The organism is Nonomuraea rosea, from assembly GCF_039539705.1.
GTDB classification, from domain to species: Bacteria; Actinomycetota; Actinomycetes; order Streptosporangiales; family Streptosporangiaceae; genus Nonomuraea; species Nonomuraea rosea.
Genome location: NZ_BAABDQ010000039.1, coordinates 54,516 through 136,435 on the forward strand (window position 1 = coordinate 54,516; position 81,920 = coordinate 136,435).

Genomic DNA, 81,920 nt, shown 5'->3' on the forward strand with positions numbered 1-81,920 from the left:
GTGCTCCAGTCGATGTGGGCGAGCATCGCCTCCCGGGCCGCGGTGACCGCCCATTCCATGGGGTTGTAGTCGGCGACGTGGCCGACCCAGGCGGGTGCGAGGGCAAGGTCCATCACGGCCGAGCTGAGGAACATCAGCGGCAGCGTGGTGAATTGGGAGATCGCGATGAGCGTTGCTTGCTGGCGGGTCAGCAGGGCGACGGCGTCGGACAGCGCCGAGAAGATCAGGGACAGCAGTACTGCGGCGAGGAGTGTGACGGCGACGCCGGCCACGCCCCCGGGGAAGCGGGCACCGGCGAGCAACGCGATGGCCACGATGATCAGGCTCTGGATGAGCGTCTGGATCGCCTGGTAGGCCATGGTCGCGATCACCAGGGCAGCCCGGCTGGCGGGGGAGGTGAGCATCCGGTCCATCACACCGCGGTCGATGTCCTGGAGGTAGGTCGTTCCCGCCCATGCGCTGGTGAACAGCGCGGTCATCATCACCACGCCCGGGGTGAGAAACTGCAGGAAGCCGCCGTCTGCGTGGGTGAACCCGGGCAGGTTCACGACCGAGCGGAAGAGCTGGCCGAACAGCAGCAGCCAGATCACCGGCTGGACGAGGCCGATGATGAGAAAGGTTGGCATCCGCCTCAGGCTGCGCAGCAGCCTGCCGGTCAGTAGCGCGGAGTGCGTGATCACGGTCAGCGGAGCCGAACTGGCGAAGCGCGCGGGTGCGGTGATCACTTCGTCACCTCCAGCCTCTTGGGGGCCGTGGCGGCGTCGAGGCTGTGGCCGGTGTGCCGGAGATAGACGTCATCGAGCGAGGGCCTGGCGAGCGTCGCGGAGCTCACCGCGACGCCCGCTTCCTCCAGCGCAGCAAGGACCGGTGGCAACGCCCGGGCACCGTCGCTGGTACGGCCGCGGACGGTACTGCCCTCCAGGGTGATCTCCCGTAGCTCGGGCACCGTCCGCAACACCGCAAGCGCCCTGTCGTCGGCCTGGGCGAGTTCCACGTGCACCGCATCGCCGCGCAGCTCGCTCTTGAGCTCGTCCGGGGTGCCCGCGGCGACCACCGTGCCGTGATCGACGATCGCGAGCCGGTCGGCGAGGTGGTCGGCCTCCTCCAGGTAGTGCGTCGTCAGGAGCACCGTCATCTCCTCCTGCCCGGCCATCCGCGCGATCTCGGCCCACATCTCGCTGCGGGCCTGCGGGTCGAGCCCCGTCGTCGGCTCGTCGAGGAAGAGCACCTGGGGGCGATGCATCAAGCCGAGCGCGACATCGAGCTTGCGCGCCATGCCGCCGGAGTACGTCTGCACCAGCCGGTCCGCGGCATCGGCCAGGCCGAACCGGTCGACGAGCTCGCGGGCCCGCGCCACGGCATCCCGGCGGGACATCCCATGCAGGCGCCCGGCAAGCAGCAGGTTCTCGGTTGCGGTGGCCATCGGGTCCGTGCCGGGCTTCTGGGACACGAACCCGATCGCCCGGCGCACCCGCTCCGGCCGCGTCCGCACATCGATCCCCGCCACGCGCGCGGATCCGGAGTCGGCGGCCGAGAGCGTCGAGAGGATCTTCACCGTGGTCGATTTGCCGGCCCCGTTCGGGCCGAGCAGCCCGAAGACGCTCCCCTTCGCCGCGGAAAAGCTCAGCCTCCGCAGTGCCGTGACCGGCGCCTTGCTCCGGCCCGCAGGATAGGTCTTGACCAGATCGACGGCCTCCACAGCCGGATCTGTTTCCTGGGCAGCACCCATCGTCACACCCCTTGTCAGGATCTGGTGTGACTTCCACCTTCCTGGTGTCACCGGACACGAGGAGGCTGAATGGCGAGGGTGGGACCCTACGGTGAGAAGTCGCCACAGACGCTAGCACACGAGGGCATGTGGCCGGTTCCGATGCGGACCAGGGCTCCCGCCGCCCTGAACACCTACGACCGCTGCCCCCCTTGGAAGCAATCATCTAGGCAGAAACGGCCGCGCGATTCCTGTGACGCGCGCTCATCTCACAAAGCCACACGGAGTCGTTCGTGGGCGGCAAGCGGTGGATCAAGGTGGACGGGTTGAGCGGCTAGACCTGTGTTACGGAGGACAGATCGAGTGTCGTGGGGTGTCGGACGGCTGTCCGTCGGTGGTCGCGGAGCCTGAAGGCAGGCGGCCTGACATGCGGAGTTCGTCACGTAGGAGGTGGTGGATGCGGGGCCATGCGCCAGCGTCGGTCCAGGAGAGGATGCGTTGTCGGCAAGTGGTCCAGGAGCATCCGATGGCGGAGGTGGGAACCTCGTGCCAAGGCCTGTCGCTGGTCATCAGGTAGAGGATGCCGGCCAATACAACACGGTCGTCGATGCGTCCGCCTCGGGAACCTCGGGACCGGGGTTCGGGCAGCACGGCAGCCACTTGCTTCCACAACGCCGTGGAGATGGGCGGGGTACGCGGTCGTCGATGGTCTGGTTTCGGGGCGGGAGCGGCCGGCCGGAGCATGGAAGGGCGTAGTTGCTTGACTCGTATGCGAGAAAGGCCGCCAGCCCGCCCCATGTCGATGAGGGCGGCCTTGGTCCATTCGTAGGTAATGAGTCGGCCGTCGTTCTGCCGAATCAGTGGGTCAGTTGGCTTGCGGATTGCCAGGAGATACTGCAGGACGGCGCGTGCAGAACTGGAGAGAGGGAGCGTCTCATCGTGCCCGTCGCTGTGCGAGATGACAATGACAGCGCGCAGTTCGTTCTCCGGTGTAACGACGTCGAGGATCTGGTTGGTGTCCAGTCTGGCGAGGGCGTTGACCGTGAGGCCGGTGTCATTGAGCAGCACGATGGCCGAAGCGTGCCTCGGCCATCTGCTCGCAAGACGGGCGCATCCCGCCTGTATCTGTTGGCGTTCGGCTGGGCTGAGGGGCGAAGGCTTGGCCTTGAGGGGAGGGGGTGGCACGGTAAGCCCGGCGGCCGGATTGGACGGTACCAGGCCGTGGCGAAGACTGAATTGGTAGAACGATCTGATGACAGCTAAGCGGTGCGTGGCGTGGATGTCGACGAGGTGGTCCCGATACGCTGCCAGGTCGTGCGTCGTGAGGCCGAACAGATCCGATCCGATAGTGGTGTCGTTCAGCCAGATGAAGAAGGCGGCCACGCTTCTGAAGTAAGTTTGTCTGGTGGTAGTGGACTTGCAGCTTAGGAACCAAGCCTGCAGGCTCTGCTCGATGCGCCGGTCGCTGGATGACAGGAGCGCGTTGACACGGTTGACCTTGTCTCTAACGGAGGCGCCGGCGGCACCGTCCAGCGGCTGCAGCCCAGGAACGTCGCCGATGGAGTAGAACGGGCCGCCATGGGCTCGGATGATCTCGGTGATGCTGGTCTCACCATGACGGTCGCGTGGATTGTGTAGTGGCTGGGTGAGGATGCTCGGCGCCGCGCGTGAGAGGTTGACGGCGGCCGAGGCTCGCGGGTTGTTGGGGCCGTTCATCGCCGATACTGCTTCTTGCGGTGTGTACTCCCCGCCTCCAGATGGGCGTTGCAGTGCTGCAGGGCCGCGTTGCGGATCACGGCACGGTCGGTGCCGGCCCCAGCTGCGCACTCAAGTTGGGTACACAGCGCGGCAGGGGGCTCGCCAGGGTGTACCAGTGCTGCGGCGACCCTGTGCCGCGAGACCGCTGGCGAGGCGGAGCTCTTCGGAGGGATGGCGGCCCGGCGTGCGCTGCGCCTGAGCGGCTCGCTGGAAAAGGAGGGCCGCAGCAGCGCCCTATGGAAGGCGACGAAGGCAAGTCCGGGAGTCCGACCCCGTTCGTGTAGGTAGGCGCGGATGTAGCTCGCCGGGGTGGTGCATGAGCCGTGCTGGTCTGCGTTCAGCCACGTGAGGCTGGCAGCGCGGAGGACGTCAGGAGCAGCGCTACGGTGCAGGAAGGCGTTCAGGCCGCCAATGGTGCGGGCGGGAGCCGGGCTTGCCTTGTGAGGAGGATGGAGCGGTAGGTCGGGCGACGCGGCCAGCCACCAGTAGCCGGCGCGGCCGGTCGCGTCATGGCCTTTGGCGCGGCGCTGATCGGGGCACGATGCTGGCGACGGCTGGGCGGTCAAAGGCGAGGATGTCTGAGGGTCGCCCAACTTCAGTGAGCCACGGTTCATCATCCTGACACCCGATATACGAGGTGCAGGACTGCTGGGTAAGGCATTCGTCCGGTGGGCGCGGCACCACGAGATGAAGGGGGCGCCGCTTCGGCGGCAGGTGGTCGGTGGAGATCCGGCATCGGTCGCGGGGTGAGCGAAGCGGGGGCCGGGAGATAGGTGATGTCCGGCGCCCTTTGCTCTCCCGTGTACTTCCCGCTCCGCCGCGCAAAGACGATTATCTTTCGCATTCTTTTCAGAAGCTCGCGACGTTTCACGCTGACCCTCCGCCTACGCGATGGAAATGAACGTAATTCAGTTTCATGTGCCGGGGCGTTTTCCCGTGCGGCCACTCCTATATTCGGTCGTGCGTGAGTGGAAATCGAGGAGGTTCGCCGGAAAATCTTGTCTATGGTCTTTCCTCCGCTCAGAAAATGCGGTAGAACGATGGCGTAAAGCTCCGCCCATCGACTCATGTGTGCGTCCTTCGCCATGAAGTTCGGGAAGGAGAACGAATGAATCGCACGATGCCTGCGGACTCGCCAGCAAAGGACGCCTCCGCGGTGAAAGCAGATGAGCTGCGGGAGTCGGCGGTGCGGCACTTGCTTGCGGTCCAGGAACAGGGCCGCCTGACCAGTGAGCAGGTCCGCACGGTCGCCTTTTGTTTCGGCCGGTGTGAGCGAACCGTCTACTACTGGCTGGAGAAGGCCGCAACGGCTAAGCGGGAGCGACGCCCCCGCTTTGAGGCCACCGAAGCGATCCGGGTGAAGTACGCCTTCTGGGAGGGCAATGTCTCGGCAGTACACCGGGAACTGGTCGAGGAGGCCGAGGCCGGCGGGCCACCCGCCCGCAGCCTGAGCACGGTGCGGCGGGCGGTGCGCCGTGACCTGAGCCCGGGCGAGCGGGCAGGGCTTCGGGATGGTGAACGGGCACAGCGAGCCCACTTCGTCTACCTGCGGCGTCCGATAGAACACCGCAACGCGGCGTGGGAGGGCGACCATGTCGAGGCTTCGGTGGAGGTCGAGCTCGAGGGACGGTTGCTCAAGCCCTGGGTGACCTGGTTCATCGACACCAAAACCAAGGTCATAACGGGGCTGGCTGTGAGCGCGGACGCTCCCAACCGCTCCAGTGTGCTACTCGCCCTGCGCAGCGCCCTGTCAGTCGATGAGCCCCACCTGCCGTTCGGTGGACTGCCGGAACGTATCCGCGTCGACCAGGGAAAGGATTTCGGGTCCAAGGCCGTGGCCAACGCGTTGGGCCAACTCGCGGTGATCCTCGATCCTCTGCCCGGTTACATGCCACATCTCAAGGGCACGGTGGAGGCGCTGAACGGCGCCGCAGAGAAGATGTTCTTCGCCGGTCTGCCGCGCCATACGCACCGCCAGCGTCTGATCAACGGTCAGCACGTCGATCCCGATCAGCCCCCGCTGCCCTTCACCGCATTCGTCGACCTCCTGCTGCGGTGGGTCGAGTGGTGGAACAACACGCACGTCATCGACACCCTTGGCAGTACGCCGGCCCAAGCCTGGCACGACGATCCTGCCCCGATCACCGAGGTCAGCCGTGAGGAGCTACGCCTGCTGACCCTGGAAGACGACCGAACCGTGCGCACCATCACCTCCAAGGGCATCGAACGGGGCGATCTTTACTACATCGCACCGTGGATGACCGACGAGGTGAGCCGGAGCGTCAAGCTGCGGCTGCTTCCCCACTACGAGGATGAGGTGGAGGTGTTCGACGCGCGCGACGGCAGCTATCTCGGGTCGGCGTTCCTGTCCCACCAGGCCAACGACGACGACCGAGCGAACATGCACCGCGCCCGGGCGAGGACAACGCGCCGGACCAACGGCACACGGCAGAGGGCCGCGAGCGTGATGAAGGCGCGTTACCGCCCGGTCACCTCGGCCGAACCGCCACGCCGCATGACGGTGCTTGCCGCCGAGGAAACCAACAAGAAGGGCGAAGAGCCCAACCAGGACGCGATGGCCGCGATGGCCATCGTCGAGCCGCCATCTCGCGATGAGCACCTTCCCGCAGGCTGGGTGTCCCCGCTGGGTGGCAAACGGAGGACGGCGCCCGCTTAAGGCAGCGAGGGCTGCCGATGTCGGTGTCGGCTTGCCCCATTGTCTGCTTCGTTTCGATCCGCTGTGAGTCGAAGGGCTGATCTATGATGCCTCGCCCCCTGATGCTGTCCAGCAACGCGCACATCCTGACGCGGTCGTTCGGTGAGGTGCTGATCCTGCCGCACGGTCCAGTGACCTCCGTTTCCATTCGGCGGCTCACCGACGGCATGCTCGGCCTGGCCGTGCAGGACTGGAAGATGCTCTTCATTCACGGAGACGCCCAGCAGCGCGCAGACATTGTCAGCCGGTTGCGTGAGCACGCCGCGCAGGGCCTGCGGTACTGCACAATGCCGTCATACGCCTCTTCCGGCCAGGTCCGGACGGTGTTGTGTGCGGCCCTGGGACTGCACCGGCCGACGCGTGGACACCCGCACGCGGTCGATCGCCTGATCCACCACGCCCTTGCGGGCACATCGCGGATGGTCGTTCTCGACCAGGCGCAACACCTACACGCCACGGGGTCCGAATACGTGCACTACTTGAGTGAACGTACCGACGCCATGGTCATCGCCGTCGTCCATTCCACCTCGGGAGATCCCCATGCCGATGCAGGTGCCTGATGTGCTGCCCGCCGAAGCCAGCGATCACTACCTGAACCTTCCCGACGCGCAAGTGGTGGCGACCGACGCGCTCCTCACGACGCGAAGCAACTTGAGCGAGGTGATCGACGCCAAGGCGATGATGTGCGTGCACGGTGACGCCGGGCTGGGCAAGACCTTCTCGGTCAACGCATCGCTGCGCCACCTTGCGCCCGACCAATCCCATCGCATCCAATTCCGCGAACGGCCCACCCCGCGTTACATCCGGCACAAATTGTTCGAGACGCTGAAAATCAGCGGCCGCATGCCCTCCCGGCCGGCCGAATTCGACAAGCTGCTCAGAAATGTGCTTGCCGAAGAGTTCCGCGTCTTCGTCTGTGATGAAGCGCAGTGGCTGTCCACCGAATGCTTCGAATACTGGCGTCACCTGTGGGATGACGGGGGCACCGACCTCGCGCTCGTGTTCGTTGGCGGAGACAAATGCTATGAGGTGCTGGACTCTCAGCCCATGCTCGCCTCGCGGATGTACGTCTGGCAGGAATACCGGCAGCTGACCGAACAGCAGGTACGCGAGGTCATTCCCGCGTGGCATCCGCTCTGGGCGGCGGCCGACCCGGCCGACATCGACTTCGTCTACCGTCACGCGGCACGCGGCAACTTCCGCATCTGGGCCAAGATCACACATCAGCTCCTTCGCATGTTGCCCCGCCTGGGTCAGGAGCATGTCGACCGGACGGTGATCCGCCGGGTGTTCGCCCGCCTGGGCGGTCACCTGATATGAGCCAGGCCTCACCGCAGCCGACGGCCGTCCCCTCCCCGCTCACGATCGTTCTCGATCCCTGCGACGACGCCGACTGCCTTCACCACGCGCTGGCGGCCCATGACCCCGCCGGCGGGGTCATCACCGTGCACCCCACGCCCGGCACCACCACCGATGGTCAACTGTGCCTGGATGTGCTCATCGCGCTCGGCAAACCGGCCCATCAGGCTGCCAGCCTGTCGGGACGCGCTGGAGGCGAGCAAGCCGCGGCCGCGGCCACCGCGTGGCTGATCGGCGCCCGGATCTGGCTGATCATCGCCTTACGTGTGCACCTGCTCGCGCCCGCCCAGCGGGCCCGCCTGGTGCGACTGGCCAGCGCCAGCGGTGCGAAACTGCTCGCCCTCTGGCATGCCCCGCCCGAGCAGGACTGGACGGCCTATTTTCCCGACACGGCCTTCCGCCTTGCCGACGGGCTGCGACCCGCGATCGCCGCCGCTCGCCTGGAACGCAAACCCTGGCACAGCGCCGTGGCCGCCCGGCAGGTACTGCGGTGTACCGAGCAAGGCCAGCGGCCCACACGGAGCGACCCCGACCGCGACGACGCCGCCTTGCCGGCTCTGCCCAACAGCGACTTTCTGCGCTTTCGCGCCGACGCCTACCGGCGGTTGAGCGCGGGACAGTTCCACCATGTCGACGGGGTCTACACCTACGGCCTGGACCTCGCCTGCACCTGGCTCGTCCAGCAAGGCGATCCAGCCGGCGACGCTCCGTCACTCACCGGGCGCGCCCCTTCGCCGGAGCCGACGCCCGAGACGGACGTGGCCGACATCGCCCGTAGCCGGGCCAGCGTGCTGCACCGCCTACCGGAGCAGATCGCGCCCGACCGCGCCTACCCCTACCGCGTCGCCGCTCTACGCCCCCTTCGGCTCTTCCTCACCGACCTCGTCGCCGACTGCCCCACCAAGGACCATGCCATCGCTCGCATTCGCGGCGCGCAGGCAGGCTTCTTCTTGCACGGCTTCCTGCTGACGGTGCCGATCCTGGCGGGCCGCCCAGCGAGCTCCGGCCTCATCGCCCAGCTGACTCCCGACGACGCCGAGCGCATCGCCACCCACCTGGTCCACCCCGTGCACGCCGCAGCGCTGGCCACCGCCCTGTTCACCGAGGCCCGCATCAGCGACCTCCAAGCGCTTCCCCTGTCTGCACTGAGCCCGGACGCCACAACGATCGACATCGGCGAAAGCATCCATGCGACCGATGGACGGCTTCTGTCGGAGGAGACCATCACCTATCGAGTGCCGGTTCAAGCGCGGGACGTCCTCACCGCCGCGCGCAGCTTCCTGCTCCTCACCGGTCATCAAGGCGCTGATCCGCTGTTCGAGCAAGGCATCGGCAGCCGAGGCCAGCACCTGCTGGCCTCGGCGCAAAGCTGCGCCCTCACCGTGCCATCACTGCTGGAACATCACGAGCACCACCGCTCCTGGCTGCGTCGCAGTGCCTGCTGGAAAGTGGGTCAAGCTCTTCACCTCCTCCCGCCGGCACCCGCCGGCAGGCGTGCACCTGCAGAGGAGGCATCCCGTGTTTGACGTCGACCTCGTCCAACGCCGAGTGCGTGACCTGCGCATGGGCGGAGCGGAATTCACTCGACGAGTCGGGATGTCACTGGACACGCTGCGCACCGCGCGAACCGCCACCATCAGTATCGACCTGGCATTGCGCATCTGCGACGCCGTCGACCTCGACATCAGCGAACTTCTCGGGCGCCGCCCGGCCGGCCGGGCACGGCCACCCGAGGACGACGACCTCGTGCTCGAAGCGGCGCTGGCTCAGCACGGCCAGGTAGCCGAGAACGACCTGGCCGAAGCTTTAGGCTGGTCACGCACCCGCGTCCACGAGGCCGCTGAAGACCTCTCCCTGCGGATCACGGAAACCGCTCTCCACCTCATCTATCGCGAAGGCTTCCTTGAGCTGCAGCCGCGGCCGGGAGCGTTGCCCTCTGCGGTATCCAGGCGGCTACAGGACCTCCAACAGGCTCGCCTGCCCCCATCGCCCGATGACGCCGCGGTCCTGCTCCATCTCATCCAGGCTGGCCGCCCCCTCACCCTCAACCGGAACATCCTCATCGACTGGGAGGCCGAAGAGCACCTCATCCGGCAGGGCATCGCCGCTGAGCGTCAACATCGGGGACAGCACGAGATCGCCACCATGTGGTTCACCCCCACCCCCCATGAGGACATCCTCTTCGGGCTCGGATTGGGCGTTCATCCGCGCAAGGAGAGGATATGAAAAGAGCAACCGGCGCAGCAGTCGTCCCGGGCAGCCGAACCGGACTGGCCACCGCCCAGCGCGCCTCATCCCCGGTCATGAGACCGACCAGGAAGTCCGCCCTTCCGGCTCCTGCCGTTCGACCATGCGGCCCGGTTCCGCGTATCTCCTGCGCGGGGCGCAGCCCAATGAACCATCCGATGACACGCATCGCGGAAGGAGTAGTCATGCCAGCACACCACAGCGGAGAGTCTGGGCCGAAGACGGCAACGGTTCCGGCAACGCCGTCCAATCGGAGGGGGCACGATATCTCCGAACTCATCAACAGCCCGGCAGTGCCATGGGTCCAGGGTAAGGTCGGCCACGGCAAAACCTTCTCGTCAATGCCAGCGCGGTGACCGCGTAGGCGCCAGCCTGATGACAACCATCCGGCAGCGCACGGCGGCGCGGTTCCGCCGCCACCTCCGCAGGCCGCCGGGCAGGTCGCTGGCTCGCCCGGCACCACGATCTGTCGTGGCCTGCGGATAGGCGGCCGTGCTGTCTGGCTGCACCTCCTGGCCGACAGCGCCCACGCCGCGCCTGTCGGCCGTGGAGGGTATACCGGTCAGCCCGCCGGCCACACTCGCCACATTGAAGTCGGCGATAGCGGCTCACCCGCCACCGGCGCCCTTTGGCTCAGGTATCCCAGATCGAAACGCTTACTGATGCCGCCGCTCGGCAAAGGAGATCTCCATGGCAGGATCTTACGACCACGACGGGACCGCGCCTGTGGTGCCGGTCCACTTTGTTCCGCTGCAGGACGCGAGGATTGTCGCCACGGATCATCTGATCCGCACCACGGCCCACGTGCGGCAAGTCCTCGACGCCAAGGCGATGATGTGCGTCTATGGTGAAAGCGGCTTGGGCAAGACCTTCTCGGTCGACGCCGCGCTGTGCGAACTCGCACCTGACAACGTCCACCATATAGTGATCTCCGAACGGGCGGCTCCTCCCTACGTGCGCACCAAGCTGTTCGAAGCGGTGGCAGGGCAAGAGCCCATGCCGCGTTCGGCCGCCGCAGTCGACAAGCTGCTCAAGAAGGCGCTGAGCGAACAGTTCCATGTCTTCGTCTGCGACAACGCGCAATGGCTGTCGGCAGAAGGCTATAGCTACTGGCAACACCTATGGAGCGACAGGGCGACCGATATCGCTGTCATCTTCATCGGGTGCGACGGAGGCCTTCCGCTGCTCGACCGGACATCGGCGCTCGCGTCAAGCGTCTACCTCTGGCAGCGATATCAGGCGCTGTCGCAAGCGCAGATCCGTGAGGTACTTCCTGCTTTTCACCCTGTCTGGGCCGAGGCGGATCCCGACGACATCGACCTCCTTTACCAGGCGGCCGACGGCGTCTTCCGCTCCTGGGCGAAGCTCACTTACCAGATCCTCACCGTGATGCACCAGCAGGAACGCAAGCGCATCGATCGAGAGATCGTCCACGGTGTGCTGTCTCACTACTGGGGCTGAGCGGGCGTGATGGGCAGCAGAGAGGAGGCGCTACCCGCTCTCCCGAATCCACGACGATGACCGCGGCCGAAAGATCGACGACCGCCTCGCTCGGTCGCCCGACGCCCACACCAGTATGGTGGCCGGCCGAGTTGCCCACGTCATCTGGCACGTCTTGGACCGGCCTCACCGTACCCGCGCAGCACCGGCCCGGCCTGCACAGCATGCCCTTTCTGGCCAGCAGGAAGATTGCGACAAGCAGGAGGACAGTTCATGATCACCGGCATCGTGCCCCCACCTCACGACGGAAACGATCACTCTGCATGGCCCGGCGACGGCAACGTCGTGGCCACCCAGGCTCTCCACCTCACGTATGCCACCCTGAAAGCGGCTCTCGAAGAGCGCGCCATGACCTGCATCTACGGCGATTCCGGCCTCGGCAAGACCGCGATGGTCAATGCCGCCCTGCGCCGTCTCGCCCCCGAGGAGACCGTCCACATATCGTTCTGCAGCCCTCGCCGTATGCGTGATGGGCTCTTCGATGCGCTCGGGCTGCAAAGGCCCCGCTCGAGGAGTCCCGGGGGGTGCGACAACTTGCTCAAGACAACGCTGACGGAAAAATTCCGGGTCCTGGTGTGCGACAACGCGGACTGGCTGCTGTTCGACTGCGTCGAGTGGTGGTGCCATCTGTGGGACGACGGCCGTACCGACACGGCCATCGTCTTCGTGGGCGGGAAGGATTGTCGTGAGGCTCTGAGGCGTGAACCTGTGCGCAGGTTGCTCTGGCAGGAATTCACGAGGATGACCATGGCCGAAGTGTTGGATGTGATCCCGGCCTACCACCCGATCTGGGCTAATGCCGACGCCAAGGTCATCAAGCTGGCCGACCGGCACGTTGCTCACGGCAACTGGCGCGTGTGGGCTCACCTCACCGCACAAGCAGCGCGCGCGCTCGAACACCTCCAGCGCCCTGCCGTCGATGAGGACGTTCTGAGATGGGTGCTGGACAGGCTTTGCCCACGATGGCCGCTGTGACCGTCGCCGGGAGCCTGCGGCGTCGACGGCCCGGGATACGGCGAGACCAACGTTCTCACCGCCCTCTTCCTGGCCAGTGGGCAACGGCTTCGGCTCTGCTCGTGTTTCTGTCGCCGACCGCGGGTCGGTTCCATCCGCAGAACCGGACCTACCCGGCCTGGTCGGCGGTCACCGGTGCCCGCCCGCAGGACCGGGCGTGGTTGCTGAAGCTCCGCCGCTACGCTGCAGATCTACCAGCGGCCATCGTCGGCTGTCCGGCGCCACGGAGGTCGTCTCCCGGCATCACCCCAGCACCCGTCCGCGGTCGCCGAACGCGATGATTTGCCCAGGCCCGAACCGAAGAGCCGGATACCCGACGCGACGATCGTAGCGGGCGCGCCGTCTGGGGGCTTACATCCTGGCGGCGCCGGTCTGGGCGGGGCCGCACGCTTTTCCAGCCAACAGGAGGACCGGTCATGACCACAGGCAACCCTCCCTCGCCCGACGACGGAAACGATCACTTTCTGCGACCCGATGGCGCCACCGTCGTGGATACGGAAGCCCTTTACCGGACGTATGTCAACCTGGACTTCGTCCTCGAACATCGGGGCATGGCGTGCCTGTACGGCGATACCGGCCTGGGCAAGACAACGACGGTGAACACCGCCGTGCGCCGCCTCGTTCCCGAGGGAACCATCCACATGTCGTGCTGCACGTACGCCGGCAGCATACGCGGTCAACTCATCCACGCTCTGCGACTCCAAGGACACCGGCCGAGGCACCCCCAGGAATGCGACAACCTGCTCAAGACAACGCTGGCGGAAAAATTCCGGATTCTGGTATGCGACGAGGCCCATCTCCTGCCGGTCGACGGCTTCGAGTACTTGCGCCATCTCTGGGATGATCCCCGCACCGCCATGACAATCGTCTTCGTGGGGGAGGCCGATTGCCCCGAGGCGCTGGAGCTGATGCGCAGCCCCCTGGCGGCCTCGCGCATCGAGCTCTACCAAAAAATTACCAGCATGACCATGGCCGAAGTGCTGGAGGTGATCCCGACCTATCACCCCATCTGGGCCGACGCCGACGTCACGCTCATTGACTTGGCCGACCGACAGGCCGCTCACGGCAACTGGCGGGCCTGGGCTCACCTCACCGCGCTTGTAGCCCGCGCCCTCGAAAGGCTCCAGCGCTCTGCTGTCGATGAGGACGTTCTGAGAGGGGTGCTGGACCGGCTGCGCCCGCCGTAGGCACCGAGGCGGCCACTGGAATCCGCGCTCGTGACGAGCCTTCCGCGCACCCCCGTCCAGCTTCCTTACCTGGGATTTCTGGCTTGCAGAACCGGCTCCGATACGGACCCGGCGGGCTGCCGGCCGAACCTGACGGCCAACCCGCATGAGTCCATCCCCCATGAGCCTGTCCCCAGAAGTGTCGCGGATATCATTCTCGCCGAGCCACGGCCGCGCCACACACGGGCCACCCACGCTCACACCCTTAAGCGCGCGTGGCGGTGATGCAGCCCGCGCAGTGTCTCGTCTGCGGCCCATAGATACACCGAAAGGTGAATCAATAAAAGATTCCTCTTGAAAGATTTTCGAGCCATATGCATCGCGTCCGGGCATGGCCGGACGAAACGATGAAAAAGGTAGCGGGGAATTGCAGTAGAGGTGTATCGTTTGTAAATTGAGATGGCTGAGATCTCTTCCTTGGTATAACCGCGAATATCTTTCGGGGCAGCTCCTGGAAAGGGGAGAGCGAATGGACCGACAGCAGCAGGCGGTCGAGCGACACGACGACGGTAGCGCGGCTGGACGGGTATATCGGGACGGGGTGTCCAATCTGTTTTCGAGGTCACTCCCGAGATCCGCGCCGGGTGCGTCGCCTGGCCAGGCAATGCCGCGGCATCGTAGCGGGAGCCACTCCAGCGGAGCAGCGCCGACAGCCCTCCGGGTCCGCGCCTGGTCACGCTGCGGCGAGCGGTGCGGTGGCTCAGCAGCGGCGCTAGCCCAAGGGATACGTCGGTGAGCCGCCGACCAGGCGCCGCGAAGCCGAGCGGCGCGCACCGTACTACGGTATGGGAGGGCGACCATTTCCCAGCACCGGTCGTGGTTGACCTCCAAGGGAAGGCGTGCAGCCCCTGGATCACCTGGTTCGTCGATCGCACACACGCGGGCATCTGCGGATGGGCGGTCACTCCCGGTTTTCCCGGCCAGAGCGGTGTGCTGACCGCTCTGCGCCACGCGATGCTGAGCGACGAGCAGCACACCTCCGTCGGCGGAACACCCCAACGCATCTGTGTCGACCGCGGGAAGGATTTCCTGTACGAGACCATGCGAACGGTGCTCGACCCGTACGAGGTCTCCGTGGAGTTCCTACCCCTCTACCACCCGCACGACAAGATGATCATCGAGGCGGTGAACGGTGCTGCCCAGCAGATGTTCTTCCCCACTCTGCCCTGTTACGGATATGCCCGTTGCGGATCTGCAGGGCAAAGGGTGAGTGTCGCGCTTGCCGAAGTCGGCGCACCGCCGTTGACCTTCACCGACTTCGTCGCCCTCCTCCATGAGTGGGTCACGTGGTGGAACACCGAGCACACCAGTGGCGCGTAGGCCGCCTCTCCCGCCCAGGCATGGAGTGGAATGGCCGACCCGGCGGTGACGACGTCGAGCGGTGGATGAGCAGCGCGACCGGCGGGTCGGTATCCGTGACGTTCGACGGTTCTCGAAACGGCTCTGGCGACGGCTTTGGAACGGGTGACCAAGCCCACCGGCCTCAGAGAGTTGAGGCTGGTGGGGCTGGTCACGGACAAGCGTTCACCATGCCTTGCCCCACAGCGGTCACCTGCCAATCCTCGGGGTGGAGCAATCGCGTATGCGTCGCCCAGGCGTCCGGGTGATCCCCTCTCTGTCAGACTCTGATGAGACCTGGGGACGAAGTAGTCTTCTGTGACTCAAGCAGGGCGAGAACAGGATCTTTCAGACAGTGACTTTGACGGTGGCCGACCTCCGCGTGGATCTCCCCGATGATGGTGGAGTGGGCAAGGGTGACGGACCTCGATCGGATCGGCCCGAAGCGGCGCTCGTTCACGCCGGAGTACAAGCTGGCGATGGTCGAGGCCTACGACGCGGCGACCGAACCGGGTGCCAAGGGCGCGCTGCTGCGCCGCGAGGGGCTGTATCACTCCCACATCATCGAGTGGCGCAAGGCCCGCGATGCGGGGGCGTTGAACGCGCTGGCGGCCAAGCCGTCCGGCCCGAAGACGCGTAAGAGCGGGGCCGAGAAGGAGAACGAGCGGCTGCGGGCCCGGGCAGAGCGGGCCGAGCGGGAGCTGGCCAAGACCAAAGCCGCGCTGGAGATCATGGGAAAAGCGCACGCGCTCTTGGAACTGCTCTCCGAGAGCGCGGACAACGACGCGCCGCCCAGGAAGTGATCGATGAGGCGTTCGCCGCGCTGGAGCCCGTGCTCGGCGTGACCGCCGCGTGCGCCCTGTCGGGCAAGTCGCGGGCCACCATGCACCGCCACCGTCACCCCGCGCCGGTGGCGCTCGGTCCTCGCCCGGCGCCGGCGCCGCATCCGGCGACGTTGAGCTCGGATGAGCGGGCGCGGGTGCTGGCCGTCTTACACTCGGCCCGGTTCGTCGACAAGGCGCCGGCGCAGGTATGGGCCACGCTGCTGGACGAGGGCGTCTACCTGTGCTCGATCTCCACCATGTACCGGCTATTGCGTGAGTGCGGCGAGGTGCGGGAGCGCAGGCGCCAGGCCACGCACGCGGCAAGAGTGCGGCCCGAGCTGGTCGCCCGCGGCCCCTCGCAGGTTTTCACCTGGGACATCACCAAACTGAAGACAGCGGTCAAGGGCGTCTACTACGACCTGTACGTCATGATCGACATCTACTCGCGCTACGTCGTGCACTGGGAAGTCCACGCTCGCGAGAACGCCGAACTGGCCGAGCAGTTCATCGCGGCGGCCATCCGCGCCAACGGCGGTCAGGCACCCATGCACGTGCACGCCGACCGAGGCACCTCGATGACCTCCAAGCCGGTCGCGGCGCTGCTGGCCGAGCTGAACATCGCCCAAAGCCACAGCCGGCCCCGGGTGTCCAACGACAACCCCTACTCCGAGGCGCAGTTCCGGACGTTGAAGTACTGCCCGGCCTTCCCCGAACGCTTCGGCTCGATCGCCCACGCCCGCGCCTTCTGCCAGGAGTTCTTTACCTGCTACAACCACGAGCACCGGCACTCGGGCATAGGGCTGCACACTCCTGCCTCGGTCCATCTGGGCACCGCCCGCCAGATCCGGGCCGAGCGAGCACGAACGCTCCAGGCCGCCTACGCCGCCAACCCTGGCCGCTTCCGCCGCAAGCCCACCCCACCCAGCCTGCCCAAGGCCGTCTGGATCAACGAACCCGTCAAGGAGGAAAGCAACTCCGATACAGAACAAGTCGCCTGAAACGTCTCAAACGGTTTGACAGCTACCGACTCGTCTCGAAGGTGGGGATGGGGGGCAGGCACCGAACTCACGCGAAGAGCCGCCCGGCAGGGCCAAACACTCTGATCATCGCTAGCCTAAGCCCTCATGAACAGCTCAAGTATCTTTGCCGAGGCAGCAGTCCTGACCCAGGTCAACAAATGGGTGGGCGTCGTAATTGCCTTCGTTGGGGCTATCGTTGCCGCCCCTGATGGGGCTCAGTTGATCTACAAGACCTCGACAGCCTGGACTCGCAGGCAGATCAACCGTTTACGTAAACCCTCCAGGCAGAGCGTCAAGGTCAGCGGCGGCGCCGCTAGCATGAGGCTGACCGGCATCGCGGGAACCGTTACGGGCCGCGTATGGAGCCCCAACGACCCTATAGACCAGCGGATCGAAGTACTTCGCGCACACATTGGCGATGTTGAGGTACGTCTCAACCATGCCGTGGACAGTATCAAGCAAGAGCAAAACGCTCGGGAGGTCGCCATTGCAGAGTTGAACCGTGCCTTCCAGCAGGAGCTGGGAAAGCTGCACGAACTGCTCGAAGAGAAGGATCGGCGGCTAGCCACCGTAGATGCCCGCGGTCTGCCCGTGATCGGCTTCGGCGTTCTGCTCAGCGGGGTCCCGGAGGCCCTGGCTGACATCCCATTGCATCTCGGATGGGCTCTGCCCTTCGCAGGCTTCGCCTGGATGGTAGTGGCCGTGCTGGAGTCTGTGCGCAGCCACCGGATGCAGAAGCATTTGGCCAGCACGGACTAGGCAGAACGTTTCTCCGACAACCACTGCGACCCCGGGCGACGGTTCGGGCCATCACGTTCGCCCAGACAGTCCTACGGGGCGAGCCTGAGCCGTCGGCCTCGGCTCTAGTCTCGCGCCGCCAACAGGAGGGCCAGCGTCTGTTTTCATCCTGGCCGCTCTTCTCACATGTGCACTATGCCGAAGGGTGTTCGCGCGGTTGGAGTACGGACCGCGTCCAGCCGCGGGGTCGGTCCGATGCCGAAGGAGTCTTCGACCTCCTTCATGGACGGCGCGGAATTTAGGCTCATGGCCATCCACTGTCCTGTTGGAGGCCTCCGTGCCCTCGCCTGATCAACTGTTCGCCAAGCTGCGGGCCAGGCAGGCGCGGGCCTGGCTCTGGGTGCAGACGCTGATCCTGCTCGTCCAAGCTTCGGGTCGCAGGTCTGGAGGCGACGTGACTCCTCATGGAGCCCGTCCAGGGCCGGTGCCATCGGGACAGCGCCTGAGCCGGTTGACCGGTGAGAGCGCCGAGGGCGGCGGTGTTGCGGACGATCGCCACACGCACGCCCGGGACGAGGTGCGGCGCGATCGCGTGCTCTGGCCGGCCTATGCCACCGCGGCGCGGTACCTGGTCGGGCTCGCAGTGCCTGCCGTGGCGGTATTCCTGCCGATCGGCCTGCTCGCGGCATCGGCGCTGGCCCTACTCGCGGACGGGTCGGTGGCGGTGGTCGACGGCGACTTCGAGCTGATCGGCGCGCCTGATACGTCCTTGCTGGCGTGGTCGGCGGCGGTGCTGGTCGTCTCGGTGGCCGGGCAGGCGGTGGCGCTGCCCGCGACGGTGGTGCTCGCCACCGCGCGGCTGGTCGGCAAGGGCGTCTCCAACTCCGGCGCGATGCGGGCCGCGGCTCGGCGCTGGCCCGCGATGGCAGCGCTCGTTCTGGTCGGCGTGGTGGCGTTCACGGTGGCTCTGGCGGCCGGGCTCGGCGTTCTCGTGTGGACCGGGGCGCAGGTGACGGCCTATGCCGTGGTGGCGGTCCTGACCCTGTCGGCGATGCCGTGCCTGCTGGCCGTGGCGCCCGTGGTCCTGGAGGGCCGGTCGGCGAGGGGCGCTCTGGCTCGCGCGTATCGGCTGACGGGCGGTGCCTCCTGGGCGACGCCGTTGAGGCTGGCCTTTGGCGTTGTGCTCTTGCCCGCGCTGACCGTGGGGGCGGTGAACTGGGCGGTGTCCGGGCTGCCCATCGTGCCGGCCGTGGCCGGGTACGTGCTGGCGCTGGCCACCGTGCCGTTCCAAGGGGCGGTGATCGCCCGCCTGTTCCTGCACCGGCTGGTCATCAAGGGGACGCTCGCCGAGTTCAGGGAGGTCGTCGACGGTCTGCCGGCGAGCACGCCACGGCCGGCCGGGCGCGTGCCGGTGCTCGCGGCGCTACTCCTGCCCGGCCTGCTGTACGGCGGCGCGGTGCTGATCAACCCGCTCAGCTGGCTGCAGGTCTCCGAGACGGCCGTCACGGGGAACTGGTCACGTGACCTGGACTCCGAGCTGGCTGAAGAGGATGGGCATCCGAAGCCGGAGCTCGAGACGGCGGACCTGCGAGCCTTGTATGCGGGACCGGGCGGGCGCATGGTCATGCTCCTGGACGGCTCCGCCGAGGCGCAGCTGCTGACCTGCATGGACAGCGGCTGCACCCGTACCCGGTTCACCCGGGCCGAGCCTGCCGATGCTGCCGGCGGGTACACTGCGGCCGGCTCCCGGCTGGCGGACGGCCGTCTGGTCGTGTCGACGTGGGCTCAGGAGGGCGTGAACGAAGACGGGCTGGTCTCGGAAGAGAGCTGGCGTGCCCGGCTCGGGCTGCTGATCTGCGACGAGACGGGCTGCGTACCGGCGCCGGACGGCAAGCCGATCACGGAGGTGACGCAGTCCAGCCAGGACAGGATGGTCGCCCTGGCGGCACGGCCAGGCGGCGGTCTGCTCGTCGCCCAGCTCCACGAGTTCCCCTTGAGCGAGCGGGACGCCGACCAGGAAGGGCTTTCGATCACCATCTGCGACGATCCGGCCTGCACCCGTCCGCGTACCAAGGAGATCGCCAAGCTTCCCGCCGACAGACACGTAGCCGGTGGGCGTGGCCTTGTCGCGGGCGTGGGTCCCGACGACCGTCCCGTCATGCTGCGCTTCGACCGCGACACCGGCTCGATCTTCGTGATCTCCTGCGATGATCCTGCCTGTGTCCGGGCGCGCGTGGGGCAGCCCGTCCAGGCAGGGTCGCTCGATTATGCGTCCAGCCGCGACCGCGGGGCCGTCACTGTCATGGCGGTTCGGGCCGACGGCCGGCCCCTGATCGCCTACCGGGACGTGCGCGACGGCGCGATCAAGCTGCTGGACTGTCACACCCGCGAGTGCTCGCGGGCCGACACCGCCACGCTGTCCGAACCCGGCCGTAACACGGCGCCGGCGATCGCACTGGACCGGCATGGGCGGGCGCTGGTGGCCTACCAGGACCTCGACCGCGAACGGATCGTCATCGCCGCCTGCACGAGAACCCGCTGCACGCCTACTCCGGTCACGACGATCCGGCGCGGCGGGGGTGACGGCCTGGCCATGGCGCTGGACGGCCACGGCCGGCCGATGATCGCCTGGATGGACGTCGAAGGCTGGGACGAGTGGGACCTGATCGTGACGACGCCGCTCAATCTGCCCTGACCCGCGACAGCGCACGCCCGTGAGCCCTCTCAGGCCGGGCACTGACCAAACGGTCTGGAGGGATGGGAGATCAGCCGATCACATCTGGGAACGTGCATCATTTCCTGACACGCTGAACGTCGGTCACGGTTGACCGGCTGAGGGCAAGGGGAGTCGGCTTGTCGAGACGCATTCAGGTGGCGGTCATCGCCGGTGTCCTCCTCGGAGCGTTGCTTCTCCTGCTCGCCGCCCTGTTGTACGTTCCCCGCCTGTTCTTTCCGCCGTTGTCACCCGGCGAACTACGCGCCGTCTCGGGCGCGGAGACGCGGATTCAGCTGCAACAGGCGCAGGCCGGGCTGCAGAGCGGTCTACGAGGGCAACTACTCCAAGCCTTCGGTGGTCTGTTCGTGGTGGCGGGCATCGTCGCCGCCTGGCAGCAAGTGCGGGTGGCGAGAGAAGGACACCTCACTGATCGGTTCAGCCGTGCGATCGAGCATCTCGGCAGCGATACCGTGGACATCCGTGTGGGCGGGTTGCACGCACTGGAGCGCATCGCCATCAACTCCTATGCCGACCGCCCCGCCGTCGCTGCCATCCTGGCCGCTTACGTCAGAGGGCATGCTCCATGGCCCGTGGGCGCGCCGAAAGGGCCCGTACATCCGGGTGAAATCGACGATGATCTTCCATGGTTGTCGAGCCGTGCTCCTGACGTCCAGATCGCGATGCACATCCTCGCCCGTCTACCTCATCACGCCGACGTCGGCGATAGGTACCTGTCCCGGGTGGATCTGCGGCGGATTCAACTGAAGGGGAAGCTGGATCACACCAACTTGCGTCACGCGACCTTGAACCGGGCCTGGTTAAGGGGGATCTCGCTGCGCGGTGCCGACCTGACGAACGCCGACCTACGGCAGGCAAAGCTCGAGAGGGCGGATTTGGCCGAGGCTCGGCTCGAGAGAGCGCATCTGCAGGGCGCCCGCCTGCGTGGAGCCGTCCTTCGCGGAGCGGACTTGCGCAGGGCTGACCTGAGCAATGCCGACCTGAGTGATGCCGACCTCAGCGGAGCCCGTCTTGAGGGAGCCAAACTCGACGACATCATCGCCAGCGCGGGCACCCGGCTGCCGGTAAACGAGGCCGGGCAGGGGTAGGTAGGATCGGCCTCAAGACGGTGATCAACGCGGACGGCCAGGTTGCCCCATGGGTGTTCGTGCCAATTCGGCGAGGGATGGTCACGGGTCGCATCGTGGTGCAGACGACGGCGGCTCGGGCTCGCTGAACGATGATGGGAGCGCCGGTCGACATTTGGTCCTGGCATGGACGATCAGCGGGGCCGTTCACCGAGGTTTCTCATCCTGTGATGGACGCTGCCGTCGGATTTTGTCACGTTTCGATGTCCTTGTCCGGTCAGCTTGGGGAAACGGACCGGTAGCAACACCGACACCGCGCTCCGAGCCGACCGCGCGTTGGCAGGTGCAAGGACCTGTAGATCCAGCAGAAAGCCGCCCTCCCCGCACAGGGGAGGGCGGCTTCTTCTCGCTGTACGTCAGGGTCGGTCAGGCGCGCCTCCACCGCCAGTACGGGTCGCTGTTCTTGTACAGGCACTTGTACTTGCGGTTCGTCACCTTCGCATACCCGTACCGGCCGTGCGCGGCCTTCGGGCAGAACGCGCCCGGTGTGATGCAACGCCACACGTTCCCGTCCCGCTTGTACGTGCACGCCGCCGCGGCGGCGGGTGTTTGGATGTGGACGGCAGCCGAAGCGGCCTCAGCGATGGCTACGGGCGCGACTAGGACGGCACCGGCGAGCGCGGCGGAGACGAGTAAACGCTTGAGCAACGGAGGCTCCTGTGCGGCGGGGGATGGAACGTGACACAGGTGAGACGAGTTCGCATACCGCCAGGTTGACGCCTGAATCTGTCCAGATCTGGACATCCGAAGGCCCCACCTGTCAGTCGTCCCTTCTCGCGGTTGTCGCAACACCCCGGCTTGGGGAATGCGATCAAGTTCAAGATCCGCGAGATCCGGTGCCCTCAGGCTCAGCGGAAGCTGACCCGTGAGTGGTCTTACGCGGGGTGCGCGGGCGAGCCAGAGCGCCGAGCCGGATGCCACTACGGCCAGGACCGCGGCCGCGAAGGCGGCGGGGTTGCCGTTCAGGGCGTGCACGAGCGTGTCGTCGGCCTGGAAGAGGCCGCTCACCCACAGCAAGACGATCAGGCCGGCGGTGGAGCGGCGGGCCAGCAGGACCAGCAGCGCGCCGCTCACCGCCAGCGACCTGATGGAAGCACGCCCGCGCGAACGTCTCCACTCCCGGTGTCACCGGCGAGCATGCGGGCAGCGCGAACGCCGGGTCGGCGATCACGATGACGGAGACCGCGAGGGTCATCAGGGTCGCGGCGACGGTGAGCGACGAAGATGCGCTCACCCATGGCGCAGCGGCTCCAGCGGACCGGTCAGGCGTTCGGGCCGGACGCCCAACCCCACGCCCTGCCGACCAGGTGCGGGAACCCGGGCCACCGCCGCAGGGTCCGCAGCGGCTGCGGCAGCCATAGCGGGGCAGCCGCGATGTCGCCGCCGGTGATGGAGGCGGCCACGAGACGCTCCTGCGCCAAGCGCTGCACCCCTGGGTGAGACGCCCAACCCGCCAAGGCAGGAGACCAACAGCCCCCGCCACCAACTTTGCGCGCCCACAGCCTCGGCAAATACCCTTGCGCTTGCATAGGCTGCTGCGATGGCGATCGATGCACCTGGTAACCCGGTCCAAGAGCTTCCCTCGGAGGCGGAAAAAAGGGCCCTTCTGGAGCAACTCCTCGGAGTGCTTGGGGTGATGACCCGCCAAGAACTGTGTGAGGTCGTCGACCGCGTCTGCGGTTCAGGAACAGCGGACGCTGTACTTGCTGAGCGCCGTCGCCAGGCGGATGAGGCGCGGCAGCTCGTTCAGCGGCAGTGGGAGGAGCGTTATCGAGACGATCCGGAAGGCGCTGCCCGAGCTGAAGCGCGCGTCCGTAGAACGATGGCACGGATCAAGGCGCAGACCGACGAGATCGAACAGGCGCGTGCATCCCGTCTGACTCCTTAACCTGCCCCATGTCTGTGCGGCCGATCAGCAGCGCCAGTGGCTGCGAAGACCGGACGAGTGAGCGATGTGGACCCGCACCGAACCCGTGGCGGAAATCGTTGTGGACGCCGACATCAGCGACTTGATCTGTTTCAACATTTTCGCCGGCGCCATCGAGGCCCAGGGCAAGCTCGGCATCGATCCCGCCGGGGCAAGATCCCGTGGACGGCGACGGCTGGCGCCCCGCCGCAGCCGTGTTGGCCTCGTTTACCAGACCGGGGGAGTCGGCGGGTATGCACAACCCCGGTTCGTCGCCTGATGCGCCCCATGAGCCGATCGTCAGCGGATCATGGATGTGCCACGCGACGCTGACGTCCCTGGAAGGTGGTCGTGGACGCCGATACGGTGGGGTGCGAACAGGTTGGAGGTCGCCGGTGTCCACCCCGCCTCATGAGGGCGAGGCGCTGATTCCTCGTCCGCCCCTGACGACGGCTGCGTTGCGGGCCGCGGTGGCTCAGATCGCGCCGGCCTATCTCGGCCAGTTCGTCGACCATCTCGACCTGGCGACCGAGCAGGCCGCACGGCAGAGCACCGTCGCGCCGCTGCACGCGTTTCTGACGCAGTGGGGCGAGTTCGTGGCGATCCACCGCCGCCCCGCGACGGCTGCTCGCCTTCGCGCATTGGAGCAGCGGGTGGCCGCAGCCACCGACCGGCAGGCGGTGACGGCGGCCTTGGCCGAGATCCGGGAAATCACCGACGCCGCCCGCCGTGACCGATAGAGGTCAGCTCGGCATGCCGGTTGCGCCGCTACCGACCATGTCGCTGGCGGGGCTTGGCTGCGCGTTCGAGGTGAGGATCACGTGGAAGACCTCGCGTGGCGGCAGGTCGGGATCCTGGGGCGTGTCATTGGCGAGCAGCCAGTCCAGGGCGGTGGCCAGGAGGCGTGGCTCGACGAGGTGCCCTCGGGTGTACAGCACCCGCCACGGTGAGGGAGGTGACTTCTCGACTTTCCAGATGAGGGTGTTGGTCGCGCTGTCGTGGGAGGTCAAGATGCCGATGTCTTGCCAGAAGGCCAGCAGATCGGCCATGGTCTCCAGGGGCGGGTCGTCGCACGCCTCGACCAGGGCGGAGAAGCCGGTGTGCCACCGCTGCCACGCGTGGTGGTCATCGTCCAGGTGGCGGCGCAGGACCTGGACGGCCGGGTGCTCATCGAGCTCCGGGGCCTGACCAGCGGCGGGCAGGGCGAGAGCGGGGGGCCGGATGCCGTCCCAGATGCTGGATTCGAGCCATTGTTCGGCGCTTGACCACCGTTCCGGCCTCTGCTCGGTGGCGATGATGGCAACGTCGGTGATCGTGGCGCGAGGCCAGTCCAAGAGGGCGTCGATGATTTCGGCTGAGCGTGGGCACAGCGCCGGCCAGCCGGTGTCGTACAAGGCGAGCATCGCCTGCTCGTCTTCGGCGAAGGCCAGTTCGACGTGGTCGTCGACCAGGGCGGGCCGGCGGGGGCGGCCGGGTGGACTGGGCAGTTCCAGTCGATGCGGACGGCGGCCGTAGTGGTCGGCCCACCGTGCGGCCAGGCCGATCCGCTGCTCGTCGAGGGCGTCTTGGATGGCTCGCAGGCGTCGATCTTGCGCTGCGCGTAGTTGGTCGCGGCGCTGTCGTTCGGCGGGGGTGAGGTGGATGCTGCAGTGGGCCGAGCCGATGCCGGTGACGATGGTCTTGGTGCAGCGGTCCTTTTTCAGGGTGGTGCCGGCGCATTGGGCGTCGGGGTCGGGGTCGTCGCGCAAGGCGGCATCGACGTCGTTGCTGACGTGCGGATTGATGGGCGGCCGCAGCATGTGCAGGTCTGGGCGTACGTCGGCGGGATCGGTGCCGGCTTCGCGCGCCTGGGCGAAGATGGAGCGGCTGCGGGGCGGGCCGCTGCTCCAGGCGGGGGCCAGGGGGAGTTGGGCCTCCATGATCGCGGTGGCGTGCGCGGCGTTGAGCAGCATGTCGCTGGCTTCGCTGTGGATCTGGAGCTCTTCGCCGAGGTTGAGCCGCAAGCCGTTGATCAGTTGCAAGATGCTGCGGATCTCCCACGACAGCTGGGCGGCCTGCATGAGCAGCCAGGCCGGGGAGATGTCGCCGTCGCGGGTGTGGCGCGGCGGGGCGATGATGCGGGCCGGGTAGGGGCGGTCCTGCCGTGAACGGGTCATGCGTTCTTCTCCAGGGGCGGCGACATTACCTGCGCGTGCGGTGGTGCGCTGCATGCTTGCACGTCAACGCGGCACCGCCGGCCCCCACAACCAGCATTTGTACCAACGTTGGTACAGACCTTGGGTGATCATGCAGGCCAACGTGGGTGAGTGCCCGATCCGATCACGCCACGCCTCGCTGAGCTGCGCAGACAGTTCGGCCTACGGCTGCGTGAAGTCCGCGAAGGGCACGGTCTGACTCAGGAACAGCTGGGCGAACTGGCCGACGTCGACCGTAAGACGATCAACCGGATCGAGAACGGCATGTACAGCCCGCACCTGGACAAGGTGTTCCAGATCGCCGATGCGCTGCGGATGCCGACCAGGGATCTGTTCGAGTGGAGTGGAGCGCCGGAGCATCAATGATGCACCGGTGCCAAAGGGATAGCCCACGCGATCGACCAGTCGCTGCCGCCGAGTCCCTACGTTGTGCGGTGCTGATCTTCCTGGCGGGCTTCGGCCAGGGCGTAGGCGCTCCCGACGAAATCGTCCGCCTCCCTCGTGAGCGCGTCCACCTCATCCGCAGGCTGTGCCCGCGCCTGGAGAGTTTCCAGGAGGACCGCAGTGATGTGGACGCGCAGCGCCTCAGGGGCATCTGAAGCGCCGGCCCGCATCGGTTCTTCAGTCAGGCCGGCGCGGATCGCGCCGAGTTGGCGTGCTTGACGCAGTCCCGTCTCGGCGGATGGCAGCAGCTCGCTGAGTCCTTGCCGGGTCAGGCCTACGGTCTGTTCGGCGACCAGGCAGGTCAGGCGTGCCGCACGGATAGGCGCCTCCTGCGGGTGGGCCGACCCGGCGAAGCCGCATGCCCCGCACAGCAGCCATCCTGCGACGGCCTGCGGTTCCTGCCGGTGAACCGCCCGGATGAGGGTGAGAAAGGTCTCCAGCGTTTCGAGGGGCTCCCGCCAGGCGCCGGGACGAGCGAAGGGGACGGCTGCGCTGCGCGGCCGCCAGCCGTCGGACTGGGCTTGCTGGCTCAGCAGATCCGGGTGCAGGGGCAGATCCACCACATAGTCGGCCAGGAAACGGCGGTGGTCGTCGTCCGTAGTGTCGGCCAGCCCCTGGTCGTAGAGAACATGCAGCAACGCCAACGTGCCGAACGTCGGGATATCCGCCCCGGCGGCTATGGCGCGCAGGACGACATCGTCGCTCCACAGAGGAGAGCCTGTCTCCAGAGCGAGTTGGACTGCCGCCAGCCAGGCACCCTCGCGCTGCGCGGTGAAGGTCGGGCTCTGTGCCACCAGGTCGGCATCGAGACCGCCGGTCATGAGTTCCGTCACGAGGGTCAGATCCGCCACCGGGACGATATCCGTGAGCCCGGCCGCTTCCACCAGCTGTTGCATCCGGCCACCCAGATGGTCTCTGGCTTGTTGCGTGAGCTGGGACACACGCAGGCCGGAACCGGGTTCGACGCCGATGTTCATCGACGATTTCCGCACCTGCTCGATGGCGATCGTGGTCATCATGAGGTCGTCGAAGCACGGAGACGGAAGGTGGACCGAGGCGAAGCGCGCACGTAGTTCGGCGAAGCCGGCGACGGTTTGGGTGGACAGGTACAGCGTGCTGGTGTCGATCACCACGACCTGGTCCAGCGCGGCCCGAACGGCTGCTACCTCCGCGTCGAAGCGTTCGGGGTCGGACTCGCCTGCGGGAATGCAGCCGGCCGCACGTTGTAGCAGCGCCAGCGTGTAGGGGCGGTTGAGCTGGCTGGCGAGTAGTCCGAGCGGGATGGCGCCGGCCAGGACCTGGGTACGCAGGTGTTGGGCGAGGCGGGCGCGCGGCTCCAACATCTGGCGCAGCGCCTCGGGATCGGTGATGTCCTGGAGGTCGATCGGGCGCAGCGGCCCGTCCGGGTGCAGGCGCAGGTGTGTTTCGAGGGTGGCCTGGAGCCGGGCGCTCAGCGCGGGTGGCAGGACGAGGATGGGCGGCGGGGACCTGGGGGGCGAGTCGTCCTCATGGGAAGGTTCGCCGGCGGCGAGGAGGATCGTGCTGAGCACCTGGCCGGTGAACTGGGTGTGCTCCGGAAAGCGTTCCACGAGATCGAGCAGTTCCTGGACGGTATCGGCTGACCATCCCGTCCGTGGCAGCACGGCCGCCTTGAGCTGCGCCTGCGTAAGGGTGAGCACCGGCGGAAGCAGCGCCGTGTAAGCCCGAAGCGCGAGAGCGGGCTGGTAGGCGAACCAGCGTGCGCCGATCAGGCTCCAGGCGTACCCCGCCTGCTCAGCCGTCAGCGGTCCCGTGCGTGTGCCCGCCTCCGGCACGGTCTGTCCTGGCGCGCCCGGGGTGTCGCCTTCGGTGAGAGCGGCGACGGCATGTTGCTCGACGGCCGTCCAGTCCTGCCGGTTGTGGGCGTCGTTCAGGAGTTCGCGGCGCAGCGGCTCCCGTACGGCCTGGGGGAGAGCGGACCGGCTCAGCAACAGCAGGGCCCGGTATCTCCACTTGTCGTGCTGGCCCGTGCGCTCAAGGATCCGCAGTGCCCGCTGCAGGAACTCGACGGCGCCGAAGCGGGCGGCCGCGCGGTCGCACGCATGGACGGCTTCGGTGTGACGTTCCAGCTCGACCAGGGATTGCACCAGGGCGGCCGCACCGGACAGGGACCGATCGGCGAGTTGCCGCAGCCGCATCAGGCCAGTTTGGTGGTGACCTTTGGCAATGTCGGCACGTGCGTGCATGGCCGATGCCTCCTCGTCGGTGACGATCGCGCGGGCCACGAGGTCGTCAAGACCGGGCAGCGGCCAGACGCCGAGTTCCGCCAGCGACCTGAAAGCGATCATGAGTTCTTCGAGGGCATCGTCATCAGCCACCTGCACGACGTGGTTCCACAAAGAAATGAGGTCACTCGGTTCGGCGGCCCGGGCGTCGGCGCGGACGGCCTTGAGCACGGCGACGCCGACGGGACTGCTCACCTTGGCGACCAGGTCGTCGGCCTGAGGGTGACCGAGTTGCAGCGCGACCCGGGCGGCGGCCTGCGCCAGGTGCTCAGCGGCGGCCTCCCGGGCGTTGGCCTGCCCGTGCGGCTCCGGCAGCGCGACGGCGATCGCGGCGTCGAAGTCGCCGGTCAGCACGTGAGTATGGAACAACACGTGGGCCGGGTGTTCACTGGGTCCGCCCCAGCGGCGCTGCTCGGCCCGAGCGCTGTCGGCGAGCTTGCGAGCACGGGCGATGTCGCCTTCGTGCAGCGGGCTCATGCCGATGCTGGCCCGCTGAGCCAGAGCCCTGGCCAGTGCGATCCGGCCCGAGTCACTTCGAGGGAAGACGGACACCAGCGTCTCGAGCCAGGTGACGGCCGCGTCAAGATCGCGACTGGCAACGGCTTGATCGGCAAGAAAGCGCAGAGCCGTACCTTCCGACCGAACGCTGCCGTCTTCGACGGCCGCGGCAATGCTGGCGGGAAGAGCAAGAGGTCCTCTGCCGCCAGCCTTCTCGCGCTCGAGCAGGGCAAGGCCGAGGTCGGCCAGGAGCCGGCCGTCCGGCGATTTGGCCGCCTCGGTCAGGATCGCTGTCGCCTGTGCTGAGTCGGAGCGGATCAAAGACAGCCCGGCGAAGGCTCGCCACCGCTGTACCGGGGTGGCTCCCGCGGTCACGGCACGGTTGAAGAACGCCGCCGCCTGAGGCTCCAGAAAATGCTCGTTGGCGTAGTCGGCCACCGACGCCCATAGCTGCCACCCCCATTCTTCGGTCGGCCACCATGCGGGGGTTTTCGCCAAAAGGGTGGAGACCGCCTCGGCCGGCGGACTTGCCTGCAGGAGATCTGCCAGCCGTTCGACGGCACGCGCCCCAGTGGTGTCGCCGTCTTGCAGGGCACGGCGCCGGGTGTGTCCGAGCCGGTCACGCGCCTCGCCGGGCAGGCGGTCCAGCCATCGGGCGAAACGCTGCTCGGCCGGGTCGCCGTCCTCGCGCGCCGGGCGTGCCAGGCTGGTGAGCATAGGCACGCTGGCCTGGTCGATCTGCTGGTCGGCCGGGACGGTCACCTTCCAGCCTTTGCCCGTGGAGTCGGCTGCGTCGTGGGAGAGCGACTGCCAGTAGAGCGTTCCCGAGACGGGGTCGTGCAGGACGATTACCACGGGGATGTCGTAGTCGAACCAGTATTGGGCGTGCTCGTCAGTGAAACGAAAGATCCAGCCATCGCGAGTCGGCTCGCTGAACCAGCTCTGGCCGGACTTGATCTGTGCACCGAGCAGACGCCCGGCGGTGTGGCCGTTCTCGACGAGCTCGAGGATGGCATCGACCCCGAAGTCGTTGACCGGCTGTTCTCGGCACAGCCAGCCGAGACGTTCGTGGGCCGCCTTGGCCAAGGCGGCAACGCCCGCACGCTCGACGTGCACAGAAGCATCGACCCGCACAGCCACTCCTTTGTGAGCCGGCTTGGATGGAGGGCTCCCGCGAGCCAGGTCGAACAGCCTAGCGAACCGGCGCCGACGCTATCCCGTATGACCAAGAGCGCTACGTGCTCCGGCGAAGGGGCGAGATCCACCGACAGCGTGGTAGGCCATTCCAACGTGAGGAATATTTTGGTGATGTAATCTGAGGGATAGAAGAGCGGTGGATGGCGTGAACAGGAGCGCGGTGTGGCCCAGGAGACGGCGCATGCGGACATGCTGACGCTGGCTCGTGAGTCCCGCGGGATGACCCAGACCGCGCTCGCCCACGCCATGTCGGCCCTGGCGGGAGAGTCGATCAGCCAGGGTTACGTGAGCAAGGCCGAAGCGGGCCGCCTCGCCGTCGAGGGCGACCGCCTGACCGTGTACGCGCGCGCTCTGGGTTACCCGCCGGCGCTGCTTCGCCTGGATGCCGAGCTGACCGGGGTCGGCATCGGGCTGGTGCACCACCGCAAGAAGGCCGCGCTGGGAGCCCACGCGCTGCGCCGCATTCACGCGCAGCTCGCCCTGGGCCGCCTGCAGACCCACCGTCTCCTGCGGGCCCTGCCCGCCGATCCGACCCTTCACCGCTTCGAGCACATCGCCGTGAACGACTTCGACACCCCTACCGAGGCGGCACAAACCCTGCGCAAGCTGTGGGAGGTTCCCGCCGGGCCGATCGCCCACCTGGTCGGGATGATCGAAGGTGCCGGCGGACTGATTCTCGTGCGCGACCTCCAAAGCCGTGACCTGGATGCGGTCAGCCAGTGGAACGGCGCGGAGCGCCCGCTGTTCCTGCTGGGCGCGCACGCTCCGGCCGACCGGTTCCGGTTCAGCCTCGCCCACGAGCTCGGGCACGTGATCATGCACCCCGAGCCCGGTGCCACCCCACAGCAGGAGCGGCAAGCCGATGAGTTCGCCAGCGAGTTCCTGATGCCCGCCGCGGGCATCGGCGGCGAGCTGAGCGCAGGCCTGGATCTGTCCCGTCTATCGGTGCTGAAGCGACGATGGGGCGTGTCGATGGCCGCCTTGGCCCGTAAGGCGCTCACCCTGGCCGCCATCAGCGAATGGCAGTACCGCAACCTGATGATCGAGATGTCCACGCTCGGCTACCGCACCCACGAGCCCGGCGACATCCCACGCGAACTCCCGCAGGCCGTGCCCGCCGCGGCGCAACGCCTCATCGCTCAGCACGGACTCCACCGCGCCGCCGAGATCGCGGGACTACTCGCTGAGGAGTTCACCCACTTGTTGCTGCCCCACCCCGGCCCGCCCGGACACAACCCCGCCTGACACCGGTTACGTCTCACGAGGTGAGCACATGGACGACCGCACCAGCGCACCAGCCCCTACCGTGGCGAGTTCCCTGCTCACCTCGCCGCCCGACCGCGGTAGAGCCGGGCGCGCCATCACGCAGCGCGCCCTGACCTTGGAGCGCGCCAACCTGCTGCTCCAAGCGCCCGGCTACCTTCATCCCGATCACGGCGGCCTGGTGGTGTGCGGTACCGGCTGCTCGGCGCGGCTGCACGCGCTGCGGCGAGCCTTTTCCGGCGTGCTGGCCGAAGACTGCGCCGCGTACGAGAAGGAGGTCGCCACCACCGACGCGCCGTTCTGTCTGCCGCAGGATGCCCTGTTCGGCGGCGACTTGGACAGCGCGCTTCAGGAGCAGCTCGACAACGGGGCGTCCTTCGCCATCACCCCGACCCGCTATATCAAGGCCGGCGATCCTGCGGCCTTGAAGGCCGTGGTGAAGGCGGCTGGGGCGCTGCAGCGCGACGACGTCGTGGTGACGCTCCCCGTCTCGATCGGGTGGCTGCGGCCGGAGGCGCGTGTCACCCTGGTGGCCGCGATCCGCGCGATAGAGCACCCGGTCGCGCTGATCCTCGGCGGGCAGCGTGACCCGCTCCAGCAGTTCGCGGCCGCCCCTCAGCAGCTTCGGCAACTGCTGGCCGACGTACCGGGCACCGGGCTGTGGCGTACGGACCTGGCCGGGTTCGACGCGCTGGCGCACGGCGCCGGCTTCGCCGGCATCGGCGCGGGCGGCTCCTTGCGGCACCTCGTCCCCGCCGGGGAACGCACCGAGACCTCCGGCGGCGGAGCGAACTACCCCGCGGTGCTGATCCCCGAACTGCTGCGCTTCAGCAGCGCCAAGTTCATCGCCGACTCCTACGCCAACGCCACCCCGCCCCGCTGCACCTGCAGCCGCTGCCAGGGCAGGGCGCTGGACGATTTTCTCGGCCTCACGAACCCGGTGAAGGCGGCCGCGCACGCGCACAACAGCGCCACCTGGAACGCCTGGCTACCCGATCTACTGGAGCAGCCCACGCTAGCCGACCGGCAGATCTGGTGGCGAGCCCGCTGTAAGCAGGCCGTGAACGCGCACGCCATGGAGAACACCCGCATCAAGCAGCCCAACCACTTCAAGCCGCCCAGGCCGCTGGAGAAGTGGGCCAGCCTGCCACTCAGCACCGACAGTCAGGCCATTACACCCTCGCTGGCAGCAGATTGATCTGCTGGTACGCCTCCTCCAAGAACAGCCAGCTCGCGGCGGTGAATCTGCGGAGTTCGAAGGGCGCCGGCGGGACCATCACATGCGATTCGCCGTCGGCGTCGACGATGACGCCGATGCCATAGAAGTCGGCTTCCATCCGCAGCACATCGAGATCACGCGGCGGCGCGGAAAGCAGCATCGCGCGTGCACAGAACGGCGCGAACCGGCCCGCCCGCTCCAGGCCCACGCGCCACGATCGGGTCGGCACGACCGCCAAGCATGCCTTGATCGGGGGAACCGCCAAGCGGGTCACGCAGCCCTGGTCCATGTGTATCGCGCCGTTCGGGAGTCGGTGCAGGGCATCGGAAGCCGCCCGTTCGACGGCCGACAGCGGCAGTGGCGCATTCACCGGCAGATCCAGCAGCACTCGCAGCGCGTCCGGCGAGGTGATGGCCGCTGGGCCGGTGCGCCGCCGCCGTTCGATCTCGATCTGATCCGGCTCATAGTGCAGCAAGACCGAGGTGCCCTGCAGCACCACGCGTGACCACGAACCCCGGTTCAGGGTGAACTCCGGCGCGTCGGCGACGGCCTGAGGAAAGGCCTCCGCGGCGCCGGTCACGTCCTCACCCTCTTCTGCTCGCCCACATCGTTCATATCCGTCCCCGTGATCCGGTCGTAATGCCCCCGCAGGCCGTCGACCAACCGCCCCAGAGGCTCCCAAAGGGCATCGCCGCCTGCGCGGCGATACCAGCGCCGCCGGTCCCGCCCAACCTCCGTCACCCTGGTCACCATCCGCAGGGCCAGCAGATCGCGCACCACGGGGTAGTACACCGCCGATTGCACGCCTTGCCGGACGGCCAGCCTCCCGAGATTCACCTGACCATCCGGTGCGCTGGCGAACGCCTCCAGCACCTCCAGCCGATACCGGTTGCCGAACATGCAGGCAGAGACCGCACGGATGTCATCCAGATCCGCTCCACGCACCCCTTCACTATAGTGATTAACGAATCCGTAATCCATGGCAGATGAGGTGTTGCCTGCTTGCGGTCCTCGCCAGCTACCTCGCCCCGGCAGAACCGGGCCCAGTCGGTGTGACGACGCACGAGCATACGCCTCTTCCCGTCGTCTGCGACTCCTCTGTCACGAACCCATCACAATGCGTACGCGGCCGAAACCGTGGAGATCCCACCCGCGATGGTCCCTACAGGGCACGAAAAGGGGGCATCAGATGGACAGCAGCCAGCACGGTTACGCCGTCATCGACCTGGAGACCACGGGACTGCGGCCGTCGTGGCACGACCGGGTCATCGAGGTCGCCGTCGTCCTGCTCGACCCGCTCGGGCGGATCACCGGCGAGTGGAGCACCCTGGTCAACCCACAACGTGACCTGGGGCCGCAACACATCCATGGGATCAGCGCCGCCGACGTCCGGCACGCCCCCGGCTTCAAGGACATCGCCGGGGCGCTCACCGAGCTGCTGCGCGGCCGGGTGCCCGTGGCCCACAACCTCCGCTTCGACCTGGGCTTCCTGCACGACGAGTACGCGCGGGCCGGCACCCCGATCCCCGACCTGAGTCCCTTCGGCATCTGCACGATGACCGAGGCCATCCGCTTCCTGCCCGCCGCCCCACGCACACTCGCCGGCTGCTGCGCGGTCGCCGACATCTCGCTCGACAACCACCACGACGCGCTCATCGACGCCCGCGCCGCCGCCGCGCTTCTGCGCCACTACCTCAGGCTCTCCCACCCAACCTCGCCGTGGACTGCATGTCTCACGGCCGCCGCCGGACTCGCCTGGCCAGTCATTCCCCGCAGCGCCGCCACTCCGGTACGGCGGGGCGCGTCGGGCGAGCGCGACAACCACTTCCTGGCCCGGCTGCTGGACCGCCTGCCGCGCGCGTCCGACACCGTCCGGGCCGACCCGTATTTCGCTCTGCTCGACCAGGTGCTCCTGGACCATCACATCTCGGCGACCGAGGCCGACATGCTGATCGCCCTGGCCGCACGGTTGGACCTCAGCCGCGCCGACGCGCTCCGTCTGCACCACGACTACCTGAACGCCTTGGCTCACGCGGCCAAGGCGGACGGCGTCGTCACACCTGCGGAACGCCACGAACTCGACCTCGTCGCCGCCCTGCTCGGCCTGCCGCCCGCTGCAGTTGAGCAAGCCCTGGCCGCTGCCGCCCCGCCTCAGCACCCTGCCGTCGGCGGCTTCCGCCTGCAGCCGGGTGATCTCGTCGTGTTCACCGGGGACATGGCAGGCGGCCGCGAACTGTGGGAAGAACGAGCCCGCCAGGCCGGCTACGCCGCACACTCCAACGTCACCAAGCGGGTCCGGCTGCTGGTCGCCGCAGATCCCGACACCATGTCGGGGAAGGCGCGCAAGGCCCGCGCCTACGACATCCCCATCGTGACACCGGACGCCTTCGCCCGGATGAGCGCTGCAGCCGATCGCTAGCAGGCCGCGCCACGTTGATCCAGGAGTCCGGGCACCGGCTGGAGCACAAGATCTGCCACGGCAACGTCAGCAAGCACGCCGGGAAACCGGCAGCATCCCTCGCCCCGAGCGACATCGCTGAAGCATGGGAAGGAGGCTCCGCCTCTGGATTGTCTCAAGACCGACAGAAGCTGCTCGGAGCACAACGTCAGCAAGAGACGGCCCCAGCCTCTTTCTTCTGGAACTTGACAAGCCTTGGGCTCTGCCAGGGCTTGTCAGCATGCCGGAGAATGTCCGCCATGGGCTCCTCATGGATCTTGGCCAGTCTGCCTTTTGCCATCGGCATCGTCATGTTCGGCCTGGGCCTCAGCCTGACCCTGGACGACTTCCGGCGGGTGGGCCAGTATCCGAAGGCGGCCGTGCTCGCGCTGCTGTGCCAAATCGTGCTTCTGCCGGCAATCTGCTTCGGCCTGGTGCTCGCCTTCGGGCTTCCGCCGGAGCTGGCGGTCGGGATGTTGCTGGTCGCGGCGTCGCCTGGGGGCCCTGCGGCCAATCTGTTCAGCCACCTGTTCGGCGGGAACGTCGCGCTGAATGTAACGCTCACCGCGATCAATTCGGTGCTGGCCGTGGTCGCCCTGCCGATCGTGGTGAACCTCTCGGCCGGGTACTTCCTGCCCGATGGGGCTGCAATCGGCTTGCAGTTCGACAAGATAGTACAGGTCTTCGCGATGGTGGTCGTACCGGTCGTGATCGGGATGCTCGTGCGCGCGTTGGCGCCGGAGGTGGCGCAGCGGCTCAACCTCCCCGTCCGGGCACTGTCGGTCGTGGTCCTGGTCGGGGTCATCTACGCTGTGCTGTACTCGGAGCGGGAGAACCTCCTCGGCTATTTCGTCTCGGTCGGGCTGGCCGCATTGGCTTTCAACATCGTGAGTCTGCTGATCGGCTACAGCGTGCCGCGCCTGGCGGGCGTCGATCATAGAGCGGCGACCGCGGCCGGGTTTGAGATCGGGATCCACAACACCGGGCTCGCCATCACGGTCGCGCTGAGCCCGACGCTGTTGAACAGTGCCGAGATCGCCATTCCGGGTGCGGTGTACGGCATTGTCATGTTCTTCACGGCAACCGGGTTCGGCTGGTTGATCAGCCGTCGAGCTCGAAGGCCGGTCGTAGAAGCCTCCTGAACAGACAGGCGGCGGCCACAGCTTGTCGCCAAGTCCCAGCCGAACGCGGGCCGGCTGCCCCGCCTTGCGACGGTTCCCGGACAACATCTGGGACCGAGCTTCGACCTGGACGTCGTTCGCCGTACGGGCAGGGGCCCACACTGGGCTGGGTCGTGACCGGCCCCGCCTGCCTACTCGTCGAATCGGCCGAGCAAACGTCGTACGAATCCGCGGCCTCCACCTCGATCGGCCGACCCTTCTACGATCTATCCCGGGCCCATATACTCGTGCACGCTGCCGTCTGACACAGGTCACACGCGGACAAATCTGTCATGTTCATCCGGGGAGTCGACGTGACCGGGCTAACCCATCCCGTTAGGCCCGACGGCGAAAGTCCGCCGACCGGTGCTGGCTCGTTGCGCCTGCAGGTCCTCGGTCCGTTGCGGCTGTGGCGCGATGACGCCGAATTGGACGCCGGCCCCCGGCAGCAGGCGCAACTGCTGGCCCTGCTCCTGGCACGCGTGGGCCATCCGGTCAGCACCAGCGAATTGATCGACCTGATCTGGGCCGATGACGTCCCCACCAGCGCGCGCAACGTCGTGCAGAAGTACGTCGGGGCATTGCGGCGGGTGCTCGAACCCGTGGTCCCCGCCCGGGCAGCCGGTACGTACCTGCACCGCCGCGGCAATGCGTACGTGTTCAGCGCCGGCCCCGGCACGCTGGATCTCGTCACGTTCCGGGAACTCCTCAAAGCCGCCCAGGCCGCCCTCACCCGGCAAGCTCACGAAGCGGCGCTCGACCACTACGTCGAAGCGCTTGGCCTCTGGCGTGGCCCCGCGGGGGACGGACTGTCCTTTGCATCGACCGCGATGTCGATCTTGGCAGCCCTCGACGACGAGTTCTACGAGGCCTGTGCGGCAGCGGCCGAACTGGCCGTGTCGTTACGCCGGCCTGAGCGGGTGATCCGGCCGTTGCAGCTGGCCGCGTCGATGGCCCCGTTCCATGAACCTGTACATGCCGGCCTCATCACCGCCCTCGGCGCCGCTGGGCGGCAGGCGGAGGCGCTGTCAGCGTTCCATGCGGTCCGTGACCGCCTCGCCGAAGAACTGGGCATCGACCCCGGCTCGGTGTTGCAGGCCGCGCACCTGCGAGTGCTGACGCAGGCCCCGCCGTCGCCGGTGGCGACGGGCACGGAGAGTGAGAGTGACCACGCACCGGCAAGGCAGGCAGCCGGACTGGTCGGCCGGGGCGAGGAACTCGGCGTGCTGTGGCAAGCCATCGAGGCGGCGCTCACCGGTCGCACCGGGCTCGCTGTCGTCGAAGGGGAACCGGGCGTGGGCAAGACACGCCTGCTGGAAGAGGCCGCCGCCGCCGCGGACCAGCGTGGCGCGCTCGTCGTCTGGGCCTCCTGCCTCGAGGGCGACGGAACCCCATCGATGTGGCCATGGGAGCAGGCGCTCGCCCTTGTCCTCGACAGCCTGCCCGCGTTGGCGCGCGAGAAGTGGCTGGCCAGCGAGCTCGGTCGCCTTCTCGAACCTCGAGACGATGACGCCGCGCCCCCGGTTTCCGGCGGCCGCGCCCAGTTCCGCCTGTTCGAACAGGTCGTCACCTTCATCGGCCAGGCCTCGGCCGCACGGCCGATGCTGCTCGTTTTAGATGACCTTCAATGGATTGATGCCACCTCGCTCCAGCTGTTCGGCCACCTGACGGGCCGGCTACCCGCTGGCACCGCGATCATCTGCGCCCTTCGCGACCGCGCACCCACACCCAGCCCCGACCTTTCGCGGGTCATGGCCGCCGCCAGCCGGTTGCCCAGCCATCGCAGGATCCAACTCGGCCCGCTCAGCCTGGCTGACGTGGCCGAACTCATCCGCCGTGAGACCGGCCACGAACCCGGCGCGGACCTCGCCCGCAACCTCCACGTTCGCACCGCCGGCAATCCTTTCTTCGTCTGCGAACTGTATCGGCTCCTCAGCGACCGCGGCGCGCTCAGCGACGGCGACGCATCCGCTCGGGGCGGGGTGCCGTCCACCGTGCGCGACGTCGTCCGTGATCGGATGACGGGCCTCGACGACAGCGCTCGCGACCTGCTGCGCGTCGCCGCGCTGATCGGCCGCGACGTCGACCTCGGCTTACTCGCCCGCGCCGCCGGTGTCGACGTCGCAGCCTGCCTTGAATGCCTCGAACCGCTGCGCGCGCTCGGCCTGCTCGCCACGGTGCCGGACGATCCGTTCTCGTGGAGCTTCGCGCACGACCTGGTTCGCGAATCGATCATGGAGACAACGGAGCAGCTGCCGGCCATCCGGCTGCACCTGCGTATCGCGGACGCGCTCGAAGAAAGCCAAGCGGACGACGAGTCCATCACCGAACGCCTCGCCTTCCACCTGTCTGCCGCCGGCCCCCTCGCCGATCCGGTCCGTGCCGTGGAGGCGCTGAAGCGCGCCGGTCGTCGCGCGGCGACCAAGCTCGCGTTCGCCGCCGCCGATCGGCACCTGGAGTCGGCCGCCCAGATCGCGCGGACCGCCGGGCTCCCGGAACTCGAGCTCTCCGCCCTCTCGCTACTCGCCATCGCCCCGCGCCGGCAAGCCGGATTCGGCGGCACCACGTTCGATCTGCTGGAACGTGCGGAACACCTGGCCCGCCAACTCGGCCGGGAGGTGGAAGCCGCCGGCCTCCTCTTCGCTCGCCTGTTCGGGGCCTACACCTTCTTGGAGTGGGACCGCGTCCGCCTGGTTCGCCGCCTGTACGAGCAAGGGGAGGCGTCTTCCGATCCGGTCGTCCGTGTGTACGGCCGGCAAGCATGGGGCCTGCACCAGTGGGACATCGGCAACATCGGCGAGGCATACCAGTGCTTCAGTGAGAACAACCCCGCCGTTCTCGACGGGGTCGTCTCCCCGCACAGCGAAACCCCGATCCGGCGTGATGTCTCGGGTGAGTGGCCCGGCTGGCAGGCCGTCGTGACGGCACTGCACGGTGATGTCGCGACGGCGGAGACCATCATCGACAGGTGGAACGGCCCTGACGACGCGTATGCGGTCGCCACCTGGGCCTACTACACCACGATCATTGCTTCGATGGCCGGTGACGCGGGCTGGGTGATGCGCACGATCGAGCGATGGATGGCCGTGGGTACCGGCCGCGCCGCCATTCAGCAGGAGCACTACATACGGCTGAACTGGTACTGGGCCCGTGCCCTCGTCGGCGATGACCCGGCCGGTATCACGGCGGAGGCCGAACAGCTCCTGGCCGCGACGCTGGTCGACCCACCGCGATGGGGTGTCGCGTACCACTACGGACTGATCGCCGAGATGCGGCTGGCCGCCGGGATGCCGGGCGAGGCGGACATCGCCCTCGACCGAGCGGACGAGGCTCTTGATGCCTACGGTCAACGCTACGCCGAAGGACTGGTCCTGCTGCTGCGGGCGCGCCTGCTCCACGCCCGCGGCGAACCCGCCGAAGTCGTCCGAGCCGCGGCCGAGAAAGCCCGCGACCTGTCCAACGAACGCGGGTCTCACCTCTTCGCCCGCCGCGCCGAGAAGTTCCTTGCCGAGCTTTGATCACACCGCTCAGCGCCAGAACGCTCTGGGAGAGGTGATCGGAAGCAAGAGCCGAGGCCAGGTTTTGGTGAGCAGGTGAACGGGGGCAGGCGGAGGATGCAGTGACCTCCGTAGTGGTCAGCGGAGATGCGCCTTTCAGGTATTTTCACGCGCCGCCCTGTCGATGAAGGCCGCAGTCGTGCCCGGATGTGAGACGAACACCAAGTGCGAGGCACCCTCGACGATCTGGACCTTCGCGCCGGAGCGCTGGGCCATGAACTCCTGCGCCGCCGGCGGGATGATCCGGTCGGCGCCGCTGATCAGGTTGTAGGTCGGGATCGTGTGCCAGGCCTGCGGGCCGGCGGCGGGCTCGCCGAGGGCGGCGCCGGTGGCCGGACGCTGCGTGATCGCGAAGAGCGCGGCCTCTTCGGCGGGCAGATCCCCCGCGAAATGGGGATGGAACACGCGCGGGTCGATGTAGAGGTCGACCTGCCCGCCGGGCAGCGGCACGGGTTTGAGGGACTCGCCCACGGTGCTGCCCGGGAACTTCTCGACCAGCTCCTGTACGCTCTCACCCGTCTCCGGCACGAATGCCGCCAAGTAGACCAGCGCCTTCACCTCGGGGTTCCCGGTGGCGGCAGCGGAGACGACGGCGCCGCCGTATGAGTGGCCGACCAGCACGATCGGTCCCTCGATGTTGTCCAGCAGTGCCTTGACCTGCGCCGCGTCGGAGGAGAGCCCCCGAAGCGGGTTCGGCGCGGCGGCGACCGGATAGCCGTCGGCGAGGAGTCGCCTGACGATCGCGGTGAAGCCGCTGCCGTCCGCGAAGGCTCCGTGCACGAGCACGATCGTCGGTTTCCTGTGTGCCATTCCTCCACCTCTCATGACGTGATGGTGGAAGGCTACGGCGGCGGACTGAACGGGAAATGGACGTGAACGAGCGTCGTTCCGCGACGGGATTCCCAGATCGTTCCGTCCGCGTCAAGTCAGCTCCGCCAATCTGACCCCGCAGGACGGACAAGCCGGGGGTGTAGATGGTCGCGTACGAGGAAGTCGATGTCGTCGTGATCGGTTCGGGTATGGGCGGTCTCGCCGCGGCCCGTACGATCGCGCAGTTCGGCGGGAAACAGGTTCTTGTTCTCGAGCAGCACTACACGCTCGGCGGGATGACGCACGAGTTCTCCCGGGCCGGGCGATACCAGTTCGGCACCGGGCTGCACTACATCAGCGCGAACGCCGGCCCGTTCCTCGAGTTCATGACGGACGGGCGGGTGCAGCTCTCGCCGCTGCCGGACGACTACGACGTCCTGCACTTCCCGGGGTTCGATTTCGCCGTCCCCGCCACGAAGGAACGGTTCAGGGAGCGCCTCGCGGAACGGTTCCCGGCTGAGGCCGACGCCATCGACGGCTTCTTCCGGACCACGCGCCGAGCCATGGCCGGGCTCGCGGCGCGCAATGTCTTCGCGTCCATGCCCGCTGGCGTGCGAAAGGTGGGCTGGCCCATCGTCGAGCGGCTCTTCCCGTCGACGTACCGATCGGTGGGGGAGCAGGTCTCCCGAAGCTTCCGCGATCCGCGGCTGCGGGCCGTTCTTGCCGCGCGGTGGGGACTTTACGGCATTCCGCCCGCATCGAGCGCGTTCGGCTATCACGCCGCGGTCCCGCTGACCTTCTTCATGGAAGGGACGGCGCATCCTGTGGGCGGCCCCAAGGAGCTCTCCCGGATCATTGTGGAGATCCTTCAGCGGTACGGCGTGGTGCTGCGCCCCCGGCAACGGGTCAGCGAGATCGTCGTCGAGCGGGGCAAGGTGGCCGGTGTCGACGTCGAGGACACCGCCACCGGCCGGCGCTACCGCGTACGGACGAACACCGTCGTCTCGGCGGCCGGGGTGCGCAACACCTACGCCCTGATCGGGAAGAGCCAGGACCTGGGGGATCTGCCCGGGGAACCGTCGGCGGTCATGCTGTTCCTCGGCATGGACCGGTCGCCGGCCGCGTTCGGGATCCGCGGCGAGAACCACTGGTTCATGCCGGACCTCGACGACCACGACGGCTTCCGTCGCCCACCCGGGGAAGGCACGCTGTACGTCTCGTTCGCCTCGCTCAACAACCCGGCCGCCCGCTTCCACACGGTGGAGGTGCTGGAACTCGTCGATCCCGCTGTGGTCGACCAGTGGCGCGGGACGCCTGCGGAAGAGCGGCCGGAAAGCTACCGCAAGCTCAAGGGCGACCTGACCGAGCGGCTGATCGCCCGCCTGGAGGAACGATGGCCCGGCTTCCGGGACGCGATCGCGTTCGCCGAGCTCGCGACCCCGCTGTCGTTCGAGACCTATCAGCACAGCGTCCTCGGCTCCTTCTACGGTCTCGCGGCGACTCCGCAACGGCTGCGGTCACCACGGGCGGGATGCCGCACGCCTGTCAAGGGTCTCTTCGTGGCCGGGCAGGACGCCTGGGGCTCCGGCGTGGTCGGGGCGCTGGCCGGCGGGCTGATGGCCGCCAACGCGGTGCTCAAGCCGAGGCAGCTCGGAGCCATGTGGCGAACCGTCCGCTCCGGCGGCATGGCCCCGGACCCGGCCACGCCCTGGCAGGGATACCTGCGGGTGGCCGCGATGGAGACGCTGACTCCGACGGTCCGGCGCATCCGCCTCGAACCCCTGAGCATCGGCGCGATGCCGTTCTCGTTCACCGCCGGGCAGTACCTGAAGGTCGACCTGCCTGTCACCGTCGAGCCGATCGAACGCTCGTACTCGATCTGTAGCGGCCCCGGGGAGACCGGCTTCGTCGAGATCGCGGTCAAGCACGAGCCCGACGGGCTCGGCTCGACCTTCCTGCACGAAAAGCTGGCGGTCGGCCAGGCGCTGCGGGTGAGCGGCCCGCACGGCGAGTTCACCTGCGAACCCGCACACGACCTGACGGCCGGAACGCTGTTGCTGATCGCCGGGGGCGTGGGAATCACACCACTGATGAGTGTGCTGGCCGCCGACGCCGGTCACACAGGGCGGATCGTGTTGCTGGCCAGCTCCCGGACCGAGGACGAGGTCGCCTTCCGGCCGGAGACCGAGGCGCTGCGGGAACGCCTGCCCGGGCTCGAGGTGTCGATCTTCGTGACCGGACGGAACGGCCGGATCGGCGCCGACGTGCTCCGCGCGCACACCGAAGACGTCTACCGGGTCCACCTCTGCGGTCCCGCATCGATGATGCAGGACCTGATCGGTCACCTGACGCATCTGCGGGTGCCACGCGAGGCCATCCACACCGAGGCGTTCGTGTCCGGCCGGAGCAAGGAGACCCGTCAGGAGAAGGCGCATGCCATCGCCCTGGCCGCCGCGGCGGCCGGCGTCACCGCGTTCACCATCGGCATGGCGGGCGGCAACCCGGCCTTCCCCTGCCACCCCGGGCAGTCCGTCCTCGACGCCGCCAACGCCGCCGACGTCCCGCTGCCCCAGTCGTGCGGCGAAGGCGCTTGCGGCACCTGCCGCGTACGGGTCCTCTCCGGCGCCTACGAGAGCGACACCCGGGGGATGTTCTCCACCGACGAGCTGGCCGCGGGCTGGCGGCTGGCCTGCCAGACCCTACCCACCCAGGACCTGATGATCGCCCCATAGCAGCGCCTTCCGGGTGCTGATCGTCACCGCAACGCGTCGTGCACGCCGGCCTCCGCCGGGCGGCGGCAGTAGTAGACCAGAGCGGGCGGGAGATTCGCCCACACCGTACGGCTGATGACCACCTCGTCGAACCGCGACCGCATGGAGCGCAGCAGCCGCCGGGCCGGCGGGGCCCATCGAGCATGCACGTAGGCGAAGGTGGTGAACACGCCGTGCGGTGACAGGGTCGCCACGACCGAGGACAGCACGTCGCGCTGCTGACGGTCGGGGAACGCCGCCCACGGAAGGCCGCTGACCACGACGTCGGCCTGGCGCAGCCCACGCTGCGCCAGCACCGTGGCCAGATCGGTCGCGTCCGCGTGAACGACGTCGACCTCCGGGTGGAGGGCGGCCAGCCTCTGCGCGAACCGCGCGTTGATCTCGACGGCTATGTGCCGGCCGCGTCCGGCGAGACGCCGCTGGATGACCTCGGTGAACGCACCGGTACCCGGTCCGAGTTCCACGACGATGGGAGAGCCGGTACGGGGGACCGCCGCCGTCGCCACGCCGGCCAATGCCGGACCGCTCGGTGCCACCGCGCCGACCGTCATGGGATCGCGTACGAACTCGAGAAAGAACGACACCGCTCACCCCCGCCGCGAGGGGGAGGAGGCCGCCCTGATGTGGAACGCCAGCCCGATACCCCAGGCGAGCAGCGAATACAGCGGCCAGAAGAAGTGCTGCGGGGTGTAGAGCCACCACACCACGACCTGCACCACCTGTGCCACGACATAGCAGAGGACGTGGACCCGCAGGCCCACCTTCAGTTGACGCTCGCCTTTTTCCGATCTCATCTCGACCTGTCTCCTCGGCGCCCTACCTGCACGACGCCGCCAGGCTAGATCGGCGCACTTGACGAGGAGGGAACCGTTCGTGAACCCGGCCGTGCAGAGATCGTCAAGTCGCCGACCCTACGCTGACCAGCGATCACTCCTGCTGAAAGGTTCCGCATCCATGACCACAACCCGCCGTACCCTGCTTGCCGGATCGGCCGTCGCCACCGCGAGCGCCCTGCTCGGCGCATCCGTGGCGCAGGCACACGCCCGGCCGGAGGGCAGGTCCAAACCGACCGTCGTGCTGGTGCACGGCGCGTTCGCCGATGCCTCTGGCTGGAACGGCGTCGCCGCCCGGCTCATCCGCGACGGCTATCCGGTCCTCGCCCCGGCGAATCCGCTGCGCGGCGTGACCGCCGACGCCGCCTACCTGGCCAGCATCCTCGCCACACTCAGCGGCCCGCTGGTGCTCGTCGCGCACTCCTACGGCGGGATGGTCATCACGAACGCCGCGACCGGCAACGCCAACGTGAAGGCGCTGGTATACGTCGCCGCCTTCACTCCCGACAAGGGTGACACGTTGCTGAGCCTGCAGACGAAGTACCCCGGGAGCAAGCTGGGGGAGACGGCGCTGGACTTCCGCCCCTATGGTTCGGGCCTCGTCGACGGGTACGTCAAGCGCGAAGTCTTCCGCGAGGTGTTCGCCGGCGACCTGCCGAGAGCGACCACCGACGTGATGTGGGCCGGCCAGCGACCGAGCGACGTGCGCGCGCTGCAGGAGCCGTCCGGGGCCCCGGCATGGAAGGAGATTCCCTCCTGGTCCCTCGTGGCTCGCGACGACAACGTGCTCCCGGCTGCGGCGCAGCGGTTCATGGCGAAGCGGGCCGGCGCACGTACCACCGAGGTCAACGCCTCGCACGTCGCGATGATCTCACAGCCTGTCGTGACGGCTGACCTCATCAAGCGCGCCGCGCACTCCTCCCTCTAGGCGGAAACCTTGCATCAGCGCGCCTACGAAGGCCAATGCACTGCCGAAGAGAACCGGCACGCCTCCGCCAAGACGCCCATCCGCCATCCGAAGCTGACGCTGTTCGCGCTGGCGCTGGGCACCTTCGCGATCGGCACCGGGGAGTTCGGCAGCAACGGCATCATCCAGCTGTTCTCCTCCGATCTGGACGTGTCGATCCCGGTCGGGGCGTACGCGATCACCGCGTACGCCTTCGGGGTGGTGATCGGCTCGCCGGTGATCACTCTGTTCGCCGCCCGGATCAACCGGCGCACCCTGCTGCTTGGCCTGATCGTCCTGTTCCTGATCGGCAACGGGCTCTCCGCGCTGGCGCCGGACATCGCGTTGCTCGTCGCCTTCCGGTTCGTCGCCGGCAGCGTGCAGGGAGCGTTCTTCGGCGCCGGAGCCGTTGTCGCCGCGTACGTGTACGGCCCCGGCAAGGGCGGCAAGGCATTCGCCACCGTCATGGGAGGACTCACCGTCGCCACGGTCGTCGGGGCGCCGCTCGGCACCTTCATCGGTCAGAATGCCGGCTGGCGCGCCATGTACTGGGTCGTGGTCGCCATCGGCCTGCTCGCCGGGGCCGCCCTGATGGCCTGGCTGCCCCGTACCGATGCGTTGCGAGGCGGCTCCCTCGCCGGCGAATCGGGGGCCCTGCGCCGGATCAACGTCTGGCTGATGGTCGGCGTCGCGGCGCTCGGCATCTCCAGCATCTTCGCCGTCTACACCTTCATCGGCCCGTTCATCACCGACGCGGCATCGCAGGACGCTTCGCTCATCCCGATCGCGCTCGCCGTCTTCGGCCTCGGCATGGCGGCCGGCAACCACCTCGGCGGACGCGTCGCCGACCGGTACGAGCACCGCGGCCTGACCTGGGGCTACAGCGCCGTCCTGGCGCTGCTGGCGCTGATCGGCGTGGCCGGCGGCGACCTGCTCATCCTGCTGCCCTGCCTGTTCGGCGTCGGCGCGACCATGATGTTCGCGATCCCCACCATCCAGGTGCGGCTGACCGCCTTCGCACCCGACGCCCCGGCCCTGATGGGAGCGCTCAATCTGGCCGCGCTCAACCTGGCCAACTCGCTGGGCGCGATCGGCGGCGCGATCACCCTCAATGCCGGCTGGGGCCCCTTGTCCACCGTCTGGGCCGGGTTTGCCCTCACCACCGCCGGTCTGCTCCTGTACCTCGTGACCGTCGCCCGGGTGAAGCCCGTTCTCCGTTCCCGGCTGAGCAACGCGGCCGGAGCGGAACTCCAGCCGGAGATGCGTTCCGACCCGGTGTGACGGCATGGCATGAGATCCCCGTCATCGAGATCCCCGTCGCCTGGCGAGGAAAGAGCGACCACACGGAGGAATCCCATGAACGACGGCGCGGCGCAGCGCGGGCCAGTCCTGGACGACGAGCAGTCTCGCCGGCTCGCCGAGTACGGCGAAGGGGAGCACGTCGAGGTCGGCCGGAATCTGTACACGCCCGGCGACGACTCCTACGACTTCTTCCTGCTCCTGACCGCTACGGTGGACATCATCCGGGACGCGACGGCGATCGATCCGGAACGTCTGGTCTACCAGGGTGGTCCCGGTGACTTCCTCGGTGAGCTCAGCCTGCTGACCGGTCAGCACGTCTACCTGACCGCGCGCGTGGTGACCGCCGGGACGATCGTCCGGATCGGTGCGGCAGCATTGCGCAGGGTCCTCGCCGAGCAGCCCGACATCGCCGACCTCCTGCTCGAGGCGTTCGGGGAGCGGCGGGAGTTCATCCGCTCGGTGGCCGGCAACGCCCTGGAGATCGTCGGCCGCTCGGACACCGCGGAGACACTCGATCTGCGTACCTACGTGACGCAACTGCTCCTGCCGCATTCCTGGCTCGACGCGGCCTCGCCCTCTGGGCTCTCGCTGATGACCTCGGCCGGGCTCACAGAGGACGAACTCCCGGCGGCGATCGTCGACGGTACGGTGCTGCGCCGTGCGACGCCCGGCACGATCGCGAAGGCGCTCGGCCTCACCTACCGGCTCGGCGGAAGTCCCGTAGATCTCGTCGTGGTAGGCGCCGGCCCGGCGGGTCTGGCCGCCGCCGTGTACGGGGCGTCCGAGGGCCTCGTCACCGTGTTGCTGGACCGCGACGGTCTCGGCGGTCAGGCAGCCAAGAGCGCCCGGATCGAGAACTACCTGGGCTTCCCGCACGGAGTCAGCGGCGCGCACCTCACCCGGCTGGCGATGATCCAGGCGCTCAAATTCGGCGTACGGATCTACGCGCCCTGTGCGGTGGCGGGCCTCGATCTCTGCGACGATCGACGGCCGCTCGTTCTGCTGGAGAACGGCTCGCGTATCGAGTGCCGCGCGGTGATCGCCGCTTCCGGGGCGCACTACCGGCGCCTGGACATCCCACAATGGGTGACATTCGAGAAGTCGGGCTGCATCCGGTACGCGGCGACCGAGTTGGACGTCCGCGGGTACGAGGATCAGCCTGTGACGGTCGTCGGGGGCGCCAACTCGGCTGGGCAGGCGGCCCTGTCCCTTGCCGCCCGCGGCGCGACGGTGGATCTGATCGTCCGTGGCGCCGATCTCGGAGCCCGGATGTCGTCCTACCTGACCGACCGGATCTGGGCTCATCCCCGGATCCAGCTTCACACCGGCAGTATGGTTCGCGAACTGGCCGGCGACGGTATTCTCACGTCGATCGTTGTCGAACGGCGGGGGGGACGCCAAGACCGGCTGGCTTGCCGCGCGCTGTTCTGCTTCATCGGCGCTGACCCGGTGTCGGGCTGGCTGGCCGCCGTGGCCAAGGACGACGACGGCTTCGTCCTCACGGACAGTCGGCTGTCCGCCGAATCCTTCGGTACGCTCCTGCCATTTCAGACGAGTGTGCCCCGTGTCTTCGCGGTCGGCGACCTTCGCTCAGGCTCGACAAAACGAGTGGCCAGCGCTGTCGGCGATGGCGCGGGCGCGGTCTCATCCGTGCACGCGGCGCTCGCCGGCGACTGAGGCCTCTGTCAGCGCCGGCATCGATGACGATGAGGGAAACCGGCTGCTGCGCATCGTCCAGCGCGGCAGCGGGTTGGTGGTGACCTGGCGGCGGGCGCAGATGGTCCTGCTGTAGGCACAGGGCATGACCACCACTCAGATTACCAAAGGGGCTTCACCAGCGAAGACCGGGTCAGTGATGTGATCCACAACTTCAACGCCGATGGATGGTCTCGCTCTACCCCAAGTACAAGGGCGGTCGGAAGCCGACGTTCACGCTCCCGCAACGCGTGGAGATCAAAAAGATCGCCAAGTCCCGTCCTGCCGAGCACGGATTGCCGTTCTCCCGGTGGAGCCTTGCCAAGCTGGCCGATTTCCTGGTCGCCGAGGGGTGGTCGAGGACATCAGCCATGAGGGCTTGCGCGAGCTTCTACGTGCGGAAAAATGTCTCATTTCAAGCCATAAAGACCTAGAAGGTCTCCCGCGATCCCGACTACGCGACCAAGAAGGCCCGCATCGAGCACCTGTACGCCATCGCCGACGGCCAGGTCGTCGGCGAGCACGGCGAACCAACGGTGGTCTTCTGCATGGACGAGTTCGGGCCGCTCAACCTGCAGCCCCCCCGCCCCGGCCGTCAGTGGAGCGCAGGATGCGCGCCACCTACACCCGCACCCAAGGGGTACGGCACCCCTTCCCAGCGCTGGACCTGGGCAAGGACAAGATGTACGGGCATATCAAGAAGCGCAAGCGATGCGGCGATTTCCTGGAGTTCTGCCGCTACCTGCGCAGCCTCTACCCGCCCGAGCTGCGCATCGCGATCATCTGTGACAACTTCAGCCCGCACCTGACCACCAGGAAGGACAAGCGCGTAGGAGAGTGGGCCGAGGCGAACAACATCGAGATCGCCTACACATCCACCAACTCCTCGTGGTTGGACCGCATCAAGGCGGGGAGGGGGCGCAGTTCCCCGCATTGCGCGAGTTCACCCTCAACGGCACCGGCCTCCGCGAGCAGGGCATCACCTACGCGCGTAACGTCGACGCCGGTCAGTGGCTGATCGACTTCCCATCCGTGGTGGAGAAACGCTCCGGCGACGACTGCGCCGCCGGAACCCTGGCCGGCAAGACCATCACCCTGTACGACCAGGGCACGGACCCGGCCACGAACAAGCCCAGCGACGGCAACCCCACCGAGGTCCGCGCCCACGCCGGCGCGAGCACCGTTTCCACCAGCAAGGCCACCTTCGACGACTACGGCCGGACGCTGACCGCGACCGACCCGCTCAGCAAGACCACCACGACCACCTACACCCCGGCGGTCGGCTGGCCCACCGGCGGCATCACGGTCAAGGACCCGCTCGGCCACACCACCACCACCACCACCAGCGTCTCGCACACCCTCGGCGAGCCCACCAAGACGGTCGACGCCAACAACAAGACCACCGAGCTGGACTACGACGGAATCGGCCGGGCCATCGCGTTGTGGAAGCCGGGCCAGCCGCGCAGCGGCGGCACGCCCAGCGCCAGCGTCGCCTACGCCATCAACTGGGACGGCTGGCTGGGCCAGCCCACCGCGCCGATCAAGAGCACCGTCAAGCAGTTGCTGACCGGCACCGGCACCACGGCCAAGTGGACCACTGGCCACAGCTATGAGGACGGGCTCGGCCGTCCCCGCGAGAGCCAGGCCGCCTCCCCCAGCCCCAACGGTGGCCGGATCGTCGTCGCCACCACCTACGACGCGCGCGGCCTGACCGAGGCGGTCTCCGAACCGGCACACAACAGCGCCGAACCAGGCAGCGGCCTGCTCAACCCGGCGCTGACCAGCCTGCCGCAATGGACCAAGACCGTCTACGACGGCCTGGAACGCGTGACGGCGTCCATCGCCTACCACCAGGGCACCGAACTACGGCGCACCAGCACCGCCTACCCCGGCACCGAGCGCACCGAGGTCACCCCGCCGGTCGGCGGCAAGACGGCCACCGTCACCGACGCCTTCGACCGCGTCGTCAAGGTCGAAGAGTGGTCGGACGCGACCAGCCACGCCGACACCACCTACGGCTACGACCTCAACGACAACCTGACCAAGATGACGGACGCCAACGGCAATGTCCGCACCTACACCTACGACTGGCTGGACCGGCGCACCGCCGCTTCCGATCCGGACGCGGGCGCCTCCAGCTACGGTTACGACGCCGCCGGCCGGCAGATCTGGGCCATCGACGGCAAGAACCAGAAGGTCTCCACCGTCTACGACGATCTGGGCCGCCGCACCGGCCAGTGGGCCGGCGAGCCGGCCACCGGCACCCAGCTGGCCGCCTGGACCTACGACACCGTCGCCAAGGGCCAGCCCGGCGCCGCCACCCGCTACACCGGCGGCCAGCCCTACACCCAGGCGGTGACCGCCTACGACAGCGACTACCGGCCCACCGCCACCACCATCACCATCCCCGCCAGCGAAGGTGGTCTCGGCCGCGACTACACCTTCACCTCCGCCTACGACGCGGCCGGCAACCTGCGCGAGCAAGGTATGCCCGCTGCCGGTGGCCTGCCGGCCGAGAAACTCACCCACAGCTACACCGATCTCGGCCTCACCAAGGCCACCACGTCCGACCTGGGCGGCTTCACCTACGTCAAGGACAGCACCTTCACCGCCACCGGCAAGCTCGAAAGTCGCCTGCTGGGCGGCAACGGCCAGATCAAACGCGTCCTGGCACGCGATGCCACCACCGACTGGCTCTCCCGCGTCACCACCCAGACCAAGGCGAATACGTCCACTCCGGACACCGTCCAGGACGACCGCTACAGCTACAACCTGGGCGGCAACATCACCCGCGTGCTGGACGCCGCCTCGGCCATCGCCGGCCAGAGCGACGGCCAATCCGAATGCTTCACCTACGACGGCCTGCTCCGGCTGAAGACCGCCTACACCACCACCGCGAGCTCGTGTACCGGCACCGGCGACGCCTTGGGCCTGGACCCCTACAGCCAGGCCTACGCCTACGACAAGGTCGGCAACCTCACCAGCCTGACTCACAACGGCCAGAGCGCCAACTACGCCTACCCCACCCCCGGTGCCACCGCCGTACGTCCCAACGCCGTCACCAGCATCGCCCGCCCGGGCGGGACCGACAGCTACGCCTATGACGACAAGGGCCAGCTCACCGCCCGTACCGTCGGCGGCAAGCAAGGCACGTTCACCTGGGACCAGCTCGGCCAGCTCACCCAGGCCACCATCAACGGCCAGCAGACCGGCATGGTGTACGACGCCGAAGGCGAGCGCCTGATCCGGCGCGACCCCGACGGCAGCACCACCCTCTACCTCGGCGCCATGGAACTACGCCTGGCCGGCGGCGCGGTGGCCGGCAAGCGCTACTACAGCAGCGCCGACGGCGACCTGGCCGCCATGCGCGACGCCAGTGGTGTCACCTGGCTGCTCGCCGGCAAACACGGCAGCACCCAACTGGCCGTCAACGACACCACCGGCGCCGTCAGCCGCGAACGCTACCTGCCCTTCGGTCAACGCCGCGGCGCCGACGACCTGCCCTTCACCGACCGCGGCTTCCTCGGCAAGACCGAAGACGCCTCCACCGATCTCACCTACCTGGGCGCCCGCTTCTACGACCCCACCATCGCCAGGTTCATCTCCACCGATCCCGAACTCGACCTGCGCACCCCCGAATGGGCCAACGCCTACTCCTACGCCGCCAACAACCCCATCGACCTGGCCGACCCCGACGGCCGCCGCGTCGACACGGGAAGCCGGAAATCCGACGCGACCTTCGCCAAGACCCACAACGCCAACGGGGCGAAGAAAACCGCCTACGAGAAAAAGGTCCACAAAAAACGGCAGCAGCAGTACGAACGCGACCGTAAGCGGGAGAGCGAGCGACGACGTCAGGCAGCGCAACGCAGGGAAGCCCGCGACCGTTTGCTGAAAAAGGATCACAACCTCCACAAAGCAGCAGAGGACGCCTATAACAGAACGCACTGTGGTGCTAAGCGCTGCGCAGATGGAAGGGCCGAACCGGACGGTCTGATCGGCGAAGGCGAAGGAACCCTTGAGGTGGCCCTTCTGATCGCGCTCACCCGGGGCCGCGGCACGGGGCAGTGGCCGCCAAGCCGCAAACAGCCACCGGCCCCGCGCATAGCGCCCCGAACGGCAATCGACTCAGAGAGCATTTGAGCCAGCTCGAGAAGTACGGCAAGGCTGGACATAAGCAGCTCAAAAACGGCAGAATTCGATATTACGGCGAAGTCAAACCTGCGAAGAAGGCTGGCGAGATGGTCGGCCGCCGCACTGTCCGCGAATGGGATCCCTCAACGGGAGCCAAGCGGACCTGGCATGAGACCATAGACGGCGCTGGAACAGTTCGCCAAGTTCGGCCTCAGGAAGATATCACGGGAGACAAGAAGGTTCACTTCACATTCGATAAGGATGGAAAGTATACCGGGCAATGGTAGATGAGCCTAGTCGAGACGAAATCCGTACTGTAATCACAGGGCTTATAGAAGGGCGGAGATCCCGAGAGGAAGTCGCCTCCTGGGCGGAGCGCACCATGTTAGAACTGGAGGATTCACGGATCAGCGATATGGTCGTATGGGAATCCCTGCAAACTTTGAGCGGGGCGGACCTCAAGGATTCGCCAACTACTTATCTTCACAATGAAGATGATTTACATTCTTGGCTTTCCGAGCTAGCCTGAAACACGCTGTCCAGCCAGCCGCTCTTTCTGGCGCTGAAGAGCATCCACCGATCAACCAGCCAAGATCACCGAACTGGAGCGGATGCTAAGCGCCCCCGCCCTCCTGCCCCTGCTCTCCGGCGCTCTCCGTAGGCCCTCCGCTCCCGAATTTGTCCCCAGCCGCCAGGTAGCGGAGTGGGCGGTCACGATTGCGGTTCGTGATCGTTTCGGAGCGGTGAATGCGGCTGGTTGGATGGGGTTTCTGCTTGATCGTGTTCGTGTCGGAGACGGTCGGGTGGAGGGCGGGTTCGGGTGCGTCGGGAGTGGGAGCCGGAAGAGCTGATCGCGGCGTGGACGCTGCTGGACGGCGACTGGGGGCTGGTAGGGAACAAGACGGGGGCGACCCGTCTGGGGTTCGATATCTCGAGCGCTTGAGTCTCTGTCTTTGACGTGCACGACGTGAGCTGAACCTTCCCCGATCACCGTGGTGGATGCGGTTATCTCGTGCTGTCCATCACGGAGTGCCCTCTGTTCTCCGCCTTGCGGGCCGCCTCCGACTCCGGGCTGCGCCAGGTGACGTGCACGCTCTCGTGCCAAGTCTAGGTGCCCGGCTTGCCGGTCACCGCCTCCCACAGCGCGTCCGCCGTCAGCTTCTCCTCGTCGACGCCCTCGGTGTTGTCAGAGTCAGTTGGCAAGATCGCCGCTATGAACAACACCCCCATCACTCCGCCGCGGCCTTTCGACGTCACCGCGGTCTTCCCTCAACTGGCTCCGCTGGCACGCACGGCGACCCGGTTGCACCCCCGCACCGGGTCTCCGTCACCGCAGGACAGTTCCATCGGCGGACCGCTGCTATGGCCCGCCGACGAGCCGTGGCCGCACTGCGACGGACCTCATGTAGTGGACGGAATGAACCTGGCTCTGTCCCCAGCGGACGTCAGGCTGGAACGACGGATCCGTGCCGTCTCGCGCGGCAGGAGCCTGACCCCGCAGGAACAAGAGACCCTTGAGCGAATCCGCCCCCCTCGGGAGTATCCGCTGAAGTTGGCGGTCGCCCCGTATGAGGGTTCCATAGCGATGCTGCCGGTCGCACAGTTGTACATACGGGACGTGCCCGATCTGCACACGCCTGAAGGAGCAGACCTGCTCCAGGTCCTGTGGTGCCCCTTCGACCACCCGATCATGCCCAAGACTGCGCTGTTCTGGCGGTCGGCAGCCACGGTCACCGACATCCTCACCACGCCCCCCGAACCGCCCGCAATGCAGTTCGACGGTTACCTGCCCGAGCCGTGCCTGCTCAACCCAGAGCAGGTCACTGACTACCCCGACCACCTGGAGTTGAGCAAGGAACTCCAGAAGCAGCTCGGGAACTGGAGCGTGTGGCAGGCAGCCGACACGGCTGTGGACAGCGCCTACGCGTCGTATCCGCAGGAGTTCTACGACAGTGAGTTGGCCGGCGCACCCGGCTGGAAAGTCGGCGGCTGGCCTCGCTGGGGCGCCACCGACCCCGCCCCCCGGCTCTGCCCTGCATGCAACAGCGACATGGATGCCCTACTGACGATCGCCACGTTCGAGGGTGACGACGGCAGCAGCTGGCTCCCGCACGAGGAACCGGCGGATGGACCACCCACCGGCTTCGACCACTTCGAATCCAGGCAGCCCACTGCGGTTCAGATCGGCAGCGGCTACGACCAGCAGCTCTACGTCTGCCCGGCGGCACCGGAGCACCCCCACTCCGAGCTGATGCATTAGCCGGCCACACAACACCGGGCCCGCCCCTCCCGAACCCTCCGCGTCCGAGAAGAGCCCCGGGCCTATCGGTGCGTGGTGGGGCGGGCGGTTTGGACGTCGCGGACTGCTCCGCGAACCACCGCCCGCACGGCGCGCTCATCGAGGGCCTGCAGGGCCGCCACCGACGCGGATGCCCTGGCCGTTGCAACTAACTACCGGACAGCCAAGAGGTGATGCCCGGGCCCCCGGCCCGGCCTGTCGGCAAATGAAGGTTTCCCGACAGGCCGCCGAAGTGGTGCTCGGCGGCCCGGAAAATCGGACATCAGCGGATCAACCACTGCTCTGCGCCGCGGAGTGGGAGGATGAATTGACAACAGGTATTCCCGGCGGCTAAAGAGGGCTATCCCCTTCAGAGGAGCCTTCGGTGCGCATTGTCTACTCCCGTTCGTCCACTGCCACCCAGTCGCTACTCCGGCAGCGGCACATCCTCACCGAAGCGGGGCTACTGGTCCGAATGGGGGTGTCGCAGAGGGGTTCCATCCGGCCGAAGGCGTGTTTCTGTTCGAGGACCCGGCCACCACATCGAAGATCTCGGCGCTGGAGCGTCCCGCCATTCGCCAAGGTCGCCGCGGCCTCGCACCCCGGCGACGTCCTGACGGTGTCAGAACTGTTCCGGCTGGCTGGGCCGCGACCTGGTCGACATCCACGCCGTACGCGACTGGTGCCAGGCTCGCGGCGTCGTCCTGCGCGTCCTGTCCGGCCCGCTGTCTAACTTCCACGACCTGGCCGCCGACGACGCGACCACCGCGCTACATGGTCAGCGACTCTTGCCAGTCTAGGAGGCCTCGTAGGACCACGACTTCTGGCTCTTCGCCGGCAATCGGGCGTGTTGGTCAGGGGCGGATGCCGAAGGGGCCGAGCAGGCCGGTGTCGATTCGCAGGGACTCCAGCAGGCTGAAGGCGTTGTCCTTGGTGAAGACGTCGGCGGCGGCCAGCGTGCCGAGGTAGGTGGCGATGACCGGGGCGGCGGCTTGCTGGGCAACCGCGTTCAGGTAGCCGGCGAAGATCGCCCACGCGTTGCCCGCTGGATCGTACTTGGCGAAGAACGGCGCCGGGTCGAGGCTGGAGATCGTGTCACGGACGCTGGTCTGCAGGTCGGCCAGGTATCGCTGTTGCAGGTGTCCGTCGGCGCGGGTGCCGAGGCGGCCGAGGTGGCCGCCGACGAGGGTGCGCCACGGATAACTCATGGCGGTGGCGTGGGCCTGCAGCCAGCCGGGGATGTTCTGGGAGACGGCGAGGTTCTTGAACGGTACCCAGCCGGGATAGAGCACGTCGACCACCATCAGGGTCTCTTGCTTGGGGGCATAGACGAAGATGTTGTCGGGTGAGTGGTTGGGGCCGTGGCAGGCCAGTTCGAGACGCTCGCCGCCGACTCGCAGGCCGGTCAGCTCCGCCGCGCCCGCCTTGTCCAAAGGACGAGCCTGGCCCGCGTCATCCAGCACGCACGACCACGCATCGGCGGGTAACGCGGTGATCGCGGTGCGGGCACGCTCATCGAGGTCGAAACCGACCGAGTAGTGAGCCCGGCGACTGCGCGTGTTCAACGTGGTGATGAACTGCAGGAGCTCGATCGTGGCGCCTGCCTCGTCGCAGGTGATGAGGATCCGCCTGCGGTGCTGGGGCGGGATCTGTGCGATCGCGGCGGCCAGCACCTCCAGGTGATCGGCGATGGTGTTAGCGCCCGCATTGCCGGGGCGCAGCTTGATGGCCAGGCACTCGCCGGTGTTGTCGCACCACGCGGTCAGCGGGAATGCCCTTGAACGTCCCGGCTGCCGCTTCCTTGTCGCTGTGACAGACCTGGATGGTGGCGTCCAGCCGGATCACGACCCATTCTCCAAGGTCGCCGTAGCAGGTCCGCGAGCCCGGCACGGCCCCGTGCCGGGCGGCGACCAGATCCCACACCTGCCGCCGCGCCTTCGCACGAGCAGCGGCCATCTTGCCGTGCTGCCGGGCGGTCACCTCCTCCAACGCCCGCCACGCCGTCGAGGCCGAGGCCACCGGCCGAATAACTCGCCCTGATCCCGCAGGGTACGGATGTGCCGGATCGCCGTCCCGCCATCAGCGATCATCACCCCCAGATCGGACAACACCTGGCTCCGGGTCATGCACCACCTGCCGGCCCCGCGCCCGCAACGCCGCCGTCAATTCGCCGGCCAGGCCGGACTTGAACGCCAGCATCCGCAGCCCTGCCGTACCGACGTGAAAGACCACGCCGTGACCGCCGACCGTGACCGCCAGCCCTTGAATCCACTTCGGGATAGTCTGCACGCGAAGAGTGCTCCTCGCTCTGGAAGGTTGTTGATCTCGACAATCGGTAATCTTCCAGATCAGGGGCACTCTTTGCTGTCTAACCGATCATCCAGTTCCGGGCTCTCACCAGCCCGCGTGAATCGCCGAGGCTAGGACTTGTAGAGGTCCGTCTCGCTGAGGACCGGGCTGACGTCTTCGGAACGTCCCAGCCGGGCTGCGGAGCCGAACATGGGACCACGAGCGCGCTGGGTCCCGGCGAACCGGCCGAAGCCGAGCGGTTTGGGCACGTCATCGTAGACGGCCTCCATTCCACCCTTGATCGAGTACGTCTCGTGCCAGAATCCGGTGCCGCCGGAGTCGGTCAGGAAGTCGAGCCACCATTGTCGATGCGGTTGCGACCGGGCGAATGCGAGCAGCGAGGGCAGGTCGCGCCAGTATTGGCGCATGCCCATGTTCATCGGGAAGAACGAGTAGTAGACGGGCTCGTGCAGCAGCAGTCCGTCCGGCTTGCCGGCGACCGACTCGCTGATCTTCCGTCCGAAGCTGAAGAAGGTCCGGATGCCGTACAGGTGGTTCACCCGCATGCCGAGGTACAGGACCAGCAGGTCTGGATAGGCGGAGAGGTCGACGGTCTGCCGGTTGACTCGGGTTGGCATCTTGGGCTCCTGCGGGCTCGGATTACGCGTGGGCTGGTGTGGGAGGAAGGTCGTGAGGGCTCGGCCAGGTCGTCGCTTTCGTGCATGCAGCGCGAGCAGCATCGGCATGCACCAGTGCCCGGGCCGAGTTCCACGACGACCGGGGGCCCGGTCCGGGCACGACCGCCGTCGCCACCCTGGCCGGCGCCGGGCTGCTCGGCACGGACCGCGCCTACCGTCATGGGGTCGTGCGGAAGAAGAACACGCTCAGCGCGCGGCATTCGATTTGGGCGGCGAGTAGACGCCATAGACGTGGAAGGCCAGCCCGATGCCCCAGAAGATTATCGACCACAGAGGCCAGAAGAAGCGTTCGGGGGTGTAGACCATCCACACCACGACCTGGGCGATATTGGCCACGACATAACAAAGCAGGTGGAGCCACAGGCCTAATTTCCTGGCCGTCTCGCTCGTCTTCGATTTCATTCCCGCAGACTAGATCGGCGTACTTGATGACGAGGGAATTGCTCGTTCAGCGATCGTCAAGTACCCGGGCTCTACATTGACGCGAAATCGAGGTGTGAGCCCCACGCGTTGAAAGGTGCACATGATGACGACGACTCGCCGAGTGGTGCTGACCGGATCCGCCGCGGTCGCGACCGGTGCCTTTCTGGGAACGTCCGAGGCGCAGGCGCAGGCGCAGTCCCGGCCGGAGGCCAAGTCCAAACCCACCGTGGTCCTCGTGCACGGCGCCTTCGCCGACGCCTCCGGCTGGAACGACGTCAGCGCCAGGCTCGTCCGCGAGAACTATCCGGTGATCGCCCCGGCGAACCCGCTGCGCGGTGTGGCCTCCGACTCCGCTTACCTGGCCAGCATCCTCGCCACGCTCAGCGGCCCGATCGTCCTGGCCGCGCACTCCTACGGCGGGATCGTCGTCACGAACGCCGCGGTCGGCAACCCGAATGTGAAAGCGCTGGTCTACGTGGCCGCGTTCGCCCCCGACCAGGGTGAGTCGCTGCTGGAGCTGCAGACGAAGTTCCCGGGAAGCAGGCTCAATGAGGCGGCGCTGGACTTTCGTCCCTACGGTGACGGCCTGGTCGACGGATACATCAAGAAGGAGGTCTTCCACGACGTTTTCGCCGGGGACGTGCCGAGGGCGGCCACCGATCTGATGCAGGCCGGTCAGCGGCCCGCTGACGCACGTACGCTGGGGGAGCCGTCCGGCGCCCCGGCGTGGATGACCATTCCCTCCTATTACCTCATCGCCCGGAACGATCAGGTGCTCCCGGCCGCGGCACAGCGGTTCATGGCGCAGCGGGCCGGGGCACGGGTCCGCGAGGTCGGTGCCTCGCACGTCGCGATGATCTCGCAGCCCACCGTGACCGCCGACCTCATCAAACGCGCCACACGCTGACGTCTCAGAGGGACGGCGACGACCAGACCAGCACCGGATCAGGGCTGTACCGGTCTCGCCTGGCCGCCCTCAATCTGGCCAACTCGCTCGAAGCGATCGGCGGCGTGATCACCCTCAATGCCGGCTGGGGAACCCCGTCCACCGTCTGGGCCGGCTTCGTTCTCACCTCCGCCGGGCTGCTCCTGTACCTCGTGACCGTCGCCCGGGTAAAGCCGGCGGCCGGTACCGGTTTTCCCCCACGTTCGGCTCGACCAGCTGTTCCGGCCCGGTATGACGGAGGAAGCACGTGAACGACGGTACGGCGCAGCGCGGGCCGGTCCTGGACGATGAGCAGTTCCGCCGGCTCGCCGAGTACGGGGAGGTGGAACACGCCGCGGCCGGCCGGGATCTGTACGTGTCCGGCGACGACTCCTACGACTTCTTCCTGCTCCTGACGGCGACCGTGGACATCGTCCGGGACACGACGGCGATCGAGCCGGAGCGTCTGATCTTCCAGGGTGGTCCCGGCGACTTCCTCGGCGAGCTCAACCTGCTGACCGGTCAGCACGTCTACCTGACCGCTCGGGTGGTGTCCGCCGGGACAGTCGTGCGGATCGGAGCGGCGGAGTTGCGCCGGGCCCTCACTGAGCAGGATGACATCGCCGACCTGGTGCTGGCGGCGTTCCGGGAACGGCGCGAGGTCATCCGCTCGGCCGCCGGCGGCGTCCTGGAGATCGTTGCTCAGCCGGACACCGCGCAGACCTTGGAACTGCGCACCTACGTGACGCAGATGCTCCTGCCCCACACCTGGCGCAGTGCTACCTCACACCCAGGACGTTCGCTGATGACAGCGGCCGGGCTCACGGCAGACGACCTTCCGGCCGCCATCGCCCACGGTTCGGTGTTGCGGCGCGCGACACCAGGAACGGTCGCCAAGGCGCTCGGCCTCACCTACCGGGCCGACGGACGCCCGGTCGATCTCGTCGTGGTGGGCACCGGCCCGGCGGGGCTGGCCGCCGCCGTGTACGGGGCCTCCGAAGGTCTCGTCACCGTGCTGCTGGATCGAAGCGGGCTCGGCGGCCAGGCTGCCAAGAGCGCCCGCATCGAGAACTACCTGGGTTTCCCCGGCGGGGTCAGCGGTTCGGACCTGACCCGCCTGGCGATGGTGCAGGCACTCAAGTTCGGCGTACGGATCCACTCGCCCTGCGCGGTGACAGGTCTCGATCTCTCCGACGATCGACGGCCGACCGTCCTGCTGGAGGACGGCGTGCGCATTCCGTGCCGCGCGGTGATCGCTGCTACCGGAGCCCGCTATCGGCGTCTCGACATCTCCCAATGGGCGAAGTTCGAGAAGTCCGGCTGCATCCGATATGCGGCGACCGAGCTGGACGTCCGAGACTACGAACATCAGCCGGTGACGGTCGTCGGGGGTGCCAACTCGGCCGGGCAGGCGGCCCTGTCCCTCGCCGCCCGCGGCGCGACGGTAGATTTGATCATCCGCGGCCACGACCTCAAGGCCCGGATGTCGTCCTACCTGAGCGACCGGATCCGTGCCCATCCCCGAATCCAGGTCCACGCCGGCAGCACGATCCGCGAACTGGCCGGAGACGACACCCTCACGTCGATCGCCGTCGAGAGGCCGGGCGAGCGGCCGGAACGGCTGGCCTGTCACGCACTGTTCTGCTTCGTCGGAGCCGACCCCGTGTCGGGCTGGCTGTCCGGCGTCGCCAAGGCCGACGACGGCTTCGTCCTCACGGACCGTCGGCTGCCCACCGGATCGTCCGGCACGCCACTTCCGTTCCAGACGAGCGCCCCCCGGGTCTTCGCGGTCGGCGACCTCCGTTCGGGCTCCACGAAACGAGTGGCCACGGCCGTCGGCGATGGCGCGAGCGCAATCTCCTCCGTACACGTGGCGCTCACCGGCGACTGACGTGTCTATCGGTCGCCACAACGCCGCCTCAGACCGCAGACGCGGCTGCGACCTTGTCGATCATCAGACGATGCCGGAACCGTCCGTCTGAATGGAGTGCGCATGACTGCTGTGGCCGCGGTGATCGCCCTGGTCGGTTCGCTGTTCTTCGCGTTCGGAGCCACCCTCCAGCAGTTCGAGGCGGTCGGCGCCGCCAAGCCGGGGCTGCTCGCACTGCTGCGCAGGCCACGCTGGCTGGCTGGCGGGGCTTCCATTCTGGCGGGTGGTGGCCTGCACATCGTCGCTCTCGGTCTCGGGCCGCTGACCGTGGTGCAGCCGATGGGCGTGGCCGGCCTCCTGTTCGCGCTGCCCAGCGCCGCCGCGTTGCACGGCCGCCGGCCCAGCCGCAAGGAACTGTCGGCGGCGGGAGTCGTGGCCGCCGGGCTGGTCGGCCTGGTGCTGCTCGTCCCGGTCTCCCAAACTCCCACCCACCTCGAACCCGGCGGCGTCCTCACGCTGCTGGGCGTGGCCGGCACGGCATCGGTGCTGCTGTGGGCCGGCTCGCAGGTGGCCTCCCCGGCCGGCCGGGCGGCCCTGCTCGCGACCAGCGCCGGCGTCCTGTACGGCGCCACGGCCACTCTCCTGCGCGTGCTGGTGGACGGCGCCTGGAACTGGTGGTGTCTGCTGGCGCTGCCACTGCCCGCGCTGCTGGCCCTGATGATGCTCCAGCGGGCCTACGCCGTCGGGCATTTCGGCGTCTCGTTCGCCTCGTTGCAGATCGCTGATCCGCTGACCGCGGTGGCGTTCGGCGCGCTGCTGCTGGGCGAGCCGCTGCCGACCGGGATCCTGCCGATCGCCGCCGCGTCGCTGGCCGCGGCCGACACCGTCGCCCTGGCCAGGGCCTCACCGCTGGCGGCCCGTCACTGATCATACCGGACCGCCCGCTCGCCCTGTTGCCCACCGGCCCTCCCCGTTCCGAATTTGGAGTCACCGTCATGGCCATGCCCCTGTCCAGCCTTCCCGGCCTCGCCTCGCCCACCCCCGTGCGCCCCCGCCGGATCCTGATCTCGAGCGACACCTACCCACCCGACATCAACGGCGCCGCCTACTTCACCCACCGCCTGGCCACCGGTCTCGCCGCCCGTGACAACGAGGTGCACGTGGTCTGCCAGTCCGAGCTGGGCCCGGCCAGCGCCGACGTGGTGAACGGCGTGATCGTGCACCGGCTGCGCTCGGCTTCGCTGCTGGTCCACCCCACCATGCGCGTCACCGTGCCGACCCGGCTCGATCGGCTGGTCGCCGGCATCAAGCCCGACGTGCTGCACACCCAGGGTCACTTCGTCGTCGGCCGGGCCGCCATGGCCGCCGCCCGCCGCGCCGGGGTGCCGATCGTGGCCACCAACCACTTCATGCCCGACAACCTCTTCCAGTTCGGCCACATCCCCGACCGGCTGCGGGCCAAGGTCGGCCGGCTGGCCTGGCGCGACTTCAACCGCGTCTTCAACCGCGCCCAGCACATCACCACGCCCACCCCGCGGGCCGCCAAGCTGCTGGCCGACGAGGGTTTCGCCCGTGCGGTAGAGCCGGTGTCCTGCGGGATCGACCTGACGGGGTTCCGCCCGCACGCCGAGCCCAAGGGGTGGGCGCGCAAGCTGTTCGACCTGCCGGACCGGCCCACGATCTTGTTCGTCGGCCGGCTGGACGAGGAGAAGCGCCTGGACGAGGTGGTCCGCGCGCTGCCTCTGGTGCTGAACGAGACCGACGCGCAGGTGGCGCTCGTCGGCAAGGGCAACCAACGGGTCGAGCTTGAGCGGCTGGCCAGGCGCATCGGGGTGGCCGAGCGGGTGCACTTCCTCGGCTTCGTGCCCGACGAGCGCATGACCCAGGCCTACGCCGCCGCCGACGTCTTCGCCATGCCCGGCGTCGCCGAGTTGCAGAGCATCGCCACGCTGGAGGCCATGGCCACGGGGCTGCCCGTGGTGGCCGCCGACGCGATGGCGCTGCCGCACCTGATCGACGACAACGGCTACCTGTTCCAGCCCGGCGACGTGGTCGCGCTGGGCAGGCATCTGGCAGTCATCCTGACCGACGACGGCCTACGGGCCCGGCTCGGCAAGGCCAGCAGGGAGCTGGCGCTCACCCACGACGACCAGGCCTCGCTCCGCCGGTTCGAGGAGATCTACGACGAGGTGGCCCGATGACCCCACGCCTGGTGAGGACCAGCTCCTCGTTGTCAAGAAAGAAGATCTTCTCCATCTGAGGCTGTACAGGATCCTGCGGTGGCCGAGCACGCCCGCGTGCGTACCCCGCCTGCGCGGGGGCACCTCTCCATGCTGGGCCGAGACCATCCCCGCCCGCATCCCCGCCGAACTGGCCGCGCAATGTCGTACACGCCTGCGGCCTCAACCTCGATCAGCCGACCCTTTATAACCAATCCTCAGCTCAGTAAACTCGGTGCATGTTGTGGTCCGGCATGGATCGCAAGCGGTCAAATGTGTCATGTCATCCGGGAGTCGACAGACGTGACTGGGCTGGCTCATTCCGTTCGGCCCGACGGCGAAGGTCCGCCATCCGGCGCCGGTTCGTTACGCTTACAGATACTCGGTCCGTTGCGGCTGTGGCGCGACCGCGCCGAACTGGACGCCGGCCCCCGGCAGCAGGCGCAGCTGTTGGCCCTGCTCCTGGTGCGTGTGGGCCATCCGGTCAGTACGAGAGAATTGATCGACCTGATCTGGGCCGATGACGCCCCCGCCAGCGCGCTCAACGTCATCCAGAAATACGTCGGGGCATTGCGGCGGGTGCTCGAACCCGAGGTCCCTGTCCGGGCAGCCGGTACATACCTGCACCTGCGCGGCAGTGCGTACGTGTTCAGCGCCGGCCCCGGCACGCTGGACCTCGTCATGTTCCGGGAACACCTCGAAGCCGCACGGGCCGCCCTCGCCCAGCAAGCTCGCGAAGTGGCGCTCGACCATTACGTCACTGCGCTCGGCCTCTGGCGGGGCCCCGCGGGGGACGGATTTTCCTTTGGATCGACCGCGATGGCGATCTTGGCCGCTCTCGACGACGAGTTTCACACCGCCTGCACGGCAGCGGCCGAACTGGCCGTGTCGTTACGCCGACCGGAGTGGGTGATTCCGCCGTTGCGGCTGGCCGCGTCGATGGCGCCGTTCCACGAACCCGTGCATGCCGGCCTTATCGCCGCCCTCGGCGCCGCTGGACGGCAGGCGGAGGCGCTGTCGGCGTTCCGCACGGTACGTGACCGCCTCGCAGAGGAGCTCGGCATCGACCCCGGTCCGGCGCTGCAGGCCGCCCACCTGCGCGTGCTGCGGCAACCTGAGGCGTGGTCGCCGGTGGCGGGTCCGGATCGCGGACATGCGAGCGCACCCCCGGGTGCGGCGGCGGGCCTGGTCGGCAGGGTCGAGGAGCTCGCCCTCCTGCGGCAAGCCGTCGAGACGGCATTCACTGGCCGCCCAGAGCTCCGCATCGTCGAAGGCGAACCGGGCGTAGGCAAGACCCGCCTGGTGCGAGAGATCGCCACCGAAGCGAGCCGGCGTGGCGCTCTGGTCGTCTGGGGTTCGTGTCTGGAAGGCGACGGAACACCATCGATGTGGCCCTGGGAACAGACGCTCCCCCCGATCCTCGACAGTCTGCCCGCGCCGTTGCGGGAGAAGTGGCTCGCCAGTGAGCTCGGCAGCCTCCTCGAATCGCGAGACGACTACGCCGCCGGGCCGGCGATTCCCGACAGCGGTGCGCAGTTCCGCCTGTTCGAGCAGGTCGTCACCGTCGTCGGGCAGGCCTCGGCGCAACGACCCATGCTGCTGATCGTCGATGACCTGCAGTGGGCCGACGCCGCCTCGCTCCAGCTGTTCGGCCACCTGGCGGCCCGGCTACCCGCCGGCGCGGTGATCATCGGCGCGCTACGCGATCGCGCACCCACACCCAGCTCTGATCTGTCGCGGGTCCTGGCCGCGGCCAGCCGGCTGCCCGGCCACCGCAGGATCCGGCTCGGCCCGCTCAGCTTGACCGACGTGACGGAGCTCATCCGCCGCGAAACCGGCCACGATCCCGGTGCCGAAGTCGCCCGCGGCATCCATGCCCGCACCGCCGGCAATCCATTCTTCGTCCAGGAGCTGTCCCGGCTGCTCAGCGACGGCGGCTCGCTCGGCGACGGCGGCGCATCAGCAAGGGTCGGGGTGCCGGCCACCGTGCGAGACGTCGTCCGCGATCGGATGGCCGGTCTCGACGACAGCGCTCACGGCCTGCTCCGCATCGCCGCGGTCATCGGCCGCGACGTGGACCTCGACCTGCTCGCCCGCGCGATCGGCGTCGACATCGCGGACTGCCTCGAACGCCTCGAACCACTGCAAGCACTCGGTCTCCTGGAGACCAAGCCGGAAGACCCGTTCTTGTGGCGTTTCGCGCACGACCTGGTCCGCGAGTCGGTCACCGAGACCATAGCGCGGCAGCAGGCCGTCCAGCTGCATCTGCGCGTCGCCGACGCCCTCGAACACATCCATGCGGACGACGAGTCCGTCGCCGAACGCCTCGCCTACCACCTGCGGGGCGCCGGCCCCCTGGCCGACCCGGTTCGCACCGCGAAGGCACTGGCGCGCGCCGGTCGCCGCGCGGCAACCAAGCTCGCGTTCGCAGCCGCCCATCGGAACCTGGAATCGGCCGTCCAGATCGCCCGGACGGCAGGGCTGCTGGAGCTGGAACTGTCCGTCCTGTCGCTGCTCAACCTCCTCGCCGTAGAGCCCCCGGGATTTGGCGGCTCGACGTTCGACCTGCTGGAACGGGGCGCATATCTTGCCCGCAGACTGGGCCGCGAAACGGCCGCCGCCGAGTTTCTCTTCGTTCGGATGACCGGGGCCTACGTCTCCACCGAGAAAGACCGTGCGATGTGGGCTCGCCGGCTGCATCAGCAAGGCCAGGCGTCCGCGGACCCGATCATCCAGGCGTACGGCCGGCAGGCCTGGGGCCTACACCAATGGGACATCGGCGATATCGGCGCGGCGTATCAGTGTTTCAGCTGGCTAGGCCATACCACTGCGGACGGCGTTACCTCGCTGCTCGCGAACTCGGCCGACCCGCACCCAAGGCCGGCTCAGGAAAGCCTGTACCACCTTGCCGACCAGGTCGGGGGTGTCCCGGTCCGACGCCGCGACGACCTCGGACGTTGGAGGATCCCGGATGAGTGGGTCGGTTATCTGGCCGTGATCACCGCGCTGCAGGGCGATGTCGAGACGGCGCGGTCCCTGCTCGACACGGTGTACCAGGCCGAGGGAGACCCTTTTGAGATGTCGGGCTGGGTCCGCTACCAAACCATGGCTGCCTCGATGGCCGGTGACGCGGCCTGGGCGATGCACGCGACCGAGCGGTGGGTCGCGGTCGGCGCCGACCTTCCCGGCGTCGCGCAGGAAACCTATATACGGCTGGACTGGTACTGGGCCCGTGCCCTCACCGGCGACGACCCGGCCGGCAACGCGGCCAAGGCCGAACATCTCCTGGCCGCGACCCTGCTCGACCCGCAGCGATGGGGCCTCGCCTACTACTACGGACTGATCGCCGAGATGTGGCTGGCAGCCGAGATGCCCGACAAGGCCGCGACCGCCCTCGACCGGGCCGACCAGGCCGTCAAGGCCCACGGCCAACGCTATGCCGAAGGACTTCTCCTGCTGCTGCGCGCGCGCCTGCTGCACGCCCGCGGCGAACCCGTCGACGTCGTACGAGCCGCCGCCGAAGCAGCCCGGGCCCGATCCGACGAACGCGGGGCCCACCTCTTCGCTCGCCGCGCCGAGACGCTCCTGGCCGAACTCGACCAAGACCAGGCAGGACGCTGAAGGGCGGAGCCGGCCAGCCACCGCATCACCACAGCCCCGCCGACCAGGTCTGCGACCTTGGCATCCGCGGCCGAGCCGCCCGGACCGCCGCCCTTCGGCAACTGGTTCTCCAAGCCCCGCACCCGTCATCGCCAAGACTCCCGGCTTCCACGACAAGACCACCACCCGGCTCGCCCCCGTACCGGCACCCCTTCAATGGCACGTTCCATGGCCAGAGCAGGAAGACTCCGTACCCGCTGGAGGAGATCCGCCGACTTGGCGGGATGTTCAGCTTCTCCATTTGCTGAGGGAAGCCTGAAGGCCGTCACTCGACATGGATTCAGCCACCCCCAGGCCACGACATTGGCCCGACGTCGCGCGCATTCGACATCAACCCGCGCGACGGCTCGGACAACGGAACTACTCATCCAGCTCATTACATTCAGACGTGCCCCCGCGCCGACCGTACGCGCAGGGCCGCGTCTATGGACTCCGCGACCCGGGCGAGCGCCGCCGCGCTGCCAGGCAGCACGCCGACCAGGGGGAAGAAGGCGTGCATCTGGCCGTCGGCGCGCTGGAGCCGGACGGGCACACCCGCCTGGCGCAACCGCTCGGCGTAGGCTTCGCCCTCCTCACTCAGCACGTCGTGCTCGGGAAGCACGAGGACGGCGGGCGGCAACCCCGACAGGTCCACGGCCCGCAGGGGAGAGGCGTCCGGGTCCGCGCGCTGGGCCGGGTCGGGCACGTAGTGGTCCCAGAACCAGACCATCGCGTGCCGATCGAGCAGGAGCTGGTTAGCCGGGTCGTGGTAGGAGGCTCTGTCCAGGTCGCAGTCGGTGGCCGGGTAGATGAGCACCTGCAGGTCGATGGCCGGACCGCCGTCGTCCCTGGCACGCCGGGCCACGACGGTCGACAGGTTGCCGCCCGCGCTGTCGCCCGCCACGACGATCGGCTGTCCGGGCAGCGCGGCGCCGGCCCAGCACAGGGCGGCGTAGGCGTCGCTGGGCGCGGCTGGGAAGCGGTGCTCGGGGGCAAGGCGGTAGCCCACCAGGACGACGGTGCAGTTCGTGCGCTCGGCCAGCTGCCTGCCCACGGCGTCGACGTCGTCGATGCCGCCGACGGTCCAGCCGCCGCCGTGGTAATACACGACCACGCCGCGCGGGGCCGTCGTCGGGGTCAAGACGCGGGCCGGGAACGAGGCGCCGTCCTCCGATGCGATGGTGACGTCCTCGGCGCGGGCCATAGGCGGGCCCTGGCCGGACAGGCTGTGCAGCTGCGTATACATGGTGCGGGCCGCTGCCGGGGTCATCTCGTGAAGTGGGCTGCTGCCCGCCTCGCCCAGTTGCTTCAAGAACTGGGCCGTGGCTTCGTCCAGGGCCATGGATGTCACCTCGCCGAAGAAGGGGGCAATCTTTGATGGTCAAGGTAAATCACGGGTAATTGACGATCACTGAACGATCGGTTCACTCGTCATCAAGTGCCTCGATCTAGCCTGTGAGAATTGAGATCGGCGAAGAGCCAAGCGCCAAGAAGGTGGGGGCGTGCGGGTCCATCTGTCGCCGACGGATTTCAGCCGCCGGTTCCGTCGACGAAGGGCATCACTATGACCATCAAGCACACCGCATATGCGACGGTGGACGCGCCCAGCCCGGAAATCGACCTGGAAAACTGGCTCTTGGGCCTCTCCGACGACGAATATCGGGCCTGTGCACGAGGCCACCACGGTGCGGGCACATATACCGACGAAAAAGGCCGCGGCATGGTCAACGCCGAGTCGGTGGGCGGCAATCTCATCATCCAGCACTACCGGGTCGTGCGGGCGGAAAAGTCGTTCGTCGAAATGTACTCGACCGCGAGCCGCATCTACCTGTTCCATCTCGTCCCGGTGACCGGCGCGGTGCGATGGACGCTCACGGCCACGCCGCAGTCCGCGACGTCGTCCACGTTCGTGTGCTCCGTCGAGGTGATCCTGCCTCGCGTACTGGCGGTCCTGGCGCGCACGATCGTGCTGGGCCTGTTCATCCGGCGGCACTGCGAAGAGGAGACCGTCAACTTCGCCGCCGACATCATGCGCAAGCACCGCAAGGTACAGACATCCGCCTGATCTAAACCCGCCCGTCCGGCGGCAACCCGCTGCCGCAGTTGTCCGCGACGGAATGCTCGCATCGGTCTGCTACTGCGTCAGCGAAGTAGGTGCTCGAACCTCGCCACACCTGCGGGGGAAGCAGCGCTGCACGCCTACCTTGGCCCGCGGATCACCGGGATGACTCCGGTCCCGGCTACGACGAACTTCGGCCGCGTGGCTTTGGCCCGCTCCTACGTTGGCGGCATGACCGGCGCCTCCGCATGGCAGATGGAGAGGTTTTCTCAACGGGGCGATTTGAAGGCCGCAGTGGCCAGCCGACCGGGACCTTGCCCCTTGAACATCCCGGTGACCGGCTGAATCGCCGGAGCTCCGTGGCGGGAGGCGCTCGACTTCAACGAGGCCGCCGATCTGATGCGGCACCTGGGCACAGCGGCTTTCGTGGTCTGCTCGTACTTAACAGGGATGCGCACGGGAGAGAAACGACCTTCGAGAGAATATTCCTACTTGGAAGTGAATCTCGAAGAGATGGGTGGTAGTCGACTACTCCAGAAGCATCGAGGCCTAATCGATGCAATATCGCCGACTGATCCGGCCCTGCTGAACGGTTCGATAGCCAGCTCTCACTTCGTCTGGAGCTGGCCAAGATTTAAGGCGCCATGGAGCATCCAGTGGATCAGAGGGATAGTGCCCGAATGCGCACATGCTCGCCCAGAGGAAAGCCTAAGGGCCGCCGTTCCGTCCGGTGGACACAGGCGAGAGGAAGACTGGGAGAGGCGGACGTGGGTTGCTTGCACCGTCTCCACGCTGCAAGGCATTTCGGCCCGTACCTGGACACGCGCTCCGTGGCCATACCGCGAGGAACTCGCCGCGCGCTGGCGCATCCTGCGCGATCGCGTGGTCGGGGCAAGGAGCGGCATTCGGATACGGCGACGTACAAGCGTAGGGTTACCAGCCTCGATACGAGAACCGCCGGACCGCGAGGGCTCTTCGCCTGCGCGAGAGGGCTGCGGCTGACGACTGGTCGTGATCTCGTCGAGGATGAAGGGCTCCCGCTCCGGACGTTCTGGAGCAGGCGAGCGATAGTTCGCGCAGATCGTTGTGGACCACTGCTTCTCCGGAGCGGTTGCCCAGGCTTCGGTGCAGTTCCAGGGCCGTGACGAGGGCGGCCGTGGCGGCTTGAGGGTCGCCGGTCAATCGGCATACGACGCCGAGAGCAGTGAGCGCCTCGGCCTCTCCCGCCCGGTTGCCAAGGGCTCGATACAGTTCCAGCGCACGTGCGAGGCTGGTGGCGGCCGCGAGCAGATCTCCGGTCGCCTGCTGGGCGGCTCCCAGGTCATTAAGCGCGTGGGCCTGCCCGAGGGGGTCGCCGAGGACCCGGTAGACCTCAAGAGCCCATACGAGATCGGCGATACCTGCCCAGTGCTCCCCGGTTGCCTGCTGCACGCAGCCCAGATTGTGTATGGCGCTGGCCTCCCGAAGCCGGTTGCCGATGGCACGGTGCAGGTCGCGTGCGTGCACGAGGCCGGCGATCCCGGCCCGGTGATCCCCGGTCAGGTGCCGGACGATGCCCAGGTTGTTGAGGGTGTTGGCCTCCCCGATCCGGTTGCCGGTGGCCCGATGCAGCTCAAGGGCCCGGGTGAGACTGGCCATCGCCATCTCGAGATCGTCCGCGCGGCCTTGGAGGGAGCCGAGGTACGTGAGCGCATTCGCCTCGCCGAGCGGGTTGCCGGAGGCGTGGTACAGGTCCCTCGCCCGGGACAAGGTCTCGGTGGCCTCCCGATGGTCACCGGCCCAGCTCTGAAGGACGCCCAGGTCGTTGAGCACGTTAGCCTCTGCGAGGGGATCGCTGACGTTGCGTGCCGTCTCCAAGGCGACCCGATGAAGGTGCAGGGCCTGGTGCCAGTGGCCGTGGACGCGGAGGAAGCCGAGCATCGCGGCGGGAATGGCGACCGCATGTCCAAACCAGCCGTGCGACAGGGCGTGGTCGACGGCGGCATGGAGATTGAGCCGTTCGGCTTCCATCCAGGCGACGGCTCGCTCCCAGGTCGACAGGTCCGGCAGCCACGCCGGCCGAACGGCGCTCACTTCCGGCACGCCGGCGGGAACCCCTTGCGTCGTATGACGATCCGCGTCGCGGGCGGCGTGAAGGTAATAGTCCAGCAGCCGTTTCCCAGCCGCGTTCCGCACTTCCTCGCTCTCTTCGGCCAGGGCGCGAGCATGGGCGTGCCGGCGGATCAGATCGTGAAAGCGATAGCGGCCTCGGACCGGCTCGTTGACTAGGTGGTAGGCGAACAGATCGTCCAGTCGCCGGCGGGCCGTGGCCAGATCAATGTCGCCCAGGGCGGCCGCGGCGTGGACATCGATGTCCGTTCCTGGGTGGAGACCGAGTCGGCGAAACAGGCGCCGCTGGTCTTCCTGCAGATTTCGGTACGACACGTGGAAGGCGGCAGTGACCGAGACGTTCTCGGCCTGCAGGGAACTCGGGCGATCCGCCGCCGAAGCGAGGTCGGCCACCAGGTTGGCGACGGTCCACGCCGGATGATGCTTGAGCTGCCCGCCCGCCAGGCTGATGGCCAGAGGCAGGAATCCGCACAATGCGACGACCTGAGCGACCTCTGGATCGCCGGGGAACCGGCCGGGACGGTCGGCCACCAGGACGAACAAGTGCGCGGCTTCCCGGGGCGGCAGCACGTCCAGGGTGATGGTCTTCGCACCTGGCAAGGCGGTGAGCCGCCGACGGCTGGTGACCAGAACCAACGTCCCGGAGGCGCCGGGCAGCAACGGCTGGACCTGCTCACTGTCGGCGGCGTCGTCCAGCACCACGAGCGCCTTCTTGCCTGACATCCGATCCCGCCACAACCCCGCGCGGGCCTCCGTGTCTGAAGGGATGTGCTGCGGTGCGATGCCAGCCCATAACAGCAACGTGGACAGGGCGTCAGCGGGGTCGACCGGGAGCTGACCGGGAGTATGGCCATGAAGGCGCACGAACAACTGCCCGTCGGGGAACCGGGCAGCGAGCCGGTGGGCGGCGTGCACGGCGAAGGCGGTCTTGCCTACCCCGGCCATCCCGTCGATTGCGCTGATCCCCACGACGCCGGCACGTGTCCCGCTCGGCAATGCCCTGAGCACCTGGTCTATCTCGGCGTGGCGCCCGGTGAACGAGGCGACATCGGGAGGCAAGGTGTGCGCCGCAGTGGGCAAGGCACCGACGTCCATCTCGCCGTGAAGTCCATGGAGGTGGTCCCCGCCATGGGGGAGCGCCTGTCCTTCATCCTCGGGACGACGGAACACTGCGAACACCGAGACCGTCAGCCCTGCCGCACCAATGAACATGCTGATCACACTGGCCCGCTGATCCAGCACCGACAGCAGAGGTGCAGGCAGATGCAACGGATCGATCAGCAGTCCGACCATGCCTACCGTCAGCAGCCCGGCCAGTAGCACGATGGAGGCAATGAGCATCGCTCGGCTCCGGCGTCGGGAACGACCGTTCGGTGGCTTCGACCTCGACCCAGACATGCTTCAACACTGCCGTTCGCGCCCGTCGCACGGCACCTGAAGTGACGGAGGCATCACCTGCCATCACAGCCCCGACCGAGCGATTGCAGCCCACAACGTCGGCCGCGAATAGTGCACGCTCGGAATAAGTACCTTCCACCAGTAGTTCTCGGCCTGCGAACCGGATGCTGCCCCGATCCCGAACCCGACGAGCACGTCACCAGCGGCGGCACCTGATCCGTGGCCACGAGTACAAGAACGCCGTCGATGAACACGGCAACCACCGATCCGCAGGGATGGAACGCGACGTTCCCTGGGTTGCGATAAGGCCGGTGGTCAACGCCATCCGAGTCCTGGAACGCATGGTGCCCGACGGCTGTCTGCTGTTCGACCATAACGCCCACGACCTGCACGCGAACCGGCCTGGCACGGGCTCGCTCAAGACGGGACCGCTCAACACCCGCATCGAAGATTTCATCGCCTGGGCGAACGCGGAAGCGACAGCCTGCGGGCTCAAAGATCAGCTGATCCCGCCCGACCCTCACGGCAATGTCGGAACTGCACGGTTTCGAAGGTCGTTGGCCTGGCATATCGCTCGCAGGCCGAAACGGTCTCGTCGCGCTCGCCACCCAGTACGGGCACCTGCGCTCCACGCTCGTGTCGGAGGGATCGCGCAGCCGTGGCGGCATTCACGAGCTCATCGATGTCGAGACCGTTCTGGCGACTGCCGACACCGTCGCTGATCTGAAAGACGGCATGCAGGCCGGGGAAGGCATCTCTGGACTTGCGGCGCGGCGCGTGATCAAGGCCGCCGCCCGCGCCCTCGTCTTCGAAGGCACGACCATCAGCGTGACCACCGCCCGGAAGCTGATCGCCAACGAGGACGTCATGATCTATGACAACCCGCAAGCGTTCGTGCTCTGCCACTACAAACGCGCCCAGGCGCCCTGCCACCGCGACGGCGTGAAAGACACCCCCAGCTTGGATCATTGTGTTCCCGGCTGCGGAAACATCGTCCGCACCGACCGGCACGCCGCCGGCCTGCGCGCCCGCGCCGACGTGCTGAACAAACGCGCCGCCCACGCCCCTCAGCCGGTCGGCGACCGGCTGCGCGCCCGCGCCGGCAAACTCCGCGACCTGGCCGACACCCACGACCGCACCCGGATCACCCCGCAGGAGAGCACGACGTGAGCCCCGCCCTCGACGAGCGTGAGCGCATCCGCGCCGCCATGGATCGCATCCTGGCTGGCACGCCGCAGAACTCCACCGGCGCGCTGACCATCGTCGCTCCCGCCCAGGAGGCGGAGGTCCCCCGCAACGCGCTGACGCAGCGGCACAGAGACCTGAAGAACGAGTTCTATGAGCGTGTCCAAGCCCGCGGAGCGACCCTGACGTCGAAGTGCGGCTGCGCGCCACTATCACCCAGCTGAAGAAGACGATCGCGAACAAGAACAAGGAACTCGCCCAGATCAGGGAGGACGTCCCAGCGCTGGTCCGGGCAGTCCACCAGCTCACTCTGGAGAACCAGGAACTGCGTGCGCAGCTGGAGCGGCCCGAACCGAACGTCACCCCGCTCCGTCAGCGCGGAGAGGGTGTCCGTAATGATCGCCGTCAGGTGTCGATGGGTCACGATTCGGCACGAGATGGGCCGAAATAGAGGCCGCCAGTACTGGATCGCGTCGAGGATGTCCGGGGTGAGCCGACGCCCCATCCATTGGTGGAATACGGCCGCCTTGCTGGCCATCGTCGCGCTGGTCGCGACGGTGGTCTTGGTGGGGCGCGCGCTGAATCGGGCCGACAAGGTCAACGTGGCTGATCTGGCTGCGGTTGCGATCGCTGCGGCGCTGGCCATAGCTGCCATCTTGACGTGGGCCAAGCAACGCAACACCGCTGCCAACAGGCCCGCCAATGTGACGAGAGCCGCCGAGGTGCTGGCCGATCTGGTGCGCCGGCAATGGCGGGATGAGGCCCGGAACCAGCTGCTCGACGACCCCGAACCCATCCCGGTCCGCTGGCAGCTCACCGCCAACGAGGCGGTGATGAGCACTCCGCGGCTGATCAGCCCTGCGGCCGGGTTCACCTTTACCGGCCGCAGCGACGATATCGCCGCTCTCGCGCGCGACTTTCGCGCCCTGGCCCGGCGACGGCTGGTCATCACCGGCGGGCCAGGCATGGGCAAGACCACCCTGGCCGTCCAGCTGCTGCTGGAACTGCTCCGTACTCGCGCCACGGAAGAGGCCGCTGCGGGAGAAGACGAGGTCGTGCCGGTGCCGGTGATGTTGCCGGTCTCCGGCTGGGACCTGACGGCTCATCCGCGCCTGCAGGACTGGCTGGCCAACCGGCTCGCCTACTACTACCCGGCGCTTGGCGCCCCTGAGCTCGGTGCCGACGCCGCTGCGGCGCTGGTCGCTTGCGGGGACATCCTGCCCGTCCTGGATGGCCTGGACGAGATCGGTGAGCAGGCGCGCGCCAACGTGATCGCCGCACTCAACACATCCCTCCAGGCCGCTGATCAGCTCATCCTGACCAGCCGCACCGCCGAGTTCGCCGCCGCCGTGACCGAGGCGGGACGCCCACTGACCAGCGCCGCCGTCATCACCCCGGCCCAGCTCACCTCCGAGGCCGCCGCCGACTACCTGCGTGCCTGCCTGCCCGCCGCCCTATCCGACACCTGGCAGACGGTGCTGGCAGCGCTGGCGAACCGCGAACTGTCCGGCCTGAGCGAACTGACCGCCACCCCTCTGGGCTTATGGCTGATCCGCACCGTCTACATCGGCGTCGGCGCCGACCCCACCCCGCTGACGGGCCCTTTAGGCGCCGATGCGGCCGCGCTGCGCGCCCACCTGCTTGACCAGCTCATCCCCGCCCTCATCCAGGCGCGCCCGCCCAGCAGGGATTCGGGCGACCACTTCCGGCCTCGCCGTCGGCTCGACCCGGACGTTACCCGCTGCTACCTCATCACCCTGGCCTGCATCTTCGACCCGGCTGTCACGCGCGACATCACCTGGTGGGGCATCACAGAGGCCGTCCGGGTGAAGGACGATCGAGAGATTGAGGTCTGGCCCGGCGAGTATGGGGAGGTGGTCGCAGCGCAGTTGCTTTTAGCTCGGAAGACGCACGAACCTCCGCCTCTCACGTCGGTCAGCACTCCCATCTCAACCTGGCGATCCGCAAGGACAGCTGTCCTTTGGTCCGTGCTCGTCATCGGGTTCCGGGCGGCGCTCGTGATGGAGCTCTTGTTCCTACTCGTGGTTCTACTCGCCCTGGTCGGGGGGAGCATGACGTTGATCACCATCATCGAGCTGCACATGATGCAGCTCATGGGGGCGCTCACGCTGGGACTCCTGGTCGGAATGGGTTTGACATTGGACGATGTCTGGGTGGCGTCTATCCGTGCGGTTCGGCTCCTTGCACGCGAGCGGCGACTTCCCCGACAGATCATGCTGTTTCTCGACGACGCCCACCGGCTGGGCCTGCTGCGCGCGGTCGGACCGGTCTACCAGTTCCGCCACGCGGCCCTGCACGACCACCTCGCCGCCGACACTTCTGGTGGCGCCTCGTAGTACGGAGAGACAGCCTCTGAGCCTGTCCCGCAGCCATCCCGAACAGGACGCGCTGGAGGCACACCCCTCACGCCGGGGACGAGCGCTTCCGTCTCGTCCTCTTCGCACCTCGTCCGGCCCGGTACCCGCCCGGTTCCGGTTTGCACCGCCGGGTATCAGGGCGTTGGCGAGACATCGACAAGAACTTCAACACGCAGACTTGACGGGGAACGACAAAAACTCACCCACCGTCCCCATGATCGCGTTCGCGCCGCGTGCGGCGATGTTGCGGGCTGCGTTGACGTCGGCGTGTTCAGCGATCTGGTGGGGGCGGGAAACCCGTGGTCGTGGGTGGCGTCGTTCGTGCTGGTGTGCGTGGACCCGCCGATCGAGTCGGCCCTGTACTTCGGAATCGGCGAACTGCTGACCAACGCGATCAAGCACGCCCCGCGACCCAAGCGCGGATCTCCATTGCCCGGAACGATGCCGGCAGCATCGTTGGCGTCGAAGACACCGGCCGGGGCGGGTCGGCGTGCGAGCCGACGGCGGGCTCGCGGGCGGCGCCGCCGCTTCGCCGTCTTCGACGGAATCCTGGAGATCACCAGCCCGGCGGGCGGTTCGGCCCGTACGAGGATGATGGTGCCGTGCGCATTGTTGTGGCCGAAGACCTCTGCCTCTTGCGCGACGGGTCTCGAGACGCTGGATGCGCTGCTGAGGTGGCGGCCGGGTGTTTCCATCGTCGATGTCCGCAAGTCATACCAGGAAGTAAGGACTCCGGCGTCACTCCATCAGTCAGCACGACGGAAGGCCGCGCGGTAGTCCCGCGGGCGTTGTCCGGTGTGCCTGGCGAAGAGGGCGGCGAACGTGCTGGGGTCCTGATATCCGACCGTGGCGGAGATGCTGGCGACGGTTCGGTTCGTGGTCTCAAGGAGGTGGCGGGCGCGACGGACACGCGACGAGTGCAGGTATTCCAGCGGGCTCTGGGCGGCCTCGTCCGCGAAGCGCCGCAGCAGTGTTCGAGTGCTGACTTTGAACGTGTCCGACAACGCGGCGAGGTCGTATCGGGCGGCAAGGTTCTGGTCGAGCCGTCGCATGACCTTGTGGGAGAACTCGGTTCCGGGCTGCGGAAGAAGTCTCGCGTCCACGTAGGGAGTCTGGGACGATCGCGCGTCGTCGACGAGCGCCACCCGTGCGGTTGTCCGTGCCACTCCGGCACCGCTGTGCTGGCGGATCAGATCCAGCGCGAAATCGTACATGGCACTGAAGGCCGCCGTCGTTGTCACCCCCGTGTCGGTGACGACCAGATGCTCGGGCCGGACGTCGGTGTCCGGACAGCGTCGAGCCAGTTCGTCGGCGAGCAGCCAGGCCGTCGTAGCCCGGCGTCGGTTGAGGAGTCCGGCCTCGGCGAGCAGGAACGCACCGACACAGATCGAGACGACGACAGCGCCCGCAGCAGCGTATGAGCGGATCGCCGCAATTTCAGGGGCGAGGGGCGCGAGCTTCGCGTCCACGTCGAGACCCGGGACGAGCTCGAACCCTGGCACGACAAGGACGTCTACCTCACGCAGCGGAGAGACGCCCAACGCCGCACCGCCCGATGCGGTGACACGACGACGAGGCGAGACGATCGACACCTCGTATCCGGAGCCGTCCGGTCCGGCGACGTGCGTGGCCATCGTCAAGAGATCGGGTATGCCGAACACCTCGGAGGCGAAGCAGCCTGGATAGGCCAGGACACCAACCCGTAGTGCGCTCACGCTCACCTCCTCACCACCAGCCTACGGCGAGATTGCCCGCATATATGGCGATCTGGCCTCTCTCTTGATGTGAAGGCGTCGGCCCACACTGTCGCCATGAGTGCTGCCAGCGGACGACTTGACGACGTGATCACGGACTTCTCCCACCGGCTCGTCGACGTGGAGGGGATGGTGAAGACGGTGTACGTGGCAGGTTCCGGCCCGGCCGTCGTGTTGATGCCGGAAATGCCGGGCATCAGTCCTGACGTTCTTCGGCTGGCGCGGTGGCTGCGGGATGCGGGCTTCACCGTCTATGTCCCCTCGCTCTTCGGGTTCGACGGCGCCTATCCCACGGTCGAAGGCGGTGAGGAGGTCGTCCGCCGCGCGTGTGTCAGTGTCGAGTTCCGTGCGTTCGCCGGTGGCGGGACCAGCCCCGTCACGGCGTGGCTACGTGGGCTCGCGCGCCAAGCCCATGCCGAATGCGGCGGTCCGGGAGTCGGCACGATCGGGCTGTGCTTCACCGGCAACTTCGCTCTCACCATGGCGCTTGAGCCGGCTGTCATCGCGCCAGTGGTCAATCACCCGTCGCTGCCGTTGGACGATCCCGCCGGACTCGAGATCAGCGACGAAGACGCGCGTGCGGTCCGAGACCGTATTACGCGCGACGGACTGAAGGTTCTCGCCTACCGCTTCGACGACGATCGCTGGTGCACCGGCTGGCGCTTCGCCGCCTATCAGGCACTCCTCGGCGACGCCTTCGACGGCCGTGTCCTTCCGGGCAGTTCCGCGAACACCAGCCCGCCACCGTTCTTCGCCGACGTGGTCGCATCTCCTCACAGCGTCGTCACCGCCCACCTCGTCGACGAAGACGGACATCCCACGCTGAAGGCCAGGGACGAGATCGTCGCCTTCCTGACCGATCGCTTGCGCCCGCTCGGACATCCCGAGACGACATCCGGCTGAGCGACACAACGATGCCCACGCGCGAAGATCACAGGCATTCGGGCGCGGTGTCTCAGGGGCATCCTCACCATGTGGGGCCCACACGCCTCGTGGCGAGCGCCGTGGCCTGGCTGGTCAGAGGGCTCGACAAGCGTGCCAGCATCGGAGGATAGCCTCCGCGCAGGTGTCAATGTCGGCGCTCGTGGTGGCGGTGTCGCAGATGCTGATGCGCATGGCGCGGCTGCCGTGCCAGCTGGTGCCCGCGGCCCAGCAGGTGCGGTCTTGCTGGACGGCTGCGATGACGGCGTCGGTGGTGGCGTCGTCATCGAATTGCACCAGGACCTGGTTGAGCCCGACCGGGACGAGCAGGCGTACTCCGGCCGCCTGCAGCAGGTGAGCCATGTGCTGGGCGTGCGCGCACAGCCGATCGACCAGGCTGGCGACGCCGGCGCGGCCGCGGTGGGCGAGGATGGCCCAGACCTCGGCGCCGCGGGCGCGCTGGGACATCTGCAGTCCGAGGTGGGCAGGGGCCCGTTCGGCGTCGGTGGACAGGTAGGCGGCGTTGAAGGCCATTGCGCGGCGAAGGTCACCAGGGACACGGCAGATCGCGATGCCGCTGTCGTAAGGAGCGTTGAGCCATTTATGGGCGTCGGTGGCCCAGGAGTCGGCCTGCTCCACGCCGTTGACGAGGTGGCGGTGCATAGGTGAGGCGGCCGCCCATAGTCCGAAGGCGCCGTCGACGTGGACCCATCCGCCACGTTCACGTATGGCGGGGATGATGTCGGCGAAGGGGTCGCTGTGGCCAGTGTTGACATTGCCGGCCTGCAGCAATACCAGGGTGCGCTCGTCGGCGTCGGGAAAGTCCTCAGCGCGTACACGCCCGAGCTCGTCAGTGGGCGCGGCGATGACGTCGTCGGCGCCGAGTCCGGCCGCGCGCAGGGCTTTGGCGACTGATGCGTGCATCTCCGCGGAGGCGATCACCCTCAGGGGCGGCGCGCCGGTCAGCCCCCGCCGGTCGACGTTCCAGCCGTTGTGGTGCAGCAGGGCGTCGCGGGCAGCCAGGATGCACGTGAGGTTGGCGATCGAGGCGCCCGAGCAGAACGAGGCGATCGCGGTACAGGGCAGTCCCAGCAGATCAAGGGTCCAGCGGGCGGCCAGGTCGTCAAGCAGCCCGGCGATCGGCGACATGTCGGGCAGCGCGATGTTCTGGTCCCAGACGCCTGTCAGCACGGCTGCGGCGGCCGCGGCGGGGTCGGTGCCGCCGTTGACATAGCCGAAGTAGCGGCCGGCGGTGGTGACCACGGTGGCCGGCGAGCCGAGTTCGTCGAGCATGGTCAGGACCTCGCTCGCGGGGAGTGGCTCGTCGGCCAGATCGCGAGGGAAGGCGGCCAGGTCGGACAAGGCCTCCTCGGCCGGGAAGATACCGCGCTGTGTGCGTGCCTCAAGGTAGGCGGTGGCGCGGCGGGCGGCGTCGAGGATGGGCCCGGAGGTATCACTATGGTGGCCGGCAACGTCCGGTGTGAAAGACATATCCCTCAGTGTCAATAACTGGCCCTTATATTCAAGGGCCAGTCTGTGACAGAGTGGCCCCGTGCCTAGGGCCGCGCCGCGGATGACGCTGGAGCATCTGACAGCCCTGCTGGCTGGATGGCAGGACGGGGCGGGACCGCTATATCTGCGACTGGCGGGGGCACTGCGCGTTCTGGCCGAACGCGGCACGGTATGTACGGGCATCCGCTTGCCGTCGGAGCGGGCACTGGCGGCGGCGTTGCACGTTTCACGCAACACGGTCACCACCGCGTACGGTCGGCTGCGTGACGACGGCTGGCTGGTCGGAGGCCGTGGCACCGTGGCACGGGTCGGGGCCGTGGCGCCGCGAACGCCTGGTGGCGATGAAACGCCGGACGACCCGCTGGCCGGGCTGTTCCCGCCCGGGCGGGCACCACGGCTGGATCTGACACTCGCCGATCCGGACGCCGCGCCGGCGGTGCTCGACGGCTTGGCGCAGCCGCGCCTGCTGCTGCCCAGCCCGGCCGCTCACGCCTCCGGTTACCACCCGGCGGGACACCCGGTGCTGCTGGAGGCGATCGCTCGGAAGCTGCGCGGGGACGGCATCGACGCCCATCCGGAGGAGATAGTCGTCACCAACGGCGCTCAGCAGGCTCTGGCGCTGGCGGCCGAGGTGCTGTACCGGCCGCGTCGACCGTTCGCGGTGGAGGCGGTAACGTACCCGGGGATCATCGACGCGGTGCGGCGGCGCGGCCGCGGACAGCTCATCGCGCTGCCCGTCGAGGACAGCGGGCTGGAGGCGGAGGCGGCAGCACGGCTCATCCGGGCGACGTCACCGGCGGCGGTGTTCCTGACGGCGTTCCACAATCCCACCGGGTACGCGGTCGACCGGAATGGGGCCGATGCGCTACTGACGGCGGCGCAGACGGCCGGATCCGCGATCGTGGAGGATCGGGTTCTGGCCGACCTTCCACTCGACGGGCAGGGTCCGCCCGTGCCGCTGGCCGCGCTGCGGCCGGGGACGGCCGTCTTGACGGTCGGGAGCCTGTCGAAGGTCTTCTGGGGTGGGCTGCGGATCGGGTGGATCCACACCAACCGAACGCTGGCCGCACATCTGCGGGTCCGCCGGCGGGCCCTGGACCTTGGAAGCGCGGCACCGATGCAGCTACTTGCCGCCTGGCTGCTGGATCAGCATTACAGGGAGACACGGCAGTGGCGGATCGCACGGCTGCGGAGTTCGCTGGCCGCGCTGACCGGGGCGATCTCGGCCGCCGATCTCGGGTGGCGGTACCGCGTACCCAAGGGCGGGCCGAACCTGTGGGTTCGGCTGCCCCGGCCCGTGGCGCAGAGCTTCGCTGGGCAGGCGGCCCAGGGCGGCGTTCCGATCGCGGCCGGCGCCACGTTCGCCGCTACGCCGGGGATGGCCGGAGAGATGATCCGAATACCGTTCTTCCCGCCGCCGGAGGAGCTCACGGCTGCGGTGGATCTCCTCGCGGCGATCTGGAGGCGCCAAACTCAGCAGGCCAAGCGCCCTCTACTCCGATAGCGGCACGCGGCCCTCGTCCATGGTCGCCATCAGCCGCGTCCGGATCTTTGACGACCTGCACGTGGTCGGTTGTGCCGGAGTTCGTGGTACCGGACCGCTTCCGCACGCGATGACGATGATCGCGTTCTCGGTGACGCCGGCGAGCGACGTGTCCTCGTACCGCAGGCCGGGGGCGGCGGCCAGGCATCGAGCGCCTGATGGAACGGGGCGAGGCTCTGCCTGGCCGCCGTCTCTGAACGTCCACGCGGATGAGCAACGCGGCGATCAGCGCCCCGGCCGGCACGCAGGCGCCGCCCAGGATCAGGGGGCGCGGCGGGCGACGCCCGGAACGGTCGCGCAGGTGCTCGGCCTCGCCCACCGGGCAGCCGGAACAGCTGGCCAGTCATGGGCTGTTCTGCTTCGTCGGCGCCGACCCGGTGTCGGGTTGGCTGACCGGCGTGGCCAAGGCCGACGACGGCTTCGTCCTCACCGATGTCCGGCTGGTCGCCGGATCGTCCGGCCTGCCCCTGCCGTTCCAGACGAGCGCACCCCGGGTGTTCGCGGTCGGCGACGTCCGCGCGAGCTCGACGAAACGCATCACCACCGGCCGTCGGCGAAGGCGCGAGCGCAATCTCCTCTGTACACGTGGCGCTCACCGGCGATTGACGCGTCCATCGGCCTCCACCAACACCGTCTCTGGCCGGAGACGGGTGTTGTTTTCTTGAGGCAGGCGATGTTGGTGGCCGCGGATGGCCAGCTGAAGGCGGGCAAGCACGGCAAGGCGATCGCGGTGGACGGCCTTCGGGCCGCCATCCTGCGCGGCGACATGGTGCCGGGCCAG

65 protein-coding genes and 1 pseudogene (1 of these 66 only partly in view) are annotated in these 81,920 nt (G+C 67.9%); 45 read left to right on the forward strand and 21 right to left on the reverse strand.

What is annotated here, in order from left to right; translation table 11 throughout:
- The 3 genes from ABEA43_RS52370 to ABEA43_RS52380 form a co-directional block, all read right to left on the reverse strand.
- Positions 1-725, reverse strand: partial view of an ABC transporter permease gene (locus tag ABEA43_RS52370; RefSeq protein WP_345574034.1) — the 5' portion only. The gene continues 94 nt to the left of window position 1, outside the view; the window shows 725 of its 819 coding nt (coding positions 1-725); its start codon is at positions 723-725; the stop codon falls past the left edge of the window.
- Positions 722-1,729, reverse strand: a complete 1,008-nt coding sequence (locus ABEA43_RS52375) for an ATP-binding cassette domain-containing protein (RefSeq protein ID WP_345574036.1) — start codon at positions 1,727-1,729, stop codon at positions 722-724. The genes ABEA43_RS52370 and ABEA43_RS52375 overlap by 4 nt, the downstream gene beginning before the upstream one ends.
- A gap of 324 nt (positions 1,730-2,053) precedes the next feature.
- Positions 2,054-3,424: a transposase gene (locus tag ABEA43_RS52380; protein ID WP_345574039.1), complete on the reverse strand. Its 1,371-nt coding sequence runs from the start codon at positions 3,422-3,424 to the stop codon at positions 2,054-2,056.
- Between the two features lie 1,228 nt (positions 3,425-4,652).
- Between ABEA43_RS52380 and ABEA43_RS52385 the strand changes: the two genes are divergently transcribed.
- The 13 genes and pseudogenes from ABEA43_RS52385 to ABEA43_RS52445 all read left to right on the forward strand — a co-directional run bounded on the left by ABEA43_RS52385 (position 4,653) and on the right by ABEA43_RS52445 (position 21,269).
- Positions 4,653-6,143, forward strand: coding sequence for an integrase catalytic domain-containing protein (locus ABEA43_RS52385; protein WP_425570591.1), 1,491 nt, complete (start codon positions 4,653-4,655; stop codon positions 6,141-6,143).
- A 101-nt stretch (positions 6,144-6,244) separates the two neighbouring features.
- A complete protein-coding gene (locus ABEA43_RS52390; protein WP_345574043.1) occupies positions 6,245-6,742 on the forward strand; it encodes an AAA family ATPase in 498 nt (165 codons plus the stop codon).
- On the forward strand, positions 6,723-7,502 hold the full coding sequence (locus ABEA43_RS52395) for an AAA family ATPase (protein WP_345574044.1): 780 nt from the start codon (positions 6,723-6,725) through the stop codon (positions 7,500-7,502). The genes ABEA43_RS52390 and ABEA43_RS52395 overlap by 20 nt, the downstream gene beginning before the upstream one ends.
- The gene (locus ABEA43_RS52400) at positions 7,499-9,067 is read left to right on the forward strand and encodes a hypothetical protein (protein ID WP_345574046.1); all 1,569 of its coding nucleotides are present in this window, start codon (positions 7,499-7,501) and stop codon (positions 9,065-9,067) included. Before ABEA43_RS52395 ends, ABEA43_RS52400 begins: the two co-directional genes overlap by 4 nt.
- Positions 9,060-9,767: a helix-turn-helix domain-containing protein gene (locus tag ABEA43_RS52405; RefSeq protein WP_345574048.1), complete on the forward strand. Its 708-nt coding sequence runs from the start codon at positions 9,060-9,062 to the stop codon at positions 9,765-9,767. The genes ABEA43_RS52400 and ABEA43_RS52405 overlap by 8 nt, the downstream gene beginning before the upstream one ends.
- 711 nt (positions 9,768-10,478) lie before the next feature.
- Positions 10,479-11,249: an AAA family ATPase gene (locus ABEA43_RS52410; protein WP_345574050.1), complete on the forward strand. Its 771-nt coding sequence runs from the start codon at positions 10,479-10,481 to the stop codon at positions 11,247-11,249.
- Positions 11,250-11,501: 252 nt separating this feature from the next.
- Positions 11,502-12,263: an AAA family ATPase gene (locus tag ABEA43_RS52415; RefSeq protein ID WP_345574052.1), complete on the forward strand. Its 762-nt coding sequence runs from the start codon at positions 11,502-11,504 to the stop codon at positions 12,261-12,263.
- A 455-nt stretch (positions 12,264-12,718) separates the two neighbouring features.
- Positions 12,719-13,489 carry an AAA family ATPase gene (locus ABEA43_RS52420; RefSeq protein WP_345574056.1) on the forward strand — a complete coding sequence of 257 codons (771 nt, stop codon included), beginning with the start codon at positions 12,719-12,721 and terminating at the stop codon, positions 13,487-13,489.
- Positions 13,490-14,260: 771 nt separating this feature from the next.
- Entirely contained in the window at positions 14,261-14,848 is a 588-nt protein-coding gene (locus tag ABEA43_RS52425; RefSeq protein ID WP_345574058.1) for a hypothetical protein, read from the forward strand.
- A gap of 416 nt (positions 14,849-15,264) precedes the next feature.
- Positions 15,265-16,688 (forward strand): annotated as a pseudogene (locus ABEA43_RS52430) (IS3 family transposase).
- Positions 16,689-16,814: 126 nt separating this feature from the next.
- Positions 16,815-17,468 (forward strand): hypothetical protein, encoded by a 654-nt coding sequence (locus tag ABEA43_RS52435; protein WP_345574060.1) that lies wholly within the window; start codon positions 16,815-16,817, stop codon positions 17,466-17,468.
- A 316-nt stretch (positions 17,469-17,784) separates the two neighbouring features.
- Positions 17,785-20,142, forward strand: coding sequence for a hypothetical protein (locus ABEA43_RS52440; RefSeq protein ID WP_345574062.1), 2,358 nt, complete (start codon positions 17,785-17,787; stop codon positions 20,140-20,142).
- A gap of 158 nt (positions 20,143-20,300) precedes the next feature.
- A complete protein-coding gene (locus ABEA43_RS52445) occupies positions 20,301-21,269 on the forward strand; it encodes a pentapeptide repeat-containing protein (protein WP_345574064.1) in 969 nt (322 codons plus the stop codon).
- Positions 21,270-21,674: 405 nt separating this feature from the next.
- Here ABEA43_RS52445 and ABEA43_RS52450 read toward each other — a convergent pair whose 3' ends face one another.
- Entirely contained in the window at positions 21,675-22,382 is a 708-nt protein-coding gene (locus tag ABEA43_RS52450; protein ID WP_345574066.1) for a hypothetical protein, read from the reverse strand.
- A 188-nt stretch (positions 22,383-22,570) separates the two neighbouring features.
- Positions 22,571-22,729: a hypothetical protein gene (locus ABEA43_RS52455; RefSeq protein ID WP_345574068.1), complete on the reverse strand. Its 159-nt coding sequence runs from the start codon at positions 22,727-22,729 to the stop codon at positions 22,571-22,573.
- 119 nt (positions 22,730-22,848) lie between these two features.
- On the opposite strand from ABEA43_RS52455, the gene ABEA43_RS52460 reads away from it, so the two are divergent.
- The 3 genes from ABEA43_RS52460 (at position 22,849) to ABEA43_RS52470 (ending at position 23,954) form a co-directional block, all read left to right on the forward strand.
- Positions 22,849-23,196, forward strand: a complete 348-nt coding sequence (locus ABEA43_RS52460; protein ID WP_345574070.1) for a hypothetical protein — start codon at positions 22,849-22,851, stop codon at positions 23,194-23,196.
- Positions 23,197-23,260: 64 nt separating this feature from the next.
- Positions 23,261-23,494, forward strand: coding sequence for a hypothetical protein (locus ABEA43_RS52465; protein WP_345574072.1), 234 nt, complete (start codon positions 23,261-23,263; stop codon positions 23,492-23,494).
- Between the two features lie 115 nt (positions 23,495-23,609).
- Positions 23,610-23,954: a hypothetical protein gene (locus ABEA43_RS52470; protein ID WP_345574074.1), complete on the forward strand. Its 345-nt coding sequence runs from the start codon at positions 23,610-23,612 to the stop codon at positions 23,952-23,954.
- 3 nt (positions 23,955-23,957) lie between these two features.
- Here the strand turns inward: ABEA43_RS52470 and ABEA43_RS52475 are convergent, their stop codons facing one another.
- Positions 23,958-25,424 carry a hypothetical protein gene (locus ABEA43_RS52475; protein ID WP_345574076.1) on the reverse strand — a complete coding sequence of 489 codons (1,467 nt, stop codon included), beginning with the start codon at positions 25,422-25,424 and terminating at the stop codon, positions 23,958-23,960.
- 96 nt (positions 25,425-25,520) lie between these two features.
- On the opposite strand from ABEA43_RS52475, the gene ABEA43_RS52480 reads away from it, so the two are divergent.
- Positions 25,521-25,775, forward strand: a complete 255-nt coding sequence (locus ABEA43_RS52480; protein ID WP_345574078.1) for a helix-turn-helix transcriptional regulator — start codon at positions 25,521-25,523, stop codon at positions 25,773-25,775.
- Between the two features lie 56 nt (positions 25,776-25,831).
- On the opposite strand, the gene ABEA43_RS52485 is transcribed toward ABEA43_RS52480, so the two are convergent.
- Positions 25,832-29,749: a DUF4365 domain-containing protein gene (locus ABEA43_RS52485; RefSeq protein ID WP_345574080.1), complete on the reverse strand. Its 3,918-nt coding sequence runs from the start codon at positions 29,747-29,749 to the stop codon at positions 25,832-25,834.
- 225 nt (positions 29,750-29,974) lie between these two features.
- Between ABEA43_RS52485 and ABEA43_RS52490 the strand changes: the two genes are divergently transcribed.
- Positions 29,975-31,057, forward strand: a complete 1,083-nt coding sequence (locus ABEA43_RS52490) for an ImmA/IrrE family metallo-endopeptidase (protein ID WP_345574082.1) — start codon at positions 29,975-29,977, stop codon at positions 31,055-31,057.
- 28 nt (positions 31,058-31,085) lie between these two features.
- Positions 31,086-32,273: a hypothetical protein gene (locus tag ABEA43_RS52495; RefSeq protein ID WP_345574083.1), complete on the forward strand. Its 1,188-nt coding sequence runs from the start codon at positions 31,086-31,088 to the stop codon at positions 32,271-32,273.
- On the opposite strand, the gene ABEA43_RS52500 is transcribed toward ABEA43_RS52495, so the two are convergent.
- Positions 32,248-32,874, reverse strand: coding sequence for a hypothetical protein (locus ABEA43_RS52500; protein ID WP_345574085.1), 627 nt, complete (start codon positions 32,872-32,874; stop codon positions 32,248-32,250). The genes ABEA43_RS52495 and ABEA43_RS52500 overlap by 26 nt on opposite strands.
- Positions 32,871-33,275: a hypothetical protein gene (locus tag ABEA43_RS52505; protein WP_345574087.1), complete on the reverse strand. Its 405-nt coding sequence runs from the start codon at positions 33,273-33,275 to the stop codon at positions 32,871-32,873. The genes ABEA43_RS52500 and ABEA43_RS52505 overlap by 4 nt, the downstream gene beginning before the upstream one ends.
- Before the next feature lie 208 nt (positions 33,276-33,483).
- Here ABEA43_RS52505 and ABEA43_RS52510 point away from each other — a divergent pair, with 208 nt between their 5' ends.
- The 3 genes from ABEA43_RS52510 to ABEA43_RS52520 all read left to right on the forward strand — a co-directional run bounded on the left by ABEA43_RS52510 (position 33,484) and on the right by ABEA43_RS52520 (position 39,409).
- Positions 33,484-34,713: an exonuclease domain-containing protein gene (locus tag ABEA43_RS52510; protein ID WP_345574089.1), complete on the forward strand. Its 1,230-nt coding sequence runs from the start codon at positions 33,484-33,486 to the stop codon at positions 34,711-34,713.
- 269 nt (positions 34,714-34,982) lie between these two features.
- Positions 34,983-35,873 carry a bile acid:sodium symporter family protein gene (locus tag ABEA43_RS52515; protein WP_345574091.1) on the forward strand — a complete coding sequence of 297 codons (891 nt, stop codon included), beginning with the start codon at positions 34,983-34,985 and terminating at the stop codon, positions 35,871-35,873.
- Between the two features lie 332 nt (positions 35,874-36,205).
- On the forward strand, positions 36,206-39,409 hold the full coding sequence (locus tag ABEA43_RS52520; protein WP_345574093.1) for a BTAD domain-containing putative transcriptional regulator: 3,204 nt from the start codon (positions 36,206-36,208) through the stop codon (positions 39,407-39,409).
- 135 nt (positions 39,410-39,544) lie between these two features.
- Here ABEA43_RS52520 and ABEA43_RS52525 read toward each other — a convergent pair whose 3' ends face one another.
- Positions 39,545-40,258 (reverse strand): alpha/beta fold hydrolase, encoded by a 714-nt coding sequence (locus tag ABEA43_RS52525; RefSeq protein WP_345574095.1) that lies wholly within the window; start codon positions 40,256-40,258, stop codon positions 39,545-39,547.
- A 164-nt stretch (positions 40,259-40,422) separates the two neighbouring features.
- On the opposite strand from ABEA43_RS52525, the gene ABEA43_RS52530 reads away from it, so the two are divergent.
- Positions 40,423-42,990 (forward strand): FAD-dependent oxidoreductase, encoded by a 2,568-nt coding sequence (locus ABEA43_RS52530; RefSeq protein WP_345574097.1) that lies wholly within the window; start codon positions 40,423-40,425, stop codon positions 42,988-42,990.
- A 23-nt stretch (positions 42,991-43,013) separates the two neighbouring features.
- On the opposite strand, the gene ABEA43_RS52535 is transcribed toward ABEA43_RS52530, so the two are convergent.
- Complete coding sequence (locus tag ABEA43_RS52535; protein WP_345574099.1) at positions 43,014-43,613, reverse strand: class I SAM-dependent methyltransferase; 600 nt, start codon at positions 43,611-43,613, stop codon at positions 43,014-43,016.
- A 3-nt stretch (positions 43,614-43,616) separates the two neighbouring features.
- A complete protein-coding gene (locus tag ABEA43_RS52540; protein WP_345574101.1) occupies positions 43,617-43,823 on the reverse strand; it encodes a 2TM domain-containing protein in 207 nt (68 codons plus the stop codon).
- Between the two features lie 160 nt (positions 43,824-43,983).
- Here ABEA43_RS52540 and ABEA43_RS52545 point away from each other — a divergent pair, with 160 nt between their 5' ends.
- The 9 genes from ABEA43_RS52545 to ABEA43_RS52585 all read left to right on the forward strand — a co-directional run bounded on the left by ABEA43_RS52545 (position 43,984) and on the right by ABEA43_RS52585 (position 54,199).
- The gene (locus ABEA43_RS52545) at positions 43,984-44,790 is read left to right on the forward strand and encodes an alpha/beta fold hydrolase (protein ID WP_345574103.1); all 807 of its coding nucleotides are present in this window, start codon (positions 43,984-43,986) and stop codon (positions 44,788-44,790) included.
- 9 nt (positions 44,791-44,799) lie between these two features.
- The gene (locus ABEA43_RS52550) at positions 44,800-46,089 is read left to right on the forward strand and encodes an MFS transporter (RefSeq protein WP_345574104.1); all 1,290 of its coding nucleotides are present in this window, start codon (positions 44,800-44,802) and stop codon (positions 46,087-46,089) included.
- A 75-nt stretch (positions 46,090-46,164) separates the two neighbouring features.
- Entirely contained in the window at positions 46,165-47,787 is a 1,623-nt protein-coding gene (locus ABEA43_RS52555; protein ID WP_345574106.1) for an FAD-dependent oxidoreductase, read from the forward strand.
- Positions 47,788-47,993: 206 nt separating this feature from the next.
- Complete coding sequence (locus ABEA43_RS52560; RefSeq protein ID WP_345574108.1) at positions 47,994-48,239, forward strand: helix-turn-helix domain-containing protein; 246 nt, start codon at positions 47,994-47,996, stop codon at positions 48,237-48,239.
- 176 nt (positions 48,240-48,415) lie between these two features.
- Positions 48,416-48,823: a hypothetical protein gene (locus ABEA43_RS52565; protein WP_345574110.1), complete on the forward strand. Its 408-nt coding sequence runs from the start codon at positions 48,416-48,418 to the stop codon at positions 48,821-48,823.
- The gene (locus tag ABEA43_RS52570) at positions 48,739-51,948 is read left to right on the forward strand and encodes an RHS repeat domain-containing protein (RefSeq protein WP_345574113.1); all 3,210 of its coding nucleotides are present in this window, start codon (positions 48,739-48,741) and stop codon (positions 51,946-51,948) included. The genes ABEA43_RS52565 and ABEA43_RS52570 overlap by 85 nt, the downstream gene beginning before the upstream one ends.
- Positions 51,945-52,226 (forward strand): hypothetical protein, encoded by a 282-nt coding sequence (locus ABEA43_RS52575; RefSeq protein WP_345574115.1) that lies wholly within the window; start codon positions 51,945-51,947, stop codon positions 52,224-52,226. The genes ABEA43_RS52570 and ABEA43_RS52575 overlap by 4 nt, the downstream gene beginning before the upstream one ends.
- 95 nt (positions 52,227-52,321) lie before the next feature.
- On the forward strand, positions 52,322-52,468 hold the full coding sequence (locus ABEA43_RS52580) for a hypothetical protein (RefSeq protein WP_345574117.1): 147 nt from the start codon (positions 52,322-52,324) through the stop codon (positions 52,466-52,468).
- A gap of 684 nt (positions 52,469-53,152) precedes the next feature.
- Positions 53,153-54,199, forward strand: coding sequence for a hypothetical protein (locus tag ABEA43_RS52585; RefSeq protein ID WP_345574119.1), 1,047 nt, complete (start codon positions 53,153-53,155; stop codon positions 54,197-54,199).
- 872 nt (positions 54,200-55,071) lie between these two features.
- On the opposite strand, the gene ABEA43_RS52590 is transcribed toward ABEA43_RS52585, so the two are convergent.
- From ABEA43_RS52590 to ABEA43_RS52610, 5 genes are all read right to left on the reverse strand, one after another.
- Positions 55,072-55,890: an MBL fold metallo-hydrolase gene (locus tag ABEA43_RS52590; protein ID WP_345574120.1), complete on the reverse strand. Its 819-nt coding sequence runs from the start codon at positions 55,888-55,890 to the stop codon at positions 55,072-55,074.
- Positions 55,891-55,912: 22 nt separating this feature from the next.
- A complete protein-coding gene (locus ABEA43_RS52595) occupies positions 55,913-56,197 on the reverse strand; it encodes a hypothetical protein (RefSeq protein ID WP_345574122.1) in 285 nt (94 codons plus the stop codon).
- Positions 56,198-56,296: 99 nt separating this feature from the next.
- Positions 56,297-56,506, reverse strand: a complete 210-nt coding sequence (locus ABEA43_RS52600; protein WP_345574124.1) for a hypothetical protein — start codon at positions 56,504-56,506, stop codon at positions 56,297-56,299.
- Positions 56,507-56,637: 131 nt separating this feature from the next.
- On the reverse strand, positions 56,638-57,144 hold the full coding sequence (locus ABEA43_RS52605) for a monooxygenase family protein (protein WP_345574126.1): 507 nt from the start codon (positions 57,142-57,144) through the stop codon (positions 56,638-56,640).
- Positions 57,145-57,390: 246 nt separating this feature from the next.
- The gene (locus tag ABEA43_RS52610) at positions 57,391-57,606 is read right to left on the reverse strand and encodes a 2TM domain-containing protein (RefSeq protein ID WP_345574127.1); all 216 of its coding nucleotides are present in this window, start codon (positions 57,604-57,606) and stop codon (positions 57,391-57,393) included.
- Positions 57,607-57,727: 121 nt separating this feature from the next.
- Here ABEA43_RS52610 and ABEA43_RS52615 point away from each other — a divergent pair, with 121 nt between their 5' ends.
- The 5 genes from ABEA43_RS52615 to ABEA43_RS52635 all read left to right on the forward strand — a co-directional run bounded on the left by ABEA43_RS52615 (position 57,728) and on the right by ABEA43_RS52635 (position 66,262).
- Positions 57,728-58,534, forward strand: coding sequence for an alpha/beta fold hydrolase (locus ABEA43_RS52615; protein ID WP_345574129.1), 807 nt, complete (start codon positions 57,728-57,730; stop codon positions 58,532-58,534).
- A gap of 286 nt (positions 58,535-58,820) precedes the next feature.
- The gene (locus ABEA43_RS52620) at positions 58,821-60,443 is read left to right on the forward strand and encodes an FAD-dependent oxidoreductase (RefSeq protein WP_345574131.1); all 1,623 of its coding nucleotides are present in this window, start codon (positions 58,821-58,823) and stop codon (positions 60,441-60,443) included.
- Positions 60,444-60,545: 102 nt separating this feature from the next.
- Positions 60,546-61,349: a DMT family transporter gene (locus tag ABEA43_RS52625; RefSeq protein WP_345574133.1), complete on the forward strand. Its 804-nt coding sequence runs from the start codon at positions 60,546-60,548 to the stop codon at positions 61,347-61,349.
- Positions 61,350-61,417: 68 nt separating this feature from the next.
- Complete coding sequence (locus ABEA43_RS52630; protein ID WP_345574135.1) at positions 61,418-62,623, forward strand: glycosyltransferase; 1,206 nt, start codon at positions 61,418-61,420, stop codon at positions 62,621-62,623.
- A 408-nt stretch (positions 62,624-63,031) separates the two neighbouring features.
- Positions 63,032-66,262, forward strand: a complete 3,231-nt coding sequence (locus ABEA43_RS52635) for a BTAD domain-containing putative transcriptional regulator (RefSeq protein ID WP_345574137.1) — start codon at positions 63,032-63,034, stop codon at positions 66,260-66,262.
- Positions 66,263-66,683: 421 nt separating this feature from the next.
- Here ABEA43_RS52635 and ABEA43_RS52640 read toward each other — a convergent pair whose 3' ends face one another.
- Positions 66,684-67,622 (reverse strand): alpha/beta hydrolase, encoded by a 939-nt coding sequence (locus ABEA43_RS52640; RefSeq protein ID WP_345574139.1) that lies wholly within the window; start codon positions 67,620-67,622, stop codon positions 66,684-66,686.
- A gap of 222 nt (positions 67,623-67,844) precedes the next feature.
- On the opposite strand from ABEA43_RS52640, the gene ABEA43_RS52645 reads away from it, so the two are divergent.
- The gene (locus tag ABEA43_RS52645; RefSeq protein ID WP_345574141.1) at positions 67,845-68,345 is read left to right on the forward strand and encodes a hypothetical protein; all 501 of its coding nucleotides are present in this window, start codon (positions 67,845-67,847) and stop codon (positions 68,343-68,345) included.
- Positions 68,346-69,272: 927 nt separating this feature from the next.
- On the opposite strand, the gene ABEA43_RS52650 is transcribed toward ABEA43_RS52645, so the two are convergent.
- On the reverse strand, positions 69,273-71,789 hold the full coding sequence (locus ABEA43_RS52650; protein ID WP_345574143.1) for an ATP-binding protein: 2,517 nt from the start codon (positions 71,787-71,789) through the stop codon (positions 69,273-69,275).
- A gap of 585 nt (positions 71,790-72,374) precedes the next feature.
- Between ABEA43_RS52650 and ABEA43_RS52655 the strand changes: the two genes are divergently transcribed.
- The 4 genes from ABEA43_RS52655 to ABEA43_RS52670 are packed head-to-tail and all read left to right on the forward strand — an operon-like array spanning position 72,375 to position 75,388.
- Positions 72,375-73,016, forward strand: a complete 642-nt coding sequence (locus ABEA43_RS52655) for a hypothetical protein (RefSeq protein ID WP_345574145.1) — start codon at positions 72,375-72,377, stop codon at positions 73,014-73,016.
- Complete coding sequence (locus ABEA43_RS52660; RefSeq protein ID WP_345574147.1) at positions 73,013-73,255, forward strand: hypothetical protein; 243 nt, start codon at positions 73,013-73,015, stop codon at positions 73,253-73,255. The genes ABEA43_RS52655 and ABEA43_RS52660 overlap by 4 nt, the downstream gene beginning before the upstream one ends.
- Positions 73,225-73,482 carry a hypothetical protein gene (locus ABEA43_RS52665; protein ID WP_345574149.1) on the forward strand — a complete coding sequence of 86 codons (258 nt, stop codon included), beginning with the start codon at positions 73,225-73,227 and terminating at the stop codon, positions 73,480-73,482. The genes ABEA43_RS52660 and ABEA43_RS52665 overlap by 31 nt, the downstream gene beginning before the upstream one ends.
- 37 nt (positions 73,483-73,519) lie before the next feature.
- Positions 73,520-75,388 carry an NACHT domain-containing protein gene (locus ABEA43_RS52670; RefSeq protein WP_345574151.1) on the forward strand — a complete coding sequence of 623 codons (1,869 nt, stop codon included), beginning with the start codon at positions 73,520-73,522 and terminating at the stop codon, positions 75,386-75,388.
- Positions 75,389-76,155: 767 nt separating this feature from the next.
- On the opposite strand, the gene ABEA43_RS52675 is transcribed toward ABEA43_RS52670, so the two are convergent.
- On the reverse strand, positions 76,156-77,124 hold the full coding sequence (locus tag ABEA43_RS52675) for a GlxA family transcriptional regulator (RefSeq protein ID WP_345574153.1): 969 nt from the start codon (positions 77,122-77,124) through the stop codon (positions 76,156-76,158).
- 96 nt (positions 77,125-77,220) lie between these two features.
- On the opposite strand from ABEA43_RS52675, the gene ABEA43_RS52680 reads away from it, so the two are divergent.
- Positions 77,221-78,066: a dienelactone hydrolase family protein gene (locus ABEA43_RS52680; protein ID WP_345574155.1), complete on the forward strand. Its 846-nt coding sequence runs from the start codon at positions 77,221-77,223 to the stop codon at positions 78,064-78,066.
- A 114-nt stretch (positions 78,067-78,180) separates the two neighbouring features.
- Here ABEA43_RS52680 and ABEA43_RS52685 read toward each other — a convergent pair whose 3' ends face one another.
- A complete protein-coding gene (locus tag ABEA43_RS52685; protein ID WP_345574157.1) occupies positions 78,181-79,575 on the reverse strand; it encodes a pyridoxal phosphate-dependent decarboxylase family protein in 1,395 nt (464 codons plus the stop codon).
- Positions 79,576-79,636: 61 nt separating this feature from the next.
- Between ABEA43_RS52685 and ABEA43_RS52690 the strand changes: the two genes are divergently transcribed.
- Both ABEA43_RS52690 and ABEA43_RS52695 read left to right on the forward strand, forming a co-directional pair.
- Positions 79,637-81,100, forward strand: coding sequence for an aminotransferase-like domain-containing protein (locus tag ABEA43_RS52690; RefSeq protein ID WP_345574159.1), 1,464 nt, complete (start codon positions 79,637-79,639; stop codon positions 81,098-81,100).
- Positions 81,101-81,348: 248 nt separating this feature from the next.
- Positions 81,349-81,804 carry a hypothetical protein gene (locus ABEA43_RS52695; protein WP_345574161.1) on the forward strand — a complete coding sequence of 152 codons (456 nt, stop codon included), beginning with the start codon at positions 81,349-81,351 and terminating at the stop codon, positions 81,802-81,804.
- Positions 81,805-81,920 lie beyond the last annotated feature (116 nt).

What these genes read in the sequence shown, in the direction of transcription:
- ABEA43_RS52375 (WP_345574036.1), bottom strand. Translation starts at nt 1,729, where the DNA reads ATGGGTGCTGCCCAGGAAACAGATCCGGCTGTGGAGGCCGTCGATCTG.
- ABEA43_RS52380 (WP_345574039.1), bottom strand. Translation starts at nt 3,424, where the DNA reads ATGAACGGCCCCAACAACCCGCGAGCCTCGGCCGCCGTCAACCTCTCA.
- ABEA43_RS52390 (WP_345574043.1), top strand. Translation starts at nt 6,245, where the DNA reads ATGCTGTCCAGCAACGCGCACATCCTGACGCGGTCGTTCGGTGAGGTG.
- ABEA43_RS52395 (WP_345574044.1), top strand. Translation starts at nt 6,723, where the DNA reads ATGCCGATGCAGGTGCCTGATGTGCTGCCCGCCGAAGCCAGCGATCAC.
- ABEA43_RS52400 (WP_345574046.1), top strand. Translation starts at nt 7,499, where the DNA reads ATGAGCCAGGCCTCACCGCAGCCGACGGCCGTCCCCTCCCCGCTCACG.
- ABEA43_RS52410 (WP_345574050.1), top strand. Translation starts at nt 10,479, where the DNA reads ATGGCAGGATCTTACGACCACGACGGGACCGCGCCTGTGGTGCCGGTC.
- ABEA43_RS52415 (WP_345574052.1), top strand. Translation starts at nt 11,502, where the DNA reads ATGATCACCGGCATCGTGCCCCCACCTCACGACGGAAACGATCACTCT.
- ABEA43_RS52420 (WP_345574056.1), top strand. Translation starts at nt 12,719, where the DNA reads ATGACCACAGGCAACCCTCCCTCGCCCGACGACGGAAACGATCACTTT.
- ABEA43_RS52435 (WP_345574060.1), top strand. Translation starts at nt 16,815, where the DNA reads ATGAACAGCTCAAGTATCTTTGCCGAGGCAGCAGTCCTGACCCAGGTC.
- ABEA43_RS52460 (WP_345574070.1), top strand. Translation starts at nt 22,849, where the DNA reads ATGGCGATCGATGCACCTGGTAACCCGGTCCAAGAGCTTCCCTCGGAG.
- ABEA43_RS52465 (WP_345574072.1), top strand. Translation starts at nt 23,261, where the DNA reads ATGTGGACCCGCACCGAACCCGTGGCGGAAATCGTTGTGGACGCCGAC.
- ABEA43_RS52475 (WP_345574076.1), bottom strand. Translation starts at nt 25,424, where the DNA reads ATGCAGCGCACCACCGCACGCGCAGGTAATGTCGCCGCCCCTGGAGAA.
- ABEA43_RS52495 (WP_345574083.1), top strand. Translation starts at nt 31,086, where the DNA reads ATGGACGACCGCACCAGCGCACCAGCCCCTACCGTGGCGAGTTCCCTG.
- ABEA43_RS52505 (WP_345574087.1), bottom strand. Translation starts at nt 33,275, where the DNA reads ATGGATTACGGATTCGTTAATCACTATAGTGAAGGGGTGCGTGGAGCG.
- ABEA43_RS52510 (WP_345574089.1), top strand. Translation starts at nt 33,484, where the DNA reads ATGGACAGCAGCCAGCACGGTTACGCCGTCATCGACCTGGAGACCACG.
- ABEA43_RS52515 (WP_345574091.1), top strand. Translation starts at nt 34,983, where the DNA reads ATGTCCGCCATGGGCTCCTCATGGATCTTGGCCAGTCTGCCTTTTGCC.
- ABEA43_RS52525 (WP_345574095.1), bottom strand. Translation starts at nt 40,258, where the DNA reads ATGGCACACAGGAAACCGACGATCGTGCTCGTGCACGGAGCCTTCGCG.
- ABEA43_RS52530 (WP_345574097.1), top strand. Translation starts at nt 40,423, where the DNA reads ATGGTCGCGTACGAGGAAGTCGATGTCGTCGTGATCGGTTCGGGTATG.
- ABEA43_RS52540 (WP_345574101.1), bottom strand. Translation starts at nt 43,823, where the DNA reads ATGAGATCGGAAAAAGGCGAGCGTCAACTGAAGGTGGGCCTGCGGGTC.
- ABEA43_RS52545 (WP_345574103.1), top strand. Translation starts at nt 43,984, where the DNA reads ATGACCACAACCCGCCGTACCCTGCTTGCCGGATCGGCCGTCGCCACC.
- ABEA43_RS52555 (WP_345574106.1), top strand. Translation starts at nt 46,165, where the DNA reads ATGAACGACGGCGCGGCGCAGCGCGGGCCAGTCCTGGACGACGAGCAG.
- ABEA43_RS52560 (WP_345574108.1), top strand. Translation starts at nt 47,994, where the DNA reads ATGGTCTCGCTCTACCCCAAGTACAAGGGCGGTCGGAAGCCGACGTTC.
- ABEA43_RS52565 (WP_345574110.1), top strand. Translation starts at nt 48,416, where the DNA reads ATGCGCGCCACCTACACCCGCACCCAAGGGGTACGGCACCCCTTCCCA.
- ABEA43_RS52580 (WP_345574117.1), top strand. Translation starts at nt 52,322, where the DNA reads ATGTTAGAACTGGAGGATTCACGGATCAGCGATATGGTCGTATGGGAA.
- ABEA43_RS52585 (WP_345574119.1), top strand. Translation starts at nt 53,153, where the DNA reads ATGAACAACACCCCCATCACTCCGCCGCGGCCTTTCGACGTCACCGCG.
- ABEA43_RS52605 (WP_345574126.1), bottom strand. Translation starts at nt 57,144, where the DNA reads ATGCCAACCCGAGTCAACCGGCAGACCGTCGACCTCTCCGCCTATCCA.
- ABEA43_RS52610 (WP_345574127.1), bottom strand. Translation starts at nt 57,606, where the DNA reads ATGAAATCGAAGACGAGCGAGACGGCCAGGAAATTAGGCCTGTGGCTC.
- ABEA43_RS52615 (WP_345574129.1), top strand. Translation starts at nt 57,728, where the DNA reads ATGATGACGACGACTCGCCGAGTGGTGCTGACCGGATCCGCCGCGGTC.
- ABEA43_RS52625 (WP_345574133.1), top strand. Translation starts at nt 60,546, where the DNA reads ATGACTGCTGTGGCCGCGGTGATCGCCCTGGTCGGTTCGCTGTTCTTC.
- ABEA43_RS52630 (WP_345574135.1), top strand. Translation starts at nt 61,418, where the DNA reads ATGGCCATGCCCCTGTCCAGCCTTCCCGGCCTCGCCTCGCCCACCCCC.
- ABEA43_RS52640 (WP_345574139.1), bottom strand. Translation starts at nt 67,622, where the DNA reads ATGGCCCTGGACGAAGCCACGGCCCAGTTCTTGAAGCAACTGGGCGAG.
- ABEA43_RS52645 (WP_345574141.1), top strand. Translation starts at nt 67,845, where the DNA reads ATGACCATCAAGCACACCGCATATGCGACGGTGGACGCGCCCAGCCCG.
- ABEA43_RS52650 (WP_345574143.1), bottom strand. Translation starts at nt 71,789, where the DNA reads ATGCTCATTGCCTCCATCGTGCTACTGGCCGGGCTGCTGACGGTAGGC.
- ABEA43_RS52655 (WP_345574145.1), top strand. Translation starts at nt 72,375, where the DNA reads ATGTCGGAACTGCACGGTTTCGAAGGTCGTTGGCCTGGCATATCGCTC.
- ABEA43_RS52680 (WP_345574155.1), top strand. Translation starts at nt 77,221, where the DNA reads ATGAGTGCTGCCAGCGGACGACTTGACGACGTGATCACGGACTTCTCC.
- ABEA43_RS52685 (WP_345574157.1), bottom strand. Translation starts at nt 79,575, where the DNA reads ATGTCTTTCACACCGGACGTTGCCGGCCACCATAGTGATACCTCCGGG.
- ABEA43_RS52695 (WP_345574161.1), top strand. Translation starts at nt 81,349, where the DNA reads ATGAGCAACGCGGCGATCAGCGCCCCGGCCGGCACGCAGGCGCCGCCC.